Annotated in this window: 83 protein-coding genes, 1 tRNA gene and 1 CRISPR repeat array (1 of these 85 running past the window's edge); of the genes, 35 read left to right on the plus strand and 49 right to left on the minus strand. The window is 39.7% G+C overall.

Annotated features, from left to right (window positions below; genetic code table 11):
- Positions 1–107: 107 nt before the first annotated feature.
- From rsmA to ACM5QX_RS07880, 3 genes are all read right to left on the minus strand, one after another.
- The gene (gene rsmA, locus ACM5QX_RS07870; protein ID WP_414752491.1) at positions 108–923 is read right to left on the minus strand and encodes a 16S rRNA (adenine(1518)-N(6)/adenine(1519)-N(6))-dimethyltransferase RsmA; all 816 of its coding nucleotides are present in this window, start codon (positions 921–923) and stop codon (positions 108–110) included.
- An 861-nt stretch (positions 924–1,784) separates the two neighbouring features.
- Positions 1,785–4,700 carry a PAS domain-containing protein gene (locus tag ACM5QX_RS07875; RefSeq protein WP_414752490.1) on the minus strand — a complete coding sequence of 972 codons (2,916 nt, stop codon included), beginning with the start codon at positions 4,698–4,700 and terminating at the stop codon, positions 1,785–1,787.
- Positions 4,701–4,789: 89 nt separating this feature from the next.
- The gene (locus ACM5QX_RS07880) at positions 4,790–6,244 is read right to left on the minus strand and encodes an integrase (RefSeq protein ID WP_414752489.1); all 1,455 of its coding nucleotides are present in this window, start codon (positions 6,242–6,244) and stop codon (positions 4,790–4,792) included.
- Between the two features lie 133 nt (positions 6,245–6,377).
- On the opposite strand from ACM5QX_RS07880, the gene ACM5QX_RS07885 reads away from it, so the two are divergent.
- Both ACM5QX_RS07885 and ACM5QX_RS07890 read left to right on the plus strand, forming a co-directional pair.
- Positions 6,378–6,509, plus strand: a complete 132-nt coding sequence (locus tag ACM5QX_RS07885) for a hypothetical protein (RefSeq protein ID WP_414752488.1) — start codon at positions 6,378–6,380, stop codon at positions 6,507–6,509.
- Complete coding sequence (locus ACM5QX_RS07890) at positions 6,457–6,978, plus strand: hypothetical protein (RefSeq protein ID WP_414752487.1); 522 nt, start codon at positions 6,457–6,459, stop codon at positions 6,976–6,978. Before ACM5QX_RS07885 ends, ACM5QX_RS07890 begins: the two co-directional genes overlap by 53 nt.
- Here ACM5QX_RS07890 and ACM5QX_RS07895 read toward each other — a convergent pair whose 3' ends face one another.
- Both ACM5QX_RS07895 and ACM5QX_RS07900 read right to left on the minus strand, forming a co-directional pair.
- Positions 6,979–7,266, minus strand: a complete 288-nt coding sequence (locus tag ACM5QX_RS07895; protein ID WP_414752486.1) for a CopG family transcriptional regulator — start codon at positions 7,264–7,266, stop codon at positions 6,979–6,981.
- 35 nt (positions 7,267–7,301) lie between these two features.
- Positions 7,302–7,892 carry a ParA family protein gene (locus tag ACM5QX_RS07900; protein ID WP_414752485.1) on the minus strand — a complete coding sequence of 197 codons (591 nt, stop codon included), beginning with the start codon at positions 7,890–7,892 and terminating at the stop codon, positions 7,302–7,304.
- A gap of 867 nt (positions 7,893–8,759) precedes the next feature.
- Here ACM5QX_RS07900 and ACM5QX_RS07905 point away from each other — a divergent pair.
- Positions 8,760–10,427: an MBL fold metallo-hydrolase gene (locus ACM5QX_RS07905; RefSeq protein ID WP_414752484.1), complete on the plus strand. Its 1,668-nt coding sequence runs from the start codon at positions 8,760–8,762 to the stop codon at positions 10,425–10,427.
- A 316-nt stretch (positions 10,428–10,743) separates the two neighbouring features.
- Here the strand turns inward: ACM5QX_RS07905 and ACM5QX_RS07910 are convergent, their stop codons facing one another.
- From ACM5QX_RS07910 to ACM5QX_RS07945, 8 genes are all read right to left on the minus strand, one after another.
- Positions 10,744–11,055, minus strand: a complete 312-nt coding sequence (locus ACM5QX_RS07910) for a DUF6679 family protein (RefSeq protein WP_010997370.1) — start codon at positions 11,053–11,055, stop codon at positions 10,744–10,746.
- A 215-nt stretch (positions 11,056–11,270) separates the two neighbouring features.
- Positions 11,271–11,429 carry a hypothetical protein gene (locus tag ACM5QX_RS07915; protein WP_011321536.1) on the minus strand — a complete coding sequence of 53 codons (159 nt, stop codon included), beginning with the start codon at positions 11,427–11,429 and terminating at the stop codon, positions 11,271–11,273.
- 143 nt (positions 11,430–11,572) lie between these two features.
- Positions 11,573–11,788 carry a hypothetical protein gene (locus ACM5QX_RS07920; RefSeq protein ID WP_011321535.1) on the minus strand — a complete coding sequence of 72 codons (216 nt, stop codon included), beginning with the start codon at positions 11,786–11,788 and terminating at the stop codon, positions 11,573–11,575.
- Between the two features lie 302 nt (positions 11,789–12,090).
- A complete protein-coding gene (locus ACM5QX_RS07925) occupies positions 12,091–12,882 on the minus strand; it encodes a Nif3-like dinuclear metal center hexameric protein (RefSeq protein WP_011321534.1) in 792 nt (263 codons plus the stop codon).
- On the minus strand, positions 12,882–13,628 hold the full coding sequence (locus tag ACM5QX_RS07930) for a hypothetical protein (protein ID WP_414752483.1): 747 nt from the start codon (positions 13,626–13,628) through the stop codon (positions 12,882–12,884). The genes ACM5QX_RS07925 and ACM5QX_RS07930 overlap by 1 nt, the downstream gene beginning before the upstream one ends.
- A gap of 275 nt (positions 13,629–13,903) precedes the next feature.
- The gene (locus tag ACM5QX_RS07935; RefSeq protein WP_011321532.1) at positions 13,904–14,317 is read right to left on the minus strand and encodes a secondary thiamine-phosphate synthase enzyme YjbQ; all 414 of its coding nucleotides are present in this window, start codon (positions 14,315–14,317) and stop codon (positions 13,904–13,906) included.
- Positions 14,318–14,472: 155 nt separating this feature from the next.
- Positions 14,473–15,555, minus strand: a complete 1,083-nt coding sequence (locus tag ACM5QX_RS07940; protein ID WP_414752482.1) for a glycosyl transferase — start codon at positions 15,553–15,555, stop codon at positions 14,473–14,475.
- 350 nt (positions 15,556–15,905) lie between these two features.
- Entirely contained in the window at positions 15,906–16,469 is a 564-nt protein-coding gene (locus ACM5QX_RS07945; protein ID WP_414752481.1) for an AAA family ATPase, read from the minus strand.
- Between the two features lie 293 nt (positions 16,470–16,762).
- Between ACM5QX_RS07945 and ACM5QX_RS07950 the strand changes: the two genes are divergently transcribed.
- Positions 16,763–17,338, plus strand: a complete 576-nt coding sequence (locus ACM5QX_RS07950) for a nucleotidyltransferase family protein (protein ID WP_414752480.1) — start codon at positions 16,763–16,765, stop codon at positions 17,336–17,338.
- A gap of 76 nt (positions 17,339–17,414) precedes the next feature.
- Here ACM5QX_RS07950 and ACM5QX_RS07955 read toward each other — a convergent pair whose 3' ends face one another.
- Both ACM5QX_RS07955 and ACM5QX_RS07960 read right to left on the minus strand, forming a co-directional pair.
- Positions 17,415–17,540, minus strand: a complete 126-nt coding sequence (locus ACM5QX_RS07955; protein WP_414752479.1) for a hypothetical protein — start codon at positions 17,538–17,540, stop codon at positions 17,415–17,417.
- A 99-nt stretch (positions 17,541–17,639) separates the two neighbouring features.
- The gene (locus tag ACM5QX_RS07960; protein WP_414752478.1) at positions 17,640–18,818 is read right to left on the minus strand and encodes an aminotransferase class V-fold PLP-dependent enzyme; all 1,179 of its coding nucleotides are present in this window, start codon (positions 18,816–18,818) and stop codon (positions 17,640–17,642) included.
- 125 nt (positions 18,819–18,943) lie between these two features.
- Here ACM5QX_RS07960 and ACM5QX_RS07965 point away from each other — a divergent pair, with 125 nt between their 5' ends.
- The 6 genes from ACM5QX_RS07965 (at position 18,944) to gltX (ending at position 27,074) form a co-directional block, all read left to right on the plus strand.
- A complete protein-coding gene (locus tag ACM5QX_RS07965; protein WP_414752477.1) occupies positions 18,944–20,428 on the plus strand; it encodes a TM0106 family RecB-like putative nuclease in 1,485 nt (494 codons plus the stop codon).
- 60 nt (positions 20,429–20,488) lie between these two features.
- Positions 20,489–21,673 carry an esterase-like activity of phytase family protein gene (locus tag ACM5QX_RS07970; protein ID WP_414752476.1) on the plus strand — a complete coding sequence of 395 codons (1,185 nt, stop codon included), beginning with the start codon at positions 20,489–20,491 and terminating at the stop codon, positions 21,671–21,673.
- 332 nt (positions 21,674–22,005) lie between these two features.
- On the plus strand, positions 22,006–23,610 hold the full coding sequence (locus tag ACM5QX_RS07975; RefSeq protein WP_414752475.1) for a serine/threonine protein kinase: 1,605 nt from the start codon (positions 22,006–22,008) through the stop codon (positions 23,608–23,610).
- 55 nt (positions 23,611–23,665) lie between these two features.
- Positions 23,666–25,192 carry a serine/threonine protein kinase gene (locus tag ACM5QX_RS07980; RefSeq protein WP_414752474.1) on the plus strand — a complete coding sequence of 509 codons (1,527 nt, stop codon included), beginning with the start codon at positions 23,666–23,668 and terminating at the stop codon, positions 25,190–25,192.
- A 199-nt stretch (positions 25,193–25,391) separates the two neighbouring features.
- A tRNA-Asp gene (locus tag ACM5QX_RS07985) sits at positions 25,392–25,465 on the plus strand.
- A 163-nt stretch (positions 25,466–25,628) separates the two neighbouring features.
- Entirely contained in the window at positions 25,629–27,074 is a 1,446-nt protein-coding gene (gene gltX / locus ACM5QX_RS07990) for a glutamate--tRNA ligase (RefSeq protein WP_414752473.1), read from the plus strand.
- Between the two features lie 83 nt (positions 27,075–27,157).
- On the opposite strand, the gene ACM5QX_RS07995 is transcribed toward gltX, so the two are convergent.
- The gene (locus ACM5QX_RS07995) at positions 27,158–27,826 is read right to left on the minus strand and encodes a 2OG-Fe dioxygenase family protein (protein ID WP_414752472.1); all 669 of its coding nucleotides are present in this window, start codon (positions 27,824–27,826) and stop codon (positions 27,158–27,160) included.
- A 335-nt stretch (positions 27,827–28,161) separates the two neighbouring features.
- Here ACM5QX_RS07995 and sfsA point away from each other — a divergent pair, with 335 nt between their 5' ends.
- Complete coding sequence (sfsA, locus tag ACM5QX_RS08000; protein WP_414752471.1) at positions 28,162–28,887, plus strand: DNA/RNA nuclease SfsA; 726 nt, start codon at positions 28,162–28,164, stop codon at positions 28,885–28,887.
- Positions 28,888–28,895: 8 nt separating this feature from the next.
- Positions 28,896–29,378, plus strand: a complete 483-nt coding sequence (locus tag ACM5QX_RS08005; protein ID WP_041456504.1) for a gluconokinase — start codon at positions 28,896–28,898, stop codon at positions 29,376–29,378.
- A gap of 100 nt (positions 29,379–29,478) precedes the next feature.
- Here ACM5QX_RS08005 and ACM5QX_RS08010 read toward each other — a convergent pair whose 3' ends face one another.
- Entirely contained in the window at positions 29,479–31,107 is a 1,629-nt protein-coding gene (locus ACM5QX_RS08010) for a DUF655 domain-containing protein (protein ID WP_414752470.1), read from the minus strand.
- A gap of 113 nt (positions 31,108–31,220) precedes the next feature.
- Between ACM5QX_RS08010 and ACM5QX_RS08015 the strand changes: the two genes are divergently transcribed.
- The 3 genes from ACM5QX_RS08015 to ACM5QX_RS08025 all read left to right on the plus strand — a co-directional run bounded on the left by ACM5QX_RS08015 (position 31,221) and on the right by ACM5QX_RS08025 (position 33,849).
- A complete protein-coding gene (locus tag ACM5QX_RS08015; RefSeq protein WP_414752469.1) occupies positions 31,221–32,390 on the plus strand; it encodes a cysteine desulfurase family protein in 1,170 nt (389 codons plus the stop codon).
- A gap of 177 nt (positions 32,391–32,567) precedes the next feature.
- A complete protein-coding gene (locus ACM5QX_RS08020) occupies positions 32,568–32,810 on the plus strand; it encodes a helix-turn-helix domain-containing protein (protein WP_414752468.1) in 243 nt (80 codons plus the stop codon).
- Positions 32,797–33,849 carry a type II restriction endonuclease gene (locus ACM5QX_RS08025; protein WP_414752467.1) on the plus strand — a complete coding sequence of 351 codons (1,053 nt, stop codon included), beginning with the start codon at positions 32,797–32,799 and terminating at the stop codon, positions 33,847–33,849. Before ACM5QX_RS08020 ends, ACM5QX_RS08025 begins: the two co-directional genes overlap by 14 nt.
- Here the strand turns inward: ACM5QX_RS08025 and yhdJ are convergent.
- Positions 33,838–34,734 (minus strand): adenine-specific DNA-methyltransferase, encoded by an 897-nt coding sequence (yhdJ, locus tag ACM5QX_RS08030; protein ID WP_414752466.1) that lies wholly within the window; start codon positions 34,732–34,734, stop codon positions 33,838–33,840. The two genes, ACM5QX_RS08025 and yhdJ, sit on opposite strands and share 12 nt — an antisense overlap.
- 137 nt (positions 34,735–34,871) lie before the next feature.
- Positions 34,872–36,902: a protein kinase domain-containing protein gene (locus ACM5QX_RS08035; RefSeq protein WP_414752465.1), complete on the minus strand. Its 2,031-nt coding sequence runs from the start codon at positions 36,900–36,902 to the stop codon at positions 34,872–34,874.
- A 489-nt stretch (positions 36,903–37,391) separates the two neighbouring features.
- Between ACM5QX_RS08035 and ACM5QX_RS08040 the strand changes: the two genes are divergently transcribed.
- The 3 genes from ACM5QX_RS08040 to ACM5QX_RS08050 all read left to right on the plus strand — a co-directional run bounded on the left by ACM5QX_RS08040 (position 37,392) and on the right by ACM5QX_RS08050 (position 40,140).
- Positions 37,392–38,615 (plus strand): pre-peptidase C-terminal domain-containing protein, encoded by a 1,224-nt coding sequence (locus tag ACM5QX_RS08040; protein WP_414752464.1) that lies wholly within the window; start codon positions 37,392–37,394, stop codon positions 38,613–38,615.
- 298 nt (positions 38,616–38,913) lie between these two features.
- Positions 38,914–39,174, plus strand: a complete 261-nt coding sequence (locus tag ACM5QX_RS08045; RefSeq protein ID WP_414752463.1) for a hypothetical protein — start codon at positions 38,914–38,916, stop codon at positions 39,172–39,174.
- A gap of 228 nt (positions 39,175–39,402) precedes the next feature.
- Complete coding sequence (locus ACM5QX_RS08050; RefSeq protein WP_414752462.1) at positions 39,403–40,140, plus strand: DUF1995 family protein; 738 nt, start codon at positions 39,403–39,405, stop codon at positions 40,138–40,140.
- Positions 40,141–40,366: 226 nt separating this feature from the next.
- On the opposite strand, the gene ACM5QX_RS08055 is transcribed toward ACM5QX_RS08050, so the two are convergent.
- Positions 40,367–43,399, minus strand: coding sequence for a zinc-dependent metalloprotease (locus tag ACM5QX_RS08055; RefSeq protein WP_414752461.1), 3,033 nt, complete (start codon positions 43,397–43,399; stop codon positions 40,367–40,369).
- Between the two features lie 485 nt (positions 43,400–43,884).
- On the opposite strand from ACM5QX_RS08055, the gene ACM5QX_RS08060 reads away from it, so the two are divergent.
- Together ACM5QX_RS08060 and ACM5QX_RS08065 are read left to right on the plus strand one after the other, a co-directional pair.
- A complete protein-coding gene (locus ACM5QX_RS08060; RefSeq protein WP_414752460.1) occupies positions 43,885–45,603 on the plus strand; it encodes a pentapeptide repeat-containing protein in 1,719 nt (572 codons plus the stop codon).
- A 371-nt stretch (positions 45,604–45,974) separates the two neighbouring features.
- Entirely contained in the window at positions 45,975–48,821 is a 2,847-nt protein-coding gene (locus tag ACM5QX_RS08065; protein WP_414752459.1) for an NACHT domain-containing protein, read from the plus strand.
- A 259-nt stretch (positions 48,822–49,080) separates the two neighbouring features.
- Here ACM5QX_RS08065 and ACM5QX_RS08070 read toward each other — a convergent pair whose 3' ends face one another.
- Positions 49,081–49,272 (minus strand): hypothetical protein, encoded by a 192-nt coding sequence (locus ACM5QX_RS08070; RefSeq protein ID WP_414752458.1) that lies wholly within the window; start codon positions 49,270–49,272, stop codon positions 49,081–49,083.
- Between the two features lie 504 nt (positions 49,273–49,776).
- Between ACM5QX_RS08070 and nagZ the strand changes: the two genes are divergently transcribed.
- Entirely contained in the window at positions 49,777–50,862 is a 1,086-nt protein-coding gene (gene nagZ, locus ACM5QX_RS08075; RefSeq protein ID WP_414752457.1) for a beta-N-acetylhexosaminidase, read from the plus strand.
- 412 nt (positions 50,863–51,274) lie between these two features.
- On the opposite strand, the gene ACM5QX_RS08080 is transcribed toward nagZ, so the two are convergent.
- The 18 genes from ACM5QX_RS08080 to ACM5QX_RS08165 form a co-directional block, all read right to left on the minus strand.
- Positions 51,275–53,503, minus strand: a complete 2,229-nt coding sequence (locus tag ACM5QX_RS08080) for a GumC family protein (protein WP_414752456.1) — start codon at positions 53,501–53,503, stop codon at positions 51,275–51,277.
- Between the two features lie 172 nt (positions 53,504–53,675).
- Positions 53,676–54,848: an acyltransferase family protein gene (locus ACM5QX_RS08085; protein ID WP_414752455.1), complete on the minus strand. Its 1,173-nt coding sequence runs from the start codon at positions 54,846–54,848 to the stop codon at positions 53,676–53,678.
- A 182-nt stretch (positions 54,849–55,030) separates the two neighbouring features.
- On the minus strand, positions 55,031–56,401 hold the full coding sequence (locus ACM5QX_RS08090; protein ID WP_414752454.1) for a choice-of-anchor Q domain-containing protein: 1,371 nt from the start codon (positions 56,399–56,401) through the stop codon (positions 55,031–55,033).
- Between the two features lie 62 nt (positions 56,402–56,463).
- Entirely contained in the window at positions 56,464–57,249 is a 786-nt protein-coding gene (locus ACM5QX_RS08095; protein ID WP_414752453.1) for a WecB/TagA/CpsF family glycosyltransferase, read from the minus strand.
- A gap of 80 nt (positions 57,250–57,329) precedes the next feature.
- Positions 57,330–58,517 carry a glycosyltransferase family 4 protein gene (locus ACM5QX_RS08100; protein WP_414752452.1) on the minus strand — a complete coding sequence of 396 codons (1,188 nt, stop codon included), beginning with the start codon at positions 58,515–58,517 and terminating at the stop codon, positions 57,330–57,332.
- A gap of 38 nt (positions 58,518–58,555) precedes the next feature.
- Positions 58,556–59,953: an O-antigen ligase family protein gene (locus tag ACM5QX_RS08105; protein ID WP_414752451.1), complete on the minus strand. Its 1,398-nt coding sequence runs from the start codon at positions 59,951–59,953 to the stop codon at positions 58,556–58,558.
- Positions 59,854–60,978, minus strand: coding sequence for a glycosyltransferase family 4 protein (locus ACM5QX_RS08110; protein WP_414752450.1), 1,125 nt, complete (start codon positions 60,976–60,978; stop codon positions 59,854–59,856). Before ACM5QX_RS08110 ends, ACM5QX_RS08105 begins: the two co-directional genes overlap by 100 nt.
- A gap of 34 nt (positions 60,979–61,012) precedes the next feature.
- On the minus strand, positions 61,013–62,017 hold the full coding sequence (locus tag ACM5QX_RS08115) for a methyltransferase domain-containing protein (protein ID WP_414752449.1): 1,005 nt from the start codon (positions 62,015–62,017) through the stop codon (positions 61,013–61,015).
- A gap of 7 nt (positions 62,018–62,024) precedes the next feature.
- The gene (locus ACM5QX_RS08120) at positions 62,025–63,044 is read right to left on the minus strand and encodes a glycosyltransferase family 2 protein (RefSeq protein ID WP_414752448.1); all 1,020 of its coding nucleotides are present in this window, start codon (positions 63,042–63,044) and stop codon (positions 62,025–62,027) included.
- On the minus strand, positions 63,041–64,477 hold the full coding sequence (locus ACM5QX_RS08125; protein ID WP_414752447.1) for an oligosaccharide flippase family protein: 1,437 nt from the start codon (positions 64,475–64,477) through the stop codon (positions 63,041–63,043). Before ACM5QX_RS08125 ends, ACM5QX_RS08120 begins: the two co-directional genes overlap by 4 nt.
- The gene (locus ACM5QX_RS08130; RefSeq protein ID WP_414752446.1) at positions 64,425–68,735 is read right to left on the minus strand and encodes an amino acid adenylation domain-containing protein; all 4,311 of its coding nucleotides are present in this window, start codon (positions 68,733–68,735) and stop codon (positions 64,425–64,427) included. The genes ACM5QX_RS08125 and ACM5QX_RS08130 overlap by 53 nt, the downstream gene beginning before the upstream one ends.
- Entirely contained in the window at positions 68,732–72,013 is a 3,282-nt protein-coding gene (locus ACM5QX_RS08135) for a non-ribosomal peptide synthetase (protein WP_414752445.1), read from the minus strand. Before ACM5QX_RS08135 ends, ACM5QX_RS08130 begins: the two co-directional genes overlap by 4 nt.
- Before the next feature lie 108 nt (positions 72,014–72,121).
- Positions 72,122–73,273, minus strand: a complete 1,152-nt coding sequence (locus ACM5QX_RS08140; RefSeq protein WP_414752444.1) for an acyltransferase family protein — start codon at positions 73,271–73,273, stop codon at positions 72,122–72,124.
- A 60-nt stretch (positions 73,274–73,333) separates the two neighbouring features.
- Complete coding sequence (locus ACM5QX_RS08145; protein WP_011321493.1) at positions 73,334–74,161, minus strand: TIGR04325 family methyltransferase; 828 nt, start codon at positions 74,159–74,161, stop codon at positions 73,334–73,336.
- Between the two features lie 130 nt (positions 74,162–74,291).
- Positions 74,292–79,232, minus strand: a complete 4,941-nt coding sequence (locus ACM5QX_RS08150) for an aminotransferase class III-fold pyridoxal phosphate-dependent enzyme (protein WP_414752443.1) — start codon at positions 79,230–79,232, stop codon at positions 74,292–74,294.
- 3 nt (positions 79,233–79,235) lie between these two features.
- Complete coding sequence (locus tag ACM5QX_RS08155; RefSeq protein ID WP_414752442.1) at positions 79,236–81,119, minus strand: non-ribosomal peptide synthetase; 1,884 nt, start codon at positions 81,117–81,119, stop codon at positions 79,236–79,238.
- 59 nt (positions 81,120–81,178) lie between these two features.
- Positions 81,179–82,600 carry a sugar transferase gene (locus tag ACM5QX_RS08160; protein WP_414752441.1) on the minus strand — a complete coding sequence of 474 codons (1,422 nt, stop codon included), beginning with the start codon at positions 82,598–82,600 and terminating at the stop codon, positions 81,179–81,181.
- Between the two features lie 1,862 nt (positions 82,601–84,462).
- Positions 84,463–85,884 carry an NADP-dependent isocitrate dehydrogenase gene (locus ACM5QX_RS08165; RefSeq protein ID WP_414753106.1) on the minus strand — a complete coding sequence of 474 codons (1,422 nt, stop codon included), beginning with the start codon at positions 85,882–85,884 and terminating at the stop codon, positions 84,463–84,465.
- 311 nt (positions 85,885–86,195) lie between these two features.
- On the opposite strand from ACM5QX_RS08165, the gene ACM5QX_RS08170 reads away from it, so the two are divergent.
- From ACM5QX_RS08170 to ACM5QX_RS08180, 3 genes are all read left to right on the plus strand, one after another.
- Positions 86,196–86,912, plus strand: a complete 717-nt coding sequence (locus ACM5QX_RS08170) for a GUN4 domain-containing protein (RefSeq protein WP_041456495.1) — start codon at positions 86,196–86,198, stop codon at positions 86,910–86,912.
- Positions 86,913–87,011: 99 nt separating this feature from the next.
- Positions 87,012–88,112: an ABC transporter ATP-binding protein gene (locus ACM5QX_RS08175; protein WP_414753107.1), complete on the plus strand. Its 1,101-nt coding sequence runs from the start codon at positions 87,012–87,014 to the stop codon at positions 88,110–88,112.
- Between the two features lie 32 nt (positions 88,113–88,144).
- The gene (locus ACM5QX_RS08180; RefSeq protein WP_414753108.1) at positions 88,145–88,696 is read left to right on the plus strand and encodes a hypothetical protein; all 552 of its coding nucleotides are present in this window, start codon (positions 88,145–88,147) and stop codon (positions 88,694–88,696) included.
- Between the two features lie 42 nt (positions 88,697–88,738).
- Here the strand turns inward: ACM5QX_RS08180 and ACM5QX_RS08185 are convergent, their stop codons facing one another.
- A complete protein-coding gene (locus ACM5QX_RS08185; protein ID WP_414753109.1) occupies positions 88,739–89,194 on the minus strand; it encodes a hypothetical protein in 456 nt (151 codons plus the stop codon).
- Positions 89,195–89,205: 11 nt separating this feature from the next.
- The gene (locus ACM5QX_RS08190; RefSeq protein ID WP_414753110.1) at positions 89,206–89,787 is read right to left on the minus strand and encodes a Uma2 family endonuclease; all 582 of its coding nucleotides are present in this window, start codon (positions 89,785–89,787) and stop codon (positions 89,206–89,208) included.
- 68 nt (positions 89,788–89,855) lie between these two features.
- Here ACM5QX_RS08190 and ACM5QX_RS08195 point away from each other — a divergent pair, with 68 nt between their 5' ends.
- Positions 89,856–92,885 (plus strand): CHAT domain-containing protein, encoded by a 3,030-nt coding sequence (locus ACM5QX_RS08195; protein ID WP_414753111.1) that lies wholly within the window; start codon positions 89,856–89,858, stop codon positions 92,883–92,885.
- A 221-nt stretch (positions 92,886–93,106) separates the two neighbouring features.
- On the opposite strand, the gene ACM5QX_RS08200 is transcribed toward ACM5QX_RS08195, so the two are convergent.
- Together ACM5QX_RS08200 and ACM5QX_RS08205 are read right to left on the minus strand one after the other, a co-directional pair.
- Positions 93,107–94,783, minus strand: a complete 1,677-nt coding sequence (locus ACM5QX_RS08200; protein ID WP_414753112.1) for a fasciclin domain-containing protein — start codon at positions 94,781–94,783, stop codon at positions 93,107–93,109.
- 111 nt (positions 94,784–94,894) lie between these two features.
- Positions 94,895–95,050, minus strand: a complete 156-nt coding sequence (locus ACM5QX_RS08205) for a hypothetical protein (protein WP_011321481.1) — start codon at positions 95,048–95,050, stop codon at positions 94,895–94,897.
- A gap of 491 nt (positions 95,051–95,541) precedes the next feature.
- Here ACM5QX_RS08205 and ACM5QX_RS08210 point away from each other — a divergent pair, with 491 nt between their 5' ends.
- Positions 95,542–96,144 (plus strand): YdcF family protein, encoded by a 603-nt coding sequence (locus ACM5QX_RS08210; RefSeq protein WP_414753113.1) that lies wholly within the window; start codon positions 95,542–95,544, stop codon positions 96,142–96,144.
- Here the strand turns inward: ACM5QX_RS08210 and ACM5QX_RS08215 are convergent.
- Positions 96,134–96,565, minus strand: a complete 432-nt coding sequence (locus ACM5QX_RS08215; RefSeq protein WP_414753114.1) for a hypothetical protein — start codon at positions 96,563–96,565, stop codon at positions 96,134–96,136. The two genes, ACM5QX_RS08210 and ACM5QX_RS08215, sit on opposite strands and share 11 nt — an antisense overlap.
- 329 nt (positions 96,566–96,894) lie before the next feature.
- Here ACM5QX_RS08215 and ACM5QX_RS08220 point away from each other — a divergent pair, with 329 nt between their 5' ends.
- From ACM5QX_RS08220 to glpK, 4 genes are all read left to right on the plus strand, one after another.
- Positions 96,895–97,464, plus strand: a complete 570-nt coding sequence (locus ACM5QX_RS08220; protein ID WP_414753116.1) for a hypothetical protein — start codon at positions 96,895–96,897, stop codon at positions 97,462–97,464.
- 177 nt (positions 97,465–97,641) lie between these two features.
- Positions 97,642–97,956 carry a hypothetical protein gene (locus ACM5QX_RS08225; protein WP_414753117.1) on the plus strand — a complete coding sequence of 105 codons (315 nt, stop codon included), beginning with the start codon at positions 97,642–97,644 and terminating at the stop codon, positions 97,954–97,956.
- Positions 97,946–98,314: a pentapeptide repeat-containing protein gene (locus tag ACM5QX_RS08230; protein WP_011321476.1), complete on the plus strand. Its 369-nt coding sequence runs from the start codon at positions 97,946–97,948 to the stop codon at positions 98,312–98,314. Before ACM5QX_RS08225 ends, ACM5QX_RS08230 begins: the two co-directional genes overlap by 11 nt.
- 442 nt (positions 98,315–98,756) lie before the next feature.
- Positions 98,757–99,750: a CRISPR direct-repeat array (repeat unit 35 nt; unit sequence GTTTTTAATCTCTTACCCCTCACGGGGATGGAAAC).
- 157 nt (positions 99,751–99,907) lie between these two features.
- Entirely contained in the window at positions 99,908–101,410 is a 1,503-nt protein-coding gene (gene glpK / locus ACM5QX_RS08235) for a glycerol kinase GlpK (protein ID WP_414753118.1), read from the plus strand.
- A 52-nt stretch (positions 101,411–101,462) separates the two neighbouring features.
- On the opposite strand, the gene ACM5QX_RS08240 is transcribed toward glpK, so the two are convergent.
- Entirely contained in the window at positions 101,463–102,491 is a 1,029-nt protein-coding gene (locus ACM5QX_RS08240; RefSeq protein ID WP_414753119.1) for a hypothetical protein, read from the minus strand.
- Positions 102,492–102,499: 8 nt separating this feature from the next.
- Positions 102,500–102,745 (minus strand): hypothetical protein, encoded by a 246-nt coding sequence (locus ACM5QX_RS08245; protein ID WP_104009992.1) that lies wholly within the window; start codon positions 102,743–102,745, stop codon positions 102,500–102,502.
- A 637-nt stretch (positions 102,746–103,382) separates the two neighbouring features.
- Here ACM5QX_RS08245 and ACM5QX_RS08250 point away from each other — a divergent pair.
- Together ACM5QX_RS08250 and ACM5QX_RS08255 are read left to right on the plus strand one after the other, a co-directional pair.
- A complete protein-coding gene (locus tag ACM5QX_RS08250) occupies positions 103,383–105,008 on the plus strand; it encodes an AAA-like domain-containing protein (RefSeq protein ID WP_414753120.1) in 1,626 nt (541 codons plus the stop codon).
- A 3-nt stretch (positions 105,009–105,011) separates the two neighbouring features.
- The gene (locus tag ACM5QX_RS08255) at positions 105,012–109,445 is read left to right on the plus strand and encodes an AAA-like domain-containing protein (protein ID WP_414753121.1); all 4,434 of its coding nucleotides are present in this window, start codon (positions 105,012–105,014) and stop codon (positions 109,443–109,445) included.
- Positions 109,446–109,544: 99 nt separating this feature from the next.
- On the opposite strand, the gene ACM5QX_RS08260 is transcribed toward ACM5QX_RS08255, so the two are convergent.
- Together ACM5QX_RS08260 and ACM5QX_RS08265 are read right to left on the minus strand one after the other, a co-directional pair.
- Complete coding sequence (locus ACM5QX_RS08260) at positions 109,545–110,012, minus strand: Hsp20/alpha crystallin family protein (protein ID WP_190569270.1); 468 nt, start codon at positions 110,010–110,012, stop codon at positions 109,545–109,547.
- 220 nt (positions 110,013–110,232) lie between these two features.
- Positions 110,233–111,198, minus strand: a complete 966-nt coding sequence (locus ACM5QX_RS08265) for a stage II sporulation protein M (RefSeq protein ID WP_414753122.1) — start codon at positions 111,196–111,198, stop codon at positions 110,233–110,235.
- A gap of 81 nt (positions 111,199–111,279) precedes the next feature.
- On the opposite strand from ACM5QX_RS08265, the gene ACM5QX_RS08270 reads away from it, so the two are divergent.
- On the plus strand, positions 111,280–112,134 hold the full coding sequence (locus ACM5QX_RS08270) for a glycerophosphoryl diester phosphodiesterase membrane domain-containing protein (RefSeq protein ID WP_414753123.1): 855 nt from the start codon (positions 111,280–111,282) through the stop codon (positions 112,132–112,134).
- Positions 112,135–112,200: 66 nt separating this feature from the next.
- Positions 112,201–112,986 carry an RDD family protein gene (locus ACM5QX_RS08275; RefSeq protein WP_414753124.1) on the plus strand — a complete coding sequence of 262 codons (786 nt, stop codon included), beginning with the start codon at positions 112,201–112,203 and terminating at the stop codon, positions 112,984–112,986.
- A 61-nt stretch (positions 112,987–113,047) separates the two neighbouring features.
- Here ACM5QX_RS08275 and ACM5QX_RS08280 read toward each other — a convergent pair whose 3' ends face one another.
- Positions 113,048–113,878 (minus strand): squalene/phytoene synthase family protein, encoded by an 831-nt coding sequence (locus tag ACM5QX_RS08280; protein WP_414753126.1) that lies wholly within the window; start codon positions 113,876–113,878, stop codon positions 113,048–113,050.
- A gap of 1,404 nt (positions 113,879–115,282) precedes the next feature.
- Here ACM5QX_RS08280 and ACM5QX_RS08285 point away from each other — a divergent pair.
- Positions 115,283–115,343, plus strand: the start of a protein-coding gene (locus ACM5QX_RS08285; RefSeq protein ID WP_414753127.1) for an ATP-binding protein. Its footprint extends 3,803 nt past the window's final position; the window shows 61 of its 3,864 coding nt (coding positions 1–61); the start codon lies at positions 115,283–115,285; its stop codon lies off the right edge, out of view.

A 115,343-nucleotide genomic window follows, 5' to 3' on the forward strand; every position in this document is an offset into this window, starting at 1 on the left:
TGGGGATTGGGGACTGGGGATTGGGGACTGGGGATTGGGGACTGGGGATTGGGGACTGGGGATTGGGGATTGGGATTTGACTTTTATCTAAAATCCAAAATCTAAAATTACTCTACTCCCAATAAGTTGGCTAATTCTACCCATTGCTGAGTGCTGATGTCTTCAGCTCTGGCTTGGGGGTTTATATTTAATTGTTCCAGTAATTGGCTCAGGCGATCGCGGTCTACTACTGATTGCAAATTGTTGCGTAGCATTTTACGTTTCGCGCCGAATCCTAACTTTACCAAATTCTCTAGTCGTTTTGGGTCACGAGCAGGAATCTGTATTTGTCGAGGACGCAATCTAACAACTGCGGAATCTACTTTTGGTGGTGGATGAAATGCACCCGCAGGGACATCACAAATAAATTCACAATCAGCTAAATATTGTACCCTGACCGATAATGCTCCAAAGGTTCTTGACCCAGCTTTAGCATATAACCTTTCGGCTACTTCTTTTTGAATGAGCAATACCATGGAGTCAAATGGTTCAGGGTTAGGGTTAGCAATTGTTCCCAATAGTTTTTCTATTATCGGCCCAGTAATGTTGTAGGGAATATTAGCAACTACTTTATTTGGCTTTTGAAACTTCGGAAATGTTAGTAAGTTTGCAACTAAATTTAGTGTGAGAAAATCTCCTTGTAATAATAGAAAATTTTCTTTTTGTCCTAGTTGTTTGACTAACAATTTACATAAATCGCGGTCAATTTCTACTGCTAGTAAAGCTTCTACCAATGGTAATAAACGCCGAGTCAGAATACCTGTACCGGGGCCGATTTCTAGGATGCGGTCATTTGTACTACACTCTGCTGCCTTAACAATTGCGTCGAGTGCCTTATCACTTTTGAGCCAATGCTGAGCAAATACCCTGCGCGGTCGCACCATTAATTTTCCTTGCTATATCTAGATTTGGGCTTTTTACAAAAAATCTATTTCTTACTTTTTTCTTACTTTTTATTGTAAATTTTTAATGCAGTTATTCATATTTTTTACTAAAAGTGAGCATTTTATGGTAATGAGGATACTGTCATGGCAGACGGATTAGGGCATAAAAACCATTGTCGTTGAAGATGGCGATCGCTTCCACATCATCTAGGGGACATGGCGAAAAGTTGAGCAATCACCATCAGCGTTAACCAAAACGAGAGTAAATAACTGACTGATATCGGGTTTCTTCGCATCAACCCAACCTCAGCAAATCAATTATTCCGCTATTGATTTCCGAATATCAAACCGGGCCGGATAAATTGGTTGATTACAAAACCGAAGACTTATCCGAGTCAATAATATCATCTATAACTGCATTTAAAATTTCCTTATTTCCCTAGCTCATTTTTCACCAACTCCAAATAATCCCTTGTCTGAGGTTGTTGCAAAAATCCAGCAATTTTGGGAATAGGTAAATTCGTGAAAAATTAACTTGCTTGACAAGTAATATAAGAGCTAATTTTTAATTGCTTAATTACCGTTTAACCTAAATCTCATGGCTTGATTTTAAAGGATAAAGATACTGGCGTGATCTTATGGAAACAAATTGAGCGATCGCATTCATCACAGTTATCATTCAGTAGGGTGTGTCAGTGAAATGAAGTCTAGTTACACTCAGAAATTATTCATACTGACGCACCTTATACCATTTTGGATTTTAGATTGGGAACATCCAGAAAAATCCATAGAAGTATGAGCATCGCCTAGAAAGAAAATTATCTGGGAAATATATATTAAGGTGTTTATTATAATAATTGTTCACTGATGAATGGGAATCTCAATGATAAATTCTGCTCCTTGTCCAGGTGTCGAGTTGCAAGTTAATTTCCCATTGTGTCTATCCACAACAATTTGATAACTGATAGATAAACCTAAGCCAGTTCCCTTACCCACAGACTTAGTCGTGAAAAACGGGTCAAATAGTTTTGATAAGATTTCTTGAGGAATCCCTACGCCATTATCTGATATGGTAACTCGCACCCAGTTATTATTAAACTTTTCGCTACGAATATAAATTGTAGGCGTAGCAACTGACAATTGACCATCAACTATTGACTCCTCTAAAGCATCAATAGCATTACTGATAAGGTTCATAAATACCTGATTTAACTGACCAGGATAACAATCAATCAAAGGTAAATCGCCGTAACTTTTAACGACTAAAATTTCTGGATGGTCTGACTTAGCTTTCAGGCGATTTTGTAAAATCATGAGCGTACTATCGATACCTTCATGAATATCTACTTGCTTAAATTCAGCTTCATCAAGGCGGGAAAAATTGCGGAGTGATAAGACAATTTCTCGAATGCGTTGGGTTCCTATACGCATAGATTGCAGCAGCTTAACCAAATCTTCCTTGAGGAAATCAAACTCAATATCTATAATGAATTCCTGAATTTCTTCTGGCGGATAGGGAAAGTGGAGTCTATAAAGTTCTACTAGCTGTAACAAGTCTTGAGCATATTCACTGGCTGGAATCAAATTACCGTGAATAAAGTTAACTGGATTATTGATTTCATGGGCTACACCTGCAACCATATTCCCAATAGAAGACATTTTCTCACTATGGATAAGTTGAGTTTGGGTAAGTTGTAATTCACGCAGAGTGTTTTCTAAATTTTCGGCTTGCTGTCGCAATTGAATTTCATTTTGTTTGCGCTGTGTAATATCTAAAGTTGTCCCAACTAGACAATAAACTCTACCAGCACTATTTTTCAGGGGATTAATTTTAGTTAACCACCAAGTTTCTTGATTATGGAAAGTTAAACAATCTTCAAAAGAAATGCTAACACCAGCCTCCACACAGTTTTTGTATCGTTGACGAACTAAAGAACCTTCAACACTGCCAAAAATATCCTCAGGTGCTTTACCAATAGCATCATTCCGAGTAATTCCTGTATATCTTTCTGCTGTTGAGTTCCAACCGGTATAACAAAAATCTAAGTTTTCTAAAACATCAACCACAAAGATAATTTGATCAACACCCTCATAAATATTACGTAAAAATTGCTCTTGTTCTTGCAGTAATGCTTCTACTTTTCTACGTTCCTGAATATCACGAGTAACTGTTGCTAAACACAAAGGCTTACCAGTCTCCGAGCTTTTAACAGTAAATATATTAAAATCAACTGGTATTTCTTCATGAGTCTGATAGTTGCGGAAACGATATTCACCCTGCCATAAACCACGCTCATTTACCACCCGCATAATGTGTTTATCCATATATTCTTGATCTTCTGGGAAGAAAAAATCCAGAATATGGAGATTCTTCAGAGCGTCTAAACCATCAAGGCCAACTAACTTGAGTCCAGCTTCATTCAGAAATAATGGTTTTCCTGCTAAAGTCGCAAAACCAATAAAGTCACTGCTATTTTCAATCAGAGAGACAAACAATTGCCGTTCTTGTTCAGCTTGTTTGCGTTCTGTAATTTCCGTCGCTGTCACTACGAGTTGTGAAATTTGTGAATTGCTATCACCAAGGGGTGTAATATTGACGAACCACCAAGTTTCTTTATCGTTAACTAAGAAATTATCCTCGAAGACTAGGCTCTTTCGAGACTTGATACATTGTTGATAGCGTTGGCGATATAAATCGGCAATTTCAGGTGGTAGTGACTCTGCCGTTGTTTTACCAATAAAAGATGCAACTGGCAAGAGACTAATGCGGTGCATGGCAGGATTTATTTTAACGTAACGAAACTCTGCCTCATCATCCAAAACATCCAAGACACAGATACCGTAATCTACACCTTCCCATATACTTTGTAACAACTGTGCTTGCTGTTGCAATTGTTGGTCTGCTTGCTTGCGTTCACGAAGTACGGCTTGCTGTTCGCTTATATCTAATAGATAACCATACCAAGTGATTTCGCCTCCTGGCTGACGTTCCGGTCTTGAGGCTCCTTGAACCCACTTTAGCTGACCAGAACAAGTGATAATACGCCACTCATATTCAAAGTTTTGCAGAGTTTTGGCAGAGTTAGCGATCGCCTCTTGCAGCCCTATCATATCCTCAGGATGAGTATTGGCAAAAATGAGCGAAGCATCATCCTGTAACTCTTGGGGACTGCGTTCTATTAGTTCTCGACATCCAGAAGAAACATAAGGGAAAGTCATGGTGCCATCAGGTTTCAGGCAAAATTCATAAAGCATCCCTGGCAGATTATCAGCTAGACGCTGCAACCGTGCTTCCGTATCTCTTAAACGTCTTTCACTATCGGCTAAAGCAATTTCTGATTGTTTGCGTGGGGTAATTACCTCAGAGACAACAGCTAAACCACCCACCTCACCTGATGGTTCATACCAAGGATTTATTTCCCATTTCACCCAATCAATAGTCCCATCCCGACGGATAAGAGTTTCCTCTTCAGATTTCTCCGCATTTCCTGCCAAACAACACTCGTATCTGTTCTGCCAACCCAAAGTGATTTCTGGACAAACATCATGATGAGAACGACCGACGATATTCTCATCAACTAAGTCATAGTCTTCTCGCCAGCGCCGACTAGCCAGCAAGTAGCGCATCTCACTATCAAAAATAGCGATCGCCGCAGGTATATACTCAATCAATAACCCTAGTTGTAAAGTCTTTGCTACTACCTGGCGTAGTCCTATGAGTTCCTGTTGAAGAGAATCATAAGTATTTTTATCTATAGTCACGAGATTGTCAGTCATAGGTATACTACATTACCAGCGACAAATTTGAAGTTAACTTCAGTATCTATCTTGCCCAATCTCCATCCAGCAATATCAATCGGCTGTCTTTAACTCAGTAATTCACCCAATTGGTGTTGTACTAACAAACCCCTAAGTGTAGCATTTTCAGCTTTCAGCGCCAAGTTCTCAGCTTCTAATTCATGAATTCTTTCTTTCATCGCCTCTTTACTAGTGCCTTGTCTGTGAATCACCACCTCTTTATAAATCTCTAAATTAGTATCTTCATTCATCCATCTTTGATAACTTTTAGTATGTTCTTGTACTGTATGTCCCATATAATCTGCCATAGTCTTTATTGGCACCCGTAAACGATGACCTCGTATGGCATAAGCATGACGTAAATCATAAGGTCTAAAACCAATATCCGCATTTCTAAATTTGATATACAGTTTGGCAGTTTTATTATTTAACTTACCTTCGTTATAGGGAAATCTAATATTCTTTAACTTGAATAAATCCACCCAATGAGGATGTAAAGGGGGAATTCCACAACTCCGTTCACCAGTTTTAGTACCTTCCGTCAAACTAGGATTTAAACTTACTAAGTGAAAAGTATTTTTTGGCTCTAAAAAAGCTTCTATATCTACAGCAAATAATTCATGGGGTCTTAAGCCATAAGTAGCCAGCATTCCGTATGCCCATTGCCATTGTTCCGGCTGTGTAGTGTTCTCTTTACTCGTGTAGACTGATAGAGGCAGACCAATTTTGTTAAATCCTTGGATAATTTCTTCATCTGAGGGAACTTTGCGAATAGCCGGATGGGGTTTAGGAGTCGCATAGGCATAAATTGTTTTAAAATCATCAATTCCACAAAACTCACAAAACTTCTTTAATTGCCATACCATAAAAAACCTCGCTGATGTATTCGGTTTGGTTTTTTCTAAAGCTATTTCTAATGCTTGAGCAGACATTGGTAAATCATAAGGCAGTTTTTTTAAATGCCTAATATAATGAGTTTCCCAAGTCCGAATTCCTCGTCTATTCTGCTCGTGAGTTTTCCAAAATTCACGCTCATATTCTTGAATTAATTCACCAATGAGTTTCCCAGAATTCTTCTGTGTTGGTAATTCTATCTTTTGTGCCTGTTTACCTAGTAACTCTGGTGTCCACTGGAATTGTTTTGTAATCAACGATAAATCCAATTCTCGTGCTTTCAAAACAGCCATTTTTACCCCAGCATCATTAGCTGCAAAACCACAAGAAATGGTATATTGTTTATTAGGACTACCCTGCTTCCCTACATCCCCAGGTTTACAGGGAAAAGTACCTTGTAAAGCGATACTTTTCGGGCTGGTAAGTTTCAATTTAATCTTGATTCTATCTAAACTTAAAGCCGCATTTGCCTGCTGTACGGACTGTTTAATTCGCAGGTATTCCCGTTCTACCTTCGCCGATTCATCAGTTTGTTTAGCTTTCCATTGCTTCCATTTAGAGGGTTCCCACTTGTCAATTAATGTACCATCCCACTCAGATGTACGTGGATCAAAAGTAATTGCAGGCATAAGCTAATCTCAAGCACTTTCTTGGTTTGAACATAGCTAATAACAGTCAAGAAGTAAAGTTGAATTTATAGAAATATGCGAAAAATCATCATAGGAATAATGGGTGCTGGGGATAGTGTAACCCTCAAGACTTATGAGAAATTTATGGCAAATTTATACGGAATCCTTGATAGCCATACTGAAGTCAAGAGAAAGAGATTTAAAACAAGATTATGAAAATGTACAACAGGTGTCTTTTACCATTAATGATGGTGGCGATCGCTAGCCTCAGCAGTTGTAGTTCAAACCCCAGCAACACAACAAATACAATCTCCCCAAAACCAGCACCAAGCATGGCTCAACTGCGAGCCAAAACCAATAACACCGAACCTAAAGCCATCTCTGGCAAAACAGTAAATGTTACTCTTTATACCAGTGATGTCCAGTGTCAAGAATTTGTCCCACAAAAAGTTACCGTACCCTCCACCCAATCTGTAACTAACGCTGTGGGTAAAATCATCAAGGAACAAGATACCGCCGACTTTAGCCTATCCGGTTATCGTGTCAAAGTCAGGAAGGGCATTGCCACAGTTGACTTAAGACTCTCACCCCAATCCAAGCGACAATTCGTCTCACTTTCTAGCTGCGAACAATTTGCCCTATTTGGCAGCCTCCGTAAAACCTTAACTAGTAATCCCCAATGGAAGATTAAAGAAGTGCGCTTCACCGAACAAGGCGAAGATATTGTGCTTTAGTTATTGGTCATCAGTCATGAGTTCTTCCCCCTGCTTATTTTCTAACCACTGTTCAATAAGTTCCGTCACAATATCGCTCATTTGTCGTTCTTGGGAAACTGCTGCTGCTTTAAGTTGGCGATGTACTTGCTTTGGTAAATAAATCGTTGTCCGGGTATAAGCCGGGTCAGTGCTTTTGCTTTGGGAAGTCGGTTTATTTGGTGTTGACTGTGGTTGGTCTCGCTGTTGACGGCTAAGGGCTGCATCAATTAAATCATCGAAACGGCTAGTTTTTTTTTGATTATTCAAGGCATTCCACTCAATTAAGAAATATAAATTACGAATCAGTCTAATATTTCCTTTCCCACCTCGGCATAACATCGCCAAGCAATTTGAGCATAAGGGTCTTTAACAGCATTGACTGGAACCCCTTCTAAAGCAGCACGTTGGAACACCGCCAAGCGCCGAATCCCTGACTTGAATACAGGTAGTTCCGCATTTAAGAGAGTTGTTCTCGCTTCCTCCCCGGTTTTATTGGGATTTGGGGGAACAATTGTAAGTAATATTTTATACTTTATTTTTATTTTATTCAGCAAATTAACTAGATTTAAAGTGGCAGCTAAAGCGATCGCATCTGGTGTTGTTGGTATAACCAATAAATCGCATCCTTTAGCCAAAGTTTTCAGTTCTTCTGTGTCTGGACGGGCTGGCGTATCAATCACTATATGCTCATAAAGCCCCGCCAAACTGACTGCCTGCTTCTCATCAGCCACCTTAAAAGGTAAAGAACCCCGATTTGACCAATCTAAAGCACTGCGGTTTAAATCACCATCTACCAATAGTGTGTCCGCCTTCATTTGCAAGTAATTGGCTAAGTGCAACGCAGTCGTAGATTTACCGACACCGCCTTTAAACGCCGCTACCGTAATAATCATTTTTTCTACATAAAGAATACCTATCATCTTAACTGTACATCTAAACATCTAGACATTCGATTTAGTTTTTAACACTTAGATTTTTGAACATTTAAAAATTTAGATGTTTCATTATTAAAATATCAGTAAACGTAAAATATAAGTACTTATATTTTAACTACTTTACTTTCATGTACAAAGTTTTCTCAGCAAATTGAGGGATAAAAGTATAAACAAACTTAAGTATTTACAAATGTTAATCTACATATTTCCTACTCAGGAAACAACCCCTGCCACTTCCCATGCCCCACTTTGTAAAGGCATATTGCATAAATAGACAGGTAATACCAAAAAGCTCTACAATCTGACTGATTGCGGTAAATTTACCTATTGCCCAATCAACCCAAGCATAGTAAAGATTTTCTAGCGATTCCGCTAGACGGGAAAATCACGCTATTAATATAAGTAAGTCTTAGTTAGAGAGTAACAACCAATGGACGTGAAACTGATTTTAGTGGGTTTAACCGTAATATTTACTGTTTCGTGCCTATTCTTTGGGACGAAAAATGGGTTCTATGATTCAGATAACTATCATGGCAATGGTTCTGCCCATTAAAAGAAATCTGGTTGCTGACAGTAAGCGATCAGAATTTCGGTTCATTACAAATGCAAGAGGCAAATTCCCTGATTCCCCAGTTTAATGGCTCCTGGTTATCCAACTTTTACGAACCAGTACGCGTTCGCAAAAGGTGTCCATCCCAATCAAAAATCCACATTCTTCAGCTTTAGGGGCGCACTACCAAAACTACCCCCAAGCTACAAAACCAAAATCTTCGTGAATCTTGGTTTTTCGGATAGGTCAATGATGAGGTTGGAGGGGAGCAGAACATGAGGAATAATTTGTCCACATATTCCAATATTGAGACAGGGGAAGCAGCAACCGAACTAGAATGTTTTCCCTACAGTGTTCAGCACAATGATGAAGGTGTATGTTTATTAGTGCGGATGGGGCCGCATCGAATTCTGTTAGATTGTGGTTTAGCGGATATTTCACCCATCCAAAAGAGTGTAACTCCATCAGCAAAGCGGGGTACTCCACCTTTACCAGCAGATTTAGTTTTAGTTACCCATGCCCACCCAGATCATGCTAGAGGTTTACTAGCACTGCATCAAGCTTTTCCTAATTTACCTATCTATGGTAGTGAGGTAACCAGCAAGTTACTGCCTTTGAATTGGTTAGACCGCAACCCCCAGGAAATTCCCCAACTGTGTCACGCCTTACCGTTGCGATCGCCTGTAGAACTGCAAGATGGGTTAGTTGCCGAAATCTTCCCCGCCGGACACTTACCAGGCGCAGTGGCCATTCTCCTCACATACACCACAGAACATCGCTCATACAAATTACTCTATACAGGGGATTTCTTTTTATCTAACTCTCGCTTAGTTGAAGGTTTACGGTTAGAAGAACTGCGCGGTATAGATTTAAATGTGTTGATTATCGAAGGAACCTACGGCACATCCAGACACCCCCACCGCCGCAACCAAGAAAACCAACTAGCCGAGAGAATTAATCGCGCCATTAGCGATCGCTGTTCTGTTATCCTCCCCACCCCCGCTTTAGGCTTAGGACAAGAACTGTTGATGTTGCTGCGTTCTCATCACCACTTCACCGGCAGAGATTTAGATATTTGGGTTGATGGCGCTGTTGCTATTGGCTGTGATGCTTACTTGGAACTGCTACCCCACCTACCAGCATCAGTCCAAAACTTCGCCCGCCATCAACCCTTATTTTGGGATGAGCGAGTGCGTCCCCGCGTGCGCCGCTTGCAACCAGAAAACCGCAGCATAGTAGGTAAATCACCTTGTATCGTCCTGACAGATTCCACATCTGATTTAGAACAGTACTGTCAACCAGAAACCGGGCCTTGGCTCATCTTATTGCCAGAAAAAATTGATATAAAAGTTAATAAAAAATACTCAGCCCCCACCACAGTAGAAAGTTATCTCCTAGCTCAACACAGTGATGGGCCGGGAACTACCCAATTAATTCATAACTTACGTCCCCAGCACGTCGTTTTTGTTCACGGTTCCCCTGCCTACCTGGCAGATTTGACCTGTTTAGAAGAATTGCAGAACCGTTATCACATCCATTCACCGGCGGCTGAGACGATGGTAGAACTGCTTATCGGCGAAACATTTTTACAACCAGCCCCCCCAGAAACAAATTATGAAGGCGAACTGACAGAGTTAGGGACAGTCATCACCATCAGCATCCCCGAAGCCATAACCGCCGATCCCCGGTGGCGACAGTTTGCCGATACTGGTTTAATTGAAGCCCGTTGGCAGGGGGAAGAACTGGTATTACGGGGATTAACCCAAAGAGAACTCCTCAATCAAAATAGCGATCGCTACATCTCCCCCGAAATTAATTGCTGCGGCACTTGTCGCCATCAACGAGGACAACGCTGCTGGAACCCCTCCTCTCCCCTATACAACTTTAGAGTGACTCTAGAGGGTCACTGTCCCGCTTTTGAGCGATTAGCGAATGGTGAATAGGGGTATAGGGGTATAAAGGGAATGTCGCGCTTGTAAACGTGAAACTCTTGCTGTGACTGGGTATAGAGGTTAGGAGAAAAACTGTATTTATGCGGTATCTTGATTTGATTATTAGTTGTTTCCCCCACACCCCTACACCCCTAAACCCTTACACCCCTAAACCCTTACACCCCTCCCCATAAAATAACGAATCCTGAGTAGGACGTATTACTCAGGATTCAGGATGTGGAGCGGGGAGAGGGATTGGATGTAGGTTGAAAAGGAGAAATCTTTTGGTAAGCTCCCCCTTGCTCCCTGCTCCCTGCCCCCTTACCTCTTACTCAGGATTAGAATCGGGATAATGGTTACGGATACGCTCGGCATCTGGGCAATCTTCAGTTGTGAGGGGTTCTATATTACCGCGTGGAACTGAAGCTAATTTTTGAGTAACAGCGCCGATGCTTTCAAGACGAACCATCTCTTCCCAAGAGCAAACTTCGTCTTCTTCGTCTGTTTCATAGCGTAGGGTCACTAAGTCTCCCTCTATATCGAGGATGCGGGCGCGCTCTATCCAGCGTTGCTGGTCCCGCAAGAATACACATACCTCCCGCCCGTCGCAACACAGTTGATAAATCTTGCGGTGTAGCATGTACTGCTTCTGCCTTTTTAAACAACGTAGTTAAACCTTGAAAAATCTGGGTTTTACCCCAATTAAATAACACCCTTAGGATTTGAGAAACCTGCTTCAGAATCAGTGTGTCTTCTGACCATGTCCAGATACTTACTGATAATTTTCAGTTCTGGGAGAATATGGATTCATAAACTTGTGGTTACTGCACCAAATTCTATCTCTTTCGGGGTGATTCAGCTAATGTTTGCTTCATAGAAATCAAACATTTCTGGTGTCTTCCTCACCAAGTGAATGGGTTCCGGTAAGTTCTTCCTACCATTATGTAATAATAAATACTCCAAAACAAGCGATGATTCCGGTTGTTTAATTTGCCTACTTGTAATCATTAGCATTGCTGGGAAGCCTGGGGATTCGGCTTGACGTTTACCCCTACGTATTTGATCTTAACTCATTCTCTGGCTGACCTTCATGGTTTTCAACAACAAAGCCTCAATAGTTATGAGTTGAAGATTTTTATCATCAGAATTTGGTAGTTTTAGGGAGATTTGAAGCGTGAGAGAGATTCTATGAGACGTTGCGAAGATGCTTCTCGTTTAATGGTTCCCGCATTAACGGCATCATACAAAGATGCTAGAGACGGCACATCTTCCGGCTGATAGCACCTAGTAGCCAGCACTTGATTGAGTAGACCCTCAGATTCAACACTGAGATAACCAGTTTGAAAAGCAGATTCAACAAGTGCGCGAATCATCTTGTTTAGGGTTGAGTAAGCATTTGGTCACCTCCAGTTTGGAATACTTTAGGCTTTACCTAATTGATATAAAACAGCAATTATTAGTGATCCTAGTCAGTATCGTCTGTGACCTGTATCACATCATGAAAAAACCAAGGTATATGTAATAATTACGTTTTGACTCCGAATGGTATTTCCTGAAAGAGTTACAGAAAGATACTATTAGTTAGACATTAAAATCTATTACGTAAATTAACTTAAATAGAAAACAAAAAAACTACTAACTTATCATTAATATTTAATTACATATCGCCCTTGCCCTATTTCACGAAAAACTGGCGAAAATCCTCATCTTGGTTGCTCAATTGCACCCAATGTAGATTTAAAGACCGAAATTTTTCTACTAAGCGATCGCAAGCCGGACGTTCAGTGGCATAATGTCCAGCATCGATGAGAATTAAACCGCGATCGCGGCTTTCTTGAAACTGATGGAACTTGCAGTCAGAAGTCAGATAAGCTTCCGCACCCGTTTTGGCTACCGCCGAGATAAAACTCGCACCCGAACCACCCAACACAGCCACCCGTGAAATTATCTGCTGTAAATCCGCAGTGGGGGAAAAAATTAAATCAGGAGGAGCCAGGCGGGTTTGAATGACAGTTAATAACTCTTGTAAATTTAAGAACGGATCTAGCAAACCAACACGCCCATAACCTAGCCCCCCTTGGGTTGGGACGATGGGAGCAACATCCTTGAGTCCTAAAATCTGTGCTAAAACATCAGCCGTACCATCTTCTACTTGGTCAAAATTGGTGTGCGCGCTGTAGATACCGATATTTTTGGTAAAGGCTAACCTGGCCATATCGGCGATCGCTTCACCGCGACGGAGAGACTTGGGAGGGCTGAAAATCAAGGGATGATGGGCAAAAATCAGATTGGCTTGGAGTGCGATCGCTTCCTCCATTACCGCCAAAGTTGGTGTGAGGCAAACCAAAACCCTAGCCTCTTCATGCAGTATTCCAGGTTCAATTTGCCAGCCGCAATTATCCCAACTTTCACACCAAGCCGGATTCGCCCAAGATTCAAACCAAGTAATTAAATCCGCAATTTTCATCAGTGTCTCTGTGGTTGAATATTTAATTTTAATGCTAATTGCTCACGCATCTCTTCAAAAGGCTGATTCCAGACAGGAGAAGCATTCCAACTCCATGCTGGGACTGGAATCAATTTGTCTTGGGCAAGATGGGTAAATAATCGATATTCATCTTCTGGTTCACGGGAGAAAGTAAAAGGATTACGAAAACCTGTTGCACACAACTTATAAGATTGGGAACGACCTTGATGAATACGTTGCCGCAATTCTTCACTTTTATCTAACAAGTAGTCAAGGAAAATCAAACTAAAAGGCTCTATTGTTACGCGATTTTTTGGATCTTTTTGTACCCACCTTGCCCAATCAAATCCATATGTAAAATCATGGACATAGCGAAATCTAATTTCACTTTTGCCGCCAAATAGTTCTGTTAAAGATACCATCTTTTGTCCAAAAGTTTCTAGAAAATCAACAGCACCATCGTTTTCTAACAAAGCTAGTCTTAACATACTACTAACCATAAAATCAAAATCCCAGAAAATATTTCCTGGGAAATTCTTTAACTGAGCATAGACTATGATTTCTAACGTCTTAATTAAGGCATTAATTATTTGAGAATTTGTAGTTTCTTGCATAATTTTATGCCCCAATTCCACAAAGCTAGTTATCATTCTTTTTTGGGGATTCAAGGTTAATAAATCAACTGAAGCTTGGGTTAGTATTTCATCGAGTAATTGAAAATTATTAATCGGTGCTATGTGCTGCATCGTTATTAAACTAGCTTAAATGGCTAGAAATAAATATTATTTTATATCTGTAATTACATGATGTGAAAATATATTAAATAAATTTAACTTTTATATATATTGACAGATCCCTATAGCGTTTCTTAGTCTACTGAGGTGCAAATTTATCCGCGTACCCTGCGGTAAGACTTCATCAATATCTGTGTCCATCTGCGTTTAATTATTGTTATTTGTACTTCACTAGGGTAAGAAAGGCTATAAGTCTTAAGAGTAGTTGGGGATCTGATCAATTCCAGTTATTGCGAAATATGCACAACTAATTCTCTGACATGACTGCGCTGACGATGTTCCCAAATATATATTCCCTGCCAAGTTCCTAACACCAAATGACCACGATTTATCGGAATATTTTCAGAAGTGTGAGTCAAAGCCGTGCGGATATGTGCCGGCATATCATCAGCGCCTTCAGCATCATGAATATATTTCCCTGATTCTGGCACAAGTTTAGCCATATAATTAGCTAAATCCACAAGTACATCTGGGTCGGCATTTTCTTGAATCACTAAACTGGCAGAAGTGTGGCGTAAAAATAAAGTACAAAGTCCAGTTTCCACGCCAGATTCAGCAACTATAGATTCAATTTTGGCAGTAATGTTGTAGAATGATTTCCCGTTAGTAGAAACTCTAAGAAGTTTTTGGTAGTGAGTCATTTGTAATGATATTTTCGGTGTAGATAACAGCTAATACCAATTCTCTATGAAGTTGCACCAAATAAATGATGTAGAGACGTTGCATACAAAATCTCTACATTACAGAATAAAGTGCATCTATGGCTACGCCACGCAAGCTACATCAAGAAACAGTATTAGATGAATTGTAAATATTTTAAAATAGCTTGGGCGATCGCCACATTTCCATCCTTAGCAATTGGTTGAGTTTGCTTTGGTGGTTGCACTGGTTGATGGAGAAAATCCCAGTTACCTTGGAAAAATTCTTCTGGAGTTAAAATTTGATGGGAATTGTAATTGGCTATACCCTCCAATAACAAAGCAGCCTCCGCAAAATCATCGCGGGGAATGGTTACTAGGGGTGCATCTAGTAGAGTCGCTTCCGCAAATGTGCTAAAACCAGGCTTAGAAACAACACGCCCACAAATTGGCATAAAATCGACAGGGCGATATTGGCGGTCTTGAATTTTGATTAAATTAGGTAAATCAGGGGCAGAATTATCAAAAACGATAAACTTCCAATCGGGAAAATTCTTGAGGTTCTCGTAGGGAATTTGTTGTAAACCCAGACCACCGAAGGTAAGTAAGACAGTTTTATCTTTAGGTGCAATGATACCCCAAAGAGAACGGATTTCCTCAACAGAGTAACGGGGAGAACTACCAATTAAGCCCACATCTGTAATTTTGGGGAAAGCTTGTAAAGGTTCATGGAAGGGTAGACGAAATAACCTATCACATTGAGAATAACACTCACTAATCCAATCAGCGATCGCTACAAATTCCCCTCCCCAACTACGGTAGATAAAATCCCAGCCGAAATTACTCATCATCCAGCAAGGAATACCGGCGGCTTTAGCAAACAAAGGTGCGAGAAATGGAATATCAGCTAATATTAAATCCACACGATTTTGGCGGATAAAATTTACTTCGGAAGCAATCAGGGAATTTTGCTGCTTTTTAATTTCCAACAACTTCGCCAAAGTTGCATCCTTATCCATATTGAGGCTATCCGACTGCACCACACCCAAATCAAAAGCACGCTGACGATGGATAAAATCACCTTCTATATAGCACTCTAGTAACCACCGAGGCGCAGTAGTCACCATAATTAAGAGAACCTCTGGACACAACTTTTGAATTGTCGCCGCGACTGAGGCTGTGCGGGTAGCATGGCCGAAGCCGTGGTTTGTGATGGCTACGTATAAGATGGGGCGTTTCATAAAATTATAGTTAGTAGCATTGCTTATGGAAAAAATGGTTTGCTTCCGGCTTACCAGGGGTTGACCTGACCAATGCTCAAGGCTTAAATAGAATTGAATTTATACAGTACAACTAAAAATTAAACAATTACTGATAAAGTTTGGCACAAGTAAGAAACAGAGTTAAGAAAAATTTTATTACTCTGCTAGAAAGCTTGACTTATGAGGATTACAGCCGCCAATGTGTCGCAACTTCCTTGCAATGTCGCGGCTCGAAGCTGGGGGATCTGGGGCGGCTGGGGGAGAAAATTGCGATCGCAATTTTTTTAATATCGGAATTGTGGGGTTTTTCGACAGCTATCTTATTAAGATCACTCTGCTGTATGCAAAAGATGTTCAGCTATTTTCATTGCATTCTCACTCGGATCTAAACAGGTATCTAATTTTAAGTGCGTCCATTCATTCAAAGGAGCGAACATTTTTTTTATCCTTTCATGCTCTTCCCATGTACGTTCAGCGTATGTATCTTTATCGTCTCTTATACGATTTGCAATTCTATCTCTAGCCACTTCACTAGGACACTCACATAAAACAATAACTGGAATAGCTTTATACTTTGATGCGTGTTCTAGCAAATTCTTCCGAAGCCAATCAAAAGTTAAACAGGTATCAACAATCACACTAAGTTCTAAAGAGAGTTGTCGCTTTAATATTTGAAATAATATGTCGTATGCTAAACGTCCTTGCTCAGACCTATCTAATACTGATATGTGCTTAATCTCATCTAAAATATCGTCCTTGTCAATTAAAGGAATTTTCAAAATTTGAGCTAATTCTCTGGCAATAAGACTTTTTCCTACTCCAGGCAAGCCTGCCATCATCACAACAAACTGATTTTGTATATTACTCTTTTGAATCTTATAATTTATCGCCATTTATCTGAAATCCTAACTAAACCCATGTCAACACAAGTGAAATTACCGTTACAAACTGAAACTTACTTTGAGTGGAACGAAGCATGGCTCAGAGATTTGGTATAAGTTTTGTACTCTCAACTGCTGCGATTTTATCTTTAAGAGTGGTGAATCTGGGCTGGCATTTAATAATGATTCGCAGGGTAATGAAGCGGCACAAGTTGCACGGTCGTACTTGTAGCAATAGACTTATTATGAGTCAGTTTTATACACACTACGGTTAAATAAATAGTTAAAATTCTTTGGTGTCAACAGTGGAATCACATTACGAAGAGCAACTTATTCATATCATTCGGGCTACGCCTTGGTTTATGGCGGTGCTTTCTACTGTACGTGAATTGGCGTTGCCTTCATGGTGTATTGGGGCTGGTGTCATTAGAAACCTAGTTTGGGATGCTCTACACGGTGTAAGCAAAGCGTCTTATCTATCAGATGTGGATGTGGCCTACTTCGATCCCTCAGATATCAGCATGGAGCGCGATAAAAAGCTACAGCTACTACTATCTCACCAGCTACCTGACATTCCGTGGGAGGTAACTAATCAAGCTGGCGTTCACATCTGGTTTGAAAGTGTTTTCGGTTATGCTGTTACTCCCTTATCCTCGCTGGAAGAAGCTATCGCTACATGGCCAGAATATACTACTGCGGTAGGTGTAACTCTTGAAGCTGACGATAACATTCGCGTAATTGCACCTTTCGGACTCAACGACCTTTTTGGCATGATAGTGAGACGAAACCCCACACGAGTTAGTGTTGAAACCTACCGAAAGCGCATTGAGCAAAAGCAGTATGTAGCTCGTTGGCCGATGGTAACTGTGATTTCGTGCTAGCAGTAATTTTCTAACGCTAAGTTCCAGCAGTTCAACGTGATGCCGCATCCGTTTAAGAAAAAAGTAAAAAACGTGATTATTTTATTGGTTCAATACAACTATTGATAAAGCTTTTGAGAAGTACGACCGCCAAAGGTGATTGCGCTGTCGAAGGCGATCGCCTATCAAGAAGCGACTGCCCAATAGAGATGCGTAGTCGCACTTGTCGTAAACCTTGAAAAATCGAAGTTTTCTCTCCAGCTAGTAAGAAACACAGTGGAATGGTTTCTTACTGTCCACTTTCTTGACCAATAACTAATGACTAGAGTGAAAACCTAGCTACAGCTTCAACTAATTGGTCTATTTCTGATTCCAGTGTTAAATAATGAACAGTTACGCGAATACAACTTGGGTCGGCAATTGTTCTGGTTAATATCTTTTGGGAATCGAGAAATTGCACTAGCTTGAGGGATGGGGTTTGGTGGAGTTGGAAAGAAACAATACCCGTTTCCGGTGGTGTATCACGTAAACATTTGACATCAGGTATCGCCGCCAAACTGCGCCAGAGGTATTCACTATTGTGGCAAATTTGCGCGTAACGTTCCTGTGGTGTTCCCCATCGCTGATGAGTGGCGATCGCTTCCTTTAACCCCAGATATAATGGATAAGCTAGGGTAGATACTTCATACCTGCGCCCATCTGGCTTCCAGCTTACAGGTTGGGCTTGGTTATCCACAATAATTCCATACAAACCGATGAATGTCGGGTTGAGGCTGTCTCTGACCTCTGGTCGCACATACAAACCCCCCACCCCCTCAGGGCCGCATAACCATTTGTGACCAGTGAAAGCATAAAAATCTACCCCCAACTCAGTTAAGTTCAGAGGTAACGCGCCAACAGACTGGGCAGCATCGACTAATAGTAAAGAGTTATTATTTCTACATACCTCAACAATTTTATCCAAAGGTAGCACCTGTCCAGTATTCCAGAAGACATGACTGAGGGCTACCAAGCGAGTATTTTTGCGTAAATTCTGGGCGATAATTGTTGTCGGATCACCTGCATTTAAGGTAGCTTTGAGGGGACAAGTAGTAACTTCCACCCCAAATCGCCGACTAATTTCTTGGGTAGCAGCAATTACCCCTGGGTGTTCACAGTCCGATAATAAAATATGGTCGCCGGCTTGCCAAGGGATGCCCCAAAGAGCGATATTACAGCCAACAGTCACATTATCTGTAAAAGTAATCGTATCAGAAGAGGTGTTTAATTCCGAGGCGATCGCTTCCCTCACAGCTTGAGTTTGTCTGGTTATCCAATTACCAGCCTCAGTCCCAAAAGGGCCGATTTGTTGGATATAAGCTAAAGATTGGGTAATAACATCCATCGCCCCTTGAGGCATCGGCCCCTGTCCACCATAGTTAAAATAGGTCTTATTAGCTAAAGCAGGGAACTGTTCCCGATGGCTGTGCAACCTAGTCTGTAAAGTAGAAATAGAAGTCATAGACAAATTAGAATTCAAAATAGTTATTAGTCCATAGTCTATAGTCAATAGTCCCCAACTCCCAATCCCCAATCCCCAATCCCCAGTCCCCAATCCCCAGTCCCCAATCCCCAATCCCCAAATGAATGCTAATTAATGCTGAACACCTGCTGCAATACCAACGCTGTAAACGCCGTCCTATTTTAGATATTCACGCTGATAGAAGCCAAAGAGATGCACCTAGTGAATTGTTGCTGAAATTACAACAAGATAAATATGCTCATCAACAAAGTATCTTGGCTAAATTTGTATATCATCAGCCAGAATATCCGAAAAGGAATTGGGAAGCAGGACAAGCAGCTACCATAGAATTGATGCAGCGTGGAGTTGAGTATATTTATCAGGGAGTATTGTTAGCTAATTACAACCAGTTAATAGATACAGATGATACAAAATATACCTGCTTGAGTCGTCCCAATTTATTAATCAAACAGCCAGGACAGTCCAGATTTGGTGATTGGGTATATGAACCAGTGGATATAGAACTGGGTAAGCGTCCCAAACAAGAATATCAAGTAGTTACAGCCTTCCACGCCCAAATTTTGGCAAAAGTACAGGAAGTCCAGCCCCAGAACGCTTGGTTGATGTTGCGGGGTAAAGAGACACCGTATCCAGTAGACTTATTTAAATGGATACCCCAGATGCAGGGGATTTTACGAGAATTTATTCAAGACTTAGAGTCAGAGACTGCACCAGAGGTATTTATTGCCCGTCAAAAGTGTAATCTTTGTCTTTGGTACAGTCAATGTTATGCGATCGCACAATCCGAGCAACACCTCTCCCTGTTACCCGGCGTGACACCCATCCGTTACACCCAACTGCAAACCCTCGACATTACAAGCTTAGAATCTCTCGCCCAGACCAGCCCAACAATATTAGAAAATCTCGTGGGTTTTGATTCGCAAGTTGCAGCCAAGTTAGTAGTACAAGCCCAATCAGTTCTAGAAAGACAACCACTGATTCTACCATTCCCACCACCCAAAGGAAATCTGATAGTCAACTCGCCTGTAGAAATATACTTTGATATTGAAGCGCAGCCAGATTTAAATTTAGATTATCTTTTAGGGGTTCTGGTAATTAACAAACAAACCAACACCGAACAATTTTATTCCTTCGTCGCTGAAAAACCATCAGAAGAAGAATTAATTTGGCGACAGTTTCTAGACTTAGTGTGGCAATATCCCGAAGCCCCAATTTATCATTTTTGTGTGTACGAATTAGATACAGTTAAACGCCTAGCCAAGCTATATCGTACACCACACACCTCAGTAAACCCAGTATTATATAGATTTGTCGATATTTATGAACACCTCACCCAAAGCGTGGCTTTACCTATAGAGAGTTATGCTTTAAAAGCGATCGCGCGCTGGATGGGTTTTGAGTGGCGTGATAAAGAAGCCACTGGTGCCAAGTGTATATACTGGTATGATCAATGGTTAGAAACAGGCGATCGCACCTTACTAGAAATCATCATCCGCTATAACGAAGACGACTGTCGCGCCACCCGCAAAGTTAAAGACTGGCTCGTCAAATTTGTGCAAGATAAGTATCATTTACGACGTGTGTGTTGAAAGTTGGTCTTAGTGGTAAAAATAATCAACCACTAAGAGAAAAAGACCAAGCAAGAAAATATGCAAATAATTAGAAAAAACTTAAATTGGCGCACCTTGATTTTCTTTACTATTGGAATTTTAACTACCAGCTTATTCTTTACCAATTTACTTACAGATGCTGTAGAAATCAGTAATATAGAATTTATTGGGCAAGCTACTTTACCAAAAAGACTATCCTTTCAAAATACTCCATTAGGTGGGCTATCAGGTATCACTTATGATTCTAGTAATGACCTTTATTACGCTATTTCTGATGATAGGGGACAAAAAGCACCTGCACGTTTCTACACCTTCAAAATAGATTTAAGTCAAGGTAAACTACAAGATAGTAGCGTTGTTCCCGTAGGTGTTACCACTCTATTAAATGAAAATGGTCAACCCTTTGTCCCTGGGGAAACAGATACAGAAGGAATTGCAGTTACTCAAGCAGAAACAGTATTCATTTCTTCTGAAGGCGATGTGGATAATTTAACCAATCCTTTTATCAAAGAATTTCCTTTATCATCAGGTAAAGCAATTAGCAGCCTACCCATTCCTAAGAAGTTTTTACCTGACAAAAGTCGAAAACAAGGTATTCGTAATAATTTAGCCTTTGAAAGTTTAACAATTACACCTAATAATAAATACTTATTTACAGCTACGGAAAATGCTTTAATTCAAGATGGAGAAGCAGCACAACCTAACGTCGGTAGCCCTTGCAGAATTTTGCAATATAACTTACAAAATAATCAACCAGAAAAAGAATTCCTCTACCAAACAGAACCCGTATCAGCTTTTTTTAATTTAACAGGTAAATTTGCCAGTGGATTACCCGATTTAATAGCCTTGGATAATCATGGACACCTTGTAAGTATAGAACGTTCCTTTGCTGGTTTAGGATTTGGTGTTTCTTTATTTCAAGTCTCCCTTGCAGGTGCTGATAACATCCAAAATCTAAATAGCTTGCTAACAATAAACTCCAAAAATATCAAGCCAGTTGAGAAAAAATTGCTCTTAGATTTAAGAACCTTAGATGTAGCACTAGATAACATAGAAGGCTTAACCATTGGGCCTTGGCTACCTAATGGACAAAAAGCGCTAATTCTCATTAGTGATAATAATTTCAATTCCATACAACGCAACCAAATCCTCGCCTTTCAACTCAAAATAGAATCACCTTTTCTCAGGTTATTCCGGCGAATAGTACAAAATTTTAAACTTTAAATTTCCATAAAAGACTACACCACGAACCCAGAAAAACTTTTTATTGTCAAATTCTGACCCTAATATTAGCCGTTGTCAGTAAATTTACCGTTGATTCTTGAGAAGTTCATTCATACAAATCAGGGATTAAGTGAATTTCCTCATTTCTTTTGCTGAGTTATTATGTAACATAATATTTAGGAAATTTTCTATAAAATTTTGCAAAATTTTCAATACACAAAAACTAATTTTTAGCGGATACAGGTACATCAATAAAATCTGAAAATTCCCCTAAGTTAAAATTAAGTTTTCATTCAATAAAGCAGTTACTAGATAACCTCAAATTACCAGTTATGGTAAACCCAAAAACAGAACCGGATGTTTATATTGGAAAATTCTTAAATAATCGTTATCTAATCATAGATTTAATTGGCAAAGGGGGAATGGGGCGAGTTTATTTAGCAGAAGATGCAGCTAAAGGCGGAAAGAAAGTTGCATTGAAAATTCTCATGTTGAACTTAGTGAATCAGCACATATCTCAACGTTTTGCCAGAGAAATTTTTATTGGCGCACAATTGGGACGTAAAAGTAAAAATATTGTGCGTGTTTTAAGTTACGGCGTGACTGATGAAAAAACTCCTTTTTATGTAATGGAGTATCTCCAAGGAAAAAATTTAAAACAGATATTAAAGCTTAAGCCGTTAACAATAGAAAAATTTTTAGATATTTGTTATCAAATTTGCGTAGGTCTGAAATGCGCGCACCAAGGCATTATTCTCAAAGGTGAAATATACCCAATTGTACATAGGGATATCAAACCAGAAAATATATTTATTACAGAAAATAATAAGCAAAATGAAAATGTAAAAATTCTTGACTTTGGCATTGCTAAGTTTTTAACAGAACGCAGTGGGATGACACTCACTGATTCATTTATTGGTAGTTTACCTTATTGCTCGCCAGAACACATGGAAGGACGTAAACTACTGGATGTACGTTCTGATATTTATAGCTTAGGGGTGCTAATGTTTGAAATGCTAACAGCTAAACATCCATTTCAAACACAAAGTAATTCTTTTGGTAATTGGTATCAAGCCCACAGATTTCAAGCGCCACCTACACTTGTGGAAGTAAATGACCAGTTGAAAATACCAGAAGAATTGCAAGATTTAGTCATGTGTTGTTTAGCAAAAGAAGTAGGCGATCGCCCGCAAAATATTGAGGAAATAATCCAAGTATTAGAATTAGTTAAGCAGCAACATACGAGTAGTAACTCTATTAGTAATGATATTTGGGAAACTCTACCCACAGTTCAATTAGTACCTGTAACTTCTATTACTGAAAAAGAATGTTTACAGAAAACTTGGCCAAAAAATAAACCAGTAGACCTGATTGGCTTTCCCCATCTTCTCCATACAACTCAAGGACTAATACCAACCTTTTGGGCAATGTTGCCGAAGCAGGAAATAGCACAGTTCTTATCTAAGAATAATAGCATTAAATTTATTAATAAAATGAATGTTTATCCCATGATATTATGGGTAACCTTACTATATGATGTTCAGCTATCTTTAATTAGATGGCTATCTTATTTTATTGATTTGCAAGAAAATAGAGGACAAAAAATAGTTAAAGCTTTAGCAGAAACAGGATATTATCATCTCTTATTTTTTGCCATAGAAGAACCAACTAATTGCGCTCAAGTTGTCACCCTCATTCTCACCGCTCAACAACGTCAACAACTGACAGATTGGTTAACATTTAAACAAAATATCAAATCTAATGAATTAGTTCCTGCGGAACAAGCGAGAAAAATATTGAAAACAGAATATGAAAAAATAAAGCTGGAAATATTGGAGAGTTTAGCGGTCAATAAACCACAAGAACAAATGGAAATTAAGAGTTGGCTGACCAAACTAATAGATAAAGTCTTACAAATTTTTAAATATCAGTCATAAAACCAACACTTGACATTTTAAATGGTCAAAAGTGGGCATAGGAGAGGTTGTCAAAGTGAATCAAAGTGCATTTACATCTCCACACAATACAGGACTACTTGCCAATCGTTATCAACTGCAAAAGTTGATTGGTATAGGCGGTATGGGCGAAGTTTTCTTAGCAACTGATGTTCTTTTAGGAGGAGCGCCGGTTGCAATTAAATTTCTGACTCAAACTGTATCTGATCCTAAAATTCAAAAAGACTTTGCCCGCGAAGCATTGATGAGCGCAGCCCTCAGCCAAAAAAGCCTGCATATTGTTAGGGCTTATGATTATGGTGTCAGTGACACAGGGAAACCATTTTATGTCATGGAATACCTCAACGGCAAAAGTTTAAAAGACTTAATTCCCTTACCTTTAAACCAGTTTGTTCATCTCACCCGCCAGATTTGTTTGGGCTTACAGTGCGCCCATCAAGGTATTCAAATTGAGGGTAAAGTTTATCCTTTAGTGCATCGAGATATTAAACCAGCAAATATATTAGTTATTCCCGATCCGATATTAGGGCAATTAGTAAAAATCCTCGATTTTGGTATTGCTAAATTTTTAAATCATACAGTTACATTAAGTACAAATAGAGGATTTCATGGGACTCTACCCTACTGTTCTCCAGAGCAATTAGATGGGGAAAAATTAGATGGTCGTTCTGATATATATAGCTTGGGTGTGATCATGTTTGAAATGCTCACAGGAGCAAAACCTTGGCAACCAGAAACTGATTTATTTGGTGCTTGGTATAAAGCGCATAACTTTGAGCAACCAAGGACGATCGCCGATGTCAAACCCCAATTAAAAATCCCCCAACAACTCAACGATTTAATTATGGCTTGCTTGGAGAAAAAAGCCAGCGATCGCCCACAAAATGTAGGAGAAATATTACAAATTATTGATGGTTTAGAACATTCTGACTGTGCTGGATTACCTACAAATATTAGCCCTCCATCATATCCCCAATTAATATCAGCTTCTGAGGTAATAAGAGTATTAGAACAGCAATGTAAAGAACTTACTTGGCCTCAAGATAAACCCAAAAAAGAAATTGTTTTCCCTCTACCACTAAACACACACAAAAAAAAATTATCCACACTCTGGCTGATGTTACCAACAAAAGAAATTCAGCAGCGTGCCAATTCTAAAATTTATAACCGTTTTATCTTTGTTACATCACCCCACCCCATGCTTTTGTGGGTGACACTACTCTACAACCAAGAACAAGAACCAAAGTGGCTACCTTGCTACCTAGATATGCAACATCCCCTCAATCGTACATTAGTACTATCTTTAGCCGACAATGAAACCTACCCCCTAATTTGCTTCACCCTAGAACCACCCCACAGATGTATTCAAGTCCTCAGCAGTAACATTGAAACCAGTCAAAGGCAAAAGTTGAAAATTTGGGTAGAACAAAGTCAAAAACTCCCACCAACTTCTCAACCTCTGGCTAGTAAAAACCTGCTCAGGCAGCAGTATAAACAAATTCAAGCCCATATGCTTCAGCATCTGTCATCTACACGCCGGCTGGAAAAATTAGCCAAGGGATGAAGTCAGGACGTATGCACACGGGTTGTCTGTTGAAACTGGGTGTAAGGGTGTAGGGGTTTCAAAGATTTATACCCCTATCCCTTGACTTTCATTTTCATGGGTAAATCCTAGAAATTAAAATTTGAGCTAAAAAAGAAATTTCATAGATAAGGTTGACAAATCCTTGAAGGTTCGTCATAATAGGGAAGTTGCCAATTAAGGGACTGTAGTTCAATTGGTTAGAGCACCGCCCTGTCACGGCGGAAGTTGCGGGTTCGAGCCCCGTCAGTCCCGTTCTAATTTGTAAGTGATTATAGCTGAGTCCTGAGTAGCATAGATATGGGATGGAAGCAATTACCTAACTATGTTGAGTCCATGTTTCCTAGATTGATCTCAGGACTCAGAAGCTTAAGTATTAAGCTAAATTTATTCATGCTTTGCGAGAGAGAGAAATACTGTGACTGTTAGAGTCAGAATTGCCCCTAGTCCAACAGGGAATTTACACATTGGTACAGCGAGAACAGCCGTATTTAACTGGCTGTTTGCCCGCCACCACGGCGGCACATTTATTTTACGAATTGAAGACACAGATTTAGAGCGATCGCGTCCCGAATATACGGAAAATATTATGACGGGATTGCGTTGGTTAGGGTTGAACTGGGATGAGGGGCCATTTTTCCAATCCCAACGCCTCGACCTTTATCAAAAAGCAGTAAAACAACTTTTAGATCAGGGTTTAGCCTATCGCTGCTACACCACATCAGAAGAACTAGAAGCCCTACGAGAAGCGCAAAAAGCCAAAGGCGAAGCCCCGCGTTACGACAATCGTCATCGCCACCTCACCCCAGAACAAGAAGCCGAATTTAAAGCCCAAGGACGTAGTTTCGTCATCCGCTTTAAAATCGACGATGAGCGAGAAATCGTTTGGAATGACCTAGTACGGGGTAAGATGTCTTGGCGAGGCAGTGATTTAGGCGGTGATATGGTCATTGCCCGTGCTTCCGAAAATGATACTGGTCAGCCGTTATATAACTTCGTCGTGGTGATTGATGACATCGATATGCAAATCAGTCATGTTATTCGGGGAGAAGACCACATTGCCAATACCGCCAAACAAATTCTGCTATACGAAGCCTTTGGGGCAAAAATCCCAGAATTCGCCCATACTCCCCTGATTTTAAATATGGAAGGGCGAAAACTTTCCAAACGGGATGGAGTGACTTCCATTTCTGACTTTCAGCAAATGGGCTTCACATCCGAGGGTTTAGTGAACTATATGACCTTGCTTGGTTGGTCACCACCAGATTCTACCCAAGAAATATTTACCTTAGAAGCAGCCGCCAAAGAATTTACTTTTGAGCGGGTGAATAAAGCCGGGGCAAAATTTGACTGGGCGAAACTAGATTGGTTGAACAGTCAATATATTCACAACACCCCAGTTGATCAGTTGACTGATTTACTCATTCCCTATTGGGAAGCGGCTGGATATTCATTTGCTGGGGGACGCGATCGCCCTTGGTTAGAACAGTTGGTGGGTTTACTCAGCGCCAGCTTGACTAGGTTAACCGATGCGGTAGATATGAGCAAACTGTTTTTCAGTGAAACAGTGGAATTGAGCGAAGAAGGTAGCAAACAATTGCAGCAAGAAGGTTCTAAAGCTGTACTTGAGGCAATTATCGCCGCCTTAGAAGCTCAAGCCCAACTTACAGAAACTGCCGCCCAAGACATAATTAAGCAGGTAGTGAAAGCCCAAAATGTGAAGAAAGGTTTAGTCATGCGATCGCTCAGAGTCGCCCTCACCGGAGATGTCCATGGCCCAGACTTAATTCAATCTTGGTTACTCCTGAATCAAATTGGTTTGGATAAACCACGCTTGAATCAAGCGATCGCAGCTAGCCTTTAAGTTGCACAATCCATCATGAGGGTTGTTGACTGTTGACAGTTAACAGCCCTTATCAATAGTTATGCAATTGATACCAATTATTTTTAATCAGTCAGCAAACTAGGAGAAGTTAATACAAAAACATCCCTAATACCTTGAGCTTCTGTCTGCGGTTTTATCGGAGTAGTAAAGTGATAGAAATCATGGTCGTTGACCAATAATAACTCTCCGGGATTGAGAATCTTACTGAATACAGGCTTATCTTTTTTGGCAGTATACAAGTGCGTTTCCCCACCTTGAATATTTTCTCTATCAACAGAGAAGATACCGATAAAATCTGTACCATCTTGATGGATACCCTCAGGTGCGGGATTGCCAAAATTATCTGGAGAACAAGTAGTTCTGATTTGATGCACGCCGATTTCTGCTTCTGGATGGAGTTTGCAAGAATCGCTAAATGCTAATACCAGATTTTTAAAACTATTAAGTCCGATGAGTGCGTCATCTAATTCTGCAAATTCTCTTTTAATATCGCCAACTAATGGATTGTAATCTTTACTTTGAAACAGATAACCATGAGGTAGCTTAACTAACTGATCCTCTGCAACTATAAATCGAGATAATCTTCGCAGACGATAGTTGCCTTTAATATAAGGATCAACTGGTAAATTATTATAAAATGGCTTAAAATCTCCTAACTCGATTGAATTTACCTTTCTGAGGGTGAACAAAAAGGCATATTCTAATTCCGTCATTCCCCCGACTATTTGCATAGGATTTCTCTCCTTGCAGATTGCAACCCTTCCGATTTTCCTCTAAGGAAGGCTTATTACATCGAGTATATGCTTCTTTTTATTAAAATGTCGTCATTTTAACTACAAAAATTGACAAATTATGATAAAGGCATAACAAAAGCTCAACCATAGGATATGCCAAACAGATTAATGGTAATGGGTAATGGGAGTATCACTTATTACTAATATCCCAATTCTCTTGTAAGCAAAGATTTTAAATAGTCAGTACTTAGGTGTATATTGGCTAAGTACTGAAAAAAAGCTATAGGACTAGTATCAGGGTATAGAAATCTATCTTCCCAGTCCCCTTAAACATGATTGATTGGCTCTACAGTTACCCACCTTTATATCCTGGCATTTTGCTAAAGCGCTATAAGCGCTTTTTCGCTGATGTACAACTAGCTTCCGGCGAAGTTGTAACAGCACATTGTCCCAATACAGGCCCCATGACCGGAGTCTCAACTCTGGGGAGTGTGGTACAACTTTCTAAAAGTGCCAATCCTAAGCGTAAATTGGCTTATACTCTAGAACTGATTCAAGTACACGATAATGAGCCGACTTGGGTAGGCGTAAATACAGCTTTACCAAATCAGATAGTCAAGTTGGCTTTGGCAAAATACTTGTTTCCAGAGTTAGGTAACTATAGTCACATCAAAAGTGAGGTAGTTTACGGGGTAGATAAAAAAAGTCGGGTGGACTTCTTTTTGACAGGAAGTGATACAGAACGCCCAATTTATCTAGAGGTAAAAAATACAACTTGGGCAAAAGGGACTTTAGCATTATTCCCAGACACAGAAACCACAAGGGGACAAAAGCACCTACGGGAATTAATGGCGTTATTGCCACAAACACGATCAGTAATGCTGTATTTTATTAATCGTGGTGATTGTACAGAGTTTGCCCCTGGTGATAGTACAGATCCTATATATGGTAAGTTGTTACGAGAAGCGATCGCCTTAGGTTTAGAAGTTTTACCTTGTCGTTTCGATGTTACCCCGGAAGGCATCCGTTATTTAGGTTTAGCAAAACTGGTAATTTAATCTCAGCAATGATAATTATCATCATGGGTGTATCTGGTTCCGGTAAAACCACCATCGGACAAATGTTGGCGGAGTCTTTACACTGGGAATTTTATGACGCTGACAGTTTCCACTCACTAGAAAATATTGAGAAAATGCGGCGTGGTATTCCTCTGGATGATGCTGATAGAATACCTTGGTTACAAAGTTTGCAAACCGCTATTACAAATTGGTTACAAAACAATAGAAATGTTGTCTTAGCTTGTTCTGCCCTCAAAGCTAGCTATCGGCAATTTTTATTATTAGATACTGATATTAAACTAGTCTACCTGCAAGGGACATTTGAACTCATTCAAACAAGACTGCAAAAGCGTGAGCATCATTTTATGAATGTCGAATTGCTCACAAGTCAATTTGCTTCACTTGAGGAACCGGATGATGTTATACGTGTCGATATTTCCCAGTCACCTCAAGTTATTATACAAGTTATTAAAACAATGATAAATGTTTAATAACAAGAAGAATTTACATATTTAATGCTCCTGTTATATACCTCATTTATTTGCAAAAATATGTTATTAAGAGCAAGATTAAAAAATTTAAAATCACACACTAAAATTGAATACGCCCTTGCCAATTTTCTATCATCTTTGGACTGATTCCAGGTACTTTATCCAAGTCTTGTGATGAGACAAATTTTCGCTGCTGACGGGCGGTGATAATTTTTTGGGCTAGCTTTTTACCTACACCAGGTAAGGTCTCCAATTCTACTAAATTTGCTGTATTGATATTCACCACTTGAGTTGGAGTAAGTTCGCTGGAAGTGGGAGTTTTAATTTGACCGCATTGCTTTTGTTCTTGTTGAATTTGTGCTTGGACTTTGGTTGGGACACCGACTTGAGCTTTAGCATAAAGACGAGCAAATTCGCGCTCATAATGAGCAGCAATTGTGGGATTATTAATTACTATCAAAGTCTCATCATTGCCATAATTTGCTGCATCAGACCAGTTGTGAGAACCTGTAATTACCGTTTGGTTGTCGATAACAGAAAATTTATGGTGTAGCAGGTCTCCTTCTCGTAAAGTGGGTACACCCACCGTAGTAACTGGATTAGACCAAGGTCGATTATCAATTTCATATCGGCATTTATTACTCAAGGCAATTCCCATCATATCTAAAGCTTCGCTGTAATAACGATAAGCGAATTGTTTGTCAATTAATGCTCGAATTGAGACTTGTTGTTGATGACGTTTTTCTAATGTATTAGCAAGACGCTGTTCGGAAAAAACAAACAACGCCATATCAATAGATGTATTCGCTAAATTTAAGGTTTCATTAATTAAGCCGTTGCTGCTTTGAGTCCAAGGTAAGGTGTGTGAAGTTGGGGAAAAATGCACAGTAATTGTGTTGTCACCCAAGGTAATTTTTTGGGGAGGACGTACAGGTTTATTTAAACCAAATTTACTGTCTGGTTTACCGCCAACACCATCACCCCACATGAGGTTAAATTCTTCTGTGAACAAAGCTGCTAATTCTGGGCTATCAATGTGTAATAGGTTATTGGCATTTCCCAAACTTGAAGAATTAGAAAAATCCCCGAAAACATCGCTTAAGGTGAAGTTTGCCGAAGTCACAATTACTATGCGATTATCTACAACCACAAACTTATGGTGCATCAACTTACTACCTGCTGAACCATCAGCTTGATCATCTATCCAAGGAATTTTGGCATTTTGTAAAATTATCAGTGCATCCCTCTGATTAACTTCTTCAGGACTGAGTTGATTATCTTGATTTAGGTCTACAAATTTAAAGTATTCTTGATATCGAGCTTGTTCCCGTTCAGGTAATTTATTGACTTCATCTGGTGTCAAGTTACTCAAAGAACGAGTATAAGTATTTTCTAAAATTACTCTGACTTTGATTCCCGCTTTTTGTTTGTCTTTGAGGGCTTGGGCGATTCTCGGTAAACGCAATTCTTGTACTGCTACATCGATAGTAGATTTAGCTTGAGAAATAGCGTCAACAATCTGCTGTTCTAAGTTATCTCCCAGTCGAGTTTGTTGACGGTAAGGTTCTCGATATTCTGAGGATTCAGATTGATTAAAGTAAACTTTCACAAATGAGTCTTGCGGTAGAGGTGCAGGACGATTATTGTGAGATTGGACTTTTTGACAGGCTGTGATCGCCACTATCAAAAAAAATACCCAAAAATTACTAAATGCTGGGAAAATCTGCACGTTAATCTGCTACAAGTGGGATGGGAATGGACATATATATAATTCCCACATTGATGATTAATCCATAGTCAACAGTCAGTATTTATTCCCCTCTGCCCCTGCCCTTGCCTTATATGCAAATATATCTAGATTACAGTGCTACTACTCCCACTCGTGCAGAAGCGATCGCACTTATGCAATCAGTCCTGACTCAACAGTGGGGGAATCCTTCTAGTCTACATGAATGGGGACAACGGGCAACGACTATTGTAGAACAAGCAAGAGTGCAGGTAGCAGGGTTAATTAACGCTGCCAATCCCGAATCAATTATTTTCACCTCAGGCGGTACGGAAGCGGACAACCTAGCAATTGTGGGTGTTGTCAGAATGCAAAATGTGCCGCAACATATCATTATTTCTAGTGTGGAACATTCGGCTATTAGCGAACCTGCCAACCTACTAGAAAAATGGGGTTGGGAAGTCACTCGGCTGGGTGTGGATAATACAGGGAGAGTTAACCCCGAACATTTAAAAGCTGCGTTACGACATAACACGGTTTTAGTTTCTGTGATTTACGGTCAAAGTGAGATTGGCACAGTCCAACCAATTGCAGAGTTAGGTAAGATAACTCAACAACACGGGGCATTGTTCCACACAGATGCAGTGCAAGCAGTGGGACGTTTACCTATAGATGTGCAGCAACTACCTGTAGATTTACTCAGTCTTTCTAGTCATAAGCTATACGGGCCGCAAGGAGTAGGGGCGCTATATATTCGTCCTGGTGTGCAATTATCGCCTTTATTGAATGGTGGTGGACAAGAAAGGGGATTACGTTCTGGTACGCAAGCAGTCCCCATCATCGCCGGTTTTGGTGTCGCTGCCGAAATTGCCGCCGAGGAATTATCTATAGAGATACCACGTTTAATGAAATTACGCGATCGCTTATTTGCCCAGTTAGCAGATGTCCCTGGTTTAATCCCCACCGGCGACAGAGAAAATCGTCTACCCCATCATGTGAGTTTCTACCTCGAACAAGCCGACGGTGAAAAACTCAGTGGTAAAACCTTAGTGCGTCATTTAAACCTTGCCGGTATTGGCATTAGTGCGGGCGCAGCTTGTCACAGTGGTAAACTTAGTCCCAGCCCCATATTGTTAGCGATGGGTTACTCAACAAAAGCCGCCTTGGGAGGAATTAGGTTGACATTAGGACGTGAGACTACAGCAGCCGATGTAGATTGGACGGCGATGGTCTTAAAACAAATCTTACAGAGGTTGGTACCAGGAGAATTAGTGATTCATCATTAATCAAGCGTTATCCTCCCATTTCCTTGAATATCCTCAAAGGAATTAAAGTCATAGTCACTTCCAGAGATCAAGTTAGTTCATCGTTACAACTTAGTTGTTATAGTTATGTGACTTATAGTCCGTAGACATATAGTCTACGTCATTCGATTATACCCACAGATATTTAGTGGGTATAACATGCAGGAAGCTAAAATACTATTTTTGTTTGGCGCACATATTAAAAGAATCAGGATCACGAAAGGTTATAGTCAAGAGCAACTTGCTGCTTTTGCCGGATTAGATCGAACTTATATAAGTGGTATAGAAAGAGGACAACGAAATATTAGCTTGATGAATTTGGTAAAACTGGCTAAAGCCTTAGAAGTTCCCGCCAAGCAGCTTTTGGATTTTGATATGGAGGGGGACAATGGCCAGCAATGAAATCAATTTTTTAGAAGAAATTGCTGATAGCTATGAAATCAATAAAAACTCTGTAATTTTTAAGTACATTGAACGTAAAACTAGAGCTTCTGAAAAAGGAAGTAAGGCTCGACGTTCTTTGGGAAATTTGTATGCACTTTATGTATTAGCTCAAGATTATATAAATGATAATTTTGAGGGGTCAAGTTTTACAGAACTAATGCAACGCATGAAAACAATGCCATTTGGTTCAAAATTACAAAATCACCCTCTCGATAATCGATTGAATGATGAAGTAAAACGCCAATACAAAGTCAGTGATAATATGCTTCCTGTACAGCCTGCTAATCTTGGCGACGGAAGAAAAGCTAGAAGGATATCTGTTGATTTACTAGTCGAATATAATATGAATCCTAACTCTTCAGCCAGCTTCATTGTAGATGCCATAGATAGTTATATAACTATTATTGATAATAATCAAACTGCCTACTTGAACCAAATTGAAGCAGCTAATACTGATTCACAAATCGCTGAGTTGATTGCAGAGGCATTTCAATACAATTCAGATGCTAGACTATTTGAAATTATTTCATTCGGATTACTTTATTTACACTTTGCGAAGACAACAGTTTCTTTTTCTATAAATGGTAGAAATTTTTCAGAACAGTTAACTCTTTATCGTACAGGGCGAACAAACGCAAATGATGGCGGAATTGACTTTGTTTTGAAACCATTGGGTAATTTCTTTCAGGTAACTGAAACATTAGATTTTAAAAAATATTTTTTAGATTTTGACAAAGTAAATCGATTTCCAATGAGCTTTGTTATCAAAACCGATTTAACACAACAACAAGTAAGAGATAAAATCAAACAAGACTCTCTTCAGATATACAGCACTGAACAGGTCAAGGTATATCTGAATTTGTTTGATGAGATTTACACGTTAAATGAACTTAGGGCTATTCTTGAACAGGTTAAGGATTCTCATGATTCAATTTATAAATTGAAAGAAATCGTTGTTCAATGCTTTAAATTAGAATATGGATTGTTAGATTATTGAAGCCTGTTTCGGTCGTTCTTCTGATATAAATCTTGCTTTTTTAGAGAGATTTTTTGTTTTTCTTCTTTTTTCTTTAGCTAGTTCTTCACTGGTATAATCAGATGGCAAATTTAGCCGTCTAATTCCAATCTTTACGTATTCTTCGTTTATCTCAATCCCGATAGACTTTCTTCCTAAACGCTTGGCAACTGCACATGTTGAAAAACTACCACAAAACGGATCTAGTACTATGTCTCCAACATTTGAAGATGCTAAAATAATTCGTTCCAGAAGTGATTCAGGCTTTTGGGTTGGATGATTTTCGTACTCCTCCATTTTGAAGCGTACTCGTGCGAAATTCCAAACATTACCTGGTACTTTCTCAGTATTGTATGGTTGAGGAGGTTCTTTTCTATAATCAATTAACTGACGTTTTGCGCCTGTTTTAGCCTCAACCATAATATCTTCAGCATTAAATATATAGTTTCGATCATGCTTTGTTAGCATAAGTATTGGCTCATACATAGATCCGAAGTACCTTTTTGCCTGCATTCCTGAGCTATCATAAGCCCAAATTATTCTGCTTTTAATGTAGAAATTATTACGGCATTTAATATCAATATAAGGCATATTTTCTGTGCTATTCATTAGGTAGAATGTGCCATTAGGCTTGAGAATCCGATGGCATTCATCAATCCACTCATATGTCCAATGGAGAAACTCTTCTTCCGTCCAGTTTTCCAGTAAACCATCAAAGTCTTTTCCTATGTTGTAAGGTGGATCAGCAAAAATTAAGTTTATTGATTCTGATTCAAAGCGTTTTAAGTTTTCCAGAGCATCACCGTGAATAATAGTATGAAAATCATCTTTATATATTTTGGTGTTTAATTTAACTTTTGAAACCATGAGCAATGCCTTTAGGTATTAATTTTAATGTGACTTAAAGTCTACATCATTGACCTGAATATTTCAAGGTTTGATTCTACCCAGTGGCATTTGGGCAGTGCATATAGCGTTTCTGAATCAGGACTGAAAATTGAATTTCACCAACTCATTGGCCAAATTTTGATAATATTCTCAGCACTACCGCCACTAGCAAGATTACGCCCATCGGGACTAATGGCTACGGAATAAATGTATCCAGAATCGCGCTTTAAGGTGCGGATTATCTCTCCTGTCGTTAAATTCCATAGTTTAATTGTGTTGTCATTACTGCCACTGGCAAGAACTGTGCTATTTCTTGGTACATAGACAACAGAATTAACCTTGTCAGAATGCCCTTTTAGGGTGCGGATGGTCTTTCCTGTCGCCAGATTCCACAATCTAATCGTTTTGTCCTTACTAGCACTGGCAAGAGTTTTGCCATCTGGATTGAAGACTACAGACATCACCAAATCGGAATGTCCTTCCAAGGTACGAATTACCTTACTGGTTGTGAGATTCCATAATTTAATTGTTTTATCCCAACTGCCACTAGCAAGAGTTTTGCCATCTGGACTAAAGGCTACATTGGCAACCACATTGGAATGTTCTGACAACGTGCGGATTTCTTTGCCTGTTGCTAGGTTCCACAGTTTGATTGTCTTATCTAAGCTGCCACTAGCTAGAGTCTTGCCATCTGGACTAAAAGCAACGCTAGCCACTCCCTGAGAATGCCCTTTCAGATGGCGAATTTCTTTGCCTGTTGTGAGGTTCCACAATTTGATAGTCTTATCAGCACCGGCACTAGCAAGAGTTTTGCCATCTGGGGAGAAAGCAATAGCCCAAACCCATCCAGAATGACTTGGAAGAGTATGAATTTTCTGTTTAGTTTTTAAATTCCAAACTTTAATAGTTTTGTCATCACTGCCACTAGCTAGAAATTCTCCATGAGGAGAAAAAGCAACGGAATTGACATCGCTGGCATGACCCTTGAGAGTGTAAGGTTGGGTAGAAATTTCGGAAAATTTAGTAATTAACTGGGGGAGAGACTGTAAATGCCCAACACCCACTAACCCTAACAGCGCACTCATGGTATTTATGAGGAGTTGTTGTTTAAACTTACCATTGAGTGATTTCCGAGCTTGTTTTTTGGTTGTAGACGCGGTTAATGAAGTTGATGCAGACCAAGATGTTGAAAAGAGAGCAGACTTTGGTATTGTGGTTTTTAATCTTGAGAGTAGCGATCGCTGCTTGATCAAATCATTCATCACTTCATCAGCCGATTGATAACGCCTTTGAATATCTGTTTCTAACAGCTTGTTCAAAACCTTAACCAGATATTCACCTTCGTTTCTATCTGAATCTAAAGTGTTCCAATATTGCCGCCAGGATTCAACCCAACTGTAGCCTTGTTCTACAAATAAATTAGATGGGTTAATCCCCGTCAACAGATGAAAGCAAGTCGCACCCAGACTAAATAAATCACTCGCTGGGTAAGCTTTGCCATACTGCATTTGTTCAATTGGAGTGTAACCAAGTGAGCCAATAGTGGTTCCCAATTGAGTCTGCATTGTCGCTTTTAGCTGCTTGGCAGCACCAAAATCAATTAGCACTAATCCCCCATCACTCTGACGGCGGATGATATTCTGTGGCTTAATATCTCGATGAATTACCCCACGTTCATGAATATATTTCAATACAGGGAGTAAATCTAAGAGAAATTCGACAATTGTACTTTCGTTGTAAACTACCCCTTGACGTAATTCTTGTAATAGATTGTTTCCATTAATAAACTGTTGCACCAAAAATAGATAATTATCTTGCTCGAAGTAAGCTAATAGGGTAGGAATCTGGTGATGTTCTCCTAAATGTTGCAAGCGTTGAGCTTCTTGTTTAAATAACTCAACTGCTTTTTTCATAGCTGAATTTTCTTGAACTTTAGGTGCAAATTGTTTAACTACACACAATTCGTTCAATTTATCTATATCTTCTGATAGATATGTTCTCCCAAATCCACCTTCATCCGATAGCACCTTGATAATGCGATAATGCCCCCTTAATAAGGGTATCAATTGTGTATTGCAACGTTGGCAATACATTTTGCCATCGGGATTTTGAGGCATGGAGCAATTAGGATTCAAACAGCAAAGCATACTGGGAATCCGTGTACAGTTTGAGTATATGTCAATCCAACAGATATAGTTTTGCTATCAACCTGGTGCATTATGTTAAATCAAAAAATTTTATACAGATGTAACTAAGAGATTGAAGATGGAAGATGATTTTTTTCAAAAACAGTTAACATTTTCTAGAAATCCGATTTGATTATTGAAACAAATATCAGTGTTGGTGGGGGTGGTATTGCCCACTCTGGGTATATTTCAAAAATTAAGTATGAATCTTATCCCTGCTTAATATCAATTCCTATATGTGAGCTATATGTTCCTGATAAAGTATAGTGAAGTTATTGACTCCAAAAATCTAGTATTTTTTGTATATAAAGTTTCTTTCATAGTATAACAATAAACGAGGCAAAACAAAATTTGCCAATACTTGGATATTGTCCAGCATTAAAAGTAGATAAGGCTATCTATCTGAAGTTATATAAATAACTCAATACTAGCAGTATGAGGAGTGAAATTATGGCAGAACAGAAGAACAAAAATTATTGGCTCAAATTTAACTTAGCTTTGATTGTTTCCATGAGCAGTAGCTTAGTAGTTGCAAACTATACTTTGCCTATAAAGGCTCTTGATATCCATGAGAACTCTGGAAAACTGATAATAGCTAAAACCCCAGACGAGAGACAACCAGAAGCAGTACAACAAGCTATCGAGCAAATCCCTACTTCTCCACCGCCTGCAACTCCACAACAAAGCAAGCAATCAATCGAGTCACCCATTCCTGTTCGTGAATCTTCCAACTCAACAGCCTCTAATCCAACTCCCCAACCTAGAGAAAGTAATTCTGCAAATAGAACATCCACACCATCAAATTCCAACCCAACTTCTCAGCCGAGACAAACTAACTCTGCGCCTAGAACATCTACACAGTCCAACTCCAACTCTAGACAAACTAACTCTGCTTCACCGCAGAGAGGTCGTCAATCAGCTACAAATCCAGGTAGCCGCAATTCAACTGCCAAAATTTCCCCTGTTTCCCTGTCTAATCTTCCTTTTAGAGAGATTAACTTTGTAGATATCGCTTTTGGCGTACTTTCTAAAGGTGATTTTCAGTCCCAAGGAAGGTATTTTCATTTCTATAAATTCGAGGGAAGAGAAAACCAACTACTCCAAATCAGGCTGGGTGGTAGCACTGATTCACGTCGCTCCAGCAATTTGAGTCTCAGTCCGTTTATGTTCCTCCTTGATCCTGATAATAAAGTGATCTTAAAAAGAGGTAGTGTTGGGACAAATAGTGATCTTCAGGATGCGTTTGTCTTTGTAAGATTACCTGTCAAAGGTACTTACACAATTGTAGTGACTAGTCGCAACCCTGGTGATACAGGACGTTATAGTTTAGCTCTCAGGAATGACAGAGCCAGCTATATCCTAGACGAGTCGGCGGAACTGAATGCTCAAAGCTCAACCATTAAGCAAAATCGTAGTGCTTATAATGTGTCTCAGTTCCAAGGCAAAAAAAATCAGCTTGTCAGTATTCGTGCAGATAGTGTCAATGAAGAGTTTTCTCCTTATATAGTATTGCTGAATTCTCAAGGGAAGACTATTGCTGCGGATAATGCTAAAGATGGTCTTTATAGTGCTTTAATTGACCGAGCTAGGTTGCCTGAGGATGATACCTACTATATAGTTGTTACTTCCAATAATCCCAATAACCGTGGCACATATCGATTGACTCTTTTCTAAAAATTATTCCTCATAATATCTGCGGAACTTGGTAACGGGTAATGGGTAATAGTAAAAACAATTACCGTTCGACTGAAGCTCACGGCGGAAACCCGTTACCACTCAAGCCAACTACAAGTGATTATCCGGGATTAATATTATACACGCTCATACAGAAGAGTGTTTTGGCTTAAATAATCGACAACTTCTGAGAAAGCCCTAATTTGATTTTGATGTTAATTTAGGATTTAAAACTGGGAATACTATTTGTCTAAGCATAAAAAAATATTTAAAAACAGTCTTAAAAGCAGGTGAAGTGATGGTAGAGTCTAATCGGAACGACAAAAACAACTTTTTTTCTGCTCGCAGTCGCTACTACGGCCGGGGGAAAGCAGAAAATCTTACATTTAACGCTGATTTGCGGGAATTTGCTAACAAAATTGGCTATGTCACAGCCTTGGAAACATCCGGTAAGCTTTCTCCTGATGAAGCTTGTAAGCAAATTAAGTCTCTTTGGAAACAATTGAAACGTAGTAAAAAAGCTCTCTCGATTAGTAACGACCCACCAACATCACCTTGAAGACAAGGGTTTTTACTTGTAGAGGATGTTACGGCAAAATTAGCCAAGGCGATCGCTCAATTGGGTTAAGCTAGCAAATAATTCCTGAAACTGCGGTTATAAGGCGCTTAACCATGTTTTGGCGCGGTTTAATATATATGTTAATCTCTTGAGCTTTAGCTAGTTAGCGAGGCGCTATTTTTCATAAACTGAAACAATAGAAGTAAATGCTTGAGAGATAAATATATTATGCCGGAACTTCCCAACAGTTTAGAAGACGCGATCGCCCAATCTCGTGAAGCCGCTAAAGCAGCTCTCGCAGACGGTTGTAACCGCATCCAAGTCGAGTTGCTGTTTCCCGAACTCAAGTTTATGCCTGTAGCAGAACAGTTTCTCCCCTGTTTGGTAGAATACGAATCTCGCTTGAAAGTCTTCTTTGCTGACGCTGGTGCTGCTGCTTTAGCTCGTCGTGATTGGAAAGATGCACCCTTTCAAATTTTGGATATTGGTACGGGAAGGACTGCTTCTATTCAATCGAAAATTCAACCAGAAGATGAAATTTTCCTCTTTATTTCCCCCACTTCCGTAGAAGTACCCCAACTAGAGAAAATTTGTGAAATAATAGGCGATCGCCCGGCTATTTTCCTCAACCCTCGCTTAGAAGATGCAGGTACTGTAGGTATTGGTTATACAGCAAGACAAACCCGTGAGCGTTTCCTCAGTACAATTCAATCCTGTTACTACCTACGTCCTATTGATGACGAAACGGCTTTATTCCGTTCTTACCCTGGAGACTGGGAAATTTGGGTAGAAAATGATAGTAACTGGGCGAAAATTGCCAATTTACCCAAAAAGCCTTCAGGTGATGAAATAGATTTAATTCTTATGAAAGGACAACCACAAACAGCAGAAACAGATGCTGTACCTGCCAGAAAGCCCAGTGTTTTCAAAAGTTTACAACGTTTTATTAAGGCGTTGAATCGTTGAGTTAGGGGGAATGGGGATTGGGGACAAATCAAATTCTCTTTCATACCCGTTACCGATTACCCATTACCGGAAGAGGTAGGGGGGAAGGGAGCAGGGAGCAGGGGAAGCCCTTCCCCCAACGCGAGTGCGGAGTGGAACATCGGTACAAGCCCCGTCCCGGTCTTTCCCCTTGCCCCCTGCCCCCTGCCCCTTTTCCTCTTTTTGACCCATTCCCCATTCCCCAAACCTAATTCGCCTGCAATGGGGCATTCAAAGCTTTCTCAATGCGATCGCTAGTTTCTAACAAGTGGGCTTTGGTATATTCATCGTTGGTATTGACTGACTTGAGTTTGTCGTTTAATTGTTTAAGTTTATACCACGCTAGGGAACGGGCATCTTCAGGGACGTATTCTCGCCGCAACACCATACCAATCAAGATATCGAGATATTCTCGTTGCAAGCCGCGCCGGAGGCTAGTAATTTTCAGCGCCCCGGCTTTTGGTTTGAGAACTTCTGTCCAAACTCCAGTTTGCAGAGTATCAAAAAGCTCAGGTAATGCTAGTGATTTTTCTGGTAAGCTTTTGAGTTCAATATCCTTGAGACGAGTGAGGCGATCGCCTGCTAGTAATTCCCGTAATACAGCAGCTTGCAGGAATAATATTAAGTCATGAACGGGATAATCTAAGCGTCCAATTTGGGGAAAACTCCCCCAGTGATACCAGCGAGAAGGTGCTAATTTATTCAGTAGCTCTGGGGGAAAATTCAGGGCATCTTCTGCAAAAATATACTTTTGTAATGTTTTGAGTGCTTGCCGTTGTTGTTCAACAGGTACGGGTTCAAAGGGTAAGTGATTTGGGCGACTGGCTAGCTTAGTAGCGGATATTTCCCCAGCCTGTAGACGGTAGAAGGACTGCCCACCAATGTATTTTGTTGTGTAGAAAATATTCTGAAAATAGTTACTGAGAACTGAGCTAAAGCGATCGCTTAAATCACTATAACTTTCTCCCGGCATAGGGAAACGTTTATTGAGATTTGCCCACATCAACCGAGAATTATCTAATTGCCATTGGGAATAAACCAGCACGTTACCACTATGATCCCAAGCATCGGCGGTGGGGTCGAGGTCATACATATCCTCATCGGGAGAATAACTCAATTCCGGCTTATAAGATTGGCTGGCGATCGCTTGTAAAATCGGCTTTTCTGCTATGGGAGTTTTCGCGTTGGTTTGGGTATAACCGTACTGAATGGCCCAATCATCATAAGACCCGACCATACTGGGAAAATAGTCTCCCTGCGGTGTCCCTTGGGGGGCAATATTCGGTGGAATATAATCCATCACCGAACTTGTCAAACCTTTATGGCGGCTAATTTCTGGATTGTTCATCTCTTCTGGTGATAGCAGATTACTACCACGGAAGTTATGCCGCAAACCCAAGGTATGTCCTACTTCATGGGCAACAATTAAACGTAAATATTGATTGATATATTCTTGTAGCTGTTCTTGATTCGGTGCGTTGTTTTGTAGCAGTGACATGGACAAAGCCCCAAAAGCAAATTGATTGGCGGCTTCCATGCCGTAGCATAAGTCATAATCACCGGCTAGCTTGGATAAACGCTGCAAAAAACCATTTGGTCTTGGAGATTTTTCTTGGGTAGTGTTGTTGGCTTTTGCGGCTAAACCTTTGTTACAAAGTCCCCGATTCCGCATTAATGCCGATAAGGAAGTACGGGTATTGAGTTGACTAGGTTCTACAAGTGTGCTGTATCGATTTTTGAGTAAGCGGACAAGACTAGCATCAACTAATATGTCTGCATCCAAAATTTCTCCAGTTAAAGGATTAACGCGAGATGGCCCCATAGCAAAATAACCATCAACAGTGTTAATCCAACGAATTGTATTGTAACGAATATCGGCTGGGTCCCATGCGGCATTGTCTGGCATTTGTCTGGCTTCCACCGCATCTTGAAATCCCGCTTTAAGAAAAGCCTTGTTCCACATGAGTATCCCTTCTTTGACAGCTTCGCGGTACTGTAAGGGTACGGCGTTATCAATCCAGAAGACAATGGGTTTTTTGGGACGAGATAGGGGTGATTCCGGGTCTTTCTTTTCTAAGTGCCAGCGATTAATATAGCGGACAAAAGGATCGTTGCGTTCTTCTTTAGATAAATCTTGGTAAGCGGTGATAAAGTAACCAACCCGTTCATCAGCTATCCGGGGACGATAATTATTTTCTGGTAGTTGGGAAAGACTATAGTGAACCCTGAGGGTGAAGCCACGACTGTCTGGTACGGTCGTGAAATATAACATTTCATTGTTAGGGTTAGTACCAGTACTACTAGAGAAGTTCAAGACCGACTCAATCTCTAAGTTGTGGGGAAAGGTTTTGGCACTGCCAAAGGAGGACTGGTCTGTATTTGGAGTCAATCCTGTAAACAAAGATAATCCGGCTAAGTCTGCCAGCAGCAAGTCACCCAAGTCAATTAGCAAGGTTTTTCTCTGGGGATGGATGCTTTTGATGTCCACCGAGTAGAGAACAGAATCGCTAAACGAACGGGCGAGCGATCGCGCTTGTGGATCACCTTCCCTTGTGCGAAAATTCACATTACGCACCACAAAAGATAGTTTTTTGTCTACTCTCTGGAAATAAAATAAAAAGTCTTGTAATGGTAAACCACTGTAAATTCCTTGTTCGCCAATACCAGATTCTAGGGTTGCGGTAGCTAAGTAATTTTTATTTAGCTGTTCTGGCTTAATTTCTAGATATATTTTATTCTTTTCTTTATGACGATAGAGAGTAAATAGACCGTCTAGTTTTTCAGTATCTTTTACTACTTCATCAAAAGATTCTAAGTCATCCTTTTTTTCCGGCTTAGATTCTGTAGCAGGTTTCTTCTCTGGTTTATCTGTGGCTTTACCAATTTGTAGAAATGGTTGCTGTGCCGCCTTTTTATGATCATTCACCACCCAAATAAAGGGTTGATCCTTGACCTGTTGATTTTGGTTAATTACCCAAATTTGTTCTGGTCTTTGTAGTAGAGGCTGATGTGATTGCTTGATAGCAGCAGAGGAAGAAAGAGTGTAAGCAGGGTGTAAGGGTGTAGATATATAGGGGTGTTGATTGGTTATGGGTTTTTGAGGCTTAGTTGTTATATCTATAATTGGAGAATTTTGCAAATGTTGATTAACTATATCTACAGGTGATAACTTGGCGTTCGCTGTTGCAATTCCTAAAAATAATCCATTGAACAATATTAAATAAAAGGTAAATTTTCTCATCTAGTTTATTCCTGATAAGTATCGTTAATTATTTCTCATGCGCTATGAGCGTTAGTTAGTTGTCTGTTCACCGGAAAAGACACAAAACTACCTGATGGCTAGCAATTAGCTTCTCAGTTTGGTGAGGAACAGCATTTTTTAGATTTTTTGTGCTGTTTTGTTGTAGTATTTTTCCTAACAATCGTCTTTGTAGCAAACAGTACGTATTATTTTTACATCTGTTTTGGTAGAGTTAGCGCCTAAAAATAGAATTATTTCCTTAAAATAGCTCAATTTCCCCAATTTTTGAGAACATATAGCCTTATCGTCCTCTTAAAGATTAAATTTTCTACCGAGAAAATCCTTATGTCAGGTGTTGTTGATGTAATTTTAATTTTAAATACTTGGATTTATTTTATACTAAATATTTATGTTCTCACAGCACCAAACCATTGAATTTATCTATATATTTCTACCTTGACAATTTATTATTAATGGATAAAAAAATGTCACAACTACCTCATGTTTGGAAACTATTACAAAATTATGTTCGGGGTACAAGGTCAACAGATAGGCCTACAACAAAGTATGTAGGTAGTCGCTCATTTTTACCTCTGGGAAAATACCAACAAAAACCAGCCAAAGATGTAAATTTTTCTCAAGTTAATTTACAGAAAGAAATTTTATGTGAAAGATTACAAATCAGTTTAGAGGCATGGATAAGAGAGGATAGTAGGGGGCAATTTTCAACTAGTAGTAGCCAACTCCAACAAGAGATTTATGATTTACTCGGTAATGGTGCATTAACTCCAGAAATAGTCGAAAAAGTTATAGAATTGCTTATCTTTGAAAAAGAATTTCGCCCAGAGTTGCTATTTCACCGCCTAGAAGACTTTTATCAACGTTGGTGTCGAGGAGAATTTATCGATGCGCCACCAAGCGAGAACTTACCTCAGCGAAAATTGATGGAGATGGCAGCACAAAATCAGGGTATTGGACTGAGGCAGATTGATATTTACGCCGGGCTTAATGTCCTGATTTTACTTCTAGAATTACACCGCCACGCCCAAGAGCAAGAAGAACTGCGGCAACAAATCAACTTTTATCCTTCTTCCCCACCAGATACAGACAGCTTTTTCACCTCCCAACTACTGCGGGTAATTAATTATAGCGATGCCATTGAAATTGGCAACTTTAGTAATATCGTGGGGGAATTTCTCCGGGGTGGTAACTTTCAAGGTGCATACCTGGGAAACGCCAACTTGACGGGAGTCAACTTCAGTGGTGCTAACCTCAGTGGTGCATACCTTGGTGATGCCAACCTTACAGGGGCAAACTTCCAAGGTGCTAACCTCACAGGTGCAGACTTTGGTGATGCCAACCTCAGCAGTGTTAATCTCAGTGGTGCCAACCTGAGTAGTGCCGACCTCAGCAGCGCTAACCTTACAGGCGCAAACCTAAGCGGTGCTAACTTGGAACGTGCCGACCTCAGCCGTGCTGACTTGAGTAGCTGCATCCTCAACGATGGCGAATTCAGCCACGCCAACCTCAGTGGTGTTAACCTCAGAGATGCCGAACTCTGTCGGGCTAACCTCAGCAACGCCATCTTATTTGGTGCTAACCTCAGTGATGCCAACCTCAATCATGTTGACCTCAGTCGCGCCGACCTTTGTCGTGCAGACCTGAGTGGTGCAGACCTGACACACGCCACCCTCAACGGTACTAACCTGAGCGATACCATTCTTTTTAGTACTAACTTAAGTGATGCCATTCTGGAGGTAGCTGACCTCAGTTATGCCAAACTCAACGGCGCGAAACTCAACTACGCCAGACTCAACGGCGCTATGTTCTTAGGTGCAGACCTCAGTGGCGTAGATTTAACTGGCGTAGTTCTCAACGATGCCGATTTGAGTGGCGGAATTCTCAGCGAAGCCGACCTCACAGGCGCAGACCTCAGCGATGCCATACTTTTGGGTACTGACTTTAGCTTTGCCAACCTCAACAGTGCCAACCTCAGTGGTAGTAACTTGAGTGGCGCAATTTTGAATGGTGCAGACCTCAGTAGTGCTAACCTCAGTTATGCCATTCTCGATGATACAGACATAAGTGAAGCCAACCTAGAAGAGATGACATGGGGAGAAATTCAGCAATGGGAAGGTGTACGGGGTTTGGAGACAGCACTGAATTTACCGGAGGCGTTGCGGGAAAAGTTGGGAAAGAGGTAAATCAATTCAAAATTCAAAATTCAAAATTCAAAATTCAAAATTCAAAATTCAAAATTCAAAATACCTCACTGGCGTGTCTAGAGTTTAGTAGGGTGCGTCAGTGCGATAGAACCTAACTATACTCAGAAATTATCCATACTGACGCACCCTTACATTTTGGATATTTTTTGGCGTTGCTGATTAAGGGGATGATTTTTATCGGGCTACGCCCCACTAACGCTAACACGCAAAGGCGCATTCGCCGTAAGGCGTTCCCGAAGGGTAGGCGCAAAGGTGTAAAAAGCAAGGATTCATCTAGAAGTTCCCTACTCGGCGCTCCTCAAAATGCTACACTAAGCTCGAATTAACGGTAGTTACACGGGTGTGAGTGGATGGGCAAGCGCTTCTGGCAAACTTGGCAAGAATTTAGGCAGTCATTTTCAGTATCAGAAAGCCTAAGTACAAGTGTCGAGACAGGTAAGGCAGTGTTGGAAGCTGCCAATACTCTCAAAGAAGAGGGTGATAGTATAGAAATCTTGCAATCAGTCCTGCAAAACTCATCTTCTTTATTAGATGTGTTGTGTTCGCCAATGGCGCAGGTGATAGGTGCAGGGTTGCCATTTGTGCCAATTGGCATTGCTTTGTTAAAGTTTGCCCGTGACATAAATCAAAAAGACCCATCTTTAGAAGACTGCTTTTTTATAGTTAGTCAAGCGGCTTATTTGGAAAGCACCAAAGAAATTTTAAGTTTAAATATATATCAAAATTTTAATTGGGATGCCAAGTTAGATATTAAAGCCATCAGTCAGCAAATAGAAAAGCTCAATGATGTTGAATTTAATTCTGATGGTGCGAATAAAGCAATCAGATGTTTCCATGAATCACCTTTAGCTGAAGCTTTCAACCGGGTCTTATTAGCTAGATTAGCAGCAGCAAATATTTCCCCAGGACTAGCGGAAATTTTAACCCAACGTGTGGCGCGGAACACTCACCGCTATATTATTAAAGCTTGGATAGAAGCGGGTGAGGTGATAAAAACTTTAATTCAGCCTTCCTTGGGTGATTGGCAGAGAGAACAGGAGAGATTTCAGAGTATTGATAGTTATCTAAAAACTCATATTGAGCAGAAACCTTTTGAATTAGTTTTTGATGAAAAATTTGCCTTTAAAGATATTTATGTACCTATCAAAGCCAAGCCTGTAGATGCAAATGGCAAGATAGATGAAAAAAAAGATTCATTCAATTTAGAAATTTGGGCGAAAACGATTCTGTTGAATCCCGATAACTTGGAACAGGTCATGTTTATCCAAGGAGGCCCAGGTAGAGGTAAAAGCGTTTTCTGCCGGATGTTTGCTTATACAGTGTGGCGACAATTACATCCAATTTGGACACCAATTTTAATTCGCTTGAGAGATATCGATACTTTTGAAACACGGTTAGAAAATACTATTAAAGCCGAATTAAAACTGGGTTTTATTCAAGGTGATGCTAACTGGTTGACTAATGCTAATACTCGATTTTTATTTATTCTTGATGGTTTTGATGAACTGCACATTGAAACGAGAAATAACCTCAACTTGGGCGACTTTATTAAACAAGTAGCTGGATTTCAGAAGGAATGCAAAGATTACAGTGAAATGGGGCATCGAGTTATTATTACTGGTAGGTCGATGGCTTTACAAGGTATTGCTGATTTACCCCGCAATTTAGAACGGGTGGAGATTGTCGAAATGGATGGACAACTCCAACAGCAATGGTTAAATAAATGGGAAGCCTTACAAATAAATAAAGGTAAAACCATCGCATTTGAGCAGTTTTTACAAAGTGATAAATGCCCCGATGAAGTTAAGAAATTAGCTCAGGAACCTTTACTGCTCTACTTATTAGCGGCAATGTATCGAGATGGGAAGTTAGATATTCATAAGTTAGAGCAAGCAAGTGATAATCGCACCGCTAAAATTATCATTTACCAAGAAGCTGTAAATTGGGTACTGACTAAACAGCGTTCTGAAGCAGATGGGACTGATTTAAATATTGAGTTCACTAAACAAAAGCCGGAGGATTTAAAACGCATTCTCATGGAAGCTGCGGTTTGTGTTGTGCAGTCTGGTGGTGAATTTGCTTCTATGTCGATGTTAGAAGCACGTTTACAAGAAGATGAAGCAGCGAAGGCTTTAATTGAAAAAGCGAAAGAGAAACTGGGGAATGAAGCACTGAAAACGGCTTTGGCTGCATTTTACATTCGTCCGGCGGAAAAACAAGAAGGCGGGGTTGAGTTCTTCCATAAAAGTTTCGGTGAGTTTCTCTTTGCTGAACGCCTGAAAGCACGGCTTAAGGCTTGGACGCAAGATTATGATGCAGATGAGGGGAGACAGCCAATTATTTCTGAAGCTGTGATGAATTGGGAAATCTATGATTTACTCGGTTACGGTGGGTTAACACAGGAAATTGTAGACTACTTGATGGGGTTGTTAACTGAGAGTCAAGATTTCCCGTGGGTGGAATTATTTAAGCGGTTAGACAAGTTTTACGGTAAATGGTGTCAAGGGAAATTTATTGACACGGCTGAAGAGACTTTACCCCAGAAGAAGTTGCGACAGTTGCAAAGGTATGGAATTCAAGGGTTAGGTCAGCGTCAGGTGGATGTTTACGCTGGGTTGAATGTGATGATTCTGCTGTTGGAGTTACACCGCTATGCTCAAGGGCGAGATGAGCTGAAAGCAGAAATTGTCTTTTATCCATCTGGGAAACCGCAGGAAGATAATTGGACAACTCAATTACTTTGCATCATTAATTATAGTGATGGCTTGGGTTTAAGGAACTTTATTAAGATAGTTGGCAAATTCCTCAGAGGCGCAAACCTCAGTGGCGTATCCCTCAGAGGCGCAGACCTCAGTCTCGCAAACCTCAGAGGCGCAGACCTCAGTGGCGCACACCTCGGTGGCGCATCCCTCATTTTCGCATACCTCAGAGGCGCAGACCTCAGTGGCGCACACCTCAATGGCGCATCCCTCAATGGCGCATCCCTCAGTGGCGCATCCCTCAATGGCGCATCCCTCAATGGCGCAAACCTCAGTGGCGCATACCTCAATGGCGCACACCTCAATGGTGCAAACCTCAGTGATGAATTTTTGGGAGATGTCAAATGGGATGAAAAGACAAACTGGGAGAATGTACGAGGACTAGATACAGCGATTAATATGCCAGAAGCGTTAAAGCAACAGTTAGGACTGAGTTAGATTTGTGATTAACTCCCTGTGCAGCTTGCTCTCAATATATAAGGTTGAGTTGCGCTGTTGCTTCACACGATGAGATTTTGATTTATGTGGGAGAATAACGCTCTGCTTTGACTTTGGGTAGAGGAGAATGTATTTGGAAGAACCCCTCTCCAAACCTCTCCCCGACGCGGGGAGAGGCTTAAAATCGTGTTTCTTTGGTGGTTAGTAATTCGTGGTTGGCAAAAACGTTATGGTAGGTTGGGTGGGGTGATAGCGCATCTCAACAAAGTTTTGATTTGTCTGCGAGAATAAAAGACTCGTTCACGAGATTCTGATACTCGCGCACGAGAATAAAAGACTCGTAGGCGAGATTTTGATACTCGCGCACGAGAATAAAAGACTCATTCACGAGATTTTGATACTCGCCTGCGAGAATAAAAGACTCATGGGCGAGATTCTGATACTCGTTCACGAGAATAAAAGACTCATGGGCGAGGTTTTAATACTCGCGCACGAGAATAAAAGACTCATGGGTGAGGTTTTGATACTCGTTCACAAGTTTTCATGATTAATAAAACAGATATATAGCAATTCCTAAGCAAGTGAGGTACAGATTTTATTCTTTTTAAACGCGGAGGGGCGCGGAGGAAAACGCAGAGGGGCGCGGTGAACCAGCGTTGTAGGAGGGTCTCTCTTCGTAGACGACTGGTGTTAGCGTAGCGGTAGCGAGTTTGCGTTCGCTTTTAGCGTCTCGTAGAGAGCGTCACCCGAAGGGAGATTGCCAAATTTTATTAGTGGTTTACTCAGTTTCTCAGCAGATTGGCAAACGCTATATCCAAACCCATATTCTGTTTGGCTTTCCTAATTTTGAGTTTTGAATTGGTATTAATTACCTCTGTCGAGGGTGTAGGATAAGGGCTGAGATTATTTATGCTGTTAATCCAGTCTTTAGCTACACAACTATAGGTTAAGCATTATGCCAGCATTGCAGAGACTAGAACGCTTTGGAAATCACTTAATTCTGGGTATTTCTGGTACTAGTTTGAGTGATGAAGATAAACGCGCTCTGGGTGAATTGAAACCAATAGGGGTAATATTTTTTGCTAAAAACTTTGTAGATGGTGTACCTTACGAGGTTTGGCTGGAGACTTTTCAGGAGTTACATAGCCAGATACAAGAATATACAGAACGCGATTCGATGTTTTTTTCCTTAGACCATGAGGGAGGACGCGTTGTCAGGACACCTTTACCGATTACGCGATTTCCTCAGGCGTTGTTGTTGCGATCGCACGCCCGCGAAGTAGCAAAAGCCACGGCAATTGAATTAAAATCTTTAGGCATCAACTTATCTTGGTCACCTGTAGCTGATATTTATTCCCATCCGCAAAATCCGATTATCGGTTCTCGCGCCTTTGGTAATACTCCTGAAACTGCGGCTACTGGTGCGCGGGAATATTATTTGGGACTGACAGAAACCGGAATTGTGGGATGCGCCAAACATTTCCCTGGACATGGTGATACTAGCAAAGACTCCCATGTGGAATTACCAATCCTCAACCTGACTCCAGAGGAATTACAAAATCGAGAACTTATACCCTTCAAAGCTTTGATTGAGGAAGGGATTCCTCTAATTATGACTGCCCATATTTTATTTCCCAAAATCGACCCAGATTTACCAGCTACCCTATCCCGCCCCATCCTCAAAACTATACTGCGGGAAGAACTTGGTTTTCAGGGTGTGGTTGTATCTGATGACTTAGACATGAAAGCAGTTTCCGATATGTTTATGGAACGTGGTACAGTTGCACGGGCTTTTAATGCTGGCTGTGATTTATTTATTGTTTCTCGCAATATCCATGCGTCTTCTATCGAGCGTACATATAAAATTGCGGAAGATTTTGCTGATTCTGTAGCTAATGGTAGCTTGGCTGAGTCAGTAGTAGATTCCGCCAAGGAGAGAATCGAAAGACTATTGACGGTAACTCCAGAATATTCTGTACAGATGTTAGATAAAGATACTTTAGTACGTCATGCCGAATTAGCGATCGCTTGTTGTTTTTAAGATTGTGCCTGAGAGTTTATTAATAAAGTAAAAATACAATACTCTTACTCTTGTGAGTGGGGATTTGGTAATCAGTAATAGCGGCAGTTACCTATTACCAATTACCAACACAAAGCGGCGGCTTTCTGTAATTAAGCTTTGAGGTTTTTTAACTCCATTTAGGGGTCATCGAGCCAAAACGGGAAATTGTACGCTAAGGAAATGCTCAGACTGCTAAACGCCTACTGTGCTTTGCTTCTAGCAAATACTTGAGGGAATTTTTCAGCTAATGGCTCAAAATCGGCTTCAAGACGAACTTGCCCATAAATGATAGTTGGCGTTCGTAAAGTTATGAACCGTAGAATAAGCTTTATAGGTTATTTCATATCAACAACTTGCCCAAAAATGGTTATTTTTGGCAATTCCACCTTGATTATTGATCTTTAATATTTGGATGTGTTTGCCCCACAGGCACTACCTCTTGCCATTTTTTAGTTTCGTCGAACTCATGTTTTTTAGCAACATAAAAATCACTGCTAAATTCATTTTTCTCGGTTACACCATTAATCAATAAACCTAAAACCTTTTGTCCAGAACGCTCTAATGTATCTTTAGCAGCCCAGGCACTACCCGAATCAATTACATTAGGTCTAGATACTAATAAAATTCCATCCGTCATGTGGCTTAAAGTTAGGGAATCAGCCGCAACAAGCAGAGGAGGAGCGTCAATAATCACAAAATCATACTGTGATGAAAAATCAGCGATTAATGCAGCCATTCGCTTTGAATCTAGCAAAGCCAACGGATTGGGAGGTCTGACACCTGCTGTCAAAACATCCAAATTATCCATTACCTTAGATATAGCAGTAATAAATTCTACTTGTCCAACAAGTACTTCACTTAAACCTACTAAATTATTCAATTGCCAGAATTGATGTTGAGATGGAGAACGCATATCTCCATCGATTAATAAAACTCTACGTCCTAATTGAGCGATCGCAGCAGCTAAATTAGCTGAAACAGTAGATTTACCTTCTCTAGGTAAAGCACTTGTTATTACTAAGTTTTTGAGAACTTGATCAGAACTCAGAAATCTTAAATTAGCTTGAATCATGCGATACATTTCGCTAGTCAATGAATCAGGCGTATCTCTGACAGCTACTTCCAGATTAGTTAACTCTACATCCCGATGGGAAGATGTTATTTTCTTCGTAGTTGCTGAAGGAATAATTCCTAGTAAAGTATATTCAAATATTTCTCTAATTTCTTGAATTGTTTTTAGGGATCTATCTCTTATTTCTAAAAATAAAACTGTAGTAATTGACAAAAATATCCCAAATAAAATACCTAGCAATATAACAATTATTTTATTTCTGGAATCTGGTTTATCAGGAACCAAAGCATTAGCAATAATCCTCGCACTTGCAGTATTTTTACTTTCTGCTAGTCTTAATTCTTGAACTTTAGTTAATAGAGTCTGATAAGTCGAGCGAGCACTTTCAAGATTTTGTTCTAATTCACCTAAATTTTGTTCTAATTGGGGTATAATTCGTAAGCGTTGTTCGTAATCTGCACGAGACTTAGACAAAGAATTTAATTTTTTAATTAAACTCAATCGTTCTTGCTCCGATTGCAAAAATTCTCTAATCATACTTTGCTTAAGTTCACTAAGTGGGAACTTTGTCTGTGGTAGTTTTACTTGACTACCAATAATTTGGTTAGTTTGTTTTTGTAATAAATCTTGCAGATTTTTTTTGTTAGTTTCCAAATCAACTATTTTCGGATCGTTATCCAGAAATCTACTACGTTCTAAAGCGAGTTTTTGTTCTACTTGTTGAATTTGAGTTAAAATAGATTGAATTGCCTGGGATTGAGAGAGATCATTTATAGCGATCGCTTGCTCTACATCCAGAGAAATTTGCTTGCGGAGTGTATTATTTTTAGATGTAACTTTTTCTAATTCTGAACTGACATTAGCAACCTGAGTATCTAAATTGTTAATTTGTAAAACTGCTAATTTAGATTCTTCTGCAAGATTGACGATTTTATTTTGCTCTTTAAAACTGCGTAAGGCTAATTCTGCTCTTTGTAAATTTAATTTGGGTTGATTTAATTGTTGAGCAATCAGCATTCTGGTCTTTTCAGCTTCTGATCTACTTGTAAGAATACTGTTCTCTAAATATAAGTCCATCACCTTGTTCACAATCGCTGCTCCTTCTTCAGGATTACGACTTTTATAAGCCACTCTTAAAACATCTGTACCACCAATAATTTTTAAAGTTAGTCCAGATTTGAGAGTATTAGAATTTAAGGGTTTACCTTGTTTGTTTTTCAGATTTAGCTCTTCTATTACCTTGTCTAGTATCATCGGAGAAGAGAGAACCTCTATCTCAGTATTAATAGGGTTTTGGCTAGATACTAGTGATTTAAGATCCCCTTCAGCTTCTGAACCACTAGCTAATAAATTTTGACCTATGATCTTAAAAGATGGTACTTTGAATAAAAGTTTTCCTTCTGCTTCATAGGATGATTTCAGCAAGGTGGTAGATAAGGCACTAAGAGCAACTGTTACCGTAAAGATATTAATAGCTACTAACCAACGACGCTTCAGTCCAGCAAAATATCTGCTTAAATCTAAATCTATCGATTCTTTTGATTGCATAATTTTATTCTATGAAGACTCTGTATGAACGATGTTAGTTTTAAAACTACAGTAAATATAAAAATCTAAGTGTTTCACAACACAACCAACAAGAAAAATTAGTAGATTATTCTTGTAGAAGTCACTCCTCTAAGTATTTTTACATAATTTTACATTACATGATGCTTGGTGGTTATTTTTTAAGGTAATTGTAAAACTTTATTGATGTTATTGTGTTGCTTAGATTCATACACAGTGATTCAAACCTTAAATACTGTTGTACCACAAGTAACGTAATAGATAGATTGAATGTCAGAACAAGAAAATATAGAAGAAAATTAGGTACATAATTATGAATATGAGTAGTCAAGCGTATCGGGAGTGAACAAACCACCGATTGGAGAATATAGATAGGATAAACATTTTGCCCGCACCATTCAAAACAACGCACGATTTTGCGAATACGTTTTTTCCGGGGATATTTCCAAATATGTTTGAGAATAATAAATATATGAATTGGTATAAGACTATAAATCAGATATAGAAAGGATGGAGGAAATTTATGAGCTTGAATTAAAATTCTTCCATTATCTATTAAAAAAACAGGATATATCAATATTATGTTTAACAAGAATGAAAATATTAAATATCGCAAATTAATTCTTAATTCCTGTTGTTTATAGAATGCACCTAGTAGACAGATAAACAGGTAAAATAAACCAAAAAAAATAGTTTTTTTGAAATGAACAATTTGGTTTATTTCTAAATACCATAGAAAATAAAAAACCAATAATGGCGATAATATAAGAATAAATTTTCGTTTAAAAGACCTCATTACATAAAGTGCTATACCTAAAAATGGTAATACTAATAAATATGTACGTAAATACCAAAGATTATAATCATAACATCCTAAGGTGGTATACAACCAAAATTCACTATTAGGACGCAATTTCAACATAGAAATAATAGCTGAAAATACATCGTTCAAGTTAAAATGATTTTTAGTAAAGAGTATATTTTTTACAGGTATATTTATAATTTCAAATAAAGTAATTTCTAAATACTTGAGGATTAAATATCCCAATGAAATAAAGATAATAAGTACTAAACTAATAAAAACATATCGATAATACAAACTCAAAAATTGTCTTAGTGATTTTTTTAAGGACGAAAGAAAATTAGAGGATTTAGTCAAATAGCCAGATATGAAAAAGAATACGGGAACATCCATCAAGAGAAATAATTGTTGTATATTATCTGAAATATAGGAATCACCAGACCAAACTATTGTATGAATATTGATTACCCATAAAATAAGTATTCCTTTAAAAACATCAATAAATGTATCACGTTGATTTTTCATGACTTATTTAATCTTAAATGAGTAGTAAAAATTACAGTTTATCCAGACTTAAATCTAAAAAAATAATTTTCGTTTATGGAGCCAAAATCACAATTATATTTATGACTGAAATCTGTGATTTGTTGAGTATTTTCATTTAACATAAAGAGTGAATTATTGAAATATATTCTAATCTTTAACTTCTATTTGAACTCATAGGCTCCAATATCATATCCTGAACCTATAGGTCTTTTTTGACCATTAAAATCACTACTAGCTGCACTCATTGATGTACCTGCGTCAATCACAGGACTTGTGGCTTGCAAGCGAAAATTGGCAACACCATGAATAATAGATGGATTAACAAAAAGAGGATTAAAGTCAACTAGATTATTTTTGCCCAAACTAGCATCAGAATGACCATCATTGATTAAAATAGAGCCATTGTATGACAAGTTATAATCCCATTTGTTATTTTGAGAATAATCATCTACAAAAGTTTTTTTAGACTTATTTGCAGCGTAGGCAATGTTGTTATAAAAATGCACATTAGATGAAAAATATGTACTAATTTCTCCATTAAGAGTGCCTTCCAAGTTATCAGATTTCAGATTTTTAAAAGTGGTATTGTTTCGGACAACAACATTATCACTTTGAAAAACATGAATCCCTCTGCCACCATTATCAAAAACGATATTATTTTCTATCAAAGTCCAAGCAGTGTATTTTGATGTTTGCCCTTGACCTTGAGTATGTCGAAAATCATCAATGATAATACCGTTACCATCAGTAACTTTACCATTTTCTCTCGGTAATTTATTTTCATTAAAGTAAGATATATTGCCTCTAATGATATTGTGAAATCCAGGTTTATTATCGAATGCTTTAGCTTGATAAATGGAGATGCCACTACATTGATAAGGTGCTTTGAATGCGTTTCTATAAACAATATTACCTTCAATGTAAAGATAATCCGTCTCTTGACCAGAAATTCCTCCACACCCAGAGTCATGAATTTCATTGTTGATAATTTTCGTATGGTGGTTACCATTACCAACATGGATTCCAGAGCCGAGTTGAGTAGAAGTAATTCTAAACCCAATTATTTTGATGTAATTACCAGAAACTCTAAAAGTACCGTCTTGAGTTCCTCTAACAAATGGCTTGTGTCCAGGAAAAGCTTGGAACACAATCCAATTATTGGGATTTCCAGATTTAGTTACTGTAATGTTTTCGTCATAAGTACCATTTTTCACATAAATAATATCTCCCTCATTTATTATTTGATTAGCTTTCTGTATTGTCTTAAATGCTAGATTTTCTGTAGTACCAGGATTGCTGTCATTTCCAAGACTTTGATCAACGTAGTATGTTGTACCTAAACTTTGACTGACATCTCCGTTTCGACCAAATTCTTGTGCTTCAAACTCTGCCCATAGATAGTTGTTTTTAATTGCTTCCTGATTTAATGAATCTCCATTGTTAGCATTGACAATTTTGCTAACATATATTGTGGTTAAGCCAAAAATCAGAATGGTAAAAACACCCCATGTTAAAGATTTGTACCTCATCATAAAAAAAATGTTGCTTGATTGCTGTCAATATTTTGAACACCTCTCTGAGAATAAAACTAAAATTATTTGAACTTTAATTTTCTAGAAGCTAATTGCATCATAAAGAACAATACAAAGCGAGGATTATGCTTAAAATACCTCTTCCATAACCTTTTTGGTTCCATTATGAGCCGGAAAAACCACTCCAAACCTATGTTTTGCATCCAGCTTGGAGCTTGCTTAACACGACCCGAATGAAAATCAAATGCTGCTCCGACACCAAGCATTACTGCTGGAATAATATTCTTATGTTCTGCAATCCAAAACTCTTGCCGAGGACAACCAATACCAACAAATAAGATTTGCGCTCCTGATGCGATAATTTCATCGGTGAAAGCTTCATCTTCTTCTGGTGTAAGTGGACGAAAAGGCGGTGCAATTTGAGAAACAATTTTAATGCCTGGGAACTGATTTCTTAAAAATTTACTGAATGCGGCCAGACTTTCTGTTGTACCACCATAAAAAGCAACAGGAACACCTAAATTTGCAGCCGCATTGCACACGTGTAAAGTGAGAGTTGGCCCGTATACCCTGGAGGCATTTTTGATGCCAAGAGCTTTTAAAGCCCATACCAAAGGCATACCGTCAGCTGTAACTAAATCAGTATTATTAACTACTCTTGCAAATTTGGAATTGTCATGAGTTTCCATTGTCATGTGAACATTAGCAGCAAAAACAGACTTGCTTTCTTTGTTAGCTGACCAAGCTAAAATTCTTTGGGTTGCATCTTCATAACTGGTAGCATCGACACGCATACCCAAAATATAACGATATTCTAAGGGTAATGTTTCTTTAACAGTTAACTTCATTTTGATGAATCTCCTATCTTAGTTAAGGTTAAATGTAAACAAAAATCTCTGCATTTTATGGATTTAGTTATTGAATAGAATTAATATTTTGATTCCATTTCTGTTGTTGAATTAACTAAATAATTACTACATTTAACTGCCGAGAAATAAGTTTCTGATAAAGAATTTATGTAGTGTTTAACGTCAAAATATTCAACACTATGGCGGGCAGCGTTACCTAACGCAATCCTCATATCTTCGTCATTAATAAGTTGCTGCATGGCTTGTACTAACTGTTGTTTATTTCCTGGTTGCACTAATATGCCGTTTTGATTGTGATTGATCACTTCAGGTATGCCACCAACAGGTGTCACAATCACAGGTAAACCGCATGACATGGCTTCTAACATTGACATAGGCAAGCCTTCGTTATATGAAGGTAAAACAAAAACATCTGCTGATGCTATCAGAGCATCTCTTTGTTCAGGATTGAGCCAGGCGCTAATTTTTACTTGAGCTTCAAGACCTAATTCTTGAATTAGTTGTTGAGCTTTATCTAAATCTCCATTACCAGCTAGAACCAATTCAGCAGATTTTTTATTTTCTTCGGGTAGGGCTGCAAATGCTTTAATAAGATCAAATGCGCCTTTATCTTGCTGAGGGAACTTCATAACAGATTTTGCTACGTCTAGCGCACCACCACGTTTACCAATTCTTCCAAGAAAGACAAATCTTACCGATTGTTTTTGTCGTCTTACAGGAATAAAAGTTGGCATTTTTACAGGATTATGTAGTACGGAAATTTGATTTTTATCAAGATTAAATGTTTCTAAATAATAAGACTTCCAACTTTCTGATAGAGCTATAAATTGACTACATCGCCTAAATAAATTAGATATAATTTTTTGCAATGTCTTAGGAAGATCGGCAAAAAATTCTTGATATGTTGCGCCATGAGCATGAAGAATAAAGGGCTGGCGAAAGCTAAGAATTATAAGGACAAGAATTAGTTTTCGGAAAGTACTGCCTCTCTCAGCGAAATGAATATGGACTAAGTCTGTTTTTCTTTGTATCAGGTTTTGTATCAGTATTTTAATTGATCGTAGAAATACGAAAATATTATGCCGTCCAGATCCAGGTGCAAATGTAGCAACATGAGTAATTTGTAATTCTGGGAGCGCATTTTCGATAATCAGTTTTTCAACTGACGTAATCCCACCTTGGACATCTAAACTAGCACCGAGCATTAAAACTTTTAGAGGAGACTGTTGATAATAGATTCTATTCATAAACCTCTGAAATCTTAGGTAGTAAAAACACAAAAATATTACAGCATTTTGTGTTTTTTTTGTGAGTAATTAATCTTCTTTTTATGCTTGATTTTGGAAGGAGTTGTTTTTTGTTCTTCACATATTCTTAGTGATAGTAATATGGAAACTTGAATCACAAAAAAGAAATTATTTTGGATAAGCAATGTACTTTCTGTGAGATTTGATAACACAACATACACAAGAAAGACTGCTGGCCAAAATCCATCTGATGTTTTAACTGACCTCACATAAGCTAATGCCCTGAGTAGACCTTGTAAATAATCAATTACATATAGTGATAAGCCTACTAATCCCAATTCAAGGCAAAGGTCTAAGTAACCATTGTGGCTATTTGGTGGTTTCCAGCCAGAGGAGTACCAAATATCGGCGGAAGGACCAGTCCATCCTAGCCAGAATGCACCATATCCATAACCAAACCAAGGACGTTCGGCTATTTTATCGATGATCAAAGGCCAAAAATTAGTTCGTCCAGTGAGTGTTAAATCTTTGCCTAATAATGCTGCTATGGCTTCAGCATTAGTAGTCATTAATATATATGCAATAGTACTTAATGTTGTGATTCCCACTAACGCGGGGATCATAAAGTTATATCGCCACCTTAAAATCCGAAATAAAAATAATGAAAGACTTAAAGTAATAACATTTATAAAAGGTGATGATGCTTTTGAAGCAATAATTAGCCAGAGCGATGCTATAAACCCTCCCCAAAATAGCCAACGCTTTTTTTCTGGTTGAAGAGCCAGAAGTAAAAACACCATAGCACTGGGAGCCATAACTTTCCCAAGAACGTTTTTATGGTTATATATTCCTCGCCATGTGCCGAAATGCACTCCAGCCATACGACCATAGTTTCTTAAACCGAAGGCGAATAAAAAACTACCTACGATCGCTATGCCAAAAGTCCATGCTAGTAACTGTAATTGTTCTTTTAATGTGTAGCGACTGGCTAAGTAAAGGGGAAATAAAAGTGTACCTGATAAAGCGATGACGCGACTTTGTGTCATTGCAGGTACATCAGACCAAAATATAGAAAATATAGCTACTAGGAGTAAAAGCCATATATACCAATCTTTATTAATTAATTGAATTACTTTTTTCCAACGCACAACGAGTAAGGCGAAGGTAATGAAGTAAATGATTAAAAATATGAATTGAATTAAGGCAAAATCAGGAGCTGCAATTGAATCGTCACCTTCACTTGCTCCCCCTGACAGAATCACAACCAGAGGAGCGCCTGAATAATGGAGTAGAGACAGAACTGTAAAAGCTTTTTCTGCAAATAGGAGATATTTTTTCATTTGGTCATCAAAGATGTACTCTTGGCGGCGATCGCTTGGTGGTAAACTTCGATTGTTTGATCTGCAATGTTTGACCAGTTCAAGTCTTGTTGACAACGCTCTAATGCGGCGATTTGCATCTGACGTTGTAAGTGAGAGTCACTTAATAGCTGAATGATTGCATCTGCAAGAGACTGGACATCACACGGTGGTACTAGCAGTCCGTCTTGTTCATGTCGGACTATTTCCCTCAAACCGCCAATATTAGAAGCAATTACAGGAGTACCCATCGCATAGGCGATCGCTGCTACACCGCTCTGTGAAGATTCAATGTAAGGTAGAACAACAGCCGCACTTCGTTGAAATAAATTGGCGACATTTCCGGTAGGGATAAAGTTATTGAGAATTTCGTAGTGTTTTTTGTCTGCATCCTGCAATAATTCACTGACATTTTCTCCCCGTCCAGCAATGATAAGTTTGACTCCGGGGATGTGTTCTGCAACTAAGGGGATAGCTTGCAGCAAGTATTTTAGACCCTTGTATGGCCAGATACGCCCGAAAAATAGTAATGTATGAGGCTCACGAGGTGCTATTTGACCACTTGACCAACTTTGAAACAAACTACCTAACTCTCCGTGAGGTAGGACGTTAATTCGCTGTTGAGGTAAGCGGAACTGTGTGATGAGGATATCTTGAAGTGACTGGGAGTGGACAATTAGTTGTTGGGAACGGTAGAAAGCTATTCTGCGAGTATATTCAGCGCCCGGTGTTAAATCGCGATCGCCTGGGTGACGATATATGTCATGAATTGTAGTTACCAGAGGCGGCATTTTACTGAATAACAGAGTTAAATCATACCAAGGATCGTTAGTTTCTTGGACATGGAGTACATCAGGGTTTATCTCTCGAATCATTCGCATCATTGCTGTTATCACCTTAATGTTGCGAGGATCACGAATGCGGGGTTTTTTAATTTGAATTACTCGAATATGAGGATTAAGAACATCTTTGCATTGACTATATATTTCTTCTGAATGAATCAGTATTAAATCAACATATTTAACTAAACTATTTGCCAATTGAATGGTATATTCACTAAAAGCAAAATGTAATAAAACGACTTTAATTCGATGCTTACCCATTTTCGTTAAATTGTAATATTTTCAATAAAATTTCTTATTTCTCGTCTGTATGTTTTCGCAAAATATACGTGATTCGATGTAGAAATAATTCTTGTAAGATTGGCATTGATGCCAAAGGATATAGAAGAATTGAGGCTAAATTGATTATTTCATTTTGAGAAATATTTCTGCCAACGTTACCAATTGGCTTACAAGTTTTTAGGACTATTTGCCAGTTTTGTGTCTTGATTATTTTTTGAAATTTAGCAACTGTAGTACCATTAATGGTATTACATTTTTCCCATGATTTCAATTCTGATGAATGACGATAATACCAATGAGCTTCTTCACCACGCTCTTGCAAAATTTCATAATACGCTTGCATCAAAATTTCACCCTTAAAAAGGTAATGTATGAAGGGGATTTTTGTCACCAAGTCTAGATGGTGTCCTGTAGGGTGATAGTAACCGGGAAAAACAACACATAAAACTCCATTTGAACCCAGAACCCGATCGCATTGAATCAGAGTTTTTTCTACATTTTGGAGATGTTCCATAACGTTAAAGGCCACAATTGCATCAAAAGTTTTATCAGCAAAAGGTAGTTCCTCTCCTTTAGCTAGTAAATATTTAGCATTTATGTTTTTCAATCCAGCAAATTGCATTGCTGCATCAATATATTCATGTTTGACATCAATTCCAGTAATTGATGCCATGTTAAATTTCTCAAACCAGGCTATACCTCTGCCTCCATTAAAACAGCCCAAGTCTAGGACATTTTTATTTTCTAAATAGGGAGTTAGGTCTTTGCCAAAATAATTACATAAAGAATAGGCTTTTTCACTTTCATAACTACTTTGGGAGGAATGAAGCATAATTTCTTTCCTCTTATGATGTGTACCGTTGACAAAAATAGAATGATTGAAAACTTCTTCTAATTCTCCTACATAGATATCAGGTGAGATAGGGAAATTTCCAAATCTCTTCATGATTAACTTAGCGAATTTAACTTGTATATTTGTATTTTGACTATTAGCAAATTTAGAATTTCTAGCTTTCATATTATTATTAATTATAAATTCTAAATGCTGATTTATCTTGTAATATATAGTACTTAACTCTGCGTTTAATTATACCTGGAATTTTCATAGAAAGATGTATAAAAAAATAAGGATAATTGAAAATTTCGTGCAAAGCAGATAGCCATAATTTCTTCTTAATTGGTTCAACAACTCGATGATAAGCTAGATTTTTTTGTAACACTGCAAGATTATGAGATAAAGCTTGTACTAACTGAGGATTTTGATAGACTAAATTCTGTTCTTTGATGAACTCTTGCACTTTTTTACAATATAACTCAAGAGTTTTTTTCTGATTAGAAGATACTAAGGAACCTTGACGGCAACGATAGTAATAATATGGCTGTGGGACGAGAACAAATTTAGCTCCCATAACTAAACACTGCATATCCAACCAGAAATCTTCCCCTACTAAGAGATTTTCATCATATTTGATATGATTTTTGATGAGGAAATCTCTTCTAAACATAGGCTTGGAAAGACCAAGACGCAAGCCTTTTTTGCCGTAGACATCTGTTTTTACAAAATATACTGGATCAATTATTTTTAAGTTATTAATTATTTCTCCACTTTCACGAATGGCTGTACTCCACGGAAAATCTTGACCATCTTGTACAAGATATAAATCATCAGCAACAATGTCAGCATTCTCTGAAGTTGCTACTTGCCATAGTTTTTCTAATCGCTCTGGTGCATACCAATCATCTGCATCCAGAACAGCAATCCATTTACCCTGAGCCACCTGAAGAGCGCGGTTACGCGCACCACTTGCGCCAGTATTTTTGGAGTTTACAAATAATTTGATTCGTTGGTCTGTAAAACTTTTAATTACATCTACTGTGCAATCTGTGGAGGCATCATCTACCACAATTAGTTCAAAATTGTTCCAGGTTTGGAATAAAACAGATTCTACTGCTTTGGCAATATAGACCTCTGTATTGTATGCAGGAATAATTACGGATATATCAGGTTTCATATAAATATTTTCTTGATATATTTTAAAATTCACCCTTTACTAAGAATTTTTTTGTAGACAGAATTAAAGCCTCCAAATTGACGAACAGCCAACAAGGAGATTAGCATAATATAGATGGAAAATGCAAAAATTAAAATCCATGCAAAATTCAAATTAGTTGCTTTAAGTAAGAAAAAAATAGCAGTCATAAAAGTGGTAATCAACGAAGGACGGATTAAAACTCGCCGAAAATTTAGGGAGAATAGACGGCGATAGATGATGTATCCGAAAAAAGACAAATTAGTATAACTCATAAACAGACTCATCAAGGCAGCACCCAATAATTGATATTGACCAATTAAAACAATACCTGATACACCTCCTACTAAAGTAGTTAATACTGCTTCTATTAAGTTAAATCTTTCAAAGCTATTTGCTATCAATAAATAGCCAAATATTCCCGAAAAGCTAGTTGAAATCAGTGCAAAAGAAACTAGTTTTAAGGTTGTTGCTGCTTCTGTAATACCTTGATCTTTGTATACCAAGGATAATAAGTCATGAGAGAATAATAAAATCCCTACAAAGAACGGTAAACTCATGCAAAGTAAGATGTTAATTACATCTTCTGCCACTTTGCGTTGTTGATTTCTATCTATAGCAACAGCTTTGGACATACTAGGGAAAGCAGCCAAAGCTATACTACTAGAAACAAGAATAAAGGGCTGTAAAAGCTGTATGACTGCCCCATAAATGCCAACTAAGACTTCACTACCTAAAATAGATAAAATAAGTAGATTTAATTTGCTCGAAATAATACCTATCCCTTCAATAGCAACAAACGTGCGGGCTGCTTTGATAGTTTTCCAGATAAAATCTTGCTTAATGCGCCATTTAGGTTTAATTATCTGAGTCAATAATAACCATTCAATTACCAAAATCAAACATTCAGAAAATAGTAAAATTCCGGCAATATACTCAACTCCATAATTTAGCTGAATCGCCCAGATCATCACCAGTAAACGGAGAATATAAACTGGTACAGTAGAAATAGCAATTAAGTGCATTTTTTCTTGAGCTTGAAAAATTGCCTCCGTGATGTTGGAAAGGGCAAAAGGTACAATAGTCAAGCCCATAACGTAACAAATGAATGAAGTATCGGCATTATATGGTAGTAAAAATACTACAACAACTAGGGCTAAATAACCAATAATGCTAAAAACAAACTGTAATAAAGTACCGCTTACTAGGTATTCTGATGTTAATTCTGGCTCACGAGCTATTTCTCTAGTAAACAAGGTCTTAAAACCTTGAGATATAAGATTCACAAAAATGTAGTAATAGCTGAGAGCCAAAAGATATTGCCCTAAGGAGGAAGCGCCGAGATTACGAGCTATAGCCGCAGTTAATACAAAGGTTGTAATCCCTTGTGTTAACTTATTTACTAACATTGATAGAGAATTGACTACTAGTTTGCGTTGTCCCGACATGAGAAATCAGCCTTTGTTGAAATTTATTTAAATCATCAGAAAGCAAAGTATTGTCTGTTAGCGATCGCTCTAAACAGATTTGCAATTGTTCTGTCAATTTTTGGACGTGGGGTTCTTTGAGTAACCTGCTGTGATCTCCAGTAAGATGATGAATCTCTAAACCTCCCGTGACTAAATCATGCCATCCCAAATCAATATTGTCTGACAATTTCACTGGCTGTATGCTAGAGCGAAATAAAGTCATTGCTCCTGCATACGGTTGAGCTGTGTAATTTTCATAAGCTTGTACGTTAGCATCTATAACATTGACAATATGAGAGTTTTCCAAAACTTCTTGCCAATCTTGAATTAAAACATCTCTGGTATTTTTATTTTTTAAATACCACTTCAACCAATTGCGGATATAAATCAACTTCTCTTGGGGTTGAAGTTTCCAAAGATTATTTACATGAACTCGGACAAATTTAGTCAATGATGGACGAGTTATCTGTAAGTTAGGACAGCTTGTATCTAATAAGGCTAAGAGTCCTATTTTTTGTCCTTGAGTGTATAGTTGTTGTGCCATTTCATAGGCTACTAATCCACCAAAGGAATAACCTGCAATGAAATATGGCCCATTAGGTTGAATGCTACGTATTTCTTGAAGATAGGCGTTAGCCATGTCTTCAACTCGGTTCAGAGGAGCTTGCTTACCATCTAATCCCAAGGACTGTAGTCCATAAATGGGTTGTTCTTCACCTAAATAACGAGCAAGGGTAGAATACTCTAAAACGTTACCACCAATTGGATGAATTAGAAATAAAGGTGGCTTAGATCCATTGAGTTGGATAGGAACAAGTGAAGACCATGAAGTTGAGCATCCTTCCTGTTGCAAAATGTCAGATAATTGCTGAATTGTCGGTGCTTGAAAGAGGATAGCTAGGGGGAGATTTTTACCAAAAATAGTTTCAATCTGAGAAAACATTCGTAGTGCTAAAAGTGAATGTCCTCCCAACCCGAAAAAGTTGTCTTTTAATCCTATTGGATGTTTACCTAAAACATTTTCCCAAATTTTCGTTAACTCTATTTCTAGCTGATTGCGAGGAGCTACAAAATTAGCTCCTGATTTTTGTTTGATGAAATTAGGCTCTGGGAGAGCGCCACGATTGACTTGCCCGTTGGTATTGACAGGTAGAGATTCTAGGAAAATAAAGTCTGAAGGAATCCAGTAATGGGGAATTTTTTGTGAGAGAAAAGTTTGTAAATCATCAATTGTAGGAGTTTGTTCTGGTTGAGTGACGAGGTAAGCTACTAGCTGCTTTTCGCCAGAAGTTACTTCAGTAGCAATAACCACGACTTGAGTTATGGCTTGATGTTGATGAAGTAGAGCTTCTATTTGTTCTAAATCAACACAGACACCACATATTTTCACTTGGTTGTCAGTGCGTCCCAAATATTCAATATTGCCATCTGGTAGGTAGCGGGCTAAATCTCCAGTTTTATACAATTGTTCATGAGTATTGTCACTGAAGGGATGAGGGATAAATCTCTCAGATGTCAAATCAGTGCGTCTGAAGTAGCCTTTAGCGACACCAACACCACTGATGTAGATTTCTCCAGGAGCGCCAACGGGTACAGGTTGCAATAGTTGATCGAGAATGTATATTTGAGTATTGGCTATGGGTTGACCGATGAGAATTTCTGTTTCACTACTAGCTGTTTGTGGATCGTAAACTGTGGCAGTGAACGTTGTGGCGATTGAGCCATAGGCATTGAGCCAGCGTGTTTGTTTCCCGACCAGTTCTATCCAACTTTCATAAGCAGTACGTGAGACTTTTTCGCCGCCAACCATTACCAAGCGTAAGCTTTCAAGTAAAGGTGCTTGAGAGTTTGATATTTTTCTCAGTATTTTATACCAAAAGAAAGTAGGTAAATTGAGAACTGTAATCTGCTGTTGGGCGATGAACGAAAAGAAATTTGTGATTGAGTTTTGGGTGGTTTGGGGCTGAATAACTGCACTAGCACCATTCATCCAACAGGGGAATAGTGATTCGATAGTTGTATCGCTACTGATACCAGAAAACACTAGGATGCGATCGCCTGCGCTCACTTCCCAAAGTTGATGAATAGCTACAGCATGATTAACTAAATTGCTGTGGCTCATGGCGATCCCGTCGGGTTTATTTATCGGATTGAGTGTATATATTACACAGGCGAGATTCCCAGATGTTACCTGAGTGACTAAATTTTGCCGACTGTGGGGGGCGATCGCTTCTTCATCACTATCCAAACAAATAATGCTGGATTCGCACTCAGGTAGTTTCTCAGACCAGGACTTTTTAGTTAACAATAAAGATACATGAGCATCATTTAAGATGAAAGCTAGAGCATCCTGGTGGGATGTTGGGGTGATTGGTATGTATGTTCCTCCGGCCTTGCAAATACCCAGCAATCCGACAATCATTTCCAGGGATGGCTCTAAATATAAACCAACACATATCCCTGCACCTACCCCTAATGTCTGCAAATAATGAGCTAATTGATTGGCACGTTCGTTGAGTTCTTGATAAGTTAGTTGTTGATTATGCTCAATTACAGCAATATTATGGGGAGTGCGTTGGACTTGAGCCTCAAATAATTGATGAATGCAAACATCTTTGATATCCGCAGTTTGGCGATGATTCCACTCAACTAAAAGCTGATGCTGCTCTGGCTGTGTTAACAAAGTTAATTCGGAAATCGGACAATCTGGATTAGCTACAATACCTTCAAGTAAATTCTGGAAGTGTCCCAACATCCTTTCTATGGTACTGGACTCAAACATATCTGCATTGTAGTCAAATACCATGCCCAGTCCGTTATCCTGTTCCCGTAACACCAATGTCAAATCATATTTGGTCTTGCCATGATAGATGTAACCAAACAGGGAAGTAATCTTCAAATCAGGCAACTCCACCGATGCCATGCCACGACCATTCGACCAAGGGGGATTGAGGGAAAATTTCACCTGAAATAGTGATGAGGTGCCGCGATTGCGTTGCTCTGGTCTGAGTTCTTCAATTAACCGTTCAAAGGGTAGGTCTTGGTGGGCATAAGCTTCTAAGCAATCCTTACGTACCCGACCCAACAATTGGCGGAAAGTTGGGTTACCTGCCAAGTCACTCCGCAAGACAAGAGTATTAGAAAAAAATCCAATGAGTCTTTCGGTTTCCACCTGCCCCCGACCAGCACTGGCAAAGCTAATAAGCAGGTCTTCTTGCCCAGAATAACGGTAGAGTAGTAGCTCAAACACCGTCAGTAGAGTCATAAAGAGAGTTACACCCCACTTTTGACTCAATTCTGTTAGGGCATAATTCAGAGATTTTGGTAGCAGTAGGGCGGAGCGATCGCCCCGATAAGTCTGCGCGCCAGCAGGACGAGGGCGATCGTAAGGTAATTGAATAATAGGTAAACTGCCCTCTAGTTTTTGCTTCCAGTAATTTACTTGGGACTCTAAAACCTCTCCTTGTAGCCACTGATGTTGCCAGTGAGCAAAATCAGCATACTGTAGTGGTAAAGGAGATAATGGAGATGCTTTTCCCTCTGCCAAAGCTTTGTAGATGGTGGTCAAGTCCTGATAAAACACATCAGATGAAGCCCCATCACAAACTATGCAGTGCATATTCCAAATTAGCAGATGCTCTTGTTCGCTCAACCTGAGCAGTAAGACTCGCAAGATGGGGCCGTTAGCCAAGTCAAAGGGTCGATGAGCTTCATTAGTTGCTAATCGGTAAGCCTCAGCCTCCCGTTCTTCATCTGATACTGACTGCAAATCAATTATTGGCAATTGTAAAGAAATATCAGGAGCGATGAGTAGAGTAGCTTTTCCATTGACGGCGGGGAAAGTTGTCCGCAAAACTTCATGACGACGGACGACTTCGTTAATGCTTTCTTCGAGGATGGTAACGTTGAGGTTGCCTGTAAAACGCACCACCACTGGCATATTATTTGAGGAACTATCAGGTTCAAACTGATGGAGAAACCATAACCTTTGTTGACCAAAAGAAAGTGGTAAGCTGCCGTTCCGTTCACAGGATACGATTGGAGGAATTTGAGAACTGGCTACTGTGGTAATTCGCCGCAGAAAGTCAATGATTTCCGCTTTTTGAGACTTTAACTCTGTTAGCAGTTCTGGGGTGAGGCTGTCTTTTGCTACCCGATAGCGTAGGCGATCGCCTTCCAGCCAAAGCTGCACATTTCGCTGACGTAGCTCAGATAGGAGTTCATCCAATGTTTTCATAGCTCACCTTCCTCGTAATCATCTGCGGTTTCAACTCCAGTAGCTTGAACGTTCTGAGTTGCCCAACGCAGAGTCTCTACTCGTTCTGCTAAATCTGCCACGGTTGGTAGTTCAAATAAGTTGGACATCAAGATTTCTACTTGCAGGGCTTGGCGCAGTCGAGAGATGACTTGGATGCCTACTAGAGAATATCCACCCAGTTCAAAAAAGTTGTCGTAAATTCCCACCCGTTTGATATTGAGAACCTGCATCCAGATGTCAGCAATTTGTTGCTCAATGGGAGTGCGCGGTGCGACATAATTTGCTTCTAATTCTGGACGAGAAGAATCAGGTTTTGGTAGTACTCGGCGATCAACTTTGCCGTTAGCATTTAGTGGTAAAGCTTCCAGTGCCATAAAAACCTTTGGCACCATATATTCTGGGAGTTGTTGTTTTAAAAATTGACGTAATTCCGAGATGATTGACAAGTTATCTTGACCAGTTTCTGCAACAAAATAACCAACTAAGAGTTTCTCTCCAGGAGTATCTTCTCTAACAACTACAACAGCTTCTTTGACTGCTGGATGTTGCAAAAATGCGATTTCAATTTCACCCAATTCTATGCGGAAACCACTGACTTTTACCTGATTATCAATCCGACCCAGGTATTCAATCTCGCCATCGGGTAAATAGCGTGCCAAATCACCACTTTTATATAAGCGTGATTGAGGATCTGAGCTAAAAGGATGAAGAATAAATCTCTCAGCAGTTAAATCAGGGCGATGGAAATATTCTCGCGCTAGACCATCCCCACCAATGTACAGTTCACCTGTGACCCCAATGGGAACTGGTTGTAAATGAGAGTCTAATATATAAACTTGGCTATTGGCGATCGGGCGACCAATAGGAATAGAAGCCCCTGGTTTTAGTGGTGCTGTGATGTCATAACAGCAAGTAAAAGTTGTGTTTTCCGTTGGTCCATAACCATTAATTAATTTACAGTTCTCTACTGTGCTAAGGAATTTCTGGACGTGGGAAACTGATAAAACATCACCACCTGCTAATAGTTGACGTAAGGGTTTTAACGCATCAATTTTTTCATCGACTATCAGATGAAATAACCCAGCCGTTAACCACAGAGTTGTTACCTGGTGTTGTTGAATAATATGCTCTAATTCGTCTAAAGATGGTGTGTTTGGAGGGAATATTACTAGTTTTCCACCGTTGAGCAAACAACCCCAAATTTCAAAAGTTGAAGCGTCGAAAGAGATGGGGCTAATTTGCAGAAATACTTCTTTATCGGTGAGGCTGACATAGTTAGCTTCTTTGACTAATCTAACTACGCCTTGATGAATAACACTGACACCTTTGGGCTGACCTGTAGAACCAGATGTGTACATCACATAAGCCAAGTTATTGGCTGTGACGTTACTAACGGGATTTTCTACTGTTGTTTGGTTGATCGTATCCCCGTCGGTATCTAGACAAATTAATGTTGCAGTGTGGGTAGGTAGCTTTTCAACTAGATGTTTTTGAGTCAATAATAATTGAATCTGGGTGTCTGCCAGCATGAAAGCCAGGCGTTCTGGTGGATAACCAGGATCTAGTGGTACATAAGCGCCACCTGCTTTTAGGATGCCTAAAAGACCAACCACCATTTCTAAGGAACGCTCAACGCAGATACCCACCAGAACGTCTGCCCCTACTCCTAGTGTTTGCAGATATTGCGCCAATTTATTGGCTCGAATATTTAATTCTCGATAAGTAAGTTGTTGCTCTTGAAATATCAAGGCCACAGCATCGGGGGTGCGCTCTACCTGTTCCGCAAATAACTGGTGTATGGATTTATCTTGGGGATAGTCAGTTTGAGTCTGGTTCCATACTGCTAATAACTGTTGCTCAACGGCTGGTAAGATGGGCAACTTAGCAATAATTTGATCGGGGTTAGACACTATACCCAATAGCAAGGTTTCCAACTCTGCCAGGCGACGGCGGATAGTATCAGCATCAAATAAATTAGTGTTGTACTGACATTCCAGTGTCAGTTGACCACGCAATTCTGTAGCGTTGATAAACAGTTCAAAATTTTCAAATGAGCGAGGATTAGAGAAAAATTCTACTTCCAATCCAGCGAAGGGTAATTTATCACTATCCAATCCTTGATCAATATTGAATGTAATTGGCACTAAAGGAATCCGGCTAGAATCCCGTGGCAGTGACAGTTTTTTGACTAGGCCACCAAAGGTAAATTGTTGATGATCGTAGGCATCTAAGATGGTGGAACGTCTAGTTTGTAAGTAGTGACTAAAAGATTTTTGGCTATCTATCTGAGTCCGCAGTGGTAATAAATTTACACAATGCCCCACAAGATTATACTGTCCTGAGGCAGCTTGTCCGGCGGCGGGAATACCGACAACTAAATCTTTTTGCCCTGTCAAGCGATGTAGCCAAACTTCAAACCCTGCCAAAATAGTTGTCATAAAGCTACAACCAAATTTTGTTCCTAGTTGTTTGAGGTGGGTAACTAGTTCGGGTTTTAATTGCCAGTCTTCACGGGCAGCGTTAAAAGTCCTCAGTGGTGGACGGGGACGATCTGTAGGAAAGTCTACTACGGGTACTGAGTCAGAAAATTGCTCTAACCAATATTGTTCTGTGGCGATCGCTTCTGATGTTTGTTCTTCTTCTTCCTGTAAAATAGCGTATTCACTAAATTTGTCTGGCTCTTCTAAATCAGGCGTTATCCCTTGCAGCAAATCAGAATATATCTGACCCAAATCAGGCATCAGTACCCCCCAAGACCAACCATCACAAATAATATGATGGGCAGTTAAAGTAACTAAATGTTCTTGGGGATGCAATTTAATTATTTTTGCTCGAAATAGTGGGCCATGTTCTAAATCAAAAGGTTGTCCTACTTCTCGCTGTAAGATTTCAGCTACTTTTATTTCTCTCTCTTGAACCTCTAAATTAGAAACATCAATAAAAGGAATATCAATTAGTAACGAAGCCACAATACAGAGTGTACTACCATTAGTACTAAAGGTTGTTCGTAAAGCCTCATGACGTTGAACTAGCTGTTGGATAGCAGATTGAAAAGCTTCTAAATTGAATTGTCCTTTTAAGTTTAGGGATTGGGATTCGTTATAAGCACAATTAGCAGCACTCCCCATCTGTACAGATGCCCAAATTTCTTTTTGAGATTCGGTAGCAGGGGCAGTTAATAATAATTCACCATCTGCAAATGGATCGAAATCAATAGCGGTCAATTCAGTTTGATTTTCTATAGGTAATATTTTCATAAAACATCGTAACTCTTGCTATGAGAGTAGGCTAATAAATTTCAAGTTGGCTCACGCATAAAGAAGATTGTATTTTACTCGTGAGCTATTAATGATGAAGATATTGTTTTATTGTTTAGTTAAAAATTTATATTTTAAAGAATTTCTCCCAGGTACTTCTATAAAGTTATGAATTAATGATGCACTGCATAATACTATTACCATAAATATACCCAAGGATATCATAGATTGATATTCGTTAAAAGTACTTCCGAAAGTAACATTAAACTTATAAAACCAAAAAACTTTTAATGCTTCTTGAATAAACCAGTGAACCATATAAATAGAGTAAGATATAGTCCCCAAATATACGATAAATGATGATTTAAGAAATTTTGTCATTACATTATTTTTGTTAACGGATAAAGATAAGATAAGTAGCGAAAAACCCGGTAAGACTATCCAGTCGTGGATACTACGAATAAGACGCGAATCATCCCAGTTAAAATTCATAATCAAAAATATCCACAATAAAGATACGATGGCTAATAAATTGTTATTCCAGTATTTTTGATAATTGCCTTTGCGATATAACTTATAAGTAATAATACCAATAATACATTCTAGTCCACATCTAGCTATTGAAGGTATTCCAATAATGCTGTCTAGATTACCTCTGGTTAGTGTGACCAAGAATAATAATGTCAGACTAAAAAAGTAAATTAACAAATCATCTTTCTGCTGATTGTTTAACAATTTAATCAAGAGGGATGGAAATATAAAGTAAATAATAAATTCTACACTAATTGACCAAGCTGGTTCATTCCAATAGGTATTACACCAAAATAATGGTGGACAATTAAGAGCGAAAGCTTGCAACAAAAAAATGTTAGCAAAAAGTGCAGTTAAATTAAATTTTTCTGTAAAAGGATCAGCATTTGGTAAAAATATTTTTATAATCTCTAATCCAATAAAAAGAATCAATATAAATATATGTAGGGGATAAATCCTAGCAAAGCGCGAAAATAAATATGAGCAGTATTTATGTAAATTGACTCCAGATGAAAAATGATTGATGTAAACATGAGTCATAATAAAACCACTCAGGATGAAGAAAAAATCAACCCATAAATAGCTGTTATAGAAAAAAGCACTATAGGATGACAAAATTACGCCTGTTTTTGGTAAGGCATAGTAAGAAAAATGAAGTATTACAACTGATAAAGCTGCAATACCTCGTATAGAAGTCAGAGGCTTAATATGTTTTACATCGTTGGTCATGAAAGCTATATCTCGATGAACTATTAACAGTCTGTTCCTCATCTAAATTTACATCTAAAACTATTGAAGACGTAAATAGAATCCTTGATAGTTACGAACCAATCTCTCAGGATGAAAAGGTATAGCACAGGAACGCTCTAATTTCCAATTATCAATTAATTCATATCCAATTGCTGAAAGTGATGCAATAAATTCGTGGCGATTTTGAATTTTGTAAGGACAAAAAGCATAACCAATATTTTGTAGTGTAATAAATGTTTCTCCGTCGTAAAATGGTACTTGATTTATCAAGATGTGACGAGGTTTTTTCTTCAATTTATTCAACATCTCTGCCAATGATGGTTCTATGTATTGAAGAGTCCCGCAAGTAATCAAGATGTCTGAATTTTCCGCCTGGGAAAAATCTACAGTAAAAGATAAGCCTGGGTTATTGCCTTTTTTTGCTAACTCCTCTCCTGCGTTAACTACTTCTGGAATATCACATACTAACCATTGCAAATTGTGAGGATATTGCAAAAACTTTTTGGAAGTATAGTAGGCGTGTCCTACATTACCACCGAGGTCAAAAACAGTTGAACTATTTCTGAATGCAGACGCAAGCCAGACAAGGATTGGATAATCCTGACTATTAAACTCATTAGCCTCCCTGGCTGCTGTTAATTTTGCTGCGGATGGATGTTTACTAATTTCAGGCTGGTTGTAGCCAGCTTTAGCCCCTTTTGGAGTTGCCCGCAACGCCTCAGGAAAGTTACGATAAACGCCCCGGCAAGCAGTTAGAGTTCTATAAAAACTCCAGTGATAACGGATGTAATCTGAAATGACAGGAATGTTCTTTAAAACTTTTTTCAAAAACTGATATTTTTGATAGGGGGAGGCTATTACAGTCATATTGCTTTGCTAATTTACTAAAATTAAATTTTGAAAAGAAAATCAATTCAATGTATAAAAATTACCTCTGTTGCTTTATTAGCAAAAACCTGTTTTTTAAACAACAGAGATAGGCTGATGTCAATCTGTTTTAAGAAACACTACTGACTTGTAAATATTTCCCTGGTCGTTGAGGATCTGGAACATACCAGGATGGATTACCTTCAGGATCTCGCCCTAATTTAGCTCCGGGTTGGGGTGGACGGTTACGAAGGTTCTTAGATGATTCTGGACTATTGTTAGCTGTTGAAATTGGGGCAGAAAAAAAACCAGCAGACTGCATTTCGGCAATACTTTCTTTAAAGGCTGCCATTGCTAAGGACAAATCAGCATCAGAATGAGCTGTGGTGAGGAAGCATGGTCGATGATCCCAAATATGCACTCCCTTATCCCGCATCAAGTAGAATAATAAGTCTCCGTAGAGGAATTCTGGTGCAGACTTCACCATAAACAGAGAACCGAAATTGTGAACAGTGTATGGTGCTTGCATTTGTTGGAAATAATCCGTTAGTTCTGCCACAAACTGATCAGTTTTAGCGTTTAACTGTTGTTGCAAGCTTGGTCCATTCTTTAGTAGATGTTGGAGTACTGCTTTTGCTGCCGCTAATGCTAGGGGATGACGCACAAAAGTTCCGGCAAAATAAGTCACGCCAACTTCTGGAACAGAATCATCTCCGTATTGCCAAAAGCCACCATCCAACGCATCCATGTATTTCGATTTGCCTGCAATGACTCCAATAGGTAAACCACCACCTACAATCTTGCCGTAGGTAGCAATGTCAGCTTTGATGCCAAAATGAGCTTGTGCGCCACCGGGATGAATCCTAAAGCCGGTGACAATTTCGTCAAAAATCAAGGCAATATCTTCTTGTTCAGTGAATTGTCGCAATTGTTGGAGAAATTCCCTTGGCTGGTATTCTGGGCGGCGACTCTGTACTGATTCCACCATGACACCAGCTAATTCATCAGCCCGACTTTTGAGAATATCTAAAGCATCGGGAGCATCGTAGTCAATTACTAAGATATTGTCTACTTTTTCTTGGGGGATACCAGGGGCTGCGGGAATCGATCGCAGTTTTTTTGTACCACGAACAATAACTTCATCTAAAATACCGTGATAACCTCCAGAGAAGATGGCGATTAAGTTACGTCCTGTAATGGTTCGTGCCAGGCGCATCGCTCCTAGTACTGCTTCTGAACCTGTGTTACAAAAAGCGGCGCGATCGAAGTTGGTTATTTCACACATCAGCTTGGCAACTTCTCCCACCAATGGGGTCTGGGGTCCAATTTCCATACCGAGCTTAAGCTGGGCTTCGATGGCTTCTGTGACAAATGCAGGCGACCAACCGAACAAATTCAGGCCAAAACCGTTACTTAAATCGACGTATTCATTGCCGTCAATGTCCCAAAGTTTAGAACCCGATGAGCGAGATACCACAATTGGGTAAACCATCTCTTTCATCGTTGGGTTAAAGCCGGAAACACTCCTGGGATCTGCTAGATGAGGGCGATTGGTTTGAGTATATTCTTTAGATTTTTGAGTTCTTTGTGTATATCTTTGAATAATGCTGTCTAAATAAGTGCGTTGTTGCGGTGTGAGAGTTTTAGTCTGAGTGGTTTCTATGCGAGCGCCTGCACCAAAAACTTTCTTGGGAAGATTCTCTGTAGAATCTTGTGGTTCTGGTTTTTGGTTGCTTTGGGTAACGGGTTTTTCTGATTTGACACCGTTATTTTGTCCGTTTACGGCTGGCACAGTTACAGGTTGACTGTTATTACCCAGCAGCGCTAGTTGTTGAGCCATAATTTGTAGCTGCTGATTAATCACCCCTTCGAGGGCGCTGGATGCTACATTGGGCAAAGAAACTTGGGGTAAGGAGCCATTCTTTGATCCATTTCCATTTGTTGAAGTTGGAGGTACTAGCAACATTGGGGATGGGGTAGAACCATTCTTGCCATTCTTGCCATTTGAGCCGTTTGTTGAAACTTCTTGCAGGCTTAAGGTGGCGGATGGTGATGTTGTTTCGGAAGGAACTAATGCAGATAAAGCTTCGGCAGATAGGTTTTGCTGGAGAAAATCAGCCAGTGTTGCTAAATTTGGATAAACTTCTAGTAACTGTCTCAGTGAAACTTTAACTTTGAATTTTTTCTTCAATGCCAGTCCAACTTGTGTGAGAGACAAAGAGTCTAAACCCATTTCCAGAAATGTTGTTGATGCGTCAACGCTGGCAATTTCTAGTCCAGAGGTTTCTTCAATAATTTCTTTTAGCAGTGAAATGAGTGTAGTTTGGGCTGACATAGTTTGAGTTTTTTCTAGTTGATAATGGGCAGGTTTGTGATTGGTATTACGGTTGGGATGGGGTAGAGGATCAATCCAAAAGCGTTGACGTTCAAAGGGATAGTTAGGTAGAGGAATACGTTTTCGTCTTTCTTCTTGATAGAAGTTGTTCCAGTTGATGGTGACTCCTGCTAACCATAGTTGCCCCATTGCTTGCAGTAGGGCTGTCCATTCTGCCTCGTTATCGGCATTGTCGCTGAGAGAGGCGATGGTTATTTGTTGTTTAATATCTTTAGCTTGTTGCCGTGCTAGGGTGGTGGTGGTTGTGCGTGGCCCTACTTCTAGTAAGAGGCGTTCTGGCTGCTGCCATAAAGTTTTGACACCATCAGCAAATCTGACTGTCTGGCGCAAATGCTGGGCCCAATACATGGGATTGGTGGCTTCTTCTGGGGTAATCCAATCACCTGTAACACTGGAAACAAAGGGAATTTGGGGTGGCGATAATTTAACTTTCCCGACTAACTCAGCAAAGGGAGCAACGATCGCCTCCATCATGGGAGAATGAAATGCGTGGGATGTGTGTAACAGACGACAGACAATTTCTGCTGTCTCTAGTTGTGTCTGCCAGGCGGCGATCGCTTCTGTGGTTCCAGAAACCACACATAGAGAAGGGCTGTTGATGGCGGCGATCGCTAATTCTCCTGTCAATCGTTTTTCTACCTCTGGGGCGGACAAACGCACAGATAACATTGCCCCCCTGGGTAACTCCCACATCAATCGACCACGATTAGCTACCAGCATTAAGGCATCTTCTAAACTAAAGACACCGGCAAGACAAGCAGCCACAAATTCCCCAATACTGTGACCGATCATTGCTTGGGGCTTCACTCCCCAACTTTGCCACAATTGCGCCAGGGCATATTCAACTACAAATAATGCAGGCTGGGTAAAGCAGGTTTGTTGCAGTGCTGTAGATGCAGTTTCAATATCCGTGGCTACTGGATAAATAATTTCTCGCAAATCTCTACCCAATATTGGTTTGAGAATTTCTGCACACTGATCTACTACTTGCCGAAACACAATTTCGCGGCTGTAGAGATTAAATCCCATATTGACGTATTGTGAACCTTGTCCGGGAAACATGAAGGCAATTTCGGGATCACGGACTTGTGTGTGGCGAGTCAACACGCGCTTGGGTTCTAAAGACTGTAGCGTGGTGATGGCCTCTTTAGTATTTTGACAAACCACAAAGCGCCGATAGTTAAAGGCTTTACGTCCCCTTTGTAGGGTATGGGCAACATCAGCTAAGTTGATGGAGGCATTGTTTCGTAAATGCTCCTGCAAATTTGCTGTAGCTGTATCTAAAGCTGTACTGGTTTTGGCTGAAAGCAATAATAACTGGCTGGGGCGGGATAAGTTAGAAGGTAGAATCGCTGGTGCTTCTTCTAGGACAATGTGGGCATTAGTCCCACCCACACCAAAGGAACTCACACCAGCACGCCTGGGCGTTTCTCCTTGCGGCCAAGGAGTTAATTGAGTGTTGACATAAAAAGGACTATTGGCAAAATCAATATTGGGATTTGGAGCCTCAAAGTTTAAACTGGGCGGAATCTGCTGATGATAAAGGGCAAGGGCAGTTTTAATCAAACCTGCAACACCAGCCGCCGCTACTAAATGTCCCACATTACTTTTGAGAGAACCGATCGCACAAAATTGTTTGCTATTGGTATGGATGCGAAAGGCTTGGGTCAAAGCTTCAATCTCAATGGGGTCGCCTAGAGATGTGGCAGTACCATGAGCTTCAATGTAAGAAATCGTTTCTGGATGAAAGTTAGCATAGGCTTGAGCCATTGCTATGGCTTCGGCTTGCCCATCTACACTAGGTGCAGTGAAACTTACCTTGTCAGCACCGTCATTGTTTATACCAAAGCCTCGAATGACTGCATAGATGCGATCGCCATCTTGTATTGCATCTTCTACACGCTTTAATACTACTAATCCCGCACCATTATTAAACATTGTGCCTTGAGATTTGGCATCAAAAGGACGGCAGTGACCATCCCCAGATAACATAGTTCCTTCTTGGGCGATATAACCACTGTTCTGGGGTGTAGTCATGGACACACCACCAGCTAAAGCCATATCACACTGATAGTTACTTAAGCTTTGACAGGCTTGAATGACTGCCACCAAAGAAGTAGAACAAGCAGTACTGATACTAACAGCCGGGCCTTTGAGGTTGAGCTTATGGGCAGCGCGGGTAGTCAAAAAATCCTTTTCATTGGCCAGCATTGTCTGAAATTCACCGACGCGATCGATAATTTCCCGGCGACCGCAGATATGATTAGCGAAATAGGTATTTTGACCACAGCCAGCATACAAACCAATTAAGCCACTGTATGCTTCAGCATCGTAACCGGCGTTTTCCAGCGCTTCATAAACTAGTTCTAAAAACACCCGACTTTGGGGGTCCATCACTTCGGCTTCTCTGGGATTAATTCCAAAGAAGGCAGCATCAAAGGTTTCTCCCCCAGGAATTATCCCTCTAGCTTTCACATAACTCGGATCTTGTATGAGGTGCGGATCTATGCTGGGATCTAACTCCTCATCTTGAAAGAAAGTAGTTGACTCTAACCCAGCACAAAGATTTCCCCAAAATTCCTGGACATTTTTCGCACCTGGGAATCGTCCTACCATACCAACAATTGCAACACCATCAAGAGGCTCTTGGTTTTCCACTGTTTTCATATTCACCATTGCTTAAACCCCCCGTTGACTATGACGACGACGAGCAGAAGCTGCTGCTTGCTGGCGTTGAGCGCGACTTTGCAGCTGGTTATAGGATTGTTGAGTGTTCTGCTCTACATTTAAATATTTTTCCAAGCCAGCGATTGTAGGATACTGAAACAGTTTCACCACCGATAGCTCAATTCCTAGTTGTTGTTGTACTCGCACAGCTATCTGCATAATTAAGGTCGAAGTTGCACCCAAATCAAAGAAGTTGTCATCAATACCCACTGGCTCAATATTCAAAACATCAGACCAAATATTGGTTAACTGCCGTTGTAAATCAGTTTGGGGTGCAATATATACTTGTTCCAGTTGGGGACGTTCTTTGCTGGGAGTGGGAAGTTTATGTCTATCTACTTTGCCATTAGCAGTTAACGGCAATGATTCTAAAACCATAAATGCCGATGGCAACATATAGTCTGGTAATCGCTGCTGGAGGAAATTACGTAATTGTTCTTGTTTATATGAACTGCTTTGATGTAGCACGATATAAGCTACCAATCTCTTTTCGCCTGTTGCCGTCTGATGAGCCAAAACGACGTTTTCTCGCACATCAGGATATTGAGAAATCTCTCGCTCAATTTCTCCTAACTCAATGCGGAAGCCGCGAATTTTCACTTGGTTGTCAATTCGTCCCAGAAATTCAATATTGCCATCTGGTAAATAACGAGCTAGATCCCCTGTTTTATATAGAGTTAGGGATTGAAAGTTTGAGTTATTTAATTCAATAAATCTTTCTTTGGTTAATTCTGGACGATGGAGATAACCGCGTGCCAAGCCGTCGCCACCAATATATAATTCTCCTGTTGCTCCCATTGCTACTGGTTGCAAATTTTCATCTAATATGTGCACCTGGGTATGAGCGATGGGGCGACCAATAGGAATTGAGCTATCTGGTCTGACTGGGTCTTTGATGTGATAACAACAGGTAAAGGTGGTGTTTTCTGTGGGGCCGTAACCGTTAATTAGTTGACAATTTTCTACTGTTTTTAGAAATTTTTGGACGTGAGAAACGGATAAAACATCACCACCTGCTAACAGTTGACGTAAGGGTTTTAAAGCATGAATATTTTCATCTACCATGAGATGAAATAAGCCTGCTGTTAACCAGATGGTAGTGATTTGATATTTTTGAATAACTTGTCCTAATTCATCTATAGATGGGGTGTTACTGGGATATAAAACGAGTTTTCCGCCGTTGAGTAAGCAACCCCAAATTTCAAATGTGGAAGCATCAAAAGATATGGGCGCAAGTTGTAAAAATATTTCTGTATTAGTAAAGTTAGCGTAGTTAGTTTCTTTGACTAAGCGGACTACACCACGATGAACAACACTCACACCTTTGGGTTGTCCTGTAGAACCTGAGGTATACATGACATAAGCCAAATTATCAGGTGTGATGCTAATATTTTGGTTTTCTGGTGTGTGTTGATTGATGATTTCCCAATCAGTATCAAGGCAAATTACGCGCGCCTCATGATTAGGTAATTTTTTGACTAATTCTTTTTGGGTTAATAACACTGGAATTTGGGTATCTACTAGCATGAAAGCTAGGCGTTCTTGTGGATATCCTGCATCTAAAGGTACATAAGCTCCCCCAGCTTTGAGGATTGCTAACAATCCAATGATCATTTCTGGCGATCGCTCTAGACAAATTCCTACTAGCATTTCTGCACCTATACCCAAGGTTCGCAGATATTGCGCTAATTGATTGGCTCGGTGATTTACTTGTTGGTAAGTCAAATGTTGTTCACCAAAAACAACAGCCACTGCATCAGGTGTGCGTTCTACTTGTTCTTCAAATAACTGATGAATGCACTGGTTGTGGGGATATTTCCTTAACTGTTTTTCCATACAAAGTTAAAATCACCGATTGTTTTATCATGAAAAATCAAATTTCTCTGGACATTTCCCTAATAAGCACCTTCTTTTTTCAAAACTACTCGTACTGTTTTGAGTAGGATTTCAAAATCTAAGCGGAGTGACCAGTTTTCAATGTAATTCAGATCCAAATTGATTATTTGTTCAAAATCTAAAATATTTGAGCGACCAGAAACTTGCCAAAGACCAGTAATACCAGGTAAAACTTCTTGTCTGATAAAATGACGCTCAGAGAATTTCTCTACATCTCTAGTAGGTAAAGGACGAGGACCAACTAAGCTCATCTCTCCCAACAAGACGTTAAAGATTTGAGGTAATTCATCTAAGCTGTAACGACGGAGAAATTTACCAACCTTGGTGATTCTTGGGTCATCTTTGATTTTAAAGATAATGCCGTCCTTCACTTCATTCAGAGCTTCCAACTCTTTTTGCATCTTTTCCGCATCAGACTTCATGGTGCGAAATTTCCAGACTTTAAATTGTTTTCCCCGTATGCCTATGCGAGTTTGTTTGTAAAAGACTGTACCAGGAGAATCTAGTTTAATCGCTATGGCGATCGCTAGATATACAGGAAAAGTCAACAATAAAAATAAACTAGCAAAACAAAAATCAAAACTCCGCTTAATCCAAAAATCTCTACCTGTGATTATTGGACAATCAAAAGTTAAATAAGTCATCCCTCCAATTCTATTGAAATCTATATCTCTATGAATCGGATTTAGTTCCATTGGGACAATATGTACTGCAATTCCCGCAGCCTGAAATAGCCAGCAGACAAAAATTCTGTTTTTGATAGCATCCCAAGAAACGAAAATTTCCGTTACACCCAATTTATTAAGTTTCCCTAACGTTTCTTGGCGGTAATCTCTATCTAAACAATTAGCATTTGCTTGTCCTAGCAAGACGTAACGCTCGTCTTTATTGATTAGGTTTACGAATTTTTCGTACTTTTGAGATTCACAAATAATAAATATTTTAGCCCTACCTAATAATTTAAATCTTCGTAGATAATTAAGCTTAAGGTATACAATATATCTACCAAAACAAACAAAGGTTGTGCTAAATACCCACGACCATATAATTAATGATGAACTCTTAGACTCAATTATTGGCTGATATAGTAAACAGAAAAATAATATTAGTCCATGTGCAAAAGTCAGTGTTTTCAGAATATTTAAGTAATCATACCATTTTTTACCAGAGTGGTAATTACCCTGGATAGCTAATGCACCTATTTGGATAGCAGCAGCTATTGATATAGATGAAAAGCTTTTTATATCAAACCAATTATAATTTGTAGAATAATTTTTAGCCAATACCCAAGCTAGTAATAGAAGAGAAAAATCTACAATAACAAGTGTTACTAATCTTAACCACCATGAACCTTTACGCAATTTGATAAATACAGGTTCACGTAAGTCTAGGTAAGTCTTGTCTAACTGAACATTTGACATATATTCACAAGTGTATGCTGAAGGTGAGGAAGGAGATGTTAGATTTCTGCTTAGTATCCTGTGCAAAGCAACATGAAAAACATTATTTATACTAAAAACGGATGCTTGCTAGACTTTTGCCCCGGCAAAAATCTTTTTATATCAATACTATTAGCGATTTTGAAACTAAAGCTGCAACCCGTCTTTAGTGTAATGGTCAATTTTAGTACTTCACTAATTTTTTGTGTCAAAAAACTTATTTTGATGTCACTGTACCCCAAAACATACTGTTTTGGAGATATCTATTAATGAAGAACTAGAGTTATTACCGAGGGAAATCACACAAAATTACGATGTTACTCTACACCAAAACATACTGTTTTGGAAATATCTATTACTGAAGAACTAGAGTTATTACTGAGGGAAATCACACAAAATTACGATGTTACTTTACACCAAAACATACTGTTTTGGAAATATCTATTACTGAAGAACTAGAGTTATTACTGAGGGAAATCACACAAAATTACGATGTTACTTTACACCAAAACATACTGTTTTGGAAATATCTATTACTGAAGAACTAGAGTTATTACCGAGAGAAATCACACAAAATTACAATAAATACATTAGTAACATCTCTGTGCTACTAGAATAGCATGATTTGATATCTTCAATTTCCACATTCCAATTCATTGTGGAACAGTTTGATATTTGTTTGCCCCAGAGGAAAATTTTCTTTGTACACAGCTTTTTTGAGATAAAAAGTATTAACTACGTGTTAGTCTACCGTAAAGTAATTTTTTTTTGTCAAATTTTTTCAACTTTACACTAACTTTAACTACTATTTAGTCATTACTACATAATTAGGTAGAGTACTGACTCATTTATAAAATAAATATTAAAAACCTGGAGGTTAGACTAGTTCCCGGTGCGAAACCCAAAAGCCTTACAGTGATGGGAGAAACGCTATTTTGTGAGGTCGGGTAAAAAAAAGCGATGCCTACGGTAGGGCAAACGCATCTAAATATTAAAGATCGAGAATAAAGCTGAAATCCCTCAACACTCTACCACACAAGACTTTCGTAGAATTAGGCACGAAACTTAATAAGAATGATAATCGTTGTATGGACAGGGCGAGTTTTTGACAGCCGAGGGCTGCCAAGTAATACGGGTCTCTCTTTATAGTAAATTAATTCTTTGCATTAAACAAAAAGAACCCAGATTATAGTTGAATGAAGCTCAAGCCCAAAATCACGATTCCTGACCACTTTGGTGTAATAGAACATCTACGCATAGATCGTACCAAACGACAGTAGTGAGCAAAGTGTAATGCAAATAATGAGTGCATGGGCAAATACAAATAGATTAGTATTAGGACAAGTGAATGTGGAGGAAAAGTCGAATAAAATTACAGCAATTACCGAGTTGTTAAAGGTATGAGAACTGTCTAGATGTATTGTGACAATCGATGCAATGGGTTGCCAAAAATAAATTGTGAAGTTAATTACGCAGCAAAATGCAGATTATTGAATTACGTTAAAAAAGAATCAAGGAAATATTTATGATGAGGTCGAAAAACTATTCAATGTAGGGATAAGTACAAGTTTTGATACAACTTCATCTCCTGCCAACAGATATATCTCATTCGCACGAAATAAATGCTTGCGAAAGAATACCCAAAACAACAACGATAATTTAGCCAAAGGGTCACGAAATACTTCAGAAGCACTTAAGACAAGATATACTTCATACTTGAGACATGAGTTGTAAGAATGATAATCGTATAGTTAGGGGGAGACAAGGGTGAGCCTTGCTCACCCTTGTCTCATTAATAAAGAGAATGGGAATTTGATAATGATTCACCATTCCTTATTTTTTAATTAACCGAAATGTTTGATAATTGCGTCGGCAAATTCAGAACATTTTAGGGGTTCAACTGGTGGTTCGAGTAATCTAGCTAAATCGTAAGTGACTTGGCTATTAGCGATCGCATCACTTAAACCTTTCTTAATTAGGTCTGCGGCTTCTTGCCAACCCAAATACTCCAACATCATCACCCCAGATAAAATGACTGAACCTGGGTTAATTCTGTCTAAGCCGGCGTGTTTGGGTGCTGTACCGTGGGTAGCTTCAAATACGGCGCAGGAATCGCCAATATTTGCTCCTGGCCCCATTCCTAAGCCGCCGACAATAGCAGCCGCCGCATCAGACAAGTAATCGCCGTTTAAGTTCATTGTCGCCAGAATCGAATACTCATCTGGTCTGGTTTGGATTTGTTGAAAGATACTGTCAGCAATCCGGTCATTCACTAACACTTTTTCTTTCCACTTTCCGTTACCGTGGGTTTCCCAAATTGAGTTAAGAACTGTTTCTACTTCCTTGACAATTTGCGCCTTTTTCTCTGGGGTCAGGGCATCAAAACCAGGGTCAATTTGACGGGCGTTGTCTTCCAAGGAGATATTCGGGTTTTTCTCCTTGTTGCTTAAAATCCAAGATTCCCGTTCAGTGACGGTTTCTTGGCGGAACTCACTTGTGGCTAATTCGTAACCCCAATCACGGAAAGCCCCTTCGGTGTACTTCATGATGTTACCCTTATGCACCAAGGTCACTTGTTGCTTGTGTTTGGGTAATGTGAGGGCGTGTTTGATGGCGCGACGTACTAGGCGCTGGGAACCAGTTTTGCTGATGGGTTTGATCCCTATCCCAGCATCCAGGGGGATTTGCTTTTTACCGTGTTCTGGGGTGGCGGGGATGAGTTCTTTGTTGAGGATAGAGATGAGGCGATCGCCTATTTCACTACCTTGTTTCCACTCAATCCCTAAATAAATATCTTCTGTGTTTTCCCGATAGACGATTACATCAAGTTTTTCAGGATTTTTGTGGGGTGAGGGTGTACCCGCATAATAACGGCAAGGACGTACACAGGCGTATAAGTCAAAAATTTGTCTTAGTGCCACATTCAAGGAACGGATACCACCACCGACCGGAGTAGTCAAAGGCCCTTTAATTGCCACACCATATTCTTTAATAGCTGTTAAGGTATCCTCTGGTAAATACTGATAAGTCCCGTATAAATCACAGGCTTCATCCCCAGCGTAAATCTTAAACCAACTAATTTTCCGCTTACCTTGATAGGCTTTGGCTACCGCCGCATCCAGTACTTTTTCCGTAGCTGGCCAAATATCAATTCCCGTTCCATCGCCCCGAATAAAGGGGATAATTGGATTGTTGGGCACAACCGGCTCACCATTTTTGAAGGTAATTTTTTCTCCGGTTGTAGGGGGGGTAATCTTGTTGTACATATTTCACACACTCCACAAAGATACGTTGTGTCTTGGGGATTGGAGATTGGGGATGGGGATTTTTTGTTGTTTTCGCCTCGGCTTCCTACTCCCAACTCCCCGCTTCCCATTCCATCATTCATTGAGGCGCAGATTTTCCCCCTATTCATCTTTTTACAGCATTGGAGGATTCTGATATAGGATTTTCAGTGAAACCGCCGCAATTTTGTACGATCAAAAATAGTAAACTACTTTTCGCTATCATTGCTTCGCCATCAAGAAGGCCGATAGCCGACCGTTTTTTCACTCTCCCGCTAATTACGAGTAATGGCATGACAGACCCAATGATTGTATCAGGCACTGCTAATGACATCGATTCCCTCAGGCAACGGCTAATCGCTGGGTCTATCCAAGTCCAACAACAGATAATCCTACAGTTGGCTGATGTGGGCAATGAAGGATTAGATGTTTTAATGGAATTCTTACTGAAACGTCGTGAGAACCCAGCGACTTGGATTGATGGGAAAGCCTACCAAGTGCTTTACGAGTCTGATGCACCTCAAGCCCAGGAATTTTTGCAAAATAATTTTCCTGAGGGCATTGTAACTCTAAAATCAAGCTGCGGGATTAATTACAATCTTTTGCAACAGTTACTAGCTCAACAAGATTTCCAAGCCGCAGACCTCCTGACCATTGAAACCATGTGCGAAATAGCAGGGCCAATGGCTGTCAAAAGGAAATGGCTGTATTTTACTGACGTGGATAGCTTTCCCTCTGATGACTTACAAACCATTAATCAACTGTGGATAGTTCACTCTGAAGGTAAGTTTGGCTTTTCCGTACAGAGAGACATCTGGTTGAGTTTAGGGAAAAACTGGGATAATTTCTGGCCGAAAATTGGCTGGAAAAGCGGTAATAACTGGACTCGCTACCCAAATGGCTTTACTTGGAATTTAACTGCGCCTAGAGGTCATCTACCCCTGTCTAATCAATTACGAGGGGTGCGGGTGATTGCTGCGTTATTTGCTCATCCTGCTTGGTCGAAGTGATGGGGATCGGGATTGGGGATTGGGGACTGGGGATTGGGGGAAGGGAAAGAAAAAACTAATGACAACTGACAACTGACCAATGACCAATGACTAAAGATAATGGCAAAAGTTCGTTTGGAAGATATTAAGCGTCGATTTAACAACGTCACCGCAATTGAGGAAATCTCCTTTGAAATTCCTGATGGTGAGTTTTGGGTTTTGGTGGGGCCCTCTGGTTGTGGGAAGTCTACAATTTTACGGACGATCGCTGGTTTAGAAAGTGCCACATCAGGTAATCTGTTTATTGGCGATCGCTTGGTCAATAACATCCCCGCCAGAGCGCGTGATGTGGCGATGGTGTTCCAAAATTACGCTCTTTATCCCCACATGACGGTGGCGGAAAATATAGCCTTTGGGTTAAAGATGCGGAAAATTAACCCGAAAATTGTGCAAGAACGGGTGGTGGATGTGGCGCGATCGCTTTCTTTGGATCATTTGTTAGATCGCAAACCCAAACAACTTTCCGGGGGTCAGCAACAACGGGTAGCATTAGGGAGAGCGATCGCTCGTGAACCACAGGTATTTTTATTAGATGAACCTTTGTCTAATTTAGATGCCCAATTGCGAGATGATACTAGGGCAGAGTTAAAGCAGTTACATCAACAATTAGGCATTACAACTATCTACGTTACCCATGATCAAGTCGAGGCGATGACTTTGGCTGATAAGATTGTGGTGTTAAGTGGTGGACGGATTCAACAAATTGGCGAACCTCAAGGGATTTATGCTCGTCCCGCTAATCAAATGGTGGCTACTTTTTTAGGTAATCCACCGATGAATATTCTACCTGCAACTTATCAACTTGCAGGTTTTGATGTCAATGGACAATTACTCGCAATTCCAGGGTTTCTCAGGGAGAATTTACAACTGCGTCCGGGACAACGGGTGAATTTGGGTATTCGTCCAGAACACATCTCAATTAATTCTGATGAAATCAACGCGCAGAATTCAGGATTGTTAGTCGATGTCAAATTAGTTGAACCTTTAGGAAGGGAAACATTAGTTCGTGTGAGTTTACCCGATTCAACAGTACTATTGAGTGTTCAACTGAGTGGAAATATTCGTCTACATTCAGGCGATCGCCTTTCTTTACAACTCGATTTACATCAGTTGTTTATTTTTGATCCTCAGACTGGTTATAGAATATCGCCTCAGGATTGATTAAATGACACAGCAAGGAAATAAAGGTGAAGATGAATGAAAATTTAGCTGTCACATTAGGGGAACTGCAAGCACAGATATACTGGTTACATGATGCTGAAAATTTTGCAGAATTAGCCTCCGCAGCAACCACCATATATTTGAAACTTGGTTACACTCAACAGCAGGCAGAAAAATCAGGTAATTTAATTAGTGAAGCCTACAAATTATCTGATGAAGCTGTTTTTGCTCAAAAAGCAGGTGATTTTGTCAAAGAAATGCAGTTTTATCATCGAGTTAAAGATAAATTTATCCAGGTAGAAACTACATTAGGTTATCAAAAAAGTATTGCCGTCCATCAAATGAAATGGTGGATGTATTTCCGTCATAAGCGTAAATATCACACAGTCATACATTTATTTTTACAAAATTTTCAAGCTCTAGGATTGATTAAACTAATTACTGCGATTAAACTGACATTTTATTTAATGGAAATAGGCAGAGTTCATAAATCTCGTGATTTAGAAACTACTAAAAATAATGCGATAAAATACTGGGTAGCATTATTGAAAATTAAACCGTCACAATACCCATACATTGGTTAAATTATATATTTTTGAGGTTGAGGTGAAATAAATTACTGATAATTAACCTTCCGACCTCCAAGACCTTATTTTAGTAATCACAGGTTTACTGGGTGTGGACAAATTGACTCGATATTGGGTGATTGGGACATAAGAACCATTACCATAGCGTACAGTCACCAGAAAAGCTGTTTGATTGCGTGAGTCTTTGATTATTTTATCAATGTAACCAGACTGTATCTGTTTAACATTTAATAGTTTTGGTTGTTTAAATCCTGGTCGGGAAATACAGACAATTGAAGAACCATCTATATATTGACCTGAATATAACCAATAAGGTTGTCCTTTGGTTTTAAAATCAGATTTGTACACAACTGTAAATCTGTCAGACTCTTCTAATTGCTGATTTTGTTGGCATTTACCGTTAATATATATTTCTTGAGCAGTGGTTATAGAGTTAGGGAATAATCCTAATGTTGCACCAATAATTAATCCTGTTGCCAGAGCGTTTTTAGACATGACGTGATAATTTATAGGGTAGGTTGTTCAAAAGTAACATCTTCATAAAGGTCGGCGATTCCTCCTTCAAAATCAACACTATTGAGGCGAAATATTTTATCCTGTTCTGTATAACTTTGCAGAATCCATAAACCATTATCACCACGTTTAAAACATTCGACTCGCTGACGTTTTGTATTGATTAAAACGTATTCTTTTAGAGTCTCAATTTCCTGGTAATCTACAAATTTATCCCCTCGATCAAAAGCTTCAGTAGAGTTAGATAAAACTTCTACAATTAAACAAGGAAACTTTTTATGATTAGGCGTTTCCTGATCACGTTGATCGCAAGTAACCATTACATCAGGATAATAATATCTATTTAAAGATTCAATCCTGGCTTTCATATCAGCAATGTAAACACGACAACCAGAACCACGTACATGATTACGGAGAAGTACAAACAGGTTTCCCGCAACAGTGACATGAGCGTCAGTAGCTCCAGCCATTGCATAAGCATAACCGTTGATGTATTCATGTTTGATAGGACTGGCTTCTTCTAACTGGAGATATTCTTCAGGTGTGAGGTATTCTGGTTCAGGTGAGGCAATCATCAGCAATTTCCAACATTTTTAGTGATCACGATTATTATAGGAAGCATCTTGTCACTATTAATACATATATGCGACTTCCTATTATTCCTTTAACTCTAATTTTAACTCTAGCTTCCCCATCTCTAGCACAAGCACCAACTCCAACAGCCGAAGAACATATAACACAAGCTGTGATGTTGAATAGTAACGGTGAATCCCTAATTTATAAGGATTTTTTTGGTGTAGGGGAGTTACAAGCAGCTTTGGAAAACTTCCAGCAGGCGTTAGCTATTTTTAAAAAATATGGTGCTAAGGCTGGAGAAGCGAACAGCCTGGTAAATATTGGTTATGTGTATTTTCGTAAAGGGGAGTATGGGAAAGCGCTGGAATATTTTCAGTCCTCCTTAGATATTCGCAGAAAAACAAGAGACCGCCAAAATGAATGGATACCTCTTTCTTATATTGGTGAAGTATATGTCAATTTGGGACAGTATCCCCAGGCGCTGGAATATTATCAACCAGCTTTAGCGATTATCAAGGAACTGAAAGCAGCTAATCCCAAAGATTCTAGTTATTCTACTAGCCAAAAAATGATGCTAGCTGATATTGGTGCGGTTTATTTTCGCATGGGACAGTATACAAAAGCTCTCGATTTTTATCAGCAAACATGGGCAATGCAAAAAGCTGATGATGATAAAATTGGTGGGATTCAAACTTTGAACAATATTGGTGTAATTTACGTTAATTTAGGCAACTATAAACAAGCCTTAGATTCTTATCAGCAGGGTTTAGCTAATCTGCAAGAATGCTGCTCGAATTATCTTGGTACGAAAGCCGCAATTATTAATAACCTTGCCAGTACTAATTTTAGTTTGGGTCAATATAAAAAATCTCTAGAATTAGCCGAAGAATCAGCAAATATTTATAGCAGAATTAATAATGATGCAGAAAAAGCTACGAAACAAGAGATAAAATTACTTTATGATTATTTAGGGCAAAACTCCCAAGCTTTGCAACAAGCCGCCAGTCGTGCTAATGTTGGTGATGCTTTTGGTAAGGACTCTTTTCAGTTCCAAGGTAGAGCCTTAAATATGAATAATATTGGACAAATTTATTTGAGTTTGGGTAAATATGACCAAGCATTAAAATTGTATCAACAAGCTTTAAAAATATATAAAGAGAATAGCTATAAACCGGGAATTGCTGTAACTCTCAATAATATTGCTAAGGTGCAAAGTAGTTTAGGTAAGTATCCGCAAGCTATTGAGTTAAATCAGCAAGCTTTAGCTATTTATCAAGAAGTAGGCGATCGCACCGGGGAAGGTGTGACAATAAGTAATCTAGGACAAATCTACCAAAAGCAAGGCCAGCAGGAGAAAGCTTCAGGATTGTATCAGCAAGCTTTAGCCATGCACAGACAAGTTAGCGATAAAGTCAGTGAAGCCGCAACACTCAAACTTTTAGGCGATATCCTGTCTGCACAAAATCAACCACAACTAGCGATCGCATTTTACAAGCAATCAGTCAACCTCACGGAAAGTATTCGCCAAAATTTACGCACCATCCCCGCAGATATCCAAAAATCCTATACAGAAGCCGTCGCCGAAAGGTATCGCCGTCTGGCTGATTTATTACTCAAACAAAACCGTCCCGGCGAAGCACAGCAAGTTTTAGATTTACTCAAAATTCAAGAAGTTAATGATTTTATTGGAAATCGCCGTAGTCAACCCCAAACGACAACACCAGTAGGTAACAGTGGACAAAGGGGAGTTAATACAGAACCACAGCCAAGCCAAAAATTACCCCTGCAACCCCAAGAACAACAGATTTCTCAAAAGTATAGCGCCATTCAAGACCAAGCGATCGCCCTTGGGCAAGAACTAACAAACCTCCGCCAAACTCCAGCAAATGCACGCACAGCCACCCAAGAAAAACGCATTGTTGAATTAGTGAAACTTGAGCAAACAATTACGGCTGAGTTTAACAAATTTACCAAAACACCTGCTGTAGTCGCTCTTGTACAACAATTATCTGCCAATTCTGGACAGGAAAACCTCAGCCTAAGACAACTGAATTCTTTGCGGGATAATTTGCGACAGTTAAATAAAAAAGCCGTCTTATTATATCCCGTGGTGTTAGACGACAGATTGGAATTAGTTGTCGTCACGGCGGATACACCACCAATTCATCGTCCAGTTCCCGTAAAACCAGCAGAACTAAATCAAGTCATTAATGAATTTCGCCAAGCTATAGTTGTTCCCTATAAAGATAGTAAAGTTCCAGCCAACAAATTATATAATTGGCTCATTAAACCTATAGAAAACGACCTGAAACAAGCTAATGCTCAAGCAATTATTTACGCTCCAGATAGCAAACTCAGATATATACCCTTAGCTGCATTATATGATGGCAAAAATTGGCTAATCGAGCGTTATATCATTAATAATATTACCGCCGCTAGCTTGACTAAATTAAACAGCAAACCCCAAGCCTCTCTACCAACTTTAGCCGCAGCCTTTACCAAAGGCGACTATAAAGTAGCAGTAGGCGAACGTCAAGAAGTATTTAGTGGTTTACAATTTGCTAAAGTTGAAGTAGACAATTTAGCCAAGACAATTAAAGGCACAAAAATACTTTTAGATAATGATTTTAGCCCCCAAGTTACAATCCCCCAAATGAACGATTACAAAATCATCCATCTAGCAACTCATGGGATGTTGGTGAGTGGTGATCCAGAAAGTTCATTTATACTATTTGGTAACGGCGATCGCGTCACTCTTAAAGATATCGAAAACTGGTCTTTACCAAACGTTGATTTAGTAGTATTAAGTGCCTGTCAAACAGGTTTAGGTAATCAATTAGGTAACGGTCAAGAAATTCTCGGTCTAGGATACCAAATTCAATTAACAGGTGCAAAAGCTTCCATCGCCTCACTATGGGCTGTTTCTGACGGCGGCACACAAGCATTAATGGATGGCTTTTATAATGTCTTAAAAACAGGTAATTTAACTAAATCTGAAGCTTTACGTACAGCGCAACTTGCCTTGTTGACAGGGAATAATCAGTTTAATCATCCCTATTATTGGGCATCATTTATTCTAATTGGTAATGGGCTTTAAGGAAAGACAAAAAATAAAACCAATTCGCAAATTCAGTAGGGTGGGCAATGCCCACCAAAACCGTGATACGGTGGGCATTGCCCACCCTACAAATACTTAGATGTTTTCAATAATCAAATCGTACTCCTAATATATTCAGAAATTATTTTTAATTACTTTGAGAACCCCGACTTCTTGAAGAAGTCGGGGTTCTGGCTTTGCTATTATTCTCTGTTATTCAACTAGAAATTGTAGCCAATACCTAATAGCAAACCAACATCAGTTTCATCTACAAAAGCTGCATTAACAGCACCATTAATGGTAAATCTCTGTCCTAAAGGAATATCAACACCACCAGTTAACAGTAAACCAATATCAGTATCGCCACTAGCTTCAATTGCTACACCAGCACCAACATAAGGTGATACGGCGAATGGCTGCACAACACCAGGTTCTACTGCGCGGGGGGTGAAATCTAAGGTCAACGGCACTAGAAATACAGTATCGTTACCAAACACAGCCGATGGTCGGACTGATAGATTACGTGTCAAACCAACTTTACTGATAACTGCAAAGTTGCTATCGCTGAGAGCTGTATCACCACCTAAACCAATGTTACCAGCAACCCCTATATAACTAGAACCGCCACGGGTAGCTCTACCTGGAGTGACAGCACCCGGATTTTGGGCTTGAGGGGTTCCTTCTTGTGGCTGCTGACCAGTTAAATTAGGTGGAATCAGGACTTCGTTAATAGCATGGATAACACCATTGCTAGCTTGAATATTTGCTTGAACAACTCTAGCCTCATTAACGGCAATTTGATTATTGGCTGTGTCAACTCTCACATTGACTGGTGCATCGCTAGCAGTTGTCAGCTGTCCAGAAGAGAGTTGGTTAGCAGTTAATTGACCAGGAACCACATGATAGCGCAAAATTCTTACCAACAACTCTCTGTTCTGTGGTTGTTGTAGTTGTTCTAAAGTACCCGCAGGTAACGCTGCAAATGCTTCATTGGTGGGAGCAAAGACTGTGTAAGGCCCTGGTTGCTCTAGAATATCTGTTAAACCTGCGGTTCTCAATAAAGAAGTTAAGGTACTAAAAGAGTTACTTGATGCTGCCAAAGCAACAATATTATTAGCACCTTGTGTACCTCCTGTTGTACCAGTCCCACCCACTACGTAGTTAGCAGCTGCAACATTGCTAGGCAGAGGTTGTACTTGTCCTTGTCGAACTAAAGCTTGATACAAAATTGCGGCAGCTTCCCCACGGGTAAGAGATGTTGAGGGATTCAGTTCTCTTACATTTGGGTAGTTAACAACTATGTTGCTTTGTGTTGCTGCGGCTACGCCGTTGACAGCATAGTCAGGAATTGCCGAAGCATCTGCATAGTTATTGCTGAGAATATTTGACGCACTATCAGTTGTAGTTAAGTTTAAACCACTGCTTAAAGCAACGATCGCCTGTACTCTAGGAATCTGTTGATTGGGGCGAAACACATTCCCTGGATAGCCGGAGAGAAATCCCGTTTCGTAAGCTTCCCGAATTGCTTGCGATGCCCAGAAATTCGCAGGTACATCTGTAAATCCAGATGCACTTAATTGTCGGACTGGTTGTTGATTAAAAGCTTTCTGAATTAATGTGGCAAACTCAGCGCGACTTACTGCCTGGTTTGGTCTAAAAGTACCATCGGGAAAACCAGCAATGATATTTCTTTGCGCTAAAGCTTGAATAAATGGTTGCGCCCAGTAATCTGAACTGACATCAGAAAAGTTGGCACTTGTAGTAGACGGAGTTTCTGTAGGGACAGGTGTTTGTGCTGAAGCTGGTTTAGAAACTATTAAGGGATTTATTGTTATAGCTGTCATCCCCAAAGCCAGCAAAGTTGTGTAGGCTAGTGACCGTCGAACCGAACTAAACATGAAAAATCCCTCCAAAATTAAGTAAATAAATTACACAAAGACATCAATTGACTATGGGAGACAACTGCTTTTATGGTTGATTCAATGAAAAGCCTAGACATTATTTTTGGTTCAGAAAACACCAAAGTTATGAATATATTTCTTCTCGCCAGCATCAATTTCGCTAACAAAATAGGTTTCATCTTCTAAACTAAAACCCACAACATTATGTGTAAGGTAGAGAGTTATTAGATAGAAAAATATGTAGCTAGGAGATGCTATGCCCATGATTATTGAAGGGGCTGGAGTCGAAAGTGTCCATTCATGATCAACATCTAGTAATATTAGAACTGCAAAGGTTATTAGTCTTATAAAGAGAATTGTTACAGATGTTAACCCGTTTTAATAACTAGCTAAAGGTCATATTTTCCAGATATTTTCTCATACTTTAGATAGTTGTAGGCTCTTGAGCAATTCCGAGATGTCCAAAGTAAGTACATCCAAACAAATATTATTATGGAAAGAATAATTATGTCTGACTTCAAAAGTCAGGTGTAAGGAACTTCCAACCACCAAAAAATGTCCCATACTTGCGGGACATAGAGAAAGCTATATGTGCTAATACGGTTCAGTTAAGGAAAAAGGTAGTGGCGTGACAAGGCTAAAATGATGGATTAGGCTGGTCAGTCCAGTAGGGTGCGTTATGGACGTTAGTCCCAACGCACCGAAAATCTTGGATGGTGCGTTGCTTATGCTCAACCCTTGATATCACCAATTTTATGCTCAATAATGTTCCTAAAAAATGGCTTTTTTGGATATTAATTACTATTATATCTGCACTATTATTTGCTATTTCATCTACAGCAATTAGTATTTATTTATATGGAAATAATAGTTACCAAAAAGCAGATGCAGCAATAGTTCTAGGCGCAGCAGTTTGGGGTGAAGAACCATCACCCGTCTTTCGAGAACGAATTAACCATGCCATTAATTTATATAAAAATGGAGCTATTAGTAAGATTATCTTTACTGGTGGAGTGGGTGAAATTAACGAACCTGCTGAGGCTGTTGTTGGAAAACATTACGCCACAGCCAGAGGAGTGAAAGCAACCGATATCTTAATAGAAACTCAGTCTCGGACAACTTACCAAAATCTTAAAAATGCGATAGAAGTGGTAGATACTAATGAAAAATTCACTAAATTTTTGATTATTAGTGATCCATTGCACCTAAAACGAGCCGTGTTAATGGCAAGAAATTTGGGGATTGATGCTTATCCTTCGCCTACACCTAGCACTCGCTATCGCAGTTTTAACAGCCAAATGGAATTTCTAATACGAGAAACTTATTTTTATTTTATTTACCTTGTATTTAAAATTTAGTAACATTTACCTTCACACCAGAATCAAGTCCAGGGACTTTTAAATACTCCACTGGCTCAACACGTTGTGGTGTTCGGTTATCTGCGGGGTTGACACATTCTTTAAAAAGAGCGTCTGGATTGTTGAGTAAATCAAGGGGACTGAGACTTTCACACCCTTTTTTCTGTTCTAGGGGAATAGAAGTTCCTTGAAGATTTTGAGGTTGTGTTGTGACACTATTCCACTGACTATTAATTGTCACAGGTTCTGTTGTTAGAGCCGCAGCCTCATGGCGTTCAATGATAGTTTCTGGCAAAGTCTCCTGGTTAATATTACCACTTTGGGGTAGTGCGATCGCTGGTGGGATTTCGCCCATCACCTCTGATGGAACGTAGCTCATCACACTCACTACAATCATTGCAACGATGGAAAATTTTCTCATAATAACATGACTCAATGATGAATTTTCAATCAAACTTATAATTTTCCGGCAACAGGAAATTAAATCATACTCAATAATTATAGTTTTAGGGAAAAATTTCTGGTCACAGGTAATGAGTTTAAAGAGATAAAACCCAAAATGTATAGAGTAGCGATCGCTACAATTAAAATACTCTTTTCAACACAAATTAAGTACAACAATTAATATCTATTAAGTTTGACTACCTTGCTGATAAATGTGTTACCGAAAAAATTCCCGCATCACCTCTACCGGAGATGCACAAAAAGTAGTTGAATATGTACTAGTAACTGACCAAAAAATTGATAAGAATGAGAATTTTGGCTGCGACAGTTGTACTAACTTCTTCTTTGCTGACGACTGGGTTTATTCATACCTCAGCCTTAGCCAACAATGCTATGACACTTTCTCAGTCAACCCCTCAGTTGCAGCCAAACAAAACTCAACCGATAAATATCAGTAAAGCTGAGTTTGGTGTAATAGTTCGTGACACTGAAGGGAAATTTAACTTCACCCCGACAATTAGAGTTCCCCTAGAGGAGGGTAGTAAATACGGTTGGCGAATTCAAATTCGAGACGTTAAAGGTCAGGTGACATGGCGCGAAGTTCTGCGCCTACCAAAACCCCCAGAAACTTGGGCTACAGATAACGGTGAAAATTTTACATTATCAGCAGATGGTACAGAAGCTGTCACCAAACGCACCCAGTTACCAAAGGATGGAGTGATTGAAAACTTTTGGACGATCGCACCAGGTGATCCGCCTGGTAAACATATAATATATGTCTATGTTGATGACCATCTCGTTGGTAATTTTGAGTTTGAAATTGTTCCCAAAGGAAATCGGGAAGTTAAAGGTAGGGAGCGACTAGGTAAGATTTAGGTAATGGGTAATAGGGAAAGATTACTTGTAGTTACCCGTAGGGTGGGCAATGCCCACCTTAACAAATTTAATTTTGAATCTTGAATTATTATTTTTTGGTGTTCTCTTCATCTCTCCACACTAGCAATCTACAGGGTATCTTGGAAGTAGAGGTCTGATAATTGCTGAGTGGCGATTATGAATACAGAAGAATTTCTGCGATTGATGGAAAAACAGCGCTCATGTCCTCAAACCCTACCGAAGGCGCTGCAAGCTCTGTGGTATGACAAACAAGGTGATTGGAATCAAGCTCATGAGATTGTACAAAACGCCAGTGATGTTGATAGTGCTTGGGTGCATGGGTACTTACATCGCAAAGAAGGCGATTTAAATAACGCTCATTATTGGTATCAACGCAGCAGTCAGCCAGAGTTTGTTGGGGAGTTAAATCAGGAATGGGAACAGATAACTTCTTTCTTACTCAAGAAGGTAAATACAATTCATGGATGCTGAAGCAATCAAACGCCGTTATGCAGCCGGGGAAAGATATTTTCCCGCCGCAAACCTAATTAGAGCCAAGCTGATTGGAGTCTACTTACCTGGGATAAATTTATGGGGAGCAGACTTGAGTGGCGCTAACCTAGCGAAGGCTAAACTCTGGGGAGCCGATTTGAGTCAAGCCAACTTAGCCAATGCTAATTTGACTAGAGCTAATTTGTGCGGCGTGAAGCTGAATCAAGCAAATCTGCGGGGAGCTAAACTCAACTTGACTAAGTTGTATGGAGCAGATTTAACTGGCGCTTATTATGACGAAACTACGAAATTTTCTAGAGGTTTTGACCCGGTAAGTAGAAATATGCGGCAGTTTTAGCAAAAACTTTGCCTTTTGGAGTTTGCTATGGTAATCTCTATACCAACATCTGCACCTTGAAAATTAAATAAGTACATATAGCGTTTCTCGTTTGTCTGCAATACGTTTTGACCTCTATCCTACAAGGAGACAGGCTTTAAGGCTTACTCTGGGGGTTAAGTCTGTATTAGACTCAACTGCAAACCGCTATATTCTTAACTTGTAACCGAATGGTTAGTTTCCTCAAGTTATTTTATTAAGAAATGTAACCTGAGGGGGTCGCCTAAAGCCTGAAAAGCTCATTATCTCGTTGACCCCCTCAGACAGCTTACTCTATAAGGGTTTGAGTCACCTTGATGATGTAGTTATTGTCAATAAGTTAGCTCTATTGAGAAGTGAAATATACCCCCCTCAGTTTTACAGTTCTGTAAGTCTTATTTGGTAAGCTTTCTGTAAGTGTAGGGTTTTTAATCTCTTACCCCTCACGGGGATGGAAACCAGCCAATCGTCACCATTTTTTTGCAAAAATGACAATGTTTTTAATCTCTTACCCCTCACGGGGATGGAAACTTTGGGTTTCTTTGAAACACAGGCTTGCTCATGTTGCGGGTTTTTAATCTCTTACCCCTCACGGGGATGGAAACAATACAAAAAATTTGTAGCTCATTGCTATATTCCTAAAATGTTTTTAATCTCTTACCCCTCACGGGGATGGAAACCGTGCATCAGGATATAATTCAGAGATAGAAAATTGGCAAGTTTTTAATCTCTTACCCCTCACGGGGATGGAAACGTGGAGTATCCCAAGAGGGCATTACCTGCACCTCATAGGAAGTTTTTAATCTCTTACCCCTCACGGGGATGGAAACAGGACGATCGAGCAAAGAAGCGCCCAAGCAACTACTAATAGCTTTTAATCTCTTACCCCTCACGGGGATGGAAACCCAAATTCCTCAGTTCCATTCAATCCTCTCATATCGGTTTTTAATCTCTTACCCCTCACGGGGATGGAAACCAGTGTCTTATGCCTTCAGCAATTGTGCCAGAGCTGCATACAGTTTTTAATCTCTTACCCCTCACGGGGATGGAAACTGGTAAGTTTCAATCCTTCCCTCTCCCCAAATGGGAACGGTTTTTAATCTCTTACCCCTCACGGGGATGGAAACAACATATGCAGATGCCACACATCATCTATTATTAAGGAGTTTTTAATCTCTTACCCCTCACGGGGATGGAAACTTTGAAGTTCTCCAACTTTTTCTTGTTCTTTATTAAGTTTTTAATCTCTTACCCCTCACGGGGATGGAAACAATCAGCATCATCGGTCATATCCTTATTGAAAGGAATGAGTTTTTAATCTCTTACCCCTCACGGGGATGGAAACTCTGGGAAAGTAAATTCTATCCCCCCTTGTGCCATAAAGTTTTTAATCTCTTACCCCTCACGGGGATGGAAACAATAAATGCGATGCTGTTTAGATAATCTGACTGTGGTTTTTAATCACTTCCCCTCACGGGGATGAAACAGAAAGACGATCGCTTAAACTATCCCAATGTGTAGAGAGACACAAATATTTGTAGGATAGGTAGAGCGATCGCCTTTTAATTAAAGCCTATGCAGATATCATCTTCCGGCTATATCCTAGCGTTGGACTTGGGGACAACTGGGAACCGGGCATTTATCTTTAATAATGCAGGTAAAATAGTTGCTCAAGCATATAAGGAACTAACACAACATTACCCCCAACCAGGATGGTTAGAGCATGACGCGGAAGAAATCTGGCAAGATACCTGCTGGGTGATGAAAACAGCCATCGCCAATGCTCAAATATCTCCTAGTGAAATTGCTGCTATAGGTTTGACTGTACAACGGGAAACTTGCCTACTGTGGGACAAAACGACAGGGAAACCATTACATAAAGCCATTGTTTGGCAAGACCGCCGCACGGCTCCCCTGTGTCATCAGTTACAAGAAAAAGGCTATGCTCAGGAAATTTACAGTCGCACTGGTTTAGTGGTTGATGCTTATTTCTCCGCCACTAAACTGCGATGGTTATTAGATTACATCACAGGGGTTGATTTGAAAAATGTTTTGGCAGGTACAATTGATACCTGGATACTGTGGAAATTAACAGGTGGGAAAGTCCACGCCACCGACCACAGCAATGCTAGCCGCACCATGTTGATGAATCTGAAAACCTGTGAGTGGGATGAGCAATTATTAGAGATTTTGCAAATTCCTGCCCATATTTTGCCGCAAATTCAACCTAGCTTAGGAAAATTTGGTCTGACAGATACCAGCTTATTCGATGTAGCTATCCCCATCACAGCCATTTTAGGCGATCAGCAAGCAGCTTTGTTTGGTCACGGTTGCGATCGCCCTGGTTTAATGAAATGTACTTATGGCACTGGTAGCTTTTTGGTGGCTCACACTGGTTCTAATATTGTTCGTTCTCAACATCAATTAATTTCTACAATCGCCTGGACACAATATAATTCCCAGGAAAATATCAATATTGGTTATGCTCTAGAAGGCAGTATGTTTACTAGTGGTGCTTGTATTCAATGGTTGCGTGACGGCATCAAGTTAATTAGGACGGCTGCGGAAACTGAAACAATGGCTAATCAAGTAGCCGATAACGGTGGGGTGTACTTTGTCCCCGCTTTCAGTGGGCTAGGCGCGCCCTACTGGGATATGAACGCCAGAGGAGCTTTTTTTGGCATTACCGCCAGCGTCCAACCACAGCATTTAGTCAGGGCTGTATTAGAAGCGATCGCCTATCAAGTGTTAGAAGTAGTACAGGCCATCAACGCCTCTTGTAGTAGTCCCATGCAGCGCCTAATTGTCGATGGTGGTGCTTGCGAGAATAATTTCCTCATGCAGTTCCAAGCGGATGTTTTAGGTATTCCCGTAGAACGTCCCACCATGCGCGACACAACGGTACAAGGTGCAGCCTTCGCCGCAGGTTTAGCTGTGGGATTTTGGGATAGTTACACAGCATTAGTTAACCAACGCCAGATAGACCGCATTTTTGAACCAGGAGAAGGAAGCCAAAACGCCATATACAACTTTGCGACATGGCAAAAGGCAGTTAAACGGAGTCTTGATTGGGTGTAGGTATATAGGGGTGTAAGGGTTGAGTAGGACTATTTACACTCCCCATTACCAATTACCCCGACTTAGCCGCCAACTTTAAATCCAAGGTATAAAAACCAACTTTATTAGGTAATCTAGCAAATCGTCCCGTACGATAACCTCGTGAGAGTTCATTCAAGACTTTGCCTTTAACTTCTCTGGTGTCTTCTTCATCTAGTTCTCCATAAAGTCCAGAAATGACTTCAGCCACGCTAAAAACTTTACCTGGATTTTGTTTGAAGAAAACACTCAGAGCATCAATTAAAAACTGGCCTTCAAAGGGTTCTAACATGGGGATGACTTTTGTCTTCGGGATGATGACAGGTTTCTTCTTCTTACTTCTGCCATTTTGGGCGTAAGTATGAGTACGGTTGGAAGTTACCAAGCCTAAATCCAGAGTGTAACATCCGGGTTCGTCAGGGATGCCAAACCAAGCTTGTCTTTCTCTACCTTGTGTTAGAGATGACTGGACTCTACCTTTGACTACTCTAAAAATATAAGACTCCAACTCTCCATAAAGCGATCGCACAATGAAATCTATATGACATACTGCGCCAAGATGTTCTTCTAGTAGCTTTTTAATCGCTTCCATACGAGTGAGAGATTGATACTCAGGTAACATCGGGATATCAGTTCCCTTAATGGTTTCTGGAGTAATTTCTATCGTTGTTGAAGAACTTGGTTCTGGAGACTCGTTGTTATCTTCATCTGTAGTCACAAAACTCTCTATTTCCAAGCTTTCTGAGTTTTGGGACTCAAGTTCCTGAGACTCCACCAAGTTAACCTCAGTGCGAGAAATCTCATTAGTTGCAGATGGTAGAGATTTTTTGGGGAAAGAGGTGGAAACGTCTGGAGAGATACCACTGATGGATATTTGCTCTTTCTTTTCCGCACTAGGAGACCAAGTAGATAATAACGCTTCTACATGATCCAGCTGCGATCGCGCTTGTGTAAATAAGGTTTCGTACTCTTCTACAAGACGAGCATAATAGTCTCGTAATTCCAACAGTGGAGAGACGAAATCTTGAGGAGGAGGCTCTAATTGCAATTGAGGATTTATCATGCTTCAAATCAACCCAAATCGGTGTCACTTTTGTAAATAGTTGGACGAGGCTTGGCTTTGCGAGTCTGCTGCTGGGATTTTTTCGGTGCTTGTGGTGGACGACATCTCTCGCAATATAAAGGACGAGGACCAAAAGTCTCACGTTTTGTCGCCTCATTACACTCCTTACAGACAAAGTTAAAAACGCGAGTGTGAATTAGCCGCTTATGCGCCCTAACAGTATATTCTCTAACATCAATTAACTTACTGGTCATAATCAAGAGTATGGAATTACAAGTCTCTCAATATAGCTATTCAAGCAAATAAACTAGGATCAGTGTGTGTTTAGTTGTCTGTTTTATTCAAATTAGCAATTTTAGGAAAAACACTAAATGCCAACTTGGCACAGAACACACGAGAAACATTAATTGCTTGTCTTATTAGCATATAGCCCATTATCAACAACTAGGTAATATTTGCCACTATATATCTGACTTTTATATGATTTTTGAATAAATTCGGGACATATATGAATCGGATTTGATTTTTGTTCCATCACTTGTGCTGGCGCTGAAAAATATGGGTCTCTGTAGGCTGGCCAATGCCAATAAAACCATGATACGGGCAGCATTGCCCACCTACGTATATTTCAGAAATCAAATACTAGTCCTATATAACTTAGAAAATACAAAAATTAAACAAAATTTAGAGATGCACTCTCTGGCAATGTTAATAAGTGAAATTTTTTCCAACCCAAAGGGGATGTCAGACTAAATTTATCGACCCAGCGCAAAAGATAACAATAATCCTTTTACTTTCTGCACTTTTGTGTAGAAATCTTGATGTCAAACAATTATAGTTGCTCTATTTACAACAGGAGAGGCATAATCTTAGATTAATTCTCTGATTTGAATGCAAATTGTGAACGATGTCAAGAAGATCCTATTTTTAGCGGCAAACCCTCAAAATACAGTACGGCTACGTCTGGATAAGGAAGTAGAAGAAATTCGCACCACACTACAGCTATCCGTCAATCGCGATCGCTTTGTGATTGAGTCTAGAGGTGCTGTACGTCCTGATGATTTACAGCAGTATATGTACAATCTCAAGCCGCAGATCGTCCATTTTTCGGGGCATGGAGGCGGCGAGTATGGATTAGCTTTTGAGGACGAAAACGGGGCGGAACAGCCAGTCAGTACTGATGCTTTGGCGAAGTTCTTTCAACTGTTTGCGGGTGAAGTTAACTGTGTGGTACTAAATGCTTGCTACGCATCAGTACAGGCTGAGGCGATCGCCCAGTATATTCCCTATGTGGTAGGAATGAATCAGGCGATTGGGGATGAAGCCGCACGGCAGTTTGCTCAGGGTTTTTACAGGGCGATTTGGGACAATCGCTCCATTGAGGATGCTTTTGCGTCGGGAGTGAATGCGATCGCCTTAGATGGGATTCCGGAGGATCTGACCCCTGTATTGTTGAGGCGAGCGGATCGGGTAACCACACAAACAATCGCCAGCAGCAGCGTCAGTTTAGAATCTCCTGATGGGCAAGTGAGAATTGATTCCCGGTTTTATGTTCATTCTTCCTATGAGGAACGCTGTTATGCAGAGGTCAAGAAGCCAGGCTCATTGATTCGGATTAAATCACCCCACAATATGGGCAAATCTTCGCTGATGGTGCGAGTCCTTGGCTATGCTGCTCAGTTGGGGTATCGCACAGTGACATTGAATCTGGAGCAGGTAAACCAGAAATTCTTTAATGATCTAGATAAATATATGCAGTGGTTTTGCGCTTCTGTGGGCAAACCGCTAGGGGTGAGAATCAAGATTGAGGAATATTGGGATGATATTTTTGGCGCGAATGATAATAGTACTGATTACTTCGAGAAATATTTGTTAGATGATACAGAACCACCCTTGGTAGTAGCAATCGACAATTTCGATCGCGTGTTTAAATATCCTGATATTGAGACAGATTTTTGTGGTTTGTTACGCGGTTGGCACGAGCGATCGCGCAGTAATCAACTATGGGGTAAACTTCGCTTCGTGATTGTCTACTCCCAAGAACCATACTTGCAAAAAGATATTAACCAATCACCGTTCAATGTGGGTTTGCCAATTGAGTTAGGAGAATTTACCACAGCCCAGGTGCAGGAGTTAATCAGGTTGCACGGACTCGATTGGTCTGGGCAATTTGTCAAGCAGTTTATGGATCTGATTGGTGGGCATCCTTATTTAGTGCGATCGGCACTGTATCACATAGCAGCAGGCGATTTAACTTTAGAGGAGTTTCTGAGGACTGCACCAACGGAAGCCGGCATTTACAGCGACTATCTGCTGGGACATCTCAAGTCGCTAGAAGACTATCCCACATTAGGAGCAGCGATGAAAACCGTTGTCACATCTGAGTTTCCCGTGCGTCTGCGTTCTGAGGAAGCCTTTAAGTTGGATAGCATGGGTTTGGTCGTGCGGGTTGAGAATAACGTCCAGCCCCGATGCCAATTGTATCGTCAATATTTTCGCGATCGCTTAGGAGTTTAGCGGATGACTACCTCACCCGAACCTCAACCCGCAAATCATAGCACTCAATTTAGCTACCAAGTGGGCGGCAGTTTGCCCATCGATAACCCTGCCTATGTAGAGCGACAGGCAGATCGGGAACTGTATGAACGTTTAAAGGCGGGTGAGTATTGTTTCGTGTTTAACTCGCGGCAAATGGGTAAATCGAGTTTGCGAGTACGGGCAATGCAGAAATTACAGCAGGATGGGGTTGTCTGTGCTGTCATCGATCCGCAAACGCGGGGTACGACTTTGCGCGAGGATCAATGGTATGCAGGGACTATCAAGCGGCTAATTGGTGACCTCCAACTACAAGATAAAATAGATTTCCCTGGGTGGTGGAAACAACTGGATGGGCAATCGATTTCTGTAGTTGAGCGTTTTTATGAGTTTATCGACCAGATTTTGCTACCCCAAACTACCCAAAATATCACTATTTTTGTGGAAGAGGTTGATAACCTCCTCAGTCTCAAATTTGATACCGATGGATTTTTCATTCTGATTCGTTCCTTATATGAAAGGCGGGCAGAAAAGCCGGATTATACCCGCCTGACCTTTGCATTCTTGGGAGTAGCAACACCTTCTGACCTCATTCGCAGTAGGCGGAGTTCTTCCTTTAATATCGGTCATGCAGTAGAGATGAGCGGGTTTCAACTAGCTGAGACAGAACCGCTACAGCAAGGTTTAATTGGTAAGGTCAGTGATCCCCAGGCAGTAATGCAGTCTGTATTGACATGGACAGGAGGACAACCATTTTTGACCCAGAAGGTGTTGAATTTGGTTGTCCAGCAGGTCAATTCATCCTTGTCACCCCAGGAATTGGTAGAGCAAGTTGTCTGTGCCAAAGTGATCGACAACTGGGAAACCCAAGATGTACCACCACACCTAAAGACCATTCGTGACAGAATTTTGCAAAGTGATGAACAAGGGCGAGGGCGTTTGTTGGGGCTATATCAGCAGGTTTTAGATCAAGAAGGCATTGCTGCCGATGAAAGTTATGAGCAAATGCAACTGCGTTTAACCGGCTTGGTAGTCAAACGGGACGGCAAACTCAATGTTTACAATCCCATTTATGCGGCGGTATTTAACCAGCAATGGGTAGATCGGGCATTGGCGGATTTGCGTCCGTCTTTTTATGCGGAAGCCATGAAAGCCTGGCAAGAATCCGATGAGCAAAAACAGTCATTTCTACTGCGGGGACAGGCGCTAGAAGATGCCGAAGCCTGGGCAAAGGGTAAACGCCTCAGTGATGAAGATGACAGATTTTTACGGGAAAGCCGCGAGGTAGAAAAGCAAGACATTGACCGCAAACTAGAAGCGGAACGTCTAGCGCGGGAGACAGCAGAACAGGCAAATCAAATCCTTACGGAGGCGGAGCAGACAGCGAAGCGGAAAGTGAGAGTTGGTTCGATAATTTTGGCAGGGACACTAGTAGTTGCAGGGGTGGCGAGTGTCTGGGCAGGAATATCTGTTAATGATGCAAATGTTAAGGTTGCCAATACACAAAAAGAAGCAGAAGAATTAACGGACAAGGCCAATCAGAGGGTGAAAGAGGCAAATATTCAGGTTGCCAATACAAAGGAAGAAGCAAAAAATCGAACGAAAAAAGCAGATGATGATGTTCGACTAGCTCTTGAGAATTTAGGGAAAATAACTAAACAAGCAAAGATTGATAAAGAAACAGCAGCAAAAAGTCTGATTGAGGCACAAGTAAAGCAGAAGGAAGCAAATCGGAAAGTTGAGCAAGCTAAAAAAGATTTGGCAGCAGCGAAGGCAGAGCTTAAAAATGTAGACCGACAGTCGCAAGAAAAGGTGGCAGCAGCACAGGCAAAAGTAGCTGATGCTGAAGCTAAGGTGGCACAAGCAATTCAACTGCGCGAAAAAGCTGAAAAAGAAGCTAGGGAAGCTCAAGACAATACGAGACTTGCACTGCAAGGTAATGCACTAGAGCAGTCAGGAATTGTTGCAATGCAACAGTTTGATTCTGAAGAGTTGAACTCTTTAATAAAGTCCATAAGAAGTGCGAGAAATCTAGAAAATTTAGTTAAAAATGGTACCTCTTTAGAAAATTACCCAGCGTTTAGCCCCCTATTTGCATTACAAAAAATACTCGACAAAATTTTTGAGGTAAACCAACTTACAGGACATCAGGGTTGGGTTAGGGGAATCCGCTTTAGTCCAAATGGAAGGCTTATAGTCACTTCTGGTTCGGATGGTACAGTCCGGATTTGGGATTATTTAGGAAAACAGCAAATCGAATTTAAGGCTCACTGGGGCAGTATTTTAAGTGTAAACTTTAGTCCAGATAGTAAACTCATTGCCACAGCATCAGATGATGGAATGGTTCGGATTTGGAATCTATTAGGAGAGATGTTATCTGAATATAAACATCAAAATGTTATTCGTGATATTGCTTTTAGTCCAGATAGTAAATTCATTGTGACTGGAGGTGAAGATGGTGATATTAATTTGTGGAGTTTGCAAGAAAAGCAAAAGATAAAGAATTGGATGGCAGAACAGGGTGCAATTTATAGTCTAAGTATTAGTTCAGATGGTCAATATATCGCTACGGCAGGAAAGGATAGGATAGCTAAACTTTGGAATTTAGCAGGACAAAAGCTATCTGAATTTAAAAGTCCCAATGGTAGCTTTCGTAGTATAAGCTTTAGTCCCGATGGAAGATTATTAGCTACCGCAGGTGATGATAGTAAGGCAAGACTTTGGAAACTATCAGGTGAACAACTTGCAGAATTTAAAGGTCACGTAGGATGGGTTAGAGATGTAAGTTTTAGCCCCGATGGAAAGTTATTAGCCACAGCAGGTGATGATGGCAAGGTGAGACTTTGGCATCTATCAGGCAAGCAGTTAATAGAATTTAAGGGACATCAAGGAGGGGTATTAAGTGTAAGATTCAGCCCAAATAACAAACTTCTGGCTACAACGGGTACAGATAGTAATGCTAAAGTTTGGAGTTTAGCAGGAAAGCAACTTAATCCAGATGTGCTTTATTCTACTAGACCATTTTTGAAAAATATAGAAGGGGAAAGTAGTAATGAATGTTTTTCTTTATATGCACCTGGATTATATCCAGAGCGAGTTTCTTCTTCGCTTTTTGAAGATAATCAAGTTGGGAGAATATCATTTGAGAATCGAACAAGCAGAATTATTAAGGTTAAGCTCTACCATCCAGATGTACCTGGAATAGCATTTGGGGAGTACCCTGTAGAACCAAAATCTATCTGGACTTTCCCTCCAGAAGGGGAAGATTATGGTTTTGGTAGTGACTGGGGAATTCAGGCAGATAACTCTAAAATCTGCGTTCTTGGGCGAGTTTCTAACTGGAATCTTTCTAGTAATAGTAAGATTCCCCATATCTTTAAAACTTCATCAGACAGATTCCCATTAGGAGATTCTTTTGAAAATCAGAATATAGTAAACAGCGTATCTTTTAATCCAAGTGGACAAATCCTAGCCACTGCTGAACTCAATGGTATGGTAAGGTTTTGGGATCTCTCCAAAAAAGAATTAAGTCGATGGAAAGCGAATAATTATGGTGGGATTGTCAACATAAATTTTAGTTCAGATGGAAAGTATGTTGCTACAGCAATCCCAGGTAAAGTTATAATTTGGGATTTATCAGGTAAGCCAATTGTTCAGTATAACAATACATATCACGTCAGTTTTAGTTATGATAATCGCTATTTAGCGACAGTATTACAAGCCAGTAATACCGAACTTAGTAAAGTGCAGATTTGGAATTGGCAGAATCAATCTCAAAAACAGCCAATAAAAGAATGGCCATTATCTCCGTCAAAAGACAGAGATGTTGGAGTTTATAGCATGAACTTTAGCCAAGATGGGCAGAAAATACTTATTGCCGGTACTTTGCAAGTTAATCGATATAGTATTGTGGACAGCCCAGTTCAACTTAGAGATATTTCCGGTAAGATGCTGGCTGAATTTAAGGGACATCGGGGGGGAGTATTCAGCGCTAACTTTAGTCCTGATCAAAAACAGGTTTTGACAGGAGGAATGGACGGTACAGTTAGGCTTTGGGATTTATCCGGTGTTCAACAGAGTCAGTGGAAAGCTCACAAGGGATGGGTGAGAAGTGTCATATTTATTGATAATCAACGTATTGCTACAGTGGGAGATGATGGATTGGTCAAACTGTGGAGTCGTTCAGGACAACAATTAGCTGAGTTTGCTGGTCATCAGGGAAAAATCAGTAGCATAGCCTTCAGAGCAGTTGATCAAACTATTGTTACATCAGGTTATGACGGTACAGTAAGAACCTGGCATATTGATAACTTGAGCGAACTACTCAAAAAGGGTTGCGACTGGCTGCATGACTATCTGTCCACAAATCCCAATGTAACTGAAAGCGATCGCCAAATGTGCGGTATCGTGAAACACTAAGCTCTCTCTTATGTTGGCATTGTCTGAACTCATACGTCGAGTGCTGAGTGAGTTGTCTATTAAGACACCCACTCAGCACTCAATACTATTCCCCTGGCTTTAACCAATATTGACTTTCACCACTTTATTTCTTTCCGACTCAGCTTTTGGTACAGTGAGGCGGAGGATACCGTTCTTGTACTCAGCTTGTACTTTGTCATTTTGAATTAGAGACGGTAGGGGAATAACTCGTTGGAATTTACCATACCTAAACTCAGAACGAGTAATGCCATTTTCTTCCATCTTAGTCTCAGACTTCCGCTCGCCAGTAATCGAAATCGATTCGGGAGTCGCTTCTACATGAATATCATTTGCTTCTAAGCCTGGGACTTCTAGTTTCAAATGAATAGCATCATCCTTTTCTTCAAGTTCAGCAGCAGGTACAAAGGCAAAACCAACTTTTTCACTACCGTTGGTTGGCATTAACCTATCAAACAAGCGGTTTATTTGCCGTTGTAATGTATCAATTTCTCGAAATGGTTCTAAGCGCTCAATTTCCCGGAAAGGTTCCCATCTTGTGATTGCCATAATATCACCTCTAAAATGCAACATTTGCTTATCAGAAGGCTATTATTAAGCTTTTTACTAATTAAATAAGAGGTATATTGTTGAATTAATTTGCATTGTGGAAAAGCTTAATCTCTAGCTCCTTCACTAAAAGAGTATATCAGGAGCAGACCCCTGTAGGTTCGGTTCCATAACCAAGAGCGATCGCAATAACCGTACCCACTGAAAGTTTGCTATATATCTACCTTTTAACTGATGTTTTTTTTCGATTGCAGTACATAAAAAGAATCATAAATAACCCTGTACCAAACAAATACTTTAAGGGATCAGGAATTCTGGGGTTAGGAGAGAAAAATCCCTCAATAATCCCGGCTATAACTAACATTGGCACAATCCCAAATAATAACTGCACTGCTTGAGAACCATAAAATTTCAAGGCATCACTTCGATGATATTCACCAGGGAATAAAATAGCTCTTGCTATTAACAACCCAGCCCCACCAGCGAGGAAAATGGCGGGTAACTCTAAAGCGCCATGAGGAAAAACAAATGCCCAAAAGGGATAAGCTAAATTGTTCTGCCCTACCAATGTGCCGATAGCACCGATGAGTAAACCATTAAATACCATCACATAAGTTGTGAATGCTCCGGCTGTCATCCCACCTGCAACTGCACCAAAGGACACCTTGAGATTGTTAATCATAATCCCACTAGATGCCAAAGGCTCAATCCCCACAATTGACCCCATCCACAATTTATGTTCATCTCGAACTTGAGAAATTAGGCGTTCTGGGACGATTAAAGACATGAATGTCGGGTCTTGCCAAGCATACCACCAAGCAACTAGTAGACCTAGAACAAATAAAGCGGTAGCTGTGGCAGTGTATGTGAATGTTTGCTGAATCACTGCGGGTAGTTCCCATCGGTAAAATTCCACCACCGCTTGCCATTCCTGCCTTCTCGAACCTTGGTAAATCTGCGTATAGCCACGAGTTGTCAAGGATTGTAAATTATGTATCAAAATGTTACCGACTTGCTGCGTCTGCGCGCGCGCTAAATCTGCCGCAACTGAACGATATAAACTAGCTAACTCCCGAATTTCTGTAGCTGGGAGAGACTTTAACCCTTTTGTTTCCACCTGTCTTAATAAAGCATCTAAACGCTGCCAGTTTGACTCTCGCCGAGCAATCCAACGTTGAATATTCATAAATTTTGGGAATATTAGCAATTAACGTACTTTAAGATAGCCTCAAATTCACACCCGTAATTTCAAGGAAATTTCGCATCTATGGCAGGAAACTTTGGTTCTCCCAGTCCCACGCAAGCACTGAGTGTAGGAAATGTTGTCAGTGCAGGGCTACGGTTGTATCGTTCTCATCTTAAGGACTACTTTTTATTGGCATTAAAGGCTTATGCCTGGGTGCTAGTTCCAGTTTATGGGTGGGCAAAGTTTTATGCCCTCACAGCCCTAATTTCGCGCCTAGCCTTTGGTGAATTGGTGAATCAACCCGAAAGTATTCCATCGGGTGAACGTTTTGTTAACTCTCGACTGTGGCAATTTTTGTTGACAATACTCTTATTGTTTCTTGTCGGTATTGGCATTGGTTTAGGTGTAGTAATTTTATCTATTTTATTAGGAGTGGTATCGGCGGCATTTGTTGGGGGGGCGGGACAACAAGGCAACCCTGCGACTTATCTTGTATTTATTCTCGCGGCTTTTGTCATCGGTATTGTGGCGCTATTAGGGATTTTGTGGCTGGTGACACGTTTTTATTTAGTAGATTTGCCTTTAGCTGTAGAGGAAGGTATCGAGGCTACTTCTGCAATTAGTCGCAGTTGGGAATTAACTCAAGGTCACGTTTGGCGGATACTGTTGATTTCCTTTGTTGGTTTCTTAATCACAATCCCTATTCAAATTGTGGTTCAGATTGTTATAAGTATTCTGCAAGCGGTATTTTTACCTTTAATCAGTGATGGTAATACTGCATTTGCTCTGCTTTATTTTGTCCTGGTTTTAGTTCTTAGTTTCAGTAGTGGTGCTTTATTGATACCCTTTTGGCAAAGCATCAAGGCTGTAATTTATTATGACCTGCGGAGTCGTCGTGAAGGGTTAGGCTTGCAGTTACGCGATCGCGAAATTTAACCACGATTTTATAGCACCAGCAGCCAGAACCCTCATACTCGAAAGTTTTATTAATTTTGAATTTCTATGCACCTGTTTAACCGTGTCAAATACCGCACACCAGAAAGTGTAGAGATAGAATTTACCGTCGCTGGTATTGGTAATCGTGCTTGGGCTTTAATCATTGATTATTTGATTTTAGCTGCGACTTGGGTGGTATTCTTCCTTGTCTGGGCTTTTATTTCCGCTCAGTTAGTAGATTGGTGGACAGAAACTTTCGGTTCGGCGACGGCTGTTTGGCTAGTAGCGATCGCATTTATTGTTAGCTTTGTCATGTACACGGGCTATTTTGTCTTTTTTGAGACTTTATGGCAAGGCCAAACCCCCGGTAAACGCTCAGTTAAGATTCGCGTAGTTCGAGATGATGGCAGATCAGTTGGTTTACAACAAGCTACTCTGCGAGCTTTATTACGACCTTTCGATGAATTTCTGTTTATTGGGGCTTTTTTAATTATTTTTAATAGTAAAGAAAAGCGTCTTGGTGATTTAGCCGCAGGCACAATTGTTATTCAAACGGAAACACCAACTACTCCAGCTACTTTCACTATTTCTGAACAAGCCAAGTCACTCTATGCAGAATTATTACAGATTACTGACTTATCAAGGTTATTACCCGATGACTTTGCTGTAATTCATGAATATCTACAGCGACGTAGTGCAATGAGTAACAAAGCCAGAAGTGTCTTATCTATCAAACTAGCCGAACAAGTTCAAGCAATTCTGCACTTAGAAACATTACCCGCAACTGTGACCTCTGATGTATTTTTAGAAGCTGTTTACCTTGCTTATCGTGGGGCGGCAAGTGGGGAGTAGGAAGTGATCATGAATATTAAATTAATATATTCTTCCCCCTGCCCCCCTGCCTCTTATCTCCTCACCCTGCTTTCAAGTTGAAAGTGATGAGATGTTCCAGCAGTGCCATCACATCGTTACGGCTGAGTTTTTCTTTACCGTTGGCGATCGCATCAATGGTTCCATGTGCCAATGTCAAGGGGATTTGACAAAAGTTGAGCGCTGGCCCATCTGGTAAAGCTTGGGTGTAAGCATCTGCTAGGGCGAGATTTCGCAAGGCATACTCCTGCATATTGTTTGCGTCCCAACCGTCAGGAAAAAAGCTGACTCCACGTCCTAAATCTTCCACATGGTTACGCAGGATATTAACTGCTTGCAAACCTCTACCAAACCCAATCGCTAAAGTCCGGTTTGTTTGTGTCCCATCATACCAAGTCCATAAATCTGAGAGTAGCAAACCAACTGCACCAGCCACCCCAAAGGTATAGCGATCTAAGTCAGACTCTGTATAAATTTTCCAGTTGTTTTCTGCCCAATAAGCCATACGGTCTGACATAGCCGCCGTTGCATCCCAAATTCGCGGCGCAATTGTTTCTGGTGCAAGCAGAGACCACTCTCGAATCCTCATAGTGACTTCTTCCAGGGTATTCTCGTAACCGCTAAATCCGGCAGCGAAGGCATCAACAGGAAAACCATCAACCCCAGCTTGTAGAGTCAAGCTAATCCCACGCAACAGCTTTGCTTTTGTGGGGTTATCAAGGGTGGGATGGTCTTCGATTTCATCGATAGCACGCATACACAAGTATGCGGATGCGACTGCCTCTTGTAATCCTGACGGCAAAATACTAATTGGAATATAAAAAGTACGACTAGTGTCTTTGAGGATTTGCAAGGCATCGCTACGTAAATCCATGTTTTCACTCCTCTGTTGATTTTTACACCACATCCCACTACCAGTTTTTTGATAATACTGGATATTGTTTTGACTAAACTGGAAAAACTAGAGATTAGCTAGTATTGCTCCTAAATATTAATGTTTTTTTGTATCAAAATTAACAAAATTTTCAATTTATTAAAATCACATCTATTTTGATGTGACTTGTGCTGTGCGTATTTGCGTTGTTGTTTGATATTACATTATAAATTTTTGGTGTAAATATAAACAGTGATAGCAATGTGACATTCTGTAATATACCAAATTTATCTTATTATTCAAAGTTAATTCCCATGTATCGAATCTTAAAAGTCTCTTTGGCAGAGATTAATTCTTCGAGAACGACTATGTTCAACCTTAAGAGATCGACAAATGAAAAAATACTCAATATGTATGGTGTGTCAGTCAGAAAAAACTGTGGAAACACCGAGAAATCATTATTTATGTAACCCTCTCAGGGGTTGTCTTTAAAATATTACTGTCTCTAGCGAAAACTTTCTTTGCTATTAATTATTGCTTAAAAATGGTAAAATCAGGATTATTTTAATTATGTTAAATGAAGATTAGAAATTATTGAGAAAATAAACAAAGAATACATTTATTAGATAAAATCCTGACTATATTGTCTTATTTATTCAAGTTATATGAATCTGATTTAATTATTGTACAAACTGAAATATCTGTAGTGTGTGCATAGGCGGTAATATATAATTCAGAAATCAAATAGTAGTTCTATATAAGCTTTGTTGTATAGAACATGGTAAGATTTGAATCCTGATTGCTTAATTCTTATTCAACGTCGATTCAGGGTTTTGCATTTGTTTACCTAAGTTGACAATTGGGAAGATATTAAACATGAGTTTCTGTTCATCTATTTATATTTATATTCGTAGAAGCATTTTACCAGAGCTAATTAAAAGCACAAAAATAAAATGGTAAAGATTTTAAGTGTTAACGGCATTTAAAAACATTTTAATTACTGACACAGCAAAAAATATATACATAGGTAGATGTAAACCAATACCTTTAGCAGTAGTTTAAATCAAGTAACCGCGCATATCGATAGTAAATCATCCTAAACATTACAATCGTATAGGAATCTGATTTGATTATTGTTAGCGTAGCCTGCGCTGGCGCAGAAAAATCTGAGTATCTAGGCCACTTGCTCCAAGCAAGGAACCCCCCTTGCCTACAAGAGGCTACTGCCAACGTGGAGAGCGTTTGTCTTTGCTACGCAACACTACCGCGAACGACACGCTACGCATAGCGTCCCCCAGGGAACGTAGAGAAGATCAGACTGCCTCACCAACGCAGTGGCTCCCATACGTATAATTGCAAGATAAGATAGTAGTCTTATATACAAATAAAGTTACAGAAGTCTCAATGTTAGAATTCAACCACTTGCGACTGCACAATATGCACGGTTCACTAGTGGCAAAAATTG

Source organism: Anabaena sp. CCY 9910, from assembly GCF_963920875.1.
Classification (GTDB): Bacteria; Cyanobacteriota; Cyanobacteriia; order Cyanobacteriales; family Nostocaceae; genus Trichormus; species Trichormus variabilis.

Bases quoted from the DNA above. Each gene is read 5' to 3' on its own strand.
- rsmA (WP_414752491.1), bottom strand. From the start codon at position 923: ATGGTGCGACCGCGCAGGGTATTTGCTCAGCATTGGCTCAAAAGTGAT.
- ACM5QX_RS07875 (WP_414752490.1), bottom strand. From the start codon at position 4,700: ATGACTGACAATCTCGTGACTATAGATAAAAATACTTATGATTCTCTT.
- ACM5QX_RS07880 (WP_414752489.1), bottom strand. From the start codon at position 6,244: ATGCCTGCAATTACTTTTGATCCACGTACATCTGAGTGGGATGGTACA.
- ACM5QX_RS07885 (WP_414752488.1), top strand. From the start codon at position 6,378: ATGAGAAATTTATGGCAAATTTATACGGAATCCTTGATAGCCATACTG.
- ACM5QX_RS07890 (WP_414752487.1), top strand. From the start codon at position 6,457: ATGAAAATGTACAACAGGTGTCTTTTACCATTAATGATGGTGGCGATC.
- ACM5QX_RS07900 (WP_414752485.1), bottom strand. From the start codon at position 7,892: ATGATTATTACGGTAGCGGCGTTTAAAGGCGGTGTCGGTAAATCTACG.
- ACM5QX_RS07905 (WP_414752484.1), top strand. From the start codon at position 8,760: ATGAGGAATAATTTGTCCACATATTCCAATATTGAGACAGGGGAAGCA.
- ACM5QX_RS07910 (WP_010997370.1), bottom strand. From the start codon at position 11,055: ATGCTACACCGCAAGATTTATCAACTGTGTTGCGACGGGCGGGAGGTA.
- ACM5QX_RS07915 (WP_011321536.1), bottom strand. From the start codon at position 11,429: ATGCTAATGATTACAAGTAGGCAAATTAAACAACCGGAATCATCGCTT.
- ACM5QX_RS07920 (WP_011321535.1), bottom strand. From the start codon at position 11,788: ATGATTCGCGCACTTGTTGAATCTGCTTTTCAAACTGGTTATCTCAGT.
- ACM5QX_RS07925 (WP_011321534.1), bottom strand. From the start codon at position 12,882: ATGAAAATTGCGGATTTAATTACTTGGTTTGAATCTTGGGCGAATCCG.
- ACM5QX_RS07930 (WP_414752483.1), bottom strand. From the start codon at position 13,628: ATGCAGCACATAGCACCGATTAATAATTTTCAATTACTCGATGAAATA.
- ACM5QX_RS07935 (WP_011321532.1), bottom strand. From the start codon at position 14,317: ATGACTCACTACCAAAAACTTCTTAGAGTTTCTACTAACGGGAAATCA.
- ACM5QX_RS07940 (WP_414752482.1), bottom strand. From the start codon at position 15,555: ATGAAACGCCCCATCTTATACGTAGCCATCACAAACCACGGCTTCGGC.
- ACM5QX_RS07945 (WP_414752481.1), bottom strand. From the start codon at position 16,469: ATGGCGATAAATTATAAGATTCAAAAGAGTAATATACAAAATCAGTTT.
- ACM5QX_RS07960 (WP_414752478.1), bottom strand. From the start codon at position 18,818: ATGACTTCTATTTCTACTTTACAGACTAGGTTGCACAGCCATCGGGAA.
- ACM5QX_RS07965 (WP_414752477.1), top strand. From the start codon at position 18,944: ATGCTAATTAATGCTGAACACCTGCTGCAATACCAACGCTGTAAACGC.
- ACM5QX_RS07970 (WP_414752476.1), top strand. From the start codon at position 20,489: ATGCAAATAATTAGAAAAAACTTAAATTGGCGCACCTTGATTTTCTTT.
- ACM5QX_RS07975 (WP_414752475.1), top strand. From the start codon at position 22,006: ATGGTAAACCCAAAAACAGAACCGGATGTTTATATTGGAAAATTCTTA.
- ACM5QX_RS07995 (WP_414752472.1), bottom strand. From the start codon at position 27,826: ATGCAAATAGTCGGGGGAATGACGGAATTAGAATATGCCTTTTTGTTC.
- sfsA (WP_414752471.1), top strand. From the start codon at position 28,162: ATGATTGATTGGCTCTACAGTTACCCACCTTTATATCCTGGCATTTTG.
- ACM5QX_RS08005 (WP_041456504.1), top strand. From the start codon at position 28,896: ATGATAATTATCATCATGGGTGTATCTGGTTCCGGTAAAACCACCATC.
- ACM5QX_RS08015 (WP_414752469.1), top strand. From the start codon at position 31,221: ATGCAAATATATCTAGATTACAGTGCTACTACTCCCACTCGTGCAGAA.
- ACM5QX_RS08020 (WP_414752468.1), top strand. From the start codon at position 32,568: ATGCAGGAAGCTAAAATACTATTTTTGTTTGGCGCACATATTAAAAGA.
- ACM5QX_RS08025 (WP_414752467.1), top strand. From the start codon at position 32,797: ATGGCCAGCAATGAAATCAATTTTTTAGAAGAAATTGCTGATAGCTAT.
- yhdJ (WP_414752466.1), bottom strand. From the start codon at position 34,734: ATGGTTTCAAAAGTTAAATTAAACACCAAAATATATAAAGATGATTTT.
- ACM5QX_RS08035 (WP_414752465.1), bottom strand. From the start codon at position 36,902: ATGCTTTGCTGTTTGAATCCTAATTGCTCCATGCCTCAAAATCCCGAT.
- ACM5QX_RS08040 (WP_414752464.1), top strand. From the start codon at position 37,392: ATGGCAGAACAGAAGAACAAAAATTATTGGCTCAAATTTAACTTAGCT.
- ACM5QX_RS08045 (WP_414752463.1), top strand. From the start codon at position 38,914: ATGGTAGAGTCTAATCGGAACGACAAAAACAACTTTTTTTCTGCTCGC.
- ACM5QX_RS08050 (WP_414752462.1), top strand. From the start codon at position 39,403: ATGCCGGAACTTCCCAACAGTTTAGAAGACGCGATCGCCCAATCTCGT.
- ACM5QX_RS08055 (WP_414752461.1), bottom strand. From the start codon at position 43,399: ATGAGAAAATTTACCTTTTATTTAATATTGTTCAATGGATTATTTTTA.
- ACM5QX_RS08060 (WP_414752460.1), top strand. From the start codon at position 43,885: ATGTCACAACTACCTCATGTTTGGAAACTATTACAAAATTATGTTCGG.
- ACM5QX_RS08065 (WP_414752459.1), top strand. From the start codon at position 45,975: ATGGGCAAGCGCTTCTGGCAAACTTGGCAAGAATTTAGGCAGTCATTT.
- nagZ (WP_414752457.1), top strand. From the start codon at position 49,777: ATGCCAGCATTGCAGAGACTAGAACGCTTTGGAAATCACTTAATTCTG.
- ACM5QX_RS08080 (WP_414752456.1), bottom strand. From the start codon at position 53,503: ATGCAATCAAAAGAATCGATAGATTTAGATTTAAGCAGATATTTTGCT.
- ACM5QX_RS08085 (WP_414752455.1), bottom strand. From the start codon at position 54,848: ATGAAAAATCAACGTGATACATTTATTGATGTTTTTAAAGGAATACTT.
- ACM5QX_RS08090 (WP_414752454.1), bottom strand. From the start codon at position 56,401: ATGATGAGGTACAAATCTTTAACATGGGGTGTTTTTACCATTCTGATT.
- ACM5QX_RS08095 (WP_414752453.1), bottom strand. From the start codon at position 57,249: ATGAAGTTAACTGTTAAAGAAACATTACCCTTAGAATATCGTTATATT.
- ACM5QX_RS08100 (WP_414752452.1), bottom strand. From the start codon at position 58,517: ATGAATAGAATCTATTATCAACAGTCTCCTCTAAAAGTTTTAATGCTC.
- ACM5QX_RS08110 (WP_414752450.1), bottom strand. From the start codon at position 60,978: ATGGGTAAGCATCGAATTAAAGTCGTTTTATTACATTTTGCTTTTAGT.
- ACM5QX_RS08115 (WP_414752449.1), bottom strand. From the start codon at position 62,017: ATGAAAGCTAGAAATTCTAAATTTGCTAATAGTCAAAATACAAATATA.
- ACM5QX_RS08125 (WP_414752447.1), bottom strand. From the start codon at position 64,477: ATGTCGGGACAACGCAAACTAGTAGTCAATTCTCTATCAATGTTAGTA.
- ACM5QX_RS08130 (WP_414752446.1), bottom strand. From the start codon at position 68,735: ATGAAAACATTGGATGAACTCCTATCTGAGCTACGTCAGCGAAATGTG.
- ACM5QX_RS08135 (WP_414752445.1), bottom strand. From the start codon at position 72,013: ATGAAAATATTACCTATAGAAAATCAAACTGAATTGACCGCTATTGAT.
- ACM5QX_RS08140 (WP_414752444.1), bottom strand. From the start codon at position 73,273: ATGACCAACGATGTAAAACATATTAAGCCTCTGACTTCTATACGAGGT.
- ACM5QX_RS08145 (WP_011321493.1), bottom strand. From the start codon at position 74,161: ATGACTGTAATAGCCTCCCCCTATCAAAAATATCAGTTTTTGAAAAAA.
- ACM5QX_RS08150 (WP_414752443.1), bottom strand. From the start codon at position 79,232: ATGGTGAATATGAAAACAGTGGAAAACCAAGAGCCTCTTGATGGTGTT.
- ACM5QX_RS08155 (WP_414752442.1), bottom strand. From the start codon at position 81,119: ATGGAAAAACAGTTAAGGAAATATCCCCACAACCAGTGCATTCATCAG.
- ACM5QX_RS08160 (WP_414752441.1), bottom strand. From the start codon at position 82,600: ATGTCAAATGTTCAGTTAGACAAGACTTACCTAGACTTACGTGAACCT.
- ACM5QX_RS08165 (WP_414753106.1), bottom strand. From the start codon at position 85,884: ATGTACAACAAGATTACCCCCCCTACAACCGGAGAAAAAATTACCTTC.
- ACM5QX_RS08170 (WP_041456495.1), top strand. From the start codon at position 86,196: ATGACAGACCCAATGATTGTATCAGGCACTGCTAATGACATCGATTCC.
- ACM5QX_RS08175 (WP_414753107.1), top strand. From the start codon at position 87,012: ATGGCAAAAGTTCGTTTGGAAGATATTAAGCGTCGATTTAACAACGTC.
- ACM5QX_RS08180 (WP_414753108.1), top strand. From the start codon at position 88,145: ATGAATGAAAATTTAGCTGTCACATTAGGGGAACTGCAAGCACAGATA.
- ACM5QX_RS08185 (WP_414753109.1), bottom strand. From the start codon at position 89,194: ATGTCTAAAAACGCTCTGGCAACAGGATTAATTATTGGTGCAACATTA.
- ACM5QX_RS08190 (WP_414753110.1), bottom strand. From the start codon at position 89,787: ATGATTGCCTCACCTGAACCAGAATACCTCACACCTGAAGAATATCTC.
- ACM5QX_RS08195 (WP_414753111.1), top strand. From the start codon at position 89,856: ATGCGACTTCCTATTATTCCTTTAACTCTAATTTTAACTCTAGCTTCC.
- ACM5QX_RS08200 (WP_414753112.1), bottom strand. From the start codon at position 94,783: ATGTTTAGTTCGGTTCGACGGTCACTAGCCTACACAACTTTGCTGGCT.
- ACM5QX_RS08205 (WP_011321481.1), bottom strand. From the start codon at position 95,050: ATGGGCATAGCATCTCCTAGCTACATATTTTTCTATCTAATAACTCTC.
- ACM5QX_RS08210 (WP_414753113.1), top strand. From the start codon at position 95,542: ATGCTCAATAATGTTCCTAAAAAATGGCTTTTTTGGATATTAATTACT.
- ACM5QX_RS08215 (WP_414753114.1), bottom strand. From the start codon at position 96,565: ATGAGAAAATTTTCCATCGTTGCAATGATTGTAGTGAGTGTGATGAGC.
- ACM5QX_RS08220 (WP_414753116.1), top strand. From the start codon at position 96,895: ATGAGAATTTTGGCTGCGACAGTTGTACTAACTTCTTCTTTGCTGACG.
- ACM5QX_RS08225 (WP_414753117.1), top strand. From the start codon at position 97,642: ATGAATACAGAAGAATTTCTGCGATTGATGGAAAAACAGCGCTCATGT.
- ACM5QX_RS08230 (WP_011321476.1), top strand. From the start codon at position 97,946: ATGGATGCTGAAGCAATCAAACGCCGTTATGCAGCCGGGGAAAGATAT.
- glpK (WP_414753118.1), top strand. From the start codon at position 99,908: ATGCAGATATCATCTTCCGGCTATATCCTAGCGTTGGACTTGGGGACA.
- ACM5QX_RS08240 (WP_414753119.1), bottom strand. From the start codon at position 102,491: ATGATAAATCCTCAATTGCAATTAGAGCCTCCTCCTCAAGATTTCGTC.
- ACM5QX_RS08245 (WP_104009992.1), bottom strand. From the start codon at position 102,745: ATGACCAGTAAGTTAATTGATGTTAGAGAATATACTGTTAGGGCGCAT.
- ACM5QX_RS08250 (WP_414753120.1), top strand. From the start codon at position 103,383: ATGCAAATTGTGAACGATGTCAAGAAGATCCTATTTTTAGCGGCAAAC.
- ACM5QX_RS08255 (WP_414753121.1), top strand. From the start codon at position 105,012: ATGACTACCTCACCCGAACCTCAACCCGCAAATCATAGCACTCAATTT.
- ACM5QX_RS08260 (WP_190569270.1), bottom strand. From the start codon at position 110,012: ATGGCAATCACAAGATGGGAACCTTTCCGGGAAATTGAGCGCTTAGAA.
- ACM5QX_RS08265 (WP_414753122.1), bottom strand. From the start codon at position 111,198: ATGAATATTCAACGTTGGATTGCTCGGCGAGAGTCAAACTGGCAGCGT.
- ACM5QX_RS08270 (WP_414753123.1), top strand. From the start codon at position 111,280: ATGGCAGGAAACTTTGGTTCTCCCAGTCCCACGCAAGCACTGAGTGTA.
- ACM5QX_RS08275 (WP_414753124.1), top strand. From the start codon at position 112,201: ATGCACCTGTTTAACCGTGTCAAATACCGCACACCAGAAAGTGTAGAG.
- ACM5QX_RS08280 (WP_414753126.1), bottom strand. From the start codon at position 113,878: ATGGATTTACGTAGCGATGCCTTGCAAATCCTCAAAGACACTAGTCGT.